Here is a 103,932-nt window from a genome sequence, read left to right as displayed (position 1 = left end):
AGACCCTCGACGGCGTCGTCACCTCCACCTGGCTGCGCGGCGAGAAGATCGCCGACCGCGGCACCCTCGCCGAACCCACCGGCCGCCTCCTCGAAAGGACCAACTGACGTGTCGTCCATACCCAGCTTCACCGGTGACGCCAGCCCCTACGGCGGCGGCGACCCGTACGCCGACTACCGGACGGCCGACTTCCCCTTCACCCAGTACGCGGACCTCGCGGACCGGCGTCTGGGCGCGGGCGTCATCGCGGCCAACGACGAGTTCTTCGCCGAGCGCGAGAACCTGCTGAAGCCCGAGGCCGCCGAGTTCGACCCCGAGCACTTCGGCCACAAGGGCAAGATCATGGACGGCTGGGAGACCCGCCGCCGCCGCGGTGTCTCGGCCCAGCAGCCGCACCCCACCGAGGACGACCACGACTGGGCCCTGGTACGCCTCGGCGCGCCCGGCGTCGTCCGCGGCATCGTCCTCGACACCGCCCACTTCCGCGGCAACTACCCGCAGGCCGTCTCCGTCGAGGCGACCTCCGTGGCCGGCTCGCCCTCGCCCGAGGAGCTCCTCGCCGACGACGTGAAGTGGACGACGCTCGTCCCCCGCACCGCGGTCGGCGGCCACGCCGCCAACGGCTTCGCCGTCGACGTCGAGCAGCGCTTCACGCACCTGCGCGTCAACCAGCACCCGGACGGCGGCATCGCCCGCCTCCGCGTCTACGGCGAGGTCGCCCCGGACCCGGCCTGGCTCGGCGTCCTCGGCACCTTCGACCTCGCGGCCCTGGAGAACGGCGGCCAGGTCGAGGACGCCTCGGACCGCTTCTACTCCCCGGCCACCAACACCATCCAGCCGGGCCGCTCCCGCAAGATGGACGACGGCTGGGAGACCCGCCGCCGCCGCGACAAGGGCAACGACTGGATCCGCTACGGCCTGGTCGCGGAGTCCGAGATCCGCGCCGTCGAGATCGACACCGCCTACCTCAAGGGCAACAGCGCGGGCTGGGCCGCCCTCTCCGTCGCCGCCGAAGGCTCGGAGGAGTGGACCGAGATCCTGCCCAGGACCCGCCTCCAGCCCGACACCAACCACCGGTTCGTGCTCGACGCCCCGGCGGTCGGCTCCCGCGTGCGGATCGACATCTACCCGGACGGCGGCATCTCCCGCCTCCGCCTCTTCGGCTCCCTCACGGAGGCCGGTACGGCGCGGCTGACCGCCCGCCACCAGGAGCTCGGCGGCTAGCCGGCTCCTCCCACGACTGGGCGGGCACGACACCCCGCCCGGCCCGCGAGGGCGCACCGACCCGACAGCACCGGTGCGCCCTCGCGTAACCCCTTTCGCGGAGGTCCTAGGCCGCGTGGCCGCCGTCCACCGAGAACTCGGCGCCCGTCACGTACCGTCCGCCCGGTCCCGCGAGGAAGGCGACCATCGACGCCACCTCGTCCGGAGTGCCGAAGCGGCCGAGCGCCGTCATCGCCGCCTGGCCCTCCGCGTACGGACCGTCCGCCGGGTTCATGTCGGTGTCCACGGGACCGGGGTGCACGATGTTCGCCGTGATGCCGCGCCCGCCCAGCTCCCGCGCCAGCGCCTTCGTCAGGCCGATCAGCGCCGCCTTGCTCATCGTGTAGAGCGTCCCGCCGGGACCCGGCACGCGCTGGCTCATGCAGCTGCCGATCGTGATGATCCTGCCGCCCTCGGAGAACCGCGCCGCGGCCGTCCGTGAGGCGAGGAACGCCGCCCGCACGTTCACGTCCAGGACCCGGTCCACGTCCGCGAGCGACAGCGACTCCAGCGGGCCGAGGACGCCGACTCCGACGTTGTTCACCAGGACGTCGAGCCGCCCGAGGGCGTCCGCCGCCCACTCCACCGCGCCCGCCGCGTCCCCGGCGTCGGCCGCGTCGGCCCGCAGCGGCAGCGCCTTGCGGCCGGCCGCCTCGATCCGCGCGGCGACCTGCTCGGCGCGCGCCTCGTCCCGGACGTAGGTGAAGGCCACATCGGCGCCCTCCTGGGCCAGCCGCACCGCCGTCGCCGCGCCGATGCCCCGGCTGCCACCCGTCACCAGGACCGCCGTTCCGTTCATCGTGGACATCCCGAAACCTCCGTGAGAAGCAGTAAGTGGTTGCGGGTTCAATGAAAGTCGGCGGGGCGCCCGGACGCTGGCGGGAATCGGACCCCGACCCGGTCGCCGCGGCACACCGGCCACGCGCGCGCACGGGCCGCCCCGAGTACGGCGGTTGCCGCCCCGAGTACGGCGGTTGCCGATCCGGAGGGCCCGGGAAGGGGTGCGGCCAGGAAAGGTGTAGCCGCCACGGGCCCGTCCGGGTACGGTGAGCGCTCCGAGTGCGAGCCACCGACGTCTCCACCCCATCCCGAGAGTGGGAGAACCGGCCCGCGATGTCGTCCCCGTCGATCGCCGCACCCCTGCCCCTCGGCGCCCCCCGCCGCGCCTGGCTCACCGATCTGCCCGTCCTGCTCGTCGCCGTCGTCTGGGGCGCCAGCTACCTCGCGGCCAAGGGCATCACCACCGGCCACACCGTCATCGCGGTCCTCGTACTGCGGTTCGCCGTGGTGCTGCCCGTCCTCGTCGCCGCGGGGCTGCGCAAGCTCCGCGCGCTGACCGCGGCCCAGTGGCGCGGCGCCGCGACCCTCGGGCTGATCCTCAGCGGGATCTTCCTCCTGGAGACGTACGGCGTCGTCCACACCTCCGCCACCAACGCGGGCCTGATCATCAGCCTCACCATGATCTTCACCCCGCTCGCCGAGGCCGCCGTCACCCGGGTCAGGCCTCCCCGCGCCTTCCTGGCCGCCGCCGCCCTCTCCGTCGCCGGCGTCGTCCTGCTGACCCAGGGCGGAGGATTCACCGCCCCCTCCCTCGGCGACCTGCTCATGCTGCTCGCCGCCCTCGCCCGTACCGTCCACGTCCTGGCCATGTCCCGGATCAAGGCCGTCCGGTCGGCCGACTCGCTCTCCCTCACCACCGTCCAGCTCGGCTCCGCCGTCGCCGTGTTCGCCCTCATCGCCGCCTTCCCCGGCACCGGCGCCTCCCCCTGGGCCGCGGCCCTCGACTTCGGCCCCCGTGAATGGACCGGGCTCCTCTTCCTCTCCGTCCTCTGCACGCTCTTCGCCTTCTTCGTGCAGATGTGGGCCGTCCGCCGCACCTCCCCGTCCCGGGTCAGCCTCCTGCTCGGCACGGAACCGCTCTGGGCCGCCGCCGCGGGCATCGCCGTCGCCGGCGACCGCCCCGGCCTCCTCGGCCTCGCGGGCGCGATCCTCGTGCTCGCGGGCACCAGTTGGGGCCGCCGCGCCGCCGACGCAGCCACCGGGTAGGCCGACCGCCCCGGCCGGACGGCGACCCGAGGCCTCAGTCGCTGGCCATGCGGCTCGCCCCGATCGCGAGGGCCAGACCGGCGACCGCTATCACGATGTTCGCGAACAGCTCCCGGCCCTCCAGGAACCCCACGTTCTCCGTGAGGAACCGCGTCAGACCCATGAAGTGGAACCAGCCGCCGGTCATCTCGCGGATCACTCCTGCCACGCCGGCCAGGAGCAGGAGCACTCCGAGGCCCTCAAGAAACTTCTTCATGACCCGATCATGAAGCCGGGGGCGGGGCCGCCGCGTCCGCCGCTCGTCTACGGCGACCGATACCAAAGTATCGACCCGCGCGACTCCGGTAGCCCGACGTCCCGCAGGGCCCGTGCACCGCCCCCGGCCTGCGTACATTTGCGGACATGACTCGTACGGACCGGCAGCGCTGGCTGCTCCCCTCCCACCTGGTCGAGCCGGGCGGGAGCGGGGCGCCCCGGCCCCGCCGTACCGTCCGCGACTGGATCGTGGACACCTCCCTGTTCCTCCTCGCCGCCCTGGTCGGACTCATCGCCGCCGACACGAGCGCGCAGTACACCAGCGAGGCCGTCAGCCTCTTCGACCAGCTCGCCGGCGCCGCCGCCTGCTGCGCCCTCTGGCTGCGCCGGCGCCGGCCCGTCGGCCTGGCCGTCGCCCTCGCGCTGGCGAACGTCGTGGCCCCGGTCGCCGCGGGGGCCCTCCTCGCGAGCCTGTTCAGCGTCGCCGTGCGCCGCCCGTTCCGCGAGGTCGCCCTGATCGGGGCGCTCGCCGTCGCCACGTCCACCGCCCAGGTCTTCGTCCGCCCCGACCCCACGACCAACTCCGGGCTCAGCATCGCCCTCGGCGCCATCCTCATCCTGCTCGTCACCGCCTGGGGCATGCTCGTCCGTTCCCGGCGGCAGCTCGTCGAAGCCCTCAGGGAGCGGGCCCGCCGCGCCGAGGCCGAGGCCGAACTGCGCGCCGCCCAGGCCCAGCGGCTCGCCCGCGAGGCCATCGCCCGCGAGATGCACGACGTGCTCGCCCACCGGCTCACCCTGCTCAGCGTGCACGCCGGAGCGCTGGAGTTCCGCCCCGACGCCCCGCCCGAGCAGATCGCCCGCGCCGCCGGGGTCATCCGCGACAGCGCCCACGAGGCGCTCCAGGACCTCCGCGAGATCATCGGCGTCCTGCGCGCGCCCGGCGAGAACGGCGACGGCGACCGGCCCCAACCCACCCTCGCCACCCTCGACGCGCTGATCGACGAGTCCCGCGAGGCCGGTACGGAGGTCGTCCTCGACACCACCGTCGACGACCCGGCCGCGGTGCCCGCCGCCACCGGCCGCACCGTCTACCGCATCGCGCAGGAAGGCCTCACCAACGCCCGCAAGCACGCCCCCGGCACCACGGTCACCGTCACCGTCCGGGGCAGGCCGGGCGACGGCCTCACCGTCGACATCCACAACCCGGCCCCCGGCGGCCCGGTCCCGCACGTCCCCGGCTCCGGCCAGGGCCTCATCGGCCTGACCGAACGCGCCGCACTCGCCGGCGGCCGACTGGAACACGGCCAGGCCCCCGACGGCGGTTTCGCCCTCCACGTCTGGCTGCCGTGGCCGGCCTGACGTCCCGGCCGATCGTCGGGAGGCCCGACCACGCCGGCCGGCCGCATCCGACGCCCGCTCCCGCCGGCAGCCGCCGCGACCACGGCGGCCTGCCCGACGTCCCGGCCGATCCCGTCGGCAGGACCGTTCCTCCCGTCCGCGCGGCTACCGTGGCTCCCATGACCATCCGGCTGATCATCGTCGACGACGACCCCCTGGTCCGCGCGGGCCTCACCTTCATGCTCGGCGGGGCCGAGGACCTCGAGATCGTCGGCGAGGGCGCCGACGGCCGCGAAGTCCCCGAACTCGTCGCCCGGCACGCCCCGGACGTCGTCCTCATGGACATCCGCATGCCCCATGTCGACGGCCTCACCGCCACCGAACGCCTCCGTGCCCTCCCCGGCGCCCCCGAGGTCGTCGTCCTCACCACCTTCCACGCGGACGAGCAGGTGATGCGCGCCCTCCGGGCCGGTGCCGCCGGATTCGTCCTCAAGGACACCCCGCCCGCCGAGATCGTCGCCGCCGTCCGCCGGATCGCCGCGGGTGACCCCGTCCTCTCCCCGGCCGTCACCCGCCAGCTCATGACCCATGTCGCCGAGCGGCGGGAGCCGGAGCGCTCGCGCGGCGCCACGGCCGCCGGACGACTGGCCGAACTCGCCGACCGCGAGCGGGAGGTGGCCGTCGCGGTCGGGCACGGCCGGTCGAACGCGGAGATCGCCGCCGAGCTGTACATGAGCGTCCCCACGGTCAAGGCGCACGTGTCCCGGATCCTCGCCAAGCTGGACCTCAACAACCGTGTCCAGATCGCGCTCCTCGTCCACGACGCGGGCCTCGCCGACACGGACGAGAACGATTAGTCGGATAGTCTGCTTCGATGTCCGTCATCGAACTGGGGGAGTACGGCGCGGACTTCACCGCGAACCCGTACCCCTTCTACGCCAAGCTCCGTGAAGCAGGTCCCGTCCACGAGGTACGGATGCCCGACGGCTTCCAGTTCTGGCTGGTCGTCGGCCACGAGGAAGGGCGCGCGGCACTGACCGATCCGCGGCTCGCCAAGTCCCCGTCCGTCATCGGCGTCCGGCCGCCGGAGGAGGACATCATCGGCGTCCACCTCCTCGCGGCGGACGCCCCCGACCACACCCGGCTGCGCCGCCTCGTCACCGCGGAGTTCACCGGCCGCAGGGTCGAGAGCCTGCGGCCCCGCATCGAGCGGCTCACCCACGAACTCGCCGACGCCATGGAGCCGGCAGGCCGCGCCGACCTCGTCGACGCCTACGCGTTCCCGCTTCCGATCACCGTCATCTGCGAACTCCTCGGCGTCCCCGCGGAGGACCGCGAGACCTTCCGCTCCTGGTCCAACGAACTCGTCACCCCGTCCGACGAACAGGGCATGTCCGACGCGATGAAGGGCTTCGCCGCCTACCTCGACGAGCTCATCGAGGACAAGCGGGCCGCGGGCCCCGCCGACGACCTGCTCTCCGGTCTCATCGCCGCCGGCGCCGAGGACGGCGACCGGCTCTCCGGTCCCGAACTCCGCGCCATGGCCTACCTGCTGCTCATCGCCGGCCACGAGACCACGGTCAACCTGATCTCCAACACCGTCCGCAACCTGCTCACCCACCCCGAGCAGCTCGCCGCCCTGCGCGCCGACCCGAGCCTCCTCGACGGGGCCGTCGAGGAGTCGCTGCGCTACGACGGCCCGGTGGAGACCGGCACCTTCCGCTTCACCGCGGAGCCCGTCACCATCGGCGACACCGTCATCCCGGCGGGACAGAGCGTCCTGGTGGGCATCGGCGCGCTCGACCGGGACCCGGCCCGCTTCCCCGAGCCCGACCGCTTCGACATCCGCCGCGACACCAGGGGGCACCTCGCCTTCGGCCACGGCATCCACTACTGCCTGGGCGCCCCGCTCGCCCGCCTGGAGGGCAGGATCGCCCTCCGGACACTCCTGGACCGCTTCCCCCGGCTCGAACTGGACCCGGAGGGCGCGCCCTGGGAGTGGCTGCCGGGCCTCCTGCTGCGCGGCGTCCGCCACCTCCCGGTGAGGTGGTGACGGCAGGCCCCGGCTCGGATCCGCACGGGCACGCCTGCTCAGGTCCGCACGGGCACGCCTGCTCAGATCCGCACCGGCACGCCTGCTCAGATCCGCACCGGCAGCCCGCGGCTAAGATCCGCACCGGCCGCCCCGGCTCAGATCCGCACCGGCCGACCGGCCCGTCCCGGCTCAGATCCGCACCGGCACCCGCTCCCGCCGTGAGCGCTCGCAGGCCTCGGCGATCCGGAGCGCCGCCAGTGCCTCCCGGCCGTCGCAGGCGTTGGGCGCCTCGCCGCGCACCAGGCGGACGAAGGCGTCCAGCTCCGCCTCGTACGCGGGGGCGAACCGCTCCAGGAAGCCCGGCCAGGGCTTGCCCGGTGCGGGCGGGCCCTGCGGCTCCACCGAGGAGAGCGGGGTCCGGTCGTCCAGTCCCACCACGATCTGGTCCCGCTCGCCGGCCAGTTCCATGCGGACGTCGTACCCGGCGCCGTTGCACCGGGTCGCGGTCGCCGTCACCAGCGTCCCGTCGTCCAGGGTGAGCAGCGCGGCGGCCGAGGACACGTCCCCCGCCTCCCGGAACATCGCCGGGCCCGCGTCCGAGCCCGTCGCGTACACCTCGACGACCTCCCGCCCGGTCACCCAGCGGACGATGTCGAAGTCGTGCACGAGGCAGTCGCGGAACAGACCGCCGGAGAGCGGCAGGTACGCGGCGGGCGGCGGCTCCGGGTCGGAGGTCACGGCCCGCACGGTGTGCAGCCGTCCCAGCCGCCCGGACCGCACCGCCTCGCGGGCCGCCCGGTACCCCGCGTCGAAGCGGCGCATGAACCCCAGCTGGAGCACGGTGCCCGCCGCCGCGACCGCGTCGAGCGCGGCCAGCGTCCCCGGCACGTCCAGGGCGATCGGCTTCTCGCAGAAGACCGGCAGCCCCGCCCCCGCGGCGCGGGCGATCAGCCCCGCGTGCGCCGCCGTCGCCGAGGCGATCACCACGGCGTCCAGGGCGTGCCCGAGCAGCGCGTCCACGTCCGGCGCCGCCTCCGCCCCGAGCGCCCCCGCGACCCCCGCCGCCCGGACGGCGTCCGCGTCCGCCACGACCAGCGCCCCGACCTCCGGGTGCCGGGCCAGCACACCCGCGTGGAAGCTCCCGATCCGTCCCGTACCGATGAGTCCGATGCGCATGGCCCCACCGTGGAGCCGCCCGCACCCGGGTGTCAAGGATTTGTCAGGACAACCGGACGTCACGACTTCCCGTCATCAGCGCCCCGGGCTACGCTCCCCCCGTGCCCAAGCAGTCCGGCTCCCCCCTGCCTCCGCTGGCCGTGGACCGCACGAGTCCGGTCCCGCTCTACTTCCAGCTCGCCCAGCAGCTGGAGGCCGCCGTGGAGAACGGGACGCTGTCCCCGGGCACCCTCCTCGGCAACGAGATCGACCTCGCCACCCGCCTGGGCCTCTCCCGGCCCACCGTCCGCCAGGCCATCCAGACCCTGGTCGACAAGGGCCTCCTGGTCCGCCGCCGGGGCGTCGGCACCCAGGTCGTGCACAGCAGGGTGCGGCGCCCGATGGAGCTCAGCAGCCTGTACGACGACCTCGCCACCGCCGGGCAGCGCCCCGCCACCCGGGTCCTGGTCAATCGCCTCGAACCCGCGGCGGGACCCGTCGCCGCGGCCCTCGGCGTACCCGAGGGCACCGAGGTCCACTACCTGGAGCGGCTCCGCAGCGCGCACGGGGAGCCCATGGCGTACCTCCGCAACCACCTGCCCACCGGGATCGTCACCCCCGACACCGAGCGCCTGGAGACCACCGGCCTCTACCGCGTGCTCCGCTCCGCGGCGCTCACCCTGCACAGTGCCCGCCAGTCCGTCGGCGCCCGCGCCGCGACCGTCCAGGAGGCCGCCCTGCTCGACGAGCCGGCGGGCGCCCCGCTGCTCACCATGGAGCGCGTCACCTACGACGACTCCGGACGGGCCGTCGAGTACGGCTCCCACCTCTACCGGGCCGCCCGCTACTCCTTCGAGTTCCAGCTGATGGCCCGTCCGTAGCCACTCCAGGGGGCCCCTCACCAGCGCCGCGACCCGCATGACCGATACTGCAATGCACGCAGAAGGACACAAAGGAGGGCACGGCCTCGTGACCAGGCTTCGGACAGGGGGGGTACGCGCCGCAGTCGGCGCCGTGCTCGCCCTCGCACTCACCGCGGCGCTCGCCGGGTGCAGCAGCACCGGCGGAAAGCGGGCGGAGGACGCACGCAAGGCCGCCGAGGCCCAGGGCAGGGCGGCCGTCGACACCCCCCGGTGGACCTTCGCCATGGTGACCCACTCGGGCGACGGCGACACCTTCTGGGACATCGTCCAGAAGGGCGCCAAGCAGGCCGCCGCCAAGGACAACATCAACTTCCTCTACGCCCACAGCGACGAGGCGCAGCAGCAGGCGCAGCTGATCGACTCGTACGTCGCCAAGGGCGTCGACGGCCTGATCGTCACCCTCGCCAAGCCCGACGCCATGAAGGCCGCCGTCGAGAAGGCCGTCAAGGCAGGCATCCCGGTGATCACCGTGAACTCGGGCGCCGAGCAGTCCGAGGCCTACGGGGCGCTCACCCACATCGGCCAGGACGAGACCGTCGCCGGCGAGGCCGTCGGCGAGGAACTCGACAAGCGCGGGAAGAAGAAGGCCCTCTGCGTCCTGCACGAGCAGGGCAACGTCGGCCACGAGCAGCGCTGCGCGGGGGTGAAGAAGACCTTCGACGGCGAGCTGGTGAACCTCTACGTCGACGGCACCAACATGCCCGACGTCAAGGCCTCCATCGAGGCCAAGCTCCAGTCCGACCGGGACGTCGACGCCGTCGTCACCCTCGGCGCCCCGTTCGCCGACACCGCCGTCCAGGCCGCGAAGAGCGCCGGCAGCAAGGCCGAGGTCGACACCTTCGACCTCAACGCCAAGGTCGCGACGGCCCTGGAGGCCGGCACCCTCGGCTTCGCCGTCGACCAGCAGCCCTACCTCCAGGGCTACGAGGCCGTCGACCTGCTCTGGCTCTACCGCTACAACGCCGACGTCCTCGGCGGCGGCAAGCCCGTCCTGACCGGTCCCCAGATCATCACCAAGGACCAGGCCGCCGCCCTGAAGGAGTACGCGGATCGGGGCACCCGATGAGTTCCACCGCCCCGCCGTCGGACGGTGTCGACCACGTCGACGAACGGCTGCTCCGCACCACCCCGCTGAAGAAGCTGCTGGCCCGTCCCGAGCTCGGCTCGGTCGTCGGCGCGATCGCCGTCTTCGTCTTCTTCGCGCTGGTCGCCGACAGCTTCCTCGAACCCGCCAGCCTCGGCACCGTCCTCTACGCGGCCTCCACCATCGGCATCATGGCCGTCCCGGTCGCGCTGCTCATGATCGGCGGCGAGTTCGACCTCTCCGCCGGCGTCCTGGTCACCAGCTCCGCGCTCGTCTCCTCGATGTTCAGCTACCAGATGACGGCGAACGTCTGGGTCGGCGTCGGCGTCTCGCTGCTCGTCACCCTGGCGATCGGCGTCTTCAACGGCGTCATGCTGACCCGCACCAAGCTGCCCAGCTTCATCATCACGCTCGGCACCTTCCTCATGCTGACCGGTCTGAACCTGGGCCTCACCAAGCTGATCAGCGGCACCGTCTCCACCAAGACCATCGCCGACATGGAGGGCTTCCCCTCCGCCCGGAAGCTCTTCGCCTCGGAGGTGACGATCGGCGGCGTCGAGTTCAAGGTCACCATCCTGTGGTGGTTCGGCCTCGTCGCCCTCGCCACCTGGATCCTGCTCCGCACCCGCTTCGGCAACTGGATCTTCGCCGTCGGCGGCGGCGCCGACGCGGCACGCGCGGTCGGCGTGCCCGTCTACCGCACGAAGATCGGCCTCTACATGGGCGTGGCGTTCTGCGCCTGGATCTCCGGGCAGCACCTGCTGTTCTCCTTCGACGTCGTCCAGTCGGGCGAAGGCGTCGGGAACGAACTGATCTACATCATCGCGGCCGTCATCGGCGGCTGTCTGATCACCGGCGGATACGGCTCGGCCATCGGCTCCGCGGTCGGCGCCCTGATCTTCGGCATGACCAGCAAGGGCATCGTGTACGCCGAGTGGAACCCGGACTGGTTCAAGTTCTTCCTGGGAGCGATGCTCCTCCTGGCGACCCTGCTGAACGCCTGGATCCGCAAGCGCGTGGAGGCGACCAAGTGACCACGGAGCCGACTCCGCTCGTGGAGCTGACCGACGTCAGCAAGTACTACGGCAACATCCGCGCCCTCGAAGGCGTCTCCCTGGAGGTCCGCGCGGGGGAGATCTCCTGCGTCCTCGGCGACAACGGCGCCGGCAAGTCCACCCTCATCAAGATCGTCGCGGGGCTGCACCGGCACGACGCCGGCAGCTTCCGCATCGAGGGCGAGGACGTCACCCTCGCCAACCCGCGCGACGCCCTCGACCGGGGCATCGCCACCGTCTACCAGGACCTCGCCGTCGTCCCCCTCATGCCGGTCTGGCGGAACTTCTTCCTCGGCTCCGAGCCCACCAGGGGATCCGGCCCCTTCAAGCGGCTCGACGTCGATCTGATGCGCTCCACCACCCGCGAGGCGCTGCTCCGCATGGGCATCGACCTCCGGGACGTCGACCAGCCGATCGGGACGCTCTCCGGCGGCGAGCGGCAGTGCGTGGCCATCGCCCGCGCCGTCCACTTCGGCGCCAAGGTCCTCGTCCTCGACGAGCCGACCGCCGCGCTCGGCGTGAAGCAGTCCGGCGTCGTCCTCAAGTACGTCGCCGCCGCGCGTGACCAGGGCCTCGGCGTGGTCCTCATCACGCACAACCCGCACCACGCCTACCTCGTCGGCGACCGTTTCGTCCTCCTCAAGCGGGGCGTCATGGCGGCGAGCCACACCAAGGACTCCGTCACCCTCGACGAGTTGACCCGGCAGATGGCGGGCGGCAGCGAGCTGGAGGACCTGCGCCACGAGCTGGAGCGGCCGACCGGAACGTGACCCGTCCCGCCGCGACGAGACGGCCCCTTCACCCCCCACCTGGCAGAATCGGAGCCGATGAGTACCTACCGTGACCTCGCGCACCGGGGATCCGCCCGCGGGACCGTGCTGCGGACCGTCGGGACCCGGGAGCGGCGCTCGCACCTGACGGCGCCCCGGGTGCCGACCGTCGGCATCGACATCGGCGGTACGAAGGTGATGGCCGGCGTCGTCGACGCCGACGGCAACATCCTGGAGAAGCTCCGCACGGAGACCCCGGACAAGTCCAAGAGCCCCAAGGTCGTCGAGGACACCATCGTCGAGCTGGTCCTCGACCTCTCGGACCGGCACGACGTGCACGCCGTCGGCATCGGCGCGGCCGGCTGGGTCGACGCCGACCGGGCCCGGGTCCTGTTCGCCCCGCACCTCGCCTGGCGCAACGAACCCCTCCGCGACGCCCTGCAGGGCCGCCTCGCGGTCCCGGTCATGGTCGACAACGACGCCAACACCGCCGCCTGGGCCGAGTGGCGCTTCGGCGCCGGGCGCGGCGAGGACCACCTCGTCATGATCACCCTCGGCACCGGCATCGGCGGCGCCATCCTGGAGGACGGCCAGGTCAAGCGGGGCAAGTACGGCGTCGCCGGAGAGTTCGGCCACATGCAGGTCGTCCCCGGCGGCCACCGCTGCCCCTGCGGCAACCGGGGCTGCTGGGAGCAGTACAGCTCCGGGAACGCGCTGGTCCGCGAGGCCCGCGAGCTGGCCGCCGCCGACTCCCCGGTCGCGTACGAGATCATCGAGCGGGTCAAGGGGAACATCCCGGAGATCACCGGCCCCCTCATCACGGAGCTGGCCCGTGAGGGCGACGCCATGTGCGTCGAGCTGCTCCAGGACATCGGCCAGTGGCTGGGCGTCGGCATCGCCAACCTCGCCGCCGCCCTCGACCCCTCCTGCTTCGTCATCGGCGGCGGCGTCTCCGCGGCCGACGACCTGCTCATCGGCCCCGCCCGGGACGCCTTCCGCCGCCACCTCACCGGCCGCGGCTACCGCCCCGAGGCCCGCATCACCCGAGCCCAGCTCGGCCCCGAGGCCGGCATGGTCGGTGCCGCCGACCTCGCCCGGCTCGTCGCCCGCCGCTTCCGCCGCGCCAACCGGCGCCGCGTCGAGCGGTACGAACGGTACGAGCGGTACGCCCAGGCCCTGCGCAACGGGACCTCGGGCCGGGCCGCGCGCAACCCCGAGGACCCGCCCTCATGACCCTGCCCCACCAGGCCGTCCCGCCCCGCCCCCCGCAGGAGAAGCTGCCCGAGGACCGCCGGCACATGATCCGGCGCCGCTGGCTGACGGCCGTCATCATCGTGCTGCTCGTCGGCATCCCGGCCGGCTACCTCGTCATCTCCGCGGGCCAGAGCCGGGACAGCGGCCGTGACAAGGAGCGCGAGTCCTCGGCGGCCGGCCTCCAGGCCAACTGGCCCTCTCTGATGAAGCGCCGGGTCTTCGAGGTCCCGATCCCCGCCGGGGCCTGGGACGTCGCCTACTACGAGACCAGCAACTGGAAGACGAGCCGGTTGTACGTCCAGTTCTCGACGACCGCCGGCGGTCTCGACGCCTTCCTCGCCGAGTCCGGGACCGCCCGCTCCGCGCTCACCTCCGGCCGGATCACCGTCGGCGAGCGCGACGCGGACATCGCGGGCTGGACCTTCGCCGACGGCATGACCTGGGCGGGCACCAGCGTCACCCGCGAGGAGCCGCGCCCGCGCACCGACATCACCGTCGACCTCACGGACCCGGCCTTCCCCCGCGTGTACGCGGTCTCGACGACGAGCCCCTGACCGTCCCCCGGAAGCACCACCCGGCTCGCGCGGACGCGCGGGTTCGCGTCCAATGGCGGGACGGGCGGGCCGGGCGGGCCGGGCGGGGTCGGGAGGCGGGATGTCGTGGGCGACCCGGATGCGGAGCATCCGGAGCGGGGCCGAGCGGCGTTTTCCCGTCCTCACGGAGCTGACCGCCCGACTGATCAGCGGAAACCTCCTGGACTCCGGCACCCGGCTCGCCGCCCAGGCCTTCCTGGCCGCAGTGCCGCTCCTCTTCGCCCTCGGGGCCTTCGCCCCGAGCAGCGTGCGCGATCAGCTCCGCGAGTCGCTGCGCGCCATCTTCGGCCTGACCGGCGCGCCCGACCAGGAACTCCAGCGGGTCCTGGACGGCAACAGCTCCGACGAGCTGCGGGAGACCACCGGCGTCGTGGGCGCCGTCGTGGCGCTGGTGTCGGCCACCAGCTTCAGCCGCGCGATGGCGAGGGTGTGCGAGCGCGCCTGGAGGCTGCCGAAGGCCGGAACCAGGATCGCGGCCTGGCGCTGGACCGTGTGGCTGCTCGCCCTGGTCCTGGTGGTGCTCCTCCAGGCCCCGCTCCGTGACGGCTTCGGCGCCGGCGCCTGGCTGGGCCTGCCGCTGTACTTCCTGGTCAGCACCGGTGTGTGGCTCTGGACCCAGCACCTGCTCCTCGCCAAGCGGGTCGCCTGGCTCCCGCTCCTGCCGGGCGCCGTCCTGGCGGGCACGGCCACGACCGTCCTCGGGATCACGGCACGGCTCTACATGCCGTCCGCCCTCGACAGGGCCCTGGCCGAGTACGGCTCGCTGGGCCTGGTCCTGACGATGCTGTCCTGGCTGATCGTGGTGTGCGCCGCGCTCACCTTCGCCATCACCATCGGGGCCGTCCTGGCCCAGGAACCCCCGCTCGACCGGTACCTGGGCACGGACCGGGAGCGACCCCCCGCCGGCTGATTGTCTCCGGGCCGGTCCGATCCGCCTCCCGATCGTTGTAACGTACCGTTGACCCAGTCCATCGGACTGTCACGAAGGTCGGAGCGGGGGAGCTGCCGGGGATGTCGACGATCGGTCTGGCCGCGGCCATCGAGGAGTTGCGGCAGGAGCTGTACGAGGCGCAGAGAAGCGGCGCCGGCCAGCAGTTCGCCTTCGGTGTCGAGGAGGCGGAGCTGGAGCTCCAGCTCGAACTGCGCCAGTCCCTGAAGGGGGACGGCAAACTCACCTTCGGCGTCGTCACCGCCGGCGGGGGCGGCGAGCGGACCTCCGTGCGCACCCACAAGCTCAAGATCCGGCTGTCCGTCTCGGACAAGGCCGCCGGCGGCACCAGGCCCGAGGTCAACGACGAGGAGACCGGGTCCTGGGACGACGAGGAGTGACGTGGATCCGGCCAGACTGGCACTGATCCGCGGCGGTACGAAGGGCGAGACGCGCAGCACCGGGTCCGGCTATCTGATCGGCACCCGCCTCGTGCTGACCGCCCGTCACGTCCTGGTGGACCGGGAGACCGGCCGGCCATGGCCGAAGATCCGCGTACGGATCGGCCACTTCGACCACGGGCCGACGCAGGCCGTCGCGGCCGAACTGCTCTGGACCCCGCCGGACGGCCTCGACGTCGCGCTCCTGCGCATCGACCACGCGGCCGACGTTCCCGGCGGCGTCCTCTGGGGACGCCCCGCCGGCCGCGTCCCGCTGCCGTACGTGGGCCTCGGCTACCCGAAGGCCGCCGCCGTCGACGTGCGCGAGGTCGAGTACCTGCGGGGTGTGCTGTCACCCCTCTCCGGCTCGGGCCGGTACTACGTCCTCGACCAGGGACCCGCCCCCGTTCCCGGCGCGGACGGCACCAACGCCTGGGGCGGCGCGTCCGGCGCCGCGGTCTTCTGCGACGGCATGCTCGTCGGCGTCGTCGCCCAGGAGCCCGCGGCGTACGGCGCCAGGAGGCTCCTCGCCGTGCCCGCGCACTCCTTCGCGCAGGACGCCGGCTTCCTCCACCACCTCGCCGAGCACGCCTGCGCCGTCTCCGACCTCGTCCCCATCGGCGTACCGGCACCGCGGGCCGCACCCGGTGCCGCCCGCACACCCGCCGAACGCGCATGGGAGAAGCTGCTCCTCCCGCTCTTCGCCGACCCGGCCGCCCGCACCGCCTACGCGCGGGAGCTGGCGGGCGACCTCGGCTACGCCACCGCCGACTACGCCCCCACCTCCGCCGACCTGGTGGCCCTCCTCCAGGCCCACCCCCGCGCGCACGCCGCACTCGGGCAGGCCCTCGCCCCCCGTGCCACGGACGAGGCGTCCCGGTCCGGCCTCACCGCCTTCCTCGCCCAGGCGAGGGTGCTCGGCCACGGCCCGCTCCTGTCGCCGGACGAGTTCGACGAACTCCTGCACCTGCTCGGAGAGGTCCGCCACGCGCAGTCGGCGCTGCTGCCGCAGGCCGCCCGCGACGCCCTGCCGTACGCCGTGCTGCCCGACGGCCTCGCCCGGCCCCGGATGGAGGAGGACGAACTCGCCCCCACCATCGAGGCACTGGAGGAACTGCCCGACGGGGAGAGCGTCCCCGACGGCAGCCCGCCCGTCCCGGCCCTGCTCCGCCTCGTGGAGTACGTGGCGGCCGCCGAGGACGGCGAGCGACGGCAGGAGCTGCGCGCCTGGTCGAAGCGGACGGCCGACCGGATCGGCGTCCACGGCGACGCCCTGGCGGAGCGGCGCATGGACGCCGCACGGTGGGCGGAGCGCCGCCGGAACTCGCTCGTGGCCCGCGTGGTCATGGAACTGGAACGCGACGGCGCCGCGGACGACCGTCGGTACCGGTGCCGGATCCTGCTCGTGCGCACCGACGGCACCCACCGGGTCCTCAAGGGCCCGACGTCCGAACCGAAGACCCCGCACGAGGCGGCGCGCGCCCTCGCCGAGGCCGTCAGCGCCGCACGACAGGAGCCCGGCCGGCACGACCACGTCCCCCGGGTGACCGTCGTCGTCGACCGCCACGACCTCCACCTGGCCGTCGACGAATGGGAAGCCGCGGCGCCCGACGACCTCCTCCCGGCCTCGCCGATCGGAGCGGACTACCAGGTGACCCTCAGCTGCCCGGAGTTCGACCGCGTCGTCGCCGACCGGGAACAGGACCAGGAACGCCGGTGGAGCAAGGGCCGGACGGCCGTGGCCGTCACCGGTCCCGCGTCCGGCGACGCGCGGAAACTGATGCACCTGCTGCGGACCGAACACCGCGACACCGCCCGGGTCGTGCTCCACGGCCCGGCGGACCAGCGCCAGTCCCTGCTCCAGGTCTGCCTCGCCCTCGGCGTCCCGGTCGTGCTGTGGGACCGCGACGCCACCGGATACGAGGACGCCGACCGGCTGGGGGAACTGGCACCCTCGGGCGACCTGGACGGACTCGCCGAACGGGTACGCGTCTTCCGCAGCGGCACCGCCGCCCACCCCGACGAACGGCGAGCCCGCCCCTCACTCGTCTGGGAACCGGAGGGCTCCGGTCCGAGGACCGACCCGCTCCACCTGAGCGACCCCTGGAGAGGAACCCACGCGTCATGACCACCTTCGAGCACCCGACCGCCACGACCCCCCCGGAGCGGGCGCCCCACGGAGACGGATGGCGCCTCTTCCGCGGCGACGGCGAGCGCCGCGACGTCGACTTCCCCGACGCGCCCCCGTGGCGCCGCTTCGACCGGCCCGCGTCGCAGACCGGCGCCAAGGTCCCGTACCCCCGGCCGTACCTCATCGGCCCCGACGAGGCCGACGTGGTCAACGCGGCGCTGCACCTGCGCCGGCCCCTCCTCGTCACCGGGCAGCCCGGAACCGGCAAGTCCTCCCTGGCCCACGCCATCGCCCATGAACTCGGCCTCGGCCGCGTCCTCCAGTGGCCCGTGAACAGCCGCTCCACGCTGCAGGACGCCCTCTACCAGTACGACGCCGTCGGCCGGCTGCGCGAGGCGACCCTCCCGCGCGACGGCGACGGCACGGAACCCGACATCGGCCAGTACATCCAGCTCGGCCCCCTCGGCAACGCCCTGGTCCACCGGGAGCGCCCGCGCGTCCTCCTCGTCGACGAGCTCGACAAGGGCGACGTCGACCTCCCCAACGACCTGCTGACCGTCTTCGAGGAGGGCGAGTTCGTCATCCCCGAACTCGCCCGGCTGCCCAGGGACCACGCGCCCGTGCACGTGCAGACCGACGACCCCGACAGGCCCGCCCCCGTCGAGCGCGGTCACGTCCGCTGCGCCGAGTTCCCCGTCGTGATCATCACCAGCAACGGCGAGCGCGAGTTCCCGCCCGCCTTCCTGCGCCGCTGCATCCGGCTCGACCTGCCGGAACCCGACGAGCGGCGGCTGCGGGACATCGTGGCCGCCCATCTCGGGGACACGGCCCTGGACGAGGTCGACGACCTCCTGGAGACCTTCCTCGAACGGCGCGCGGCCGGCGAGCTCGCCACCGACCAACTGCTCAACGCGGTGTTCCTCCGCAAGGGCGGAGTGAACCTCGACGCCGGAGCACTGCTCCAGGCCGTGCTGCACCGACTCGGCGGAGCAGTGTGACGCCGTGATCTCCCACGTGACGAGACTCCTGGCCGAAAGCGGGGTGGACCTGTCCCACGAAGAGCTCCTCGACGCCCTGTGGCTGGCCGGAAGGCTGCCCGGGGGCGCCGACCCGCTGGCACGAGCGGCGCGCCGGCAGGCATCGCCCCAGCCCCAGGAGGTCCCGGCGGGCCGGGCCGGGGACCCGGACTCCGACGAGGCGGAGTCCCCGTCCGCCGAACCCCCGCAGAGAACCCGCGCCACCCACCCCCTCCTGGCGTCCTCGGACGGCCGACGCGCCACCGGCGACGCCACGGCCCCGTCCCCCGCCCACCCGGTCGCCGTCCCCGACCGCCACTCCCTCGGACCCGCCCGGCTGCCCCTGGCGAAGTCACTCCGCCCGCTCCGGCACCGCCTGCCCGACCGGCACCGCCGCGCCCTCGACATCCCCCGCACGGTCACCGCCATCGCCGAGACGGGCGTCCGGGAGATTGTCACCCGCCCCCTCCGCACCCGCTGGCTCACCCTCGCGCTCGTCATCGACGACGGCATCTCGATGCTCCTCTGGCAGCGCCTCGCCTCGGACGTCCGCGCCCTCATGGAACGCGCGGGATCATTCCGGAACGTCCGGGTGTACGGCCTCGACACCCGCGACGGCACCCCGACCCTGCGCGGCGGCCCCTACCGCCACGACAGCCGCCCCCAGTCCCCGAAGGCCCTCTGCGACCCGACCGGCGACACCCTCGTCCTCGTCGTCAGCGACGGTGTGGGCGAAGCCTGGCGGGACGGCGGGATGCGCCGCGTCATGCGGTCCTGGGCCCGGTCCGGCCCCACCGCCATCATCCACGCCCTGCCTCCCCGCCTGTGGCCGGGCACGGGCATCGACGCGCGCCCCTGGCAGGTCACCAGCCCGGCGCGCGGCGGGCCCACGGAGGCCTGGCAGGTCACCGACCCCGACCTGCCCCCGGAGCTGGTCCGCTTCGACTCCGTCCCCGTGCCGGTCCTCGAACCGACCCCGGAGGCGATCGGCGACTGGGCCCGTCTCGTCGGCGCGCCCGGCGGCAGCGCGCTGCTGCCGCTGTGGGACGACGACCGGTGCGCCGCCGCTTCGCGGTCCGGTCGACCCCGGGCCGCCGGCGGCAGCGAAGGCGCGGACGCCGACGCGGTCCTCCGCTTCAAGGCCGCGGCCTCCGACGAGGCCTACCGGCTCGCCGCCCACATGGCCGCCGTCGCCCCCGTCACACCCCCCGTCATGCGCCTCGTCCAGGCGGCCGTCGGTCCGCCCACCGACCCCGGCCACCTCACCGAGGTGTTCCTCGGCGGCCTCATGCACGAACTGGACGGCGCCGGGCCGCAACGCCTGCCGCACCTGCGGCGGTTCGACTTCGCCCCCGAGGCCCGACGCGCCCTGCTGAGCGCGGTCCCGCCCAGAGAACTGCTCCGCACCGCCGACGCCGTCACCCGCCGCATCGAGTCCGCCATCGGCCGGGCCCCGGTCTTCCCCGCCTGGGTCGGTCACCCCGACGGACACGCCCTCGTCGAGGACACCGGCCGGTCCTTCGGCTGGATCCAGGCCCAGGTGCTCGGCCGGCTCGGCATCGCGACCCCCTCGGACGACCACGAACCCCCGGCCCAGGACCACGGGAGCGCCGCACCGGAAGCGGCGGGGCACTCCGGTACGCAGGCGCACGAAGCGCCGGAGCCCGCCCAGCGGGAACGGACAGTCGCCGACCTTGAGCGGGCCCTCGCCGACCGCGAGCGGTCCCTGGGCGCGGACCACCCCGAGACCCTCGGGGCCCTGGTCGACCTCGCCCGGGCCTATGCGCGGGAGGGCCGCACCGAGGAGGCCCTCGCCCTGCAGGAACGCGTCCTCGCCGACGCCGAGCGGCTGCTGGGGCCGGATCACCCCGACGCCGTCACCGCCCGGGGCGACCTCGTCCTCTCCTACCGGAAGGCGGGCCGGACGGACGAGGCCATCGGACTCCTCAAGCGCCTGCTCGCCGACGCCGAGCGGCTGCTGGGACCGGAGCATCCCGTCACCCTGAGCAGCCAGGTCGACCTCGCCTTCGCCTACTGGGAGACGGGCCGGACGGACGAGGCCATCGTGCTGGAGGAGCGGGTCCTGGCCGTGCGTGAGCGGGTCCTGGGCCCCGAGCACCCGGACACCCTCACCGCCCGCGGCGACCTCGCCCTCTCCTTCCGGCAGGCGGGACGCACCGCCGAGGCCATCGCCCTGCACGAGGACGTCCTGACCCGGCGCGAGCGGATCCTGGGACCGGACCATCCCGACACCGCCACCGCCCGGGCCTCGCTGGCCCTCTCCTACCACCAGGCGGGACGGAGCGTCGAGGCCGTCGCCCTGGAGGAGCGGGTGGTGGCCGACCGCGAGCGGGTCCTGGGCACCGGGCACCCCGACACCTTCACCGCGCGGATCACCCTCGCCTTCTCGTACGGGAGGGCGGGGCGGAACGCCGAGGCCATCGCGCTGCAGGAGCACGTGCTCGCCGAGTCCGAGCGCGTCCTCGGCGTGGACCACCCCGACACCTTCACGGCCCGCGCCGACCTCGCCGCCTCGTACGAGACCACGGGCCGGGTCGCCGAGGCCATGGCCCTGGAGGAGCGGGTGCTGGCCGACCGCGAGCGGGTGCTGGGGCCGGACCATCCCGCCAGCCTGACCGCCCGGGCCCACCTCGCCCTCTCCGTGTGGCAGGCCGGCCGGGCCTTCGAGGCCATCGCCCTGGAGGAGCGGGTGCTGGCCGACCGCGAGCGGGTGCTGGGGCCTGAGCACCGGGACACCCTCACCGCCCGCGGTGCCCTCGCCTTCTCGTACGGGAGGGTGGGGCGGACCGACGAGGCCATCGCCATGGAGGAGCAGGTCCTCGCCGACAGCGAGCGGGTGCTGGGCCCCGAGCACCGACAGACGGTGACGGCGCGCGTCAACCTCGCCTTCTCCCTCAGGGACGTGGGACGTACCGACGAGGCGATCGAGCTGCAGGAGGACATCCTCGACGTCCGCGAGACGAACCTGGGCCCGGATCATCCCGACACCGTCAACGCGAGGGCGGACCTCGCCTACTCCCTCAGGGAGGCCGAGCGGACCGACGAGGCGATCGACCTGCAGGAAGAGGTCCTCGCCACCCGCGAGCGCATGCTGGGCCCGGACCACCCGGACACCCTCAGCGCCCGCGGCGCCCTCGCCTTCTCCTTCTACCAGGCGGGGCGGACCGACGAGGCCATCGCCCTGGAGGAACCGGTCCTCGCCGACTCCGAGCGGGTCCTGGGGCCGGACCACCGCGACACCGTCACCGCCCGCGTCAACCTCGCGTTCTCGTACCGCCAGGCGGGTCTGGTGGACCACGCCATCACCCTGCAGGAACGCGTGCTCGGCGACTCCGAGCGGCTCCTCGGCCCGGAACACGCCGACACCGTCACCCTCCGTGCCGACCTGGCGACCTTCTACCGGGAGGCCGGGCGGACCGACGAGGCCGCAGCCCTGGAGGAACGGCTCCTCGCCGACCGCGAGCAGGACGGCTAGTGCTGTGACCGGAAAGGTTCACCGGGTCGCGACGCCCGGCACGGCACCTCGCCGCGTTGTCGGCCCTCCCGAGTACGTCCCGTACGAGCCGAGGCCCTCCGCCTTGCGATGCACCGCACCGGACGCCGCGACCCGGCAAACCTTTCCGGCCACAGCACTAGGGAGTGAATTCCGGAACACGCCGGCCCGGAGGACTCCCGTGCCGTCCGGGCCTGCGCGGGGGTACGTCCCCGGCCCGCCTCCGGCCCCGGGCGTACGGGCTCCGGCGAGAGATGAGAGGGTCTTGCGGGTGAGTGAGACAGCGACGAACACCCTGCAATACCGTGTCGACGGGCGCGAGGACGCCCCGGTCCTGGTCCTGGGGCCCTCCCTCGGTACGACCTTCCACATGTGGGACCGGCAGATACCGGAGCTCACCCGTGACTGGAAGGTCGTCCGCTTCGACCTGCCCGGGCACGGAGGCGCGGCCGCGGAGCCCTTCACCTCCGTCGCCGAGCTCGGTGACCGGCTCCTGGCCACCCTCGACACGCTCGGCGTGCAGCGCTTCGCGTACGCGGGCTGCTCCCTCGGCGGTGCCGTCGGCCTCGACCTCGCCCTCCGCGCGCCCCACCGGGTCGCCTCCCTCGCCCTGGTCGCCACCTCGCCCCGGTTCGGCACCGCCGACGAGTTCAGGCAGCGAGGGGTGATCGTGCGGGCCAACGGCCTGGAGCCGATGGCCAGGACCGCCCCCGAGCAGTGGTTCACCCCGCTCTTCGCCGGCGCCCAGCCCGCCATCGTCGACTGGGCCGTCCAGATGGTCAGGACCACCGACCCCGCCTGCTACATCGCCGCCTGCGAGGCCCTGGCCGTCTTCGACGTCCGCGAGGCCCTCGGCAGCATCGGCGTCCCCGCCCTCGTCCTCGTCGGCTCCGAGGACCAGGTCACCGGCCCCGCCGAGGCCCGCACCCTGGTCGCCGGCATCGCCGACGCCCGGCTCGCCGTCGTCCCCGGCGCCTCGCACCTCGCCCCCGTCGAGCAGCCCGCCGCCGTCACGGACCTGCTCACCGAGCACCTCTCCGGCACCGTCCAGGAGGCCAGTGGCACCCTGGCCGTGCCCCCGCCGCCCCCGCCGCCCGTCCCCGCCGCCGAGGCCGCCCCCGCCGCGCCGGACGCCGAGCCCGCCGAGACCGGGCGGCCCGACCCGTACGAGAAGGGGCTCGGGCTGCGCCGCGAGGTCCTCGGCGACGCCCACGTCGACCAGGCCCTCGCCGACGACCCCGACGGCGCGTTCCAGGAGCTCGTCACCCGGTACGCCTGGGGCGAGGTCTGGACCCGCGAGGGCCTCGACCGGCGCACCCGCAGCGTCGTCACCCTCACCGCCCTCATCGCCGGAGGCCACCGGGAGGCCCTCGCCGACCACACCCGCGCCGCCCTGCGCAACGGTCTTTCGCCCGAGGAGCTCCGCGAGATCGTGCTCCACGCGGGCGTGTACTGCGGCCTCCCGGCCGCCGAGACCGCGCTGCGGGTCGTCACCCGGATCGTCGCGGAGGAGACGACGCCCCCGGCGTAGCCTGGGGCCGTGAAGCTGACGAAGAAGTCCCACGCCTGCGTGCGGCTGGAGAAGGCCGGCCGCACGCTCGTCATCGACCCCGGCAATTTCACGGAGGAGGACGCCGCCCTCGGAGCCGACGCGCTGCTCGTCACGCACGAGCACCCCGACCACTTCGACGAGGGCCGGCTGCGCGCGGCGCTCGAGGCCGACGCCGCCGCCGAGGTCTGGACGCTGCGCAGCGTCGCCGACCGGCTCTCGGCGGCCTTCCCGGGACGGGTGCACACCGTCGGGCACGGGGACACCTTCACGGCGGCCGGCTTCGACGTCCAGGTCCACGGCGAGCTGCACGCGGTGATCCACCCGGACATCCCGCGCATCACGAACGTGGGCTACCTCGTCGACGGCTCCGTCTTCCACCCCGGCGACGCGCTCACCGTGCCCGACCACCCCGTGGACACGCTGCTGCTGCCCGTCATGGCCCCCTGGAACAAGATCTCCGAGGTCATCGACTACGTGCGCGAGGTCAAGCCGCGCCGTGCGTACGACATCCACGACGCCCTGCTCACCGACCTCGCCCGGCCCATCTACGACCGCCAGATCGGCGGCCTGGGCGGCACCGACCACGCGCGCCTCGCCCCGGGAGCGTCCGCCGAGCTCTGAGCGGTGCGAAGGCCGACTGTCACACCCCGCCAGTAGGCTTGCGGTCATGCGCATCGCCACGTGGAACGTCAACTCGATCACCGCCCGGCTGCCCCGGCTCCTGGCCTGGCTGGAGAGCAGCGGCACCGACGTGCTGTGCATCCAGGAGACCAAGTGCACCGCCGAGCAGTTCCCCACCGAGGAGCTGCGCGCCCTGGGGTACGAGTCGGTGGTCAACGCCACGGGGCGGTGGAACGGCGTGGCCCTGCTCTCCCGCGTCGGCCTCGCGGACGTGGTCACCGGGCTGCCCGGCGGCCCGGAGTACGACGGGGTGGAGGAGCCCCGGGCGATCTCCGCGACCTGCGGCCCGGTCCGCGTCTGGTCGGTGTACGTGCCGAACGGCCGCGAGGTGGCCCACGACCACTACGCCTACAAGCTGCGCTGGCTGGAGGCGCTCAAGGCGGCCGTCGCGGAGGACGCGGCGGGGGAGCGCCCCTTCGCCGTCCTCGGCGACTACAACATCGCCCCGACCGACGAGGACGTCTGGGACATCGCCGTCTTCGAGGGCGCCACGCACGTGACGGAGCCCGAGCGGGCCGCGCTCGCCGGGCTCCGCGAGACCGGTCTCACCGACGTGGTCCCGCGCCCCCTCAAGTACGACCACCCCTTCACGTACTGGGACTACCGCCAGCTCTGCTTCCCGAAGAACAAGGGCATGCGGATCGACCTCGTCTACGGCAACAAGCCCTTCGCCGAGGCGGTCTCCGACAGCCACGTCGACCGTGAGGAGCGCAAGGGCAAGGGCGCCTCGGACCACGCGCCCGTCGTCGTCGACCTCGACCTCTGACCCGTGTGATCGTTTCCGCGCGCCGGGTGGTGGACCGGCAGGCGGCGGTGCGAGGCTGTTCGGATGAACATCCCGTTTCTGGACAACTGGCGCAAGCGACATGAGCCCGAGCCGGCCGGCTCCCCCCTGGCCGCGGCCTTCGACCGCGACCCGGAGGGAGTGGCCGAGCTCCTCTCGGAGTGCGAGCTGCTGCGTTCCCGCGTCGAGGCGGCCGGGGTGGCCCTGGACGACACCCCGCGCTCCCTCCAGGAGCTCGACCAGCTGCCGCCCCGCTGGCGAAACGATCCGGAGGAGCTGCCCTGGTTCGGGAACGACGCGGGGCTCTACCTCGGCACCGTCATCGTCCGGAACGTGCCGGGTGCCCGGTGGCAGGTGTGGCCCGGCGGCGGCCCCGTCGTGCGGCTCGCCTCCGGCCGGGAGATCCAGGTCGTCGAGGCCGGTCTCGACTGGGCGATGACCGGGGCCCCGCAGCTCTCCCAGGTGTACGCCGAGGCCTCCGAGTACTGACGGCGAGGCCTCGGCGTCCGGGGCCGAATCCTCCGCCCGCCACCCTTCCGCAGTAAATACGGCTTATTCCCGTTTCATGCGTGTCGGGCGTGAAGTCCCTTTTCCCGTGGATAGTTTGCGCTGACCGCGACACCGCTGAGAAACGGGGCAGGGCAGCGCATGGCCGTCGTCGATCCGCTGATCGAACTGCGTGGCGTCAACAAGCACTACGGCACGCTGCACGTCCTCCAGTCCATCGACCTCACCGTCGGACGCGGAGAGGTGGTCGTGGTCATCGGCCCCTCCGGATCCGGCAAGTCCACCCTGTGCCGCGCGATGAACCGGCTGGAGAGCGTCGAGTCGGGCGAGATCGTCATCGACGGCCGGCCCCTCCCCGAGGAGGGCAAGGCACTCGCCGGGCTGCGCGCCGAAGTCGGCATGGTCTTCCAGTCCTTCAACCTCTTCGCGCACAAGACCGTCCTCGCGAACGTCTCCCTCGCGCAGATCAAGGTCCGCAAGCGCAGGAAGGAGGAGGCCGACCGGCGTTCGCGCGCACTCCTCGACCGCGTCGGACTCGCCGCGCACGCCGACAAGTACCCGGCCCAGCTCTCCGGCGGCCAGCAGCAGCGCGTCGCCATCGCGCGCGCCCTCGCCATGGACCCCAAGGCCCTCCTCTTCGACGAGCCGACCTCCGCGCTCGACCCCGAGATGATCAACGAGGTCCTGGAGGTCATGCAGCAACTCGCCCGCGAGGGAATGACGATGGTGGTCGTCACCCACGAGATGGGCTTCGCGCGCTCCGCCGCCAACCGGGTCGTCTTCATGGCCGACGGGAAGATCGTCGAGGACCGCACGCCGGAGGAGTTCTTCACCGCCCCGCGCAGCGAGCGCGCCAAGGACTTCCTCTCCAAGATCCTCAAGCACTGACCGGGGTGGGAACCATGCAGCGCACGCACCGCACCCTCGCCGCGCTCGCCCTGCTGCTCGCCGTCGCGGCGGCGCTCGGCGGCTGCGGCAAGGAGGGCAGTCCACCCGTCAAGGGCCCGCAGCCCGACCAACTCCCCGTCTACCAGGTGCGGTCCGGCTTCACCCTGCCGGACTCGGCCACCTGGAACCGGGCGAGGAAACGCGGCCGGCTGATCGTCGGCGTCAAGGAGGACCAGCCCTACATGGGCGAGAAGGACCCGGCCACCGGCCGCTACTCCGGCTACGACATCGAGATCGCCAGGATGATGGCCGCCTCCCTCGGCTTCGACCCGGCCCGCGTCGAGTTCCGCACCATCGCCTCGGCCAACCGCGAGACGGCCCTCCAGAACGGCCAGATCGACTACTACGTCGGCACCTACACCATCAACGACAACCGCAAGAAGCTCGTCGGCTTCGCCGGCCCCTACTACCAGGCCGGCCAGTCGCTCCTGGTCCGCTCCGACGAGAACGACATCCACGGCCCGCAGGACCTGGACGGCAAGCGGGTCTGCTCGGCCGCGGGCTCCACCCCGTACCAGCGCATCCAGAAGGACTACCCGAAGGCCGAACTCGTCGCCTACGACACCTACTCCGTGTGCGTGGACAACCTGCTCACCTACCAGGTCGACGCGGTCACCACCGACGACACGATCCTCCTGGGCTACGCCGCCAAGGTCCCCGACGAACTCAAGGTCGTCGGCAAGCCGTTCTCGAAGGAGCCCTACGGCATCGGAGTCCCGCGCGGGGACGACGCGCTCCGCTTCGCCCTCGACGACGCGATCGCCGCCCACGAGAGGAACGGCGACTGGAAGAAGGCGTACGACGCCACCCTCGGCCTCTCCGGGGTGCCCGCCCCGCCGCCGCCGGCCATCGACCGCTACCCGGCCACCTGAGGACCCCACCGCTGACATGGACGTACTCACAGACAACTTCTCGCTCTACGGCGAGGGGTTCCTCGGCACCGTCGAACTCACCGTCTACTCCTCGGCCCTCGCGCTCGTCCTGGGTTTCGTCATGGCCTCGTTCCGGGTCGCGCCCGTGGGCTCCTTCCGGGTCTTCGGCACGGTCTGGGTCACCGTCCTGCGCAACACCCCGCTGACCCTGCTCTTCTTCGCGGTCATGCTGGGCCTGCCCCGCTTCGGACTCGTGCTGCCCTTCGAGGTGTTCGCCGTCCTCGCCCTCGGCTGCTACACGTCCGCCTTCATCTGCGAGGTGCTGCGCTCCGGCATCAACACCGTGCCGCGCGGCCAGGGAGAGGCCGCCCGCAGCCTCGGCATGACCTTCTCCCAGACCCTGTCCACGATCGTTCTGCCGCAGGCCTTCCGGACGGTCATCCCGCCCATCGGCTCCACCCTGATCGCCCTCGCCAAGAACTCGGCGATCGCCGGGGCGTTCAGCGTCACGGAACTCCTCGGCACCTACAAGACCCTGAGCGAGCTGGGCTACAACATCGTCTGGACCTTCGTCTGGATCGCCGTCGGATACCTGATCATCACCCTCACCATCAGCGCCCTCTTCCACCTCATGGAGAAGCGCTGGGGAGTCGCCCGATGACCGAGTCCACCGCCCTCTACGACGTCCCCGGGCCGAGCGCCCGGCGGCGTCACCTCCTCTACGGACTCGCGTCCACCGTCGTGATCCTCGCGCTGGCCGGCTGGATCCTCTACCTCCTCTTCGACACCGACCAGTTCACCGCCACGAAGTGGTCGCCCTTCGTGTACGAGGGCATCCAGGAGCTGCTGCTCAGGGGCCTCGGCAACACGCTCAAGGCCTTCGCCTACGCCTCGGTGCTGTCGCTCGCCCTCGGCGCGGTCCTCGCCACCGGGCGGCTCTCCGAGCACCGGGTGCCGCGCTGGATCTCGACCCTGCTCGTCGAGTTCTTCCGCGCCATGCCCGTCCTCGTGATGATCTTCTTCATCTTCGTGGCGCTCAAGGTGCAGCCGCTGCCCGCGCTCGTCGCCGGACTCACCCTCTACAACGGCTCCGTGCTCGCCGAGGTCTTCCGCACCGGCATCCACGCCGTCGCGCGCGGCCAGGGCGAGGCCGCGTACGCGCTCGGCATGCGCAAGTCCCAGGTGATGACGTACGTCCTGGCGCCGCAGGCCGTCCGCGCCATGCTGCCGGCCGTCATCAGCCAGCTCGTGGTCGCCCTCAAGGACACCTCGCTCGGCTTCCTCATCACCTACGAGGAGTTCCTGCACGCGGGGAAGCTGATCGCGTCGAACCTCGACTACGACCTGCCCTTCATCCCCGTCGTGCTCGTCATCTCACCGATCTACATCGGGATGTGCATGCTGCTCTCCTGGTTCGCCACCTGGGTGGCCCGCAGGGAGCGCCGCAGCCCGAAGACGAAGGCCGTGGACGTCGCCCCGGCCGCACCGCGGTCGCTGCTGCCGGGACAGCAGTAGCGGGCGAGGAGCCGCACCCGCCCGGCAGCAGCCGGTGATCACTCCGCCCGCAGCGGGACCGACACGTACGACGGGTCGGCCGTGGGGGAGGAGAAGGTCAGCTGCGCGCCGGTCGGGTTGTGCTCGATGTAGAGCGGGTCGACGGTGTCGACGACCAGCGCGAGCCGGTGCCCGGCCGGGACGTCGTACGCCGTCGAGAACAGCTCCAGATCGACGCCGAACGGCTGCCCCGGGGTCCGGTCGTGGAAGGTGTACGGGGCGTTGGTGACCAGTTTCCCGAGGCCGAGCGGGCCCACGTCATAGAGGTACGCGACGAGGGTGCCGCTCTCCTCGGTGGAGGAGACCGTCGTGTGCAGCCTCACGGTGCCGCGCACGCGCTGCGGGGTGGCGTACCGCTCCGACTGCCAGACGCCGGCGAAGGCGCGGGGGAGGAGGGGGACGGAGGCGACGGGCGGGGCCTGGAAGAACTGGTCCAGGAGGTTGGACAGCATCACGATGCCGCCGTTGGCGCCGGAGTCGACGTTCGCCCATATCCGCTGCGTCCCGCCGAGGTCGAACTTCCGCCGGTTCGCGTCGAGGGACTTCCAGTCGGCGTAGCCCTCGTAGGGGGCGTCGGAGCGGGGCTTCACCTGGACGGGCCGCTCGCGGTCGATGCCGTTGTCGACGCCCTTGAGGTAGTGGTCGAACCAGCGGTGGGCGCTGGTCCAGGTGTCGTTGGGCAGGCCGAGGAGGCCGGTGGCCTCGGCGGTGGCGTGGTCGCCCGGACGGAACTCGAGCCGCTTGGGGCCGGTGAGCTTCTCGTAGAAGCTCGCGTACTGGTTGGGCGGGAAGATGGTGTCGCCCCAGGCGTTGCCGAGCATGATCGCGGCGCCGTTGGCGTTGATCCGGTCGAGCTGCTCGACGGCGGAGCGCTTGCGGCCCCAGGCGATCATGTCCTCCTCCTTGGCCAGGTTGGAGGAGAGGAAGTCGCCCAGGATCTGCTGGAGTTCGGGCCCCGGCCGGCCGGTGAGATAGCCGGCGCCGCCGAGCAGGGCGGCGGCCTGGAGGTGCTGGGTGCGGCCGCTGTAGATGGACTCGATCAGGTCGGCCCAGCCGCTGAGCGCGGCGACGGCCTTGATCCGCGGGTCGTTCGCGGCGGCGAGCAGGCTGATCCCCGCGCCGTACGAGACGCCCGCCATGCCCACGTGGTCGGGGTCGGACGGGGTGTTCGCGAGGGCCCAGTCGATGACCTTGGAGGCGTCGGCGATGTCCTTCGGCCCGGCGGTCTCGATCTCCCCGCCGGACTGCCAGAAGCCGCGCGAGTTGTAACTCACCACGACGTAACCGGAGTCGGCGAGCTTCTGGGCCTGGGCGAGGTACTCGACCTGGGGCATGGCCCAGCTGGTGGGCAGCACGATCAGGGGGTGACGGGCGGCGGCGGCTCCGGCGGGCGTGACGACGTTCGCCTTGAGGACGGTGCCGCCGTCGCCGGCGATGTCGACGAAGCGGATGGAGCCGGCGGTCTCGGCGGCCTGGGTGGCGGGTGCGAACCCGAGGGCCGTCCCGGCCGCGAGAGCGGCCGAGACGGCGAGGGCCAGGGATGCGCGCACGGGGCACTCCTCACTGGGGACACTGTTGGGGGGCAGTGAAAGTGACCCGACGGTAACCGCGGCGCCTTACTCGTGGTAACCGGTCGGTAAGTTACGTGCGGGTAACGATTGGCCGAAGAGCGGCGGCCGCCACCAGATCGGCGTGCGCCTCCCCGTACCGCTTCACGGCCAGGAGGAACATCGAGCGGTCGGTGAGGGCGCGGACGAGCGCGCCCGGGTCGGCCGCCGCACGGCCCGCGAGGTCCACGCCCTCGTCGAAGGACGGACGGAGCGACTCCTCCGCCCGGCGGCCGGCCGTCTCCCAGCGCAGGGCCCGGCGGACGGTCAGACGGCGCTGGGCCACGATCAGACCGGGGAGGTCGTCCGACGCGCGCAGGGCCGCGACCCGGCGTTCGAAGGCGGGGATCGAGGCGAACCAGCCCTCCCGCACGTCGGGGGACCACCCGTGGACCGGATGGACCCCGAGCGCCGGCAGCGGGGCCTGAGGAGTGGCGGCCGGTTCGTCCGGCCGGCCCGAGAGGGCGAGGAGGGTCACCCAGGTGGCCTGGATGTTGCTCCAGCTCACCGGCTCACCGCTCGCCGCGAGCCGGGCCAGGACGGTCAGCGTCTCGCGCCGCGCCCCGGCCTCCTCGGCCGGACGCGCGGCGGCCCCGAGCATCCCCGCGTACCGCTCCAGCTTCCACACCAGGGACGCCAGCGGGGCGCGGTCCCCCGCCGCCGCCTCGCGCGCGTCACCGACCACGCGCGCGAACACCTCCAGGGCCTCCTCGTGCCGTCCGGCCGCGTCGAGCGCGGCCGCCCACTCGATCAGCGTCCACACGGACACGTCCGCGTCCCCGGGGGCGACGTGCCGGGCGTGCAGGTCGGCCGCCTCCCCGTGACACCCCTCCTCGGCCAGGACCACCGCGAGGCGGCCGTACGATCCGGCCGCCGCCGACTCCTCGCACACCGCGCGGCCCTCGGCCCTCCGCCCGGCGGTGAACAGCGCGTGCTCGTAGCCCCCGAGGGCCCTGCGCAACCGGCCCTTCCGGTCCGGCACCTCCGCGCCGAAGCGCCGCGCCGCGTCCGCCGCCTGCCCGTACAGGACCACGTCCAGCCCGGGATCCCGCAACTCGACGGCCCGCTCGAACAGCGCGTCGACCAGCTTCGGCAGATACGCCCGCGGGCTCACCTCCGCGAGCACCCGGTACGCGCCCAGCCGCTCCCCGAGCGTCAACGGCTCCGACCCGAGCAGCAGGACCCGCGCCCGCAGCACCGTCTCCGCGTCGAAGTTCCCCGAATGCGCCATGTGCCCCCTGTTCTCCGTGTGATGCGACGACGGAGATTCTGCGCGTCGGGGGACAGCCCGGACAAGGTTCTCCAACTGTGCGTTCCGTCCTACGAAAACCGCCCCTGACCTGTCATGATGGTGACGTCTTCACTCCGATGGGAGGGGCCGGTGCACAGCAGGACCGTCGCACCCGACGTGTTCGATCCCCGGATCTACGCCGCCGGCGTCCCGCACGACCGGTTCCGGGCCCTGCGGGACCGGGCGCCCGTCTCCTGGCAGGCGGAGCCCGAAGTCCTCGGCTGGCCCGCCGGATCCGGGTTCTGGGCGGTCACCCGGCACGCCGACGTCGTGCGGGTGCTCAAGGACTCGGGGACGTACTCCTCGTGTCTCGGCGCCACCCAGATCCGTGATCCCGACCCCGCCGACCTGCCCTTCATCCGGCGCATGATGCTCAATCAGGACCCGCCGGACCACGGCACGCTGAGGAAGCTCGTCAGCCGGGCCTTCACGCCCCGCCGGATCGAGCGCTTCGCCGCGACCGCCCGCGAGCGGGCCCGCGCGTCGCTCGCCGCCGCGTTCGCCGACGGCGGCGAGGTGGACCTCGTCCGCGCCGTCACCGACGACTACGCCCTGCTCAACCTCACCGACCTGCTCGGGGTGCCCGCGACCGACCGGGGACTCCTGCACGCCTGGACCGAGCGGGTCATCGCCTACCAGGACCCCGACGAGCCGCCGGTCCTCGACGCCGGGGGACGGCCGGTCAACCCCCGCTCGCCCGCCATGCTGGCCGAGATGTTCGGCTACGCCCAGGAGCTCGCCGCCCACAAACGGGCGCACCCGGCGGACGACGTCATGAGCGTGCTCGCGGCCTCCGAACTCGGCGACGCCGAACTGGAGATGTTCTTCTTCCTGCTCACGGTCGCCGGGAACGACACCGTCCGCAGCGCCGTCCCCGGCGGGGTCCTCGCCCTGGCCGAAAACCCGGACGAGCAGGCGAGGCTGTGGCGGGGGGAGGTCCCCGTGGACACGGCGGTGGACGAACTCCTGCGCGTGCACCCGCCCGTGCTGTCCTTCCGGCGCACCGCCGCGCGGGACACCGAGCTGGCCGGACGGAGGATCCGCGCGGGTGACAAGGTCGTCGTCTTCCACGCCTCCGCCAACCACGACGAACGCGCCTTCACCGACCCGCACCGCCTGGACCTCGGCCGGAGCCCCAACCCGCACGTCTCCTTCGGCGACGGGCCGCACGTCTGCCTCGGCGCCCACTTCGCCCGGCTCCAGCTCCGGGTGTTCCACGAGGAGCTGCGCGCGTCCTGCGGCGGCCTCGCCCTCGCGGGACCGCCCCGGCGCCTCGTCTCCAACTTCATCAACGGGATCAAGTCGCTGCCGGTGCGGCCGCTGGAGCCGTCCGCGCCGCGCGCGTGACATCGGCCACCAGCTCGACCACGTCGGGGCCGTACGCCTGCGAGTTGACCACCCGCAGGAGCAGGACGAAGGAACCGTTCGGACCGTACTTGCCCGCCAGCGCCTCGTGGTGGCGCGCCAGGTGCCGCGCCGCGGCCTGATTGGTGACCGCGGCCTGTCCGCACACCAGGAACACCGGCCGGCCGTCCTCGCCGCGGGTGAGGCGCGCGAGGACGACGTACTCGTCCACCCCCCACTCCGGGCGGTAGGTCTCGCCCGCCACGGTGAGCATCCCGCGGTCCTCGCGCGGCTCCTGCTCGACGTTCATCGTGAGGCCCGGCAGCAGATTCGGCAGATGGGCCGCCATGCGCCGGTTGGAGTAGGGGCCGCCGATGCAGAACTCGGCTATCTCCCCGAGGCCCTGACGGGCCGTGTCGTGCTGGACGACCCGGGGCCGAGCCCCGCAGTCCTTGATCAGCGCCGAGAGTTCGAGCAGCGCCGACACGTCCGTGGCGTGCACCCCCCGCTCACTGCCGGCCAGACGGTTCACCACGAGCAGGCACTCCGAACCGGAGGGCAGCCCGAAGAAGGCCTGCTTGCGACGCAGCCGCCGCCGCCAGACATGGGTGCGCGTCAGCCAGCCGAGGGAGCCGCTGACACCGGTGGCCAGGACCCCGAGCACCACGTTGCGCAGGTCTTCGTTCATAGGCGCGCATGCTAGCGGCGATCGCCCACCGGTTCGAGGCGGTCCTGACGGGAGACGGCACGGGAAGTTACGCTGCGCGGACGGTCGTTGACTGGAGGTAGGAATGCGTCGCTCCGCCGCTGGCAAGGTCTCGCTGCTCGCCGTCGCGGCGACGGTGCTCTCGATGGGCGCCGCCGCGCCGTCGAAGGCGCCGCCCGTCCCGGACCCGCCCGTCAAGGAACCCGTCGCCGTCGGGTACGGCGGCGCCGTCGCGAGTGTCGACGCCGACGCCTCGGCGGCCGGCATCGAGGTGCTCCGCAAGGGCGGCAACGCGGTCGACGCCGCCGTCGCCGTCGCGGCCGCCCTCGGCGTCACCGAGCCGTACTCGGCGGGCATCGGGGGCGGCGGCTACTTCGTGTACTACGACGCCAGGACCCGCACCGTGCGGACCGTCGACGGCCGCGAGACCGCGCCCCGTTCCGCCGGCGCCGGCCTCTTCGTGGAGAACGGCACGCCCATCCCGTTCGAGGAGGGCCAGACCAGCGGCCTCGGCGTCGGCGTCCCCGGCACCCCCGCCACCTGGAGGACCGCCCTCGACGCCTGGGGCACCAAGCGGCTCGGCACCCTGCTCGAACCCGCCGAACGGCTCGCCCGCGAGGGCTTCGCCGTCGACCCCACCTTCCGCGCCCAGACCGCCGCCAACGAGGCCCGGTTCCGGGACTTCCCCGCCACCTCCGCGCTCTTCCTGCCCGGCGGGCAGCTGCCCGTGGTCGGCTCCGTCTTCAAGAACCCCGACCTGGCGCGCACGTACGAGAAGCTCGGCCGCGAAGGCGTCGGCGCCCTCTACCGGGGGCCGCTCGCCCGGGACATCGTGAACACCGTCCGCACGCCCCCGCTGCGCGCGGGCGCCACCCGGACCGTCCGCCCCGGCGACCTGACGGAGGCCGACCTCGCCGCGTACCGCACCGAGTCCCGCAGGCCCACGAAGGTCTCGTACCGCGGCCTCGACGTCTACGGCATGGCCCCCTCCTCCTCGGGCGGCACGAGCGTCGGCGAGGCGCTGAACATCCTGGAGGGCACCGACCTCTCGGCGGCGTCCCAGGCCCAGTACCTGCACCGGTACATCGAGGCCAGCCGCATCGCCTTCGCCGACCGCGGCCGCTGGGTCGGCGATCCGGCCTTCGAGTCCGTGCCGACGCGCGGCCTGCTCTCGCAGCGGTTCGCCGACTCCCGCGCCTGCCTGATCCGCGACGACGCCGCCCTGACCAGCCCGCTCGCCCCGGGCGACCCGAGCAGCCCGGTGCCGTGCGCGAGCGGCGGCACCGCCGCCCCGACCACGTACGAGGGCGAGAACACCACCCATCTCACGGTGGCGGACAAGTGGGGCAACATCGTCGCCTACACCCTCACCATCGAGTCCACCGGCGGCAGCGGCATCACCGTGCCCGGCCGGGGCTTCCTGCTCAACAACGAGCTGACCGACTTCTCCTTCGCCCCGGCGAACCCGGCCGTCCACGACCCGAACCTGCCCGGCCCCGGCAAGCGTCCGCGCTCGTCGATCTCGCCGACGATCGTCCTCGACCGGCACGACCGCCCCGTCCTCGCGCTCGGCTCCCCGGGCGGCGCGACCATCATCACCACGGTGCTCCAGACCCTGACGGGCGTCCTGGACCGGGGTCTGCCGCTCGTCGACGCGATCGCCGCGCCGCGCGCCAGCCAGCGCAACCAGACCACCACCGAACTCGAACCCGCCCTGTGGAACAGCCCGTTGAGGACCGCGCTCGAAGGCATCGGGCACGGCTTCCGGCAGAACCCGGAGATCGGCGCGGCGACCGGCGTCCAGCGCCTCCCCGACGGCCGCTGGGTGGCCGCCGCGGAGACCGTCCGCAGGGGCGGCGGCTCGGCCATGGTGGTGCGGCCGGACGCCGGCTAGGACCTGCCTTTCGGATCGTGGAGACAGGCCTCAGAGCGCCGTCAGGACGCGCGGGCCCTCGTCCGTGATCGCCACCGTGTGCTCGGCGTGGGAGGCGCGCGAGCCGTCGGACGTGCGGATCGTCCAGCCGTCCCGCGCCGTGTAGTGCTCGTCGGTGCCGCCGCCGATGAGCATCGGCTCGATCGCGAGCACCATCCCGTGGCGCAGCTTCATGCCCCGGCCCGGGCGTCCCTCGTTGGGGACGCCCGGGTCCTCGTGCATGGCGCGACCGATGCCGTGGCCGCCGAAGCCGTCGGGGATGCCGTACCCCGCGGTCCGGCAGACCCTGCCGATCGCGTGGGCGATGTCGCCGATGCGGTTGCCGACGACGGCCGCCGCGATGCCGGCCGCCAGGGCCTCCTCCGCCGCCGCGACCAGCCGGGCGTCCTCCGGCCGCGCCGGGCCGACCGTGAAGCTGACCGCCGAGTCGCCGGCCCAGCCGCCCAGCGTGGCCCCGCAGTCCACGGAGACGAGGTCACCTGCCGCCAGCCTGGTCCCGTCCGGGATGCCGTGCACGATCGCGTCGTTCACGGAGACGCACACGACCGCGGGGAAGGGCACCGGAGCCCACTCCGGGTGGTAGTCCAGGAAGGGCGAGCCGGCGCCCGCCGCGTCGAGCACCTCGCGCGCGGCACGGTCCAGTTCGGTGAGCGGCACGCCGGGCGCCGCCTTCTCCCGCACGGCCGCCAGGGCACGGGCCACCACCCGGCCGGACTCGCGCATGGCCGCCAGCGATTCGTTCGTCTTGATCTCCACCATGGCCAATTACTATACCGGTATTAGAATGGCCGCATGGTGCGCACCCCCCTGACCCCCGAAGAGCGCGAGCGCGGCGAGCGCCTGGGCCTGCTCCTGCGCGAGGCGCGCGGCGAGCGGTCCATGGTCGAGATCGCCGCGGCCGCCGGTCTCTCCGCCGAGACCCTTCGCAAGATCGAGACCGGCCGGGCCCCGACCCCGGCCTTCTTCACCGTCGCGGCCCTGGCCGGGGTCCTCGGCCTCTCCATGGACGCGCTCGTGGCGCACTGCGCCCCGGCGCCCGTCTGAGGGCTCCCGGAGCGCTCAGACGGAGACCGCCAGCTGCACGCGGCTGTGGCGGGGGTGATCGATCTCGTCCAGGAGGGCGAGCGCCAGATCGGCGTGGGAGATGCGGCCCGGCCCCTCGATCACCCTGCCCACCGCCGTCCGGTAGCCGCCCGTGCGCTCTGCCTCCGCGTTCAGGTCCAGGCCCGGGACCACCATCAGCCAGTCGAGCCCGGGTCCCGCTTCCGCCGTGAGCAGCTCGAACTCGGCCACGTGCCCCTGGGAGAACGTCCGGTACTGCTCGGGGAAGTCCGGCGCGTCCATGATCCGCACTCCGGGTGCCGTCTCCAGGGTGGTGGCGATGCCCAGGGTGAGCAGCCGCCCGACCCCGGCCTCCGTCAGCCCGGCGACCATCGCCTTCGCCGCCGCCGTGAAGAAGTCGACCGAGGGCACGTCGAGGCGGACCGCCGCGTTCACCGCCGCGTCGTGGCCCGCCGCGAGCGCCCCCACCGAGGCCGCGTCCGTGGCGTCGCCCCGTACGAGCGTGACGCCCGCCCCTTCCAGATCGCGGTACGCGGCCGGGTCGCGGACCACGGCGGTCACCCGGTGGCCCCGGGCCACGGCCTCCGCCACGGCGGCCCGGCCGACCCTCCCGCCGGCCCCGAAGACGACGATGCTCTTGGTGTTGTCGCTGTCGCTGTACATGTCCATGGCCGGACCGTAGAACCGGCACCCCTGGTTACTTCAACGGTACTGGGCTAGCGTCGACCCCATGATCGAGCAGCTCTCCCGGCAGTCGCTGAGCCCCACCCTCTTCCGCGACCCCGACTGCGGGCTGAGCCACGGTCAGCCCATCCGGGTCGGCGGCAAGTGGACGGCGATGGTGCTGCGCTGCCTGGAGGACGGGACGCCCCGCCGCTTCTCCGAACTGCGCGTCCCCCTGCACTGGATCACCCCCAAGGTCCTCACCGAGACCCTCCGCGCCATGGAGCGCGACGGCTTCCTCACCCGGACCGCCCACGACGAGAACCCGCCCCGCGTCGAATACGCCCTCACCGAGCTGGGCCGGTCCCTCATCGCACCCCTCGACACCGCCTGCGACTGGGCGCGCGCCCACGCCCCCGAGATCGCCGAGGCCCGCACCGCGTACGAGCGTTCCACCCCGGAATAGGCTGCGGGGCATGATGCCCGAAGAGCTGCGGCGCGGCCGCTACGTCAGCCTGACCACCTTCCGGAAGAACGGCACGGGGGTCGCCACGCCCGTCTGGTACGCGGTGGAGGGCTCCGAGCTGTACGTGTGGACCCGCGACGACTCCTGGAAGGTCAAGCGCCTGCGCAACGACCCCCGGGTCGAGGTCGCCGTCTGCGACCTGCGCGGCAACGTCGCCGAGGGCGCCGAGCGGTACGCCGGCACCGGCCGCCTCGTGGAGGGGGAGGAGCTGGGCCGGATCCGGCGCCTGCTCGCCCGCAAGTACACCTGGCAGTACTGGCTGACCGACGTGCCCGCCATGATCGTCCGGCGCGGGAAGCGCCCGCACACCGGGATCGTCGTCACGTTCTGAAAACGGTCCGTAGTCGTCCCGTAACACGACTGCGGTCCAATACCCGCGGACCGGAGGGTTCCAGTCGACGGCGGGGCAGGTGCGTGACGCATGACGATGTATCAACTCCCGGTGGAGATCGCCGCGTTCGGGCGGTGGCTGACGGAGCTGGTCGGCCGGGCCGGGGAGGACGGCGGCTGGTACGGGGTCTTCGCCGCCCGCGACCCGGAGGGCCTGCGCGCCTGTCTCGACGGGGTCGAGATCCTGCCCTGGGACATCGTCGCCTCCCTCCTCCAGGACGCCGGGGAGACCGCCGACGGGCCGTTCGCCGCCCGCGGCGCGCGGCTGTACGCGGCGGCCGCGGGCGCCCACGACCGCCGGCCCGGCGGGGTCGAGGCCCTCGCCGAACGCCGGGACCTGATGGAGCGCGAACGCCGCCACGCCGGGTCCCGCGCCCGGGACCTCGGTGAACGGCTCCGCACGACCACGGACGCGGCGGAGGCCGCCCGCCTGGAGCACGACCTCGCCTGGACGCGCGACGACCACGCGCGGGCGACCGCCCGCGTCGCCGAACTGACCGGCAGACTCGCCCGCCTGGGAGGCGGGACGCCGGACACGGGAGGCCCCGCCGCGGCGCACCACGACCCGCACACCGGACCTCGGGCGGAGGCGCCGGCCGCCTTCCCCACGGGTTCCCCGGCCGGCGCCACGCCCGGCGCCCCGGACGGTTTCCCGGCCGGTGCCACGGCGGGTTCCCTGGCCGGTTTCCCGGTCGGCTCCCCGGTCGGCTCCCCGGCCGGCTCCCCGGCCGGCTCCCCGGCCGGTGCCACGGCCGGTGCCACGGCGGGCTCCCTGGCCGGGTTCCCGGCCGGTGCCACGGCCGGTGCCACGGCGGGCTCCCTGGCCGGGTTCCCGGCCGGCTCCCCGGCGGGTTCCCCGGGCGGCGCCCCGGACGGTTTCCCGGCCGGTGCCACGGCGGGTTCCCTGGCCGGTTTCCCGGTCGGCTCCCCGGCGGGTTCCCCGGCCGGCGCCCGGGACGGTGTCTCGAACGCCGCCCCGGCCGGCGCCCCCGTCGCCGCCCCGGCCAGGGCCTCCGCCCGTGCCGTGCGGTCCGGCAAGGGCGGGCGGCGGCCCCGGGGTGCCCGGTACGCCTGGCTGGAGGAGAGCGCCGACCTGGTGGAGGAGGCCCCGGTCCCGCCGCCCCCGCTGCCCGCCGGGGGAGCCGCGCCCCGAGGGGCCCGGTTCGGCGGCGCGGAGACCGCCGCCCCGGCCGCCGCCCCCGCCGACCCGGTCGAGGCCGCCCGGGCCGCGGCCAACGCCGTCTACGCCCTCCGGCGCCTGCGCGCCCAGGGCCGCAGCGGCGAGGCCCACGCCCTGCTCTGCGAGGCGCTCGCGGGACCGCCCGCCCGGCTGCCCGCCCTCGCGGCGGAGCTGCACCGGTCCGGAATGGACGCCGACTGGTCGACCCTGCTCTGGGAGGCGGCCTCGCTGCCGCCCGGGCGGCTCGCCGCCGTCGCCGGCGCGCTCGCCGACGCGGGCCGGCCGGGGGACTGCGAGCAGCTGCTCCGGCAGGGCGTGGCCCGCCCGGTCGACGAGCTCGCCGGGGCGTGCGCCGCGCTGCGCGCCGAGGGGCACCACCGGGAGGCCCACGCCCTGCTCACCGCGTTCGTCCGGGTCCGCGCCCCCGAGGACGCGGCCCGGCTCGCGGGCGCGGACCCGCGGGGGCTCGTCCCCCGGCTGCTGGCCGCGGCCCGCGCGGTCTCGGCGAGCAGGGAGCGGGATCTGGTCCACGCCCTGAGGGTGGCGGGCCTGGCCGGGGTGTGAGGGGCGACGGGGCCCTATCCGTATGGGTCCGTACGTGTCGGTACGTGTCCGACGTGGACCACTCGGGTATGAAACATGATCGACCCAGCCGCTTCCCGGCGGCGGTCTTGCTCCGGGGTGTGACGGGGCTTACGTTCTCCTCCTACGCACCGTGTCTACGGGCGTAGAGGCTCTCTGACGCCGTGCCGAAGGAGCTCTCATGTCCGACGTCGTACGCGCCGCGCTCGTCCAGGCGACCTGGACCGGCGACACCGAATCCATGATCGCCAAACACGAGGAGCACGCCCGGGAGGCCGCCCGGCAGGGCGCCAAGGTGATCGGCTTCCAGGAGGTGTTCAACGCCCCCTACTTCTGCCAGGTCCAGGAGCCCGAGCACTACCGCTGGGCCGAGCCCGTCCCCGACGGCCCGACCGTGCGCCGGATGCGGGACCTCGCCCGCGAGACCGGCATGGTGATCGTCGTCCCCGTCTTCGAGATCGAGGACTCCGGCTTCTACTACAACACCGCGGCCGTCATCGACGCCGACGGCTCCTACCTCGGCAAGTACCGCAAGCACCACATCCCGCAGGTGCGCGGCTTCTGGGAGAAGTACTACTTCCGCCCGGGGAACGCCGGCTGGCCGGTCTTCGACACCGCCGTCGGCAAGGTCGGCGTCTACATCTGCTACGACCGTCACTTCCCCGAGGGATGGCGGCAACTCGGGTTGAACGGAGCGCAGTTGGTCTACAACCCGTCCGCCACCTCGCGCGGCCTCTCCTCCTACCTGTGGCAGCTGGAGCAGCCCGCCGCCGCCGTCGCCAACGAGTACTTCGTCGCCGCCATCAACCGCGTCGGCCAGGAGGAGTACGGCGACAACGACTTCTACGGCACCAGCTACTTCGTCGACCCGCGCGGGCAGTTCGTGGGCGAGGTCGCCTCCGACAAGACCGAGGAACTGATCGTCCGCGACCTCGACTTCGGCCTCATCGAGGAGGTCCGGCAGCAGTGGGCCTTCTACCGGGACCGCCGCCCCGACGCGTACGACGGGCTGGTGCGCCCGTGAGCAGCCTGTACGCCCGGCACAAGGCCGTCATCCCCGACTGGGTCGCCCTCTACTACCGCGACCCCCTCGAGATCACCCACGGCGACGGCCGTCACGTCTGGGACGCCGAGGGACGCAGGTACCTCGACTTCTTCGGCGGCATCCTCACCACCATGACCGCCCACGCCCTGCCCGAGGTCACCAAGGCCGTCGCCGACCAGGCCGGGCGGATCATCCACTCCTCGACGCTCTACCTCAACCGCCCCATGGTGGAGCTCGCCGAGCGCGTCGCCGGCCTCTCCGGGATCCCCGACGCCCGCGTCTTCTTCACCACCTCCGGCACCGAGGCCAACGACACGGCGCTCCTCCTCGCCACCGCGTACCGCCGCTCGAACCAGATCCTGGCGATGCGCAACAGCTACCACGGCCGCTCCTTCTCCACCGTGGGCATCACCGGCAACCGTGCCTGGTCGCCCACCGGCCTCTCCCCGCTCCAGACCCTGTACGTGCACGGCGGAGTCCGCACCCGGGGCCCGTACGCCCAGTACACCGACGACCGGTTCATCGAGGCCTGCGTCGCCGACCTGGAGGACCTCCTCGGGCACACCCGGGACGTCGCCGCCCTCATCGCCGAACCGATCCAGGGCGTCGGCGGCTTCACCTCCCCGCCCGACGGCCTGTACGCCGCGTTCCGCCGCGTCCTCGACCGGCACGGCATCCTCTGGATCTCCGACGAGGTGCAGACCGGCTGGGGCCGCACCGGCGAGCACTTCTGGGGCTGGCAGGCGCACGGCCAGGCCGGGCCGCCCGACATCCTCACCTTCGCCAAGGGCATCGGCAACGGCATGTCGATCGGCGGGGTCGTGGCCCGCGCCGAGATCATGAACTGCATCGACGCCAACTCCATCTCGACCTTCGGTGGTTCGCCCGTCACGATGGCCGCCGGGCTCGCCAACCTCGCGTACCTCCTGGAGCACGACCTCCAGGGCAACGCCCGTCGTGTCGGCGGCCTCCTCATCGAGCGCGTCCGGGCGGCGGCCGCAGGAGTCCCGGCGGTACGGGAGGTCCGCGGGCGCGGTCTGATGATCGGCCTCGAACTCACCGAACCGGGCACCGACCGGGCGAACCCGGAGGCGGCCGGCGCCGTCCTGGAGGCCGCCCGCGAGAACGGCCTGCTCATCGGCAAGGGCGGCGGGCACGACACCAGCACCCTGCGCATCGCGCCGCCGCTGTCGCTCACCGTCTCCGAGGCCGAGGAGGGCGCCGCCATCCTCGAACAGGCACTCCGATCCATCTAGCCGGCAAGGGGAGAAGCAGCGTGAGCAGCAGTCGTACCCTCATCCGCGGCGGTCTGGTCGTCACCGCCGCCGACGAAGTGCACGCGGACGTGCTGATCGAGCACGGCCGGGTGGTCGCCCTCGCGGCGCCGGGAAGCCAGCAGTGGACCGCGGACCAGGTGATCGACGCCTCGCAGAAGTACGTGATCCCGGGCGGGGTCGACGCGCACACGCACATGGAGCTGCCGTTCGGAGGCACCTTCGCGTCCGACACGTTCGAGACCGGGACACGGGCGGCGGCGTGGGGCGGGACGACGACGATCGTCGACTTCGCGGTGCAGACGAAGGGCGAGTCGCTGCACGCCGGCCTCAGCGCCTGGCACGAGAAGGCGGACGGGAAGTGCGCGGTCGACTACGCGTTCCACATGATCATGTCGGACGTGAACGAGTCGACGCTCAAGGAGATGCCGAAGCTCATCGAGCACGGCGTGACCTCGTTCAAGCTGTTCATGGCGTATCCGGGGGTCTTCTACTCGGACGACGGGCAGATCCTCAGGGCCATGCAGACGGCCGGTGACACCGGCGGGCTCATCATGATGCACGCGGAGAACGGCATCGCGATCGACGTCCTGGTGGAGCAGGCCCTGGCCCGCGGCGAGACCGACCCGCGCCATCACGGCGAGGTCCGCAAGGCGCTGCTGGAGGCGGAGGCCACCCACCGCGCGATCCAGCTCGCCCGTGTGGCGGGGGCGCCCCTGTACGTCGTCCACGTCTCGGCGCGGGAGGCCCTGGCCGAGCTGGCGGCGGCCCGGGACATGGGGCTGCCGGTCTTCGGCGAGACCTGCCCGCAGTACCTGTTCCTCTCCACCGACAACCTCGCCGAGCCGGACTTCGAGGGCGCCAAGTACGTGTGCAGCACGCCCCTGCGCCCGAAGGACCACCAGGAGGCCCTGTGGCGCGGGCTGCGGACCAACGACCTCCAGGTGGTGTCCACCGACCACTGCCCGTTCTGCTTCGTCGGCCAGAAGGAGCTCGGCCGGGGCGACTTCTCGAAGATCCCGAACGGGCTTCCGGGCGTGGAGAACCGCATGGACCTGCTCCACCAGGCGGTGGTGGACGGCCACATCTCCCGGCGTCGCTGGATCGAGATCGCCTGCGCCACCCCGGCCCGGATGTTCGGCCTGTACCCGCAGAAGGGGACGATCGCGCCGGGCTCGGACGCCGACATCGTCATCTACGACCCGCACGCGACGCAGACGCTGTCGGCCGAGACGCACCACATGAACGTCGACTACTCGGCGTACGAGGGGAGGACCGTCACCGGCCAGGTCGAGACCGTCCTCTCCCGGGGCGAGGTCGTGATCGACGGACGGAAGTACGTCGGCCGCACCGGCCACGGCACCTTCGTGCCGCGCTCCACCTGCCAGTACCTGGGTTGAACCACCCGGGACCTCACCGCACCGACTTGAACTTGGAGGTCCGAGTGGACTTCGGACTCGTCCTGCAGACCGACCCGCCCGCCTCGGAGGTCGTCGGGCTCATGCGCCGGGCGGAGCGCAACGGCTTCCGGTACGGCTGGACCTTCGACTCCGCCGTCCTGTGGCAGGAGCCCTTCGTCATCTACAGCCAGATCCTGGCCAACACCACCAAGCTGCACGTGGGCCCGATGGTGACCAACCCCGGCACCCGCACCTGGGAGGTCACGGCCTCCACCTTCGCCACCCTCAACGACATGTACGGCAACCGGACCGTGTGCGGCATCGGCCGCGGCGACTCCGCCATGCGCGTCGCCGGCCGCAAGCCCAACACCCTGGCCCGGCTCGGCGAGGCCATCGACGTCATCCGCGACCTGGCGGAGGGCCGTGAGGCGGAGGTGGACGGCAACGCGATCCGGCTGCCCTGGATCAGGAACGGCAGGCTTCCCGTCTGGATGGCGGCGTACGGTCCCAAGGCGCTGGCCCTGGCCGGGCAGAAGGCCGACGGATTCATCCTCCAGCTCGCCGACCCGTTCCTCACCGAGTGGATGGTCAAGGCCGTCCGCCAGGCCGCCGCGGACGCCGGCCGGGACCCGGACGCCCTCACCATCTGCGTCGCCGCGCCCGCCTACGTGGGCGACGACCTGGCCCACGCCCGTGACCAGTGCCGCTGGTTCGGCGGGATGGTCGGCAACCACGTCGCCGACCTGGTCGCCAAGTACGGCGAGCACTCCGCGATGGTGCCGGACGAGCTGACCGCGTACATCAAGGACCGGCACGGCTACGACTACTCCCACCACGGCCGCGCGGGGAACCCCGACACCGAGTTCGTCCCCGACGAGATCGTCGACCGCTTCTGCCTCCTGGGCCCCGCCGAGGCCCACATCGAGAAGCTCCGCCACCTCAAGTCCCTGGGCGTCGACCAGTTCGCCGTCTACGACATGCACGACAACCGCGAGGGCACGATCGACGCGTACGGCTCCGACATCATCCCGGCGCTGAGCGCGTAGCGCCGAGCCCCCTCCGTACAAGGCCGGTTGCCGCCGCCTGGACCTCCAGGCGGCGGCAACCGGCCTTTGTGATGCCTCCGTGACCGCTCGTCAGAGATGAATCCTGTCAGGGGTCTTCCAGAACAATGCGACATGTGAAATTTTACACGTCACGTGTCAGTCACCCGTGTGTCCCCACACACGGCCCCAACGGCCCCGGAGGCCCCCACAGATGCGCCCCTCCCCGATAGCGAAGACCCGCGTGCGAAGACTTCCCGTCCTCGGCGCGGCCGTCTTCCTCACGCTCGGACTGTTCGTGCCGCAGAGCCAGGCCGCCACCGTCGGCGCCGCGAGCGGCGCCACGGCTCCGGCCCCCGCGCCCCGGGCGATCCCCGTGCCGAAGTCGCCCCACGCCATCAGCGACAACCCCCGCTTCCGGCTCTCCTCGCAGGACAGCGCCGAAGAGACCGCCCCGCGGCCCGCCCCCGCCGCCGCCAAGGCGAGCAAGCTCGCGCCGACGGCCGCCGCGGACGCCTGCGGCGACCTCTCCGGAGTCATCGACTCCACCGGGACCGCACTGGTCCAGCAGCTCAAGGCGCTTCCCCAGATCACCTGTACGTACCCGCTGTTCAACCTCACCGGAGAGGACGCGCGGAAGACCTTCCGCGAGGCCCAGATGGTGACCGTCGCCGACGCGCTCCGCGACGCCTCCGCCACGTACAAGGGCGACAACAGCACCTCCGTCGGGCAGCTGGTGATGTTCCTGCGCGCCGGCTACTACGTGCAGGACAACCACGCGGACGTCGTCGGCGACTACGGCACGGCGCTCAAGGGCGCGGCGCGCGGCGCCCTCGACGCCTACTTCGCCGCCCCGCGCTCCAAGGACGTCACCGACGCCAACGGCGAGATCCTCAACGAGGTCGTCACGCTGATCGACAGCACCCACGAGGCCGGCCGCTACGCCGGCGTCGTCAAGTGGATGCTCGGCGGCTACGACGCCACGTGGCCCGGTCAGATGAACCTCGCCATGCAGCACGTCGAATGGGTCGTCGAGAACGGCTTCAAGGCCAGGAACGACGAGCGGGGCTGGCGGGCCGCCCTCAAGGCCGACCCCGCCATCCTCGACACCTGGGCGGGCTTCATCACCCGCAACGGCGCCCAGCTGAACCGCCTCGACGTCGTCAGCAACGTCGGCCGCCACCTCGGCAACGCCCTCGACGTCCCCGAGCTCAAGGACCGGGTCCGGCCGCTCCTGAAGGACCTGATCAACCGCTACCCGAACGTCGGCCCCACCGCCCCGATCACCATGAACCTGGGCTGGTACACGCGCCAGTACGACCGCGGCAACTGCGCCGCCTACGCCATCTGCGACCTGGGACAGCGCGTGCTCCCCGCGGTCCTGCCGACCCAGCACACCTGCACCCCGGGCCTGAAGATCCGCGCCCAGGACATGTCGCCCGGCCAGCTGGCGAGCACCTGCACGAGCCTGGCCGGACAGGACGCCTACTTCCACCGGGTCATCGGCGACAAGGGCCCGATCCCCGGTGACGTGAACACCGACCTGGAGGTCGTCGCCTTCGACGACTACACCCAGTACGCGCTGTACGCCTGGGCCATCTACGACATCGACGTCGACAACGGCGGCATGTACGAGGAGGGCAACCCCGCCGCCCCCGGCAACCAGGCCCGTTTCATCGCCCACGAGGCGAGCTGGCTGCGCCCGGACTTCCAGATCTGGAACCTCAACCACGAGTACACCCACTACCTCGACGGCCGCGCCGACATGTACGGCGACTTCGAGGCGGGCATGACCACGCCGACCATCTGGTGGGTCGAGGGCATCGCCGAGAACGTCTCGTACGGCTACCGGGGCGAGCGGAACGCCGACGCGATCGCCGAGGCCGCCCGCAAGACGTACCGGCTGAGCGAGCTGTTCGACACCGTCTACGGCCAGGAGGAGGACCCCGAGGTCAACTCGAACCGGGTCTACCGCTGGGGCTGGCTCGCCGTCCGCTACATGCTCCAGAAGCACCCCGCCGACGTCCAGACCATCCTCGGCGCGTACCGCACCGGTGACTGGACCGGGGCCCGCACCTTCATCAAGCAGACCATCGGCACCCGCTACGACGCCGACTTCGCGACCTGGCTGACGACGGACTGCGCCACGAACGACTGCGGCCCGCTGCCGGACGCCCCGACCACCGCCACCACCCCGCTCTGCACCCTCGGCGACCCCCGTCAGTTCGACCAGAACTGCCGCAGGGACGGCCTCTCCGCCGCCGCCGGCAACTACAGCTACCACTTCGTGTACCTGCCGGCCGGCGTGCAGCGGCTGACGATCACCAGCAGCGGCGGCACCGGCAACGCCGACCTGTACTACGGCGGCGGCAGCTGGGCCACCACCGGCAGCCACCTGGCGAAGTCCGTCAACGCCGGGAACGGCGAGACCCTGACCATCGACAACCCGCCGTCCGGCTGGGTCTACTTCAGCCTCGCCGCAGCCCAGGACTTCAGCGGCGTGAGCCTGTCCACCCGGACCGGATGAACCGGTTCGCCTGCGGTCGCGCGGGGCCGCCGTGTTTCATGGCCCCATGGTGTCCACCGACCGACTTCTGGCCTTCGCGGCCATGTCCTTCCTGCTGATCGTCATCCCCGGTCCCAGCGTCCTGTTCGTGATCGGTCGGGCGCTGGCCCAGGGGCGGCGCGCCGCACTGACCACGGTCGTGGGGAACACGCTCGGCGCCTATGTGCTCGTCGTGGCCGTGGCGCTCGGCGTCGGGGCCCTCGTCGAACGCTCGGTCCTCGTCTTCACCACCCTGAAGCTCGTCGGAGCCGCCTACCTGGTGTACCTGGGCGTCAAGGCGGTGCGGCAGCGCGGATCGCTGCACGCCGCCTTCTCCGGCGACGGTCCGGAGCACGGCACCCTGCGCACCCTGGGGGAGGGCTTCGCGGTCGGCGTGGCCAACCCGAAGACGATCGTGTTCTTCGCCGCGGTGCTGCCCCAGTTCGTCGACCGCGACCAGGGGCACGTCGCCCTGCAGATGCTGGTCCTCGGCCTGGTCTTCAACGCGATCGCCGTGGCCTCGGACAGCGCCTGGGGGCTGGTCGCGGCCACCACCCGGAACTGGTTCGCCGGCTCGCCCCGACGCCTCGCGATGGTCGGCGGCGCCGGCGGACTGACGATGATCGGCCTCGGAGTCACGGTCGCGGCGACCGGCCGCAACGACTAGGCACCCGGCAGGACGGGCCCGGGCCGGAGCGACCGGAGAGGACCAAGGAGCCCCGCCACACCCGTGGCGGGGCTCCTTCGTACGCCTTCCGTGACCACGGGAGGACGCCGCCACGGGGTTCCCCGGAGGACCGGGCCGCTCCGCCTCCTTGACGCCCCTGTCCGGCGGGACGACACTCCGCGCATCAAGAACCCCCACGCCCCGCACGGCCTCGTTCCGTCCCCGAACGAAGGGTTCCGTCCATGACCTCGACCGCATCCTCCGGCAGACCCGGCCCCTCCGCCGTCGACGACGGCCGTGTCGAACTCGCGCCCGGCACCGCCCCCGCCGACCCCCGCTTCGTCAACGACGACCTCCTGCCCGTCCCGGTGGCCGACCGCCGGTGGACCACGTACAACTTCGCCGCCCTCTGGGTCGGCATGGCCCACAACATCCCCTCCTGGATGCTGGCCTCCGGACTCGTCGCCCTCGGCATGGACTGGAAACAGGCCGTCCTCACCATCGCCCTGGCCAACGTCATCGTGCTCGTGCCGATGCTGCTCACCGGCCACGCCGGGCCGAAATACGGCATCCCCTTCCCCGTCCTCGCCCGTGCCTCCTTCGGACTGCGCGGGGCCAACCTGCCCGCCCTCGTCCGGGCCGGCGTCGCCTGCGCCTGGTTCGGCATCCAGACCTGGATCGGCGGCCAGGGCGTCTTCGTCCTCCTCGACAAGGTCTTCGGCGGCGGCTGGGCGGACGCGTCCGAGATCGGCGGACAGCCCTGGACCCTGTGGCTCTGCTTCCTCCTCTTCTGGGCGCTCGAACTCGCCATCATCCACCGGGGGATGGAAGCCCTGCGCCGCTTCGAGAACTGGGCCGCGCCCTTCGTGATCGTCGGCGCGTTCGCCCTCCTCGTCTGGATCACCGTCGAGGCGGGCGGCCTCGGCCCGCTCCTCGACCAGCCGTCGAGACTGGGCTGGGGAGCCGACTTCTGGCCCGTCTTCTTCCCCGCCCTCATGGGCATGATCGCCTTCTGGGCGACCCTGAGCCTCAACATCCCGGACTTCACCCGCTTCGGCGCGGGCCAGCGCGCCCAGGTCCGGGGCCAGAGCCTCGGACTGCCCACCACCATGACCCTGTTCGCGCTGCTCTCGGTGCTCGTCACCTCCGGCTCCCAGGCCGTGTACGGGGCACCCGTCTGGGACCCGGTGGCGCTCGCCGCCAAGGCCGACAACGTCTTCGGGCTGCTCTTCGCCCTCGTGACCGTGCTCGTCGCCACCCTCTCGGTGAACCTCGCGGCGAACGTGGTCTCGCCCGCCTACGACCTCGCCCACCTCGCCCCCGGACTGGTGAACTTCCGTACGGGCGCGCTGATCACGGGCGTCGTCGGCGTGCTCATCATGCCGTGGAAGCTCACCGCCACCCCCGAGCTGTACATCTTCACCTGGCTGGGTCTGGTCGGCGGCCTCCTCGGCACCGTCGCGGGCATCCTCATCGCCGACTACTGGCTCGTCCGCCGGACCGTCCTCGACCTCGAAGGCCTCTACCGGGCCGACGGCCCCTACCGGTACCGCGGGGGCTGGAACCCGGCGGCCGTCCTCGCCTTCGTGGTGGGAGGCGTCCTCGCCGTGGGCGGCTCGCACTCGGCGCCCGGCACGGGCCCGTTCCCCGAGGACGGCCTCATCCCCTTCCTCAAGCCGCTCGCCGACTACGGCTGGGCCGTGGGCCTCGCGGCCGCGCTGCTCCTGTACACCGCCCTCATGAGGCGCGGGGCAGCTTCCCGGCCGTCCTCCCGATCCAGCTGAGGTAGGACCAGACCCGGGTGTTCACGGCCGGGGTGTCGGTCGCGCAGCCCCTCCCGTACGAGACCAGACCGACGACGTACGGCGTCCCCGCGATCGTGTGGACCAGGGGGCCGCCGGAGTCGTACTGACAGGTGTCCCGCCCCGGCGCGTACGTGCAGAGCTGGGCGGCGGTGACCTGGGACATGCCCCGGGCCCCGCAGGTCGCGTTGCCCATGGTGCCCAGGAGCACGGTCCGCAGGACGTCGGAGGTGCGGCCCCCGAAGGAGGTGGTGCCCCAGCCGGGGGCCTCGACCTGCGTGTGGTCGAAGGTGCCGTGCGCGAACCGGGCGGGCAGCGCCACGGGCCGCACGTCACGGCCGAACGCCACCGGCTCGGCCAGCCGGACCAGCGCGATGTCGTCGCGCTGGGTGGCCGGGGCGTAGCCCGGGTGCGGGAGGAAGGCGGCCGGCCTGGCGAGCACCGCGTCCGGGCTGTCGTCGGTGCGCGTCAGGTCGTGGTCGCCGAGCAGTACCCCCACGCGCGCGGTGCTGCTGTACGAGCCGGTCAGACAGTGCGCGGCGGTGAGCACGTACCGCTCGCCGACCAGCGCCCCGCCGCACATCACCCGCCGCTCCTCCAGGTCCACCAGGCCCACCATGAACGGGTACTGATGGGGCCGCGCCTCCTGACCGCCGACGACCGCGCGCGCGGGCGACGCGGTGCCGAAGGGGCACGCCACCACCACCGCTGCCGCGACCGCCGCCATGAACGTCCTCGCCCGTCCCACCAGACCTCCGCAACCGTCGACACCGTGATCCGGGGCCGGTCGGGTGCGGAGACGTTTCCGCACGTCCGTCGCGGCCCGCGTGGGCAACAACGAACGAGACGGTGAGCGGTCACCCCCCGCGGAGTCCTCCGGCACCCGGCGGTCACTCCCGCGGTGTCTACGGCATCCGGCGGTCACTCCCGCGGTGTCTACGGCACCCGGGCCGTCCACTCCCGCGTGGCGAACTTGGACTCCGCCAGCTCCTTCGCGCGGGCCAGCTCGTCCTCCGTGAGACGGCCCTCCGTCAGGCCGTAGCGGTTCCGGAAGGAGGCGATCATCCGCTCGATCACCGCCCCGCGCGGCAGGCCCGTCTGGCGGCGCAGGGGGTCCACCCGCTTCTTCGCGCTCTTCGTGCCCTTGTCGGAGAGCTTCTCGCGGCCGATCCGCAGCACCTCCGTCATCTTGTCGGCGTCGATGTCGTACGCCATCGTCACGTGGTGCAGGACCGCGCCCCCACCCGCCACCAGCCGCTTCTGCGCCGCGCCCGCGATCTTGCCCGCGTCCGTGGCGATGTCGTTGAGCGGCTGGTACCAGGCCTTCACGCCCATGTCGCCGAGCGCGCCCAGCACCCAGTCGTCGAGGTAGGCGTAGCTGTCGGTGAAGGACAGGCCCTGCACGAGGGCGTCGGGGACGGAGAGCGAGTACGTGATCGTGTTGCCCGGCTCGATGAACATCGCGCCGCCGCCGCTGATCCGCCGCACCACCTGGATGCCGTGCCGCTCCGCCGCCTCCGGGTCGACCTCGTTGCGCAGGGACTGGAAGCTGCCGATCACCACCGCCGGCGCGCCCCACTCCCAGACCCGCAGCGTCGGCGGCCGGCGACCCGCCGCCACCTCGGCCGTCAGGACCTCGTCGAGCGCCATGTGCAGCGCCGGCGACTGCGGCCGTTCGTGGATCAGCTGCCAGTCGTAGTCGGTCCAGTCCGTGGCGTGGGCGAGGGCGCGCCGCACCGCGACCCCCACGCCCTCCGTCGTCAGGCCGAACATCTGCGTGCCCGGCGGGAGCGCCGCGTCGATCCGCGCCGCGAGGCCCGAGGCGTCCGTGTCGACGGGCGCGCCCTCCAGGGCCCCGTCGATCGCGAGGATCGCCTCGTCCGGTTCCAGGAAGAAGTCGCCCGCGACCCGGACGTTCCTCAGGACCCCGCCCTCGGCGTCGAGGTCGACGACCACCAGCTTTCCGCCGGGGACCTTGTACTCGCCGTGCACCGGACCTCCCTGCGACCAAGGGGTGAACTCGGCCAAAGGGTACCCCCAGGGGAAACGGAGGGTGACAAGTGCGGCATTCCGGTTGTCAGTCCCCCGTGCTTAGCTGGAGACATGATCGAAGACTTCCTGGAGAACGTGCTCGGCGGCCGTACGACCGAGGTCGAGGAGGCCGTCCGCAAGGCGGCCGCCGCCGAGATCATGCCGCGCTTCCGGCAGCTCGCCGCCGACGACATCGTCGAGAAGAACGGTCCGCACGACCTGGTCACCGTCGCCGACCGGGCCGCCGAGGCCCACCTCACGGCGTCCCTCACCGCCCTGCTGCCCGGCTCCGTGGTCGTCGGCGAGGAAGCCGTGCACGCCGACCCCGCGGTGTACGAGGCGCTGCGCGGCGACGCGCCCGTCTGGATCGTCGACCCCGTCGACGGCACCCGCCAGTTCGTCCACGGCGACCCCGGCTTCTGCACCCTCGTCGCCCTCGCCCGGCACGGCGAGGTCCTCGCCTCCTGGACCTACGCCCCCGCCCTGGATCAGTTCGCCGTCGCCGTGCGCGGCCGTGGCGCCACGCTCAACGGCCAGGCGATACGCTCCGGTTCGCCGGCACCGGACGCGGCCCTGGAGGTCGCCACCTCGCACCCCGACTACACCACCCCGGACCAGAAGCGGGCCCTGCTCGGCCTGGCCGTCGACGGCGTCCGCCCGCGCCCCTGCGGCTCGGCCGGCCTCGAATACCTCGCCGTGGCGCGCGGAGAGCTCGACGGCACCGCCTTCAGCTGGGAGTACGCCTGGGACCACGCCGCCGGACTCCTCCTGGTCGCCGAGGCGGGCGGCGCGACCACGACGATCGCGGGGGAGCCGTTCCGCATCACCGGGGGGAACGCCCTGCCGTTCACGACCGCCCGGGACGCGGCGACCGCCGAGCGGATCAGGACGCTCCTCGGGGGCGAGTGAGGAGCGGCCCGCCACCCGCCTATCCTGGGATCCTTGGCCATCGGCTGACGAAGGAGTCCGAAGGTGACGAACGAGACGTCGATGCTCGATGCCGTCGTCGTGGGGGCGGGACCCAACGGACTGACGGCCGCCGTCGAACTGGCCCGGCGCGGCCTCTCCGTGGCCGTGTTCGAGGCCAAGTCCACCATCGGCGGCGGAGCCAGGACCGAGGAGCTGACCCTCCCCGGCTTCCGGCACGACCCCTGCTCCGCCGTGCACCCGCTCGGCGCCGGCTCGCCCGTCTTCAAGACGATGCCGCTCGACCGCTACGGCCTGGAGTGGCTCCACGCCGAACTGCCCATGGCCCACCCCTGGGACGACGGCACCGCCGCCGTCCTCGCCCGCTCCGTCGCCGAGACCGCCGCTTCCTTCGGCCCCCGTGACGCCGGGACGTACCGCAGGCTCGTCGCCCCCTTCCTCGGCAAGTGGGACACCCTGGCGAGTGACTTCATGCAGCTGCCGCTCACCGCGCTGCCCCGCGACCCGGTCACCCTCGCCCGCTTCGGACTCGCCGGACTCCCGCCGTCCACCTGGCTGATGCGCAGGTTCCAGGACGAGAAGGCCCGCGGGCTGCTCGCCGGGCTCGTCGGCCATGTCATCGCCCCGCTGAACGGCTTCGCCACCGGTGCCGTCGGCCTGGTCTTCGCGCTCGCCGCGCACGCGGGCGGCTGGCCGCTGCCCCGGGGCGGCTCGCAGTCGATCTCCGACGCCCTCGCCGCGTACCTCAAGGACCTCGGCGGCGCCGTCCACACCGACTTCGAGGTCAAGCGGCTCGACGACCTGCCGCCGGCCCGCGCCTACGTCTTCGACACCTCGCCCACGGCCCTCGCGCGCATCGCCGGTTTCGGCGGACACTACGACCACTACAGGTACGGCGCCGCCGCCTTCAAGATCGACTACGCGCTCGACGGCCCCGTGCCCTGGACCGCCGAGGAGGCCCGCCGCGCGGGCACCGTCCAGATCGGTCCCACCGCCGGTGAGATCGGCACCGCCCTGCGCCAGGCCTCCTCCGGCACCGCCCCCGACGCGCCCTTCCTCATCACGGCGCAGCCCAGCCTCGTCGACCCCTCCCGCGCCCCCGAAGGCAAGCACGTCTTCTGGGCGTACGGCCACGTGCCGAACGGCTGGCGCGGCGACCTCACCGAGGCGATCGAGCGTCAGATCGAGCGCTTCGCCCCCGGCTTCCGCGACCGCGTGCTCGCCCGCGCCACCGCGGGCCCGCCCGAACTCGCCGAGCGCAACGCCAACTACATCGGCGGCGACATCGCCTGCGGCGCCGCCCGCGGCCTCCAGCTCCTGCTGCGCCCCACGCTCTCCCTCCGCCCCTACGCCACCCCGCACCCGGCGGTCTTCCTCTGCTCCTCCGCGACCCCGCCCGGTCCCGGCGTCCACGGCATGTCCGGGCACAACGCGGCGAAGGCCGTATGGCGGAGCCTGCGAAAATAGACTGCCCCCATGGCCAAGTACTTCGACGTGCACCCCGACAACCCCCAGCCCCGCACCATCGGCGCGGTGGCCGACTCCATCCGGAACGGGGCGCTCGTCGCGTACCCGACCGACTCCTGCTACGCGCTGGGCACCCGGCTCGGCAGCCGCGACGGCATCAGCCGGATCCGCTCCATCCGCGACCTCGACGACCGGCACCACTTCACGCTGATGTGCGCGAACTTCGCCCAGCTGGGCCAGCTCGTGCACATCGACAACGACGTCTTCCGCGCGGTCAAGGCGTCCACCCCCGGCGCGTACACCTTCATCCTCCCGGCGACGAAGGAGGTGCCGCGCCAGCTGCTCCACCCCAAGAAGAAGACCGTCGGCGTCCGCATCCCCGACCACGTCGTCACCCAGGCCCTCCTCGCCGAACTCGGCGAGCCGCTGCTCTCCAGCACCCTGCTCCTGCCCGACGAGGCCGAACCGCTGACCCAGGGCTGGGAGATCAAGGAACGGCTCGACCACCAGGTCGACGCCGTGCTCGACTCCGGGGACTGCGGCACCGAACCCACCACCGTCGTCGACTTCTCCAGCGGCGAGCCCGAGATCGTCCGCCGCGGCGCCGGCGACACCACCCGCTTCGAGTAGCCGACCGGGGGAGCGGGCGACGGGCCCCGATGCGGGACGACCGGTCCCGGCGCGGGCGACCGGCCCCGGCGCGGGCCGCCGCCCCCGATGCGGTCCGCCGCTCCCGATGCGGGCGGCCGGTCGCGAGGTGGGCCACCGCTCCCGATGCGGCCCTTCCCGGCGCGTCCGTGACCACCGTACGGTCCTGTGAACGCCCGTTCACGAACAGCCCACGGAGGCCCGGCCGCATGATCGTCATCGCCCACGTCAGCGACGTCCACCTCGACGCCGAGCGGCGCAGCCAGGACCGCACCCGCGCCGTCCTCCGGTACCTGGAGGAGCTCCCGTACGACCTGGCGGCCGTCCTCGTCACCGGTGACGTCGCCGATCACGGGGCCCCCGACGAGTACGCGGTGGCGCGCGAGCTGCTGACCTCCCGCCACCCGCTGCTCGTCTGCCCCGGCAACCACGACGACCGCGCCGCCTTCCGGAAGGGCCTCCTCACGGCGGAGACGGCGGTACGCGACGACGCCCCCGTCAACCAGGTCCTGCGCGGCGAGGGCTTCGTCATCGCCCTCTGCGACTCCTCCGTCCCCGGCGAGGACCAGGGCCTCCTGGAGGACGAGACGCTCGCGTGGCTCGACGGCGTCCTCGCCGACACCCCGCGCGACGTGCCCGTCCTGGTCGCCTTCCACCACCCGCCGGTCCCGCTGCACACCCCGTACGTGGACGGGATCCGGCAGTTCGGCGAGGAGCGGCTCGCCGCGCTCGCCGCCCGTCACCCCCACCTCACGGCCTTCCTGGCGGGCCACGCCCACACCGCCGCTGCCACGACCTTCGCCGGGCGCCCCCTGCTCGTCGCGCCCGGGGTCGTCTCGGCGCTCCGGCTGCCCTGGGAGAACCCGACCGGTCACCCGCACGTCCACCTCGACCTGCCGCCCGCCCTCGCCTTCCACGTCCTCGACGAGGACGGCCGGCTGACCACCCACTACCGGACGGTCGCCGGCTGACCCCACCGCGACCGGGGGCGGACGTCCATGTCGTTTTCTCGCCAGCCCGCAGGCCGTCCGTCCCCGATCCTGGAACCATGCACACCGACACCGAGCGCTGCGTCCGGGCCGTCCAGTCGAAGGAGGCCCGCTTCGACGGCGTGTTCTTCACCGCCGTCCGCACCACCCGGATCTACTGCCGCCCCAGCTGCCCGGCCGTCCCGCCCAAGCCCGAGAACATGGAGTTCCACCCCAGCGCCGCCTCCTGCCAGCGCGCCGGCTACCGGGCCTGCAAGCGGTGCCGGCCCGACACCAGCCCCGGCTCGCCCGAGTGGAACGTCCGGGCCGACGCCGTCGCCCGCGCCGTGCGGCTCATCCAGGACGGCGTCGTCGACCGCGAGGGCGTCCCCGGGCTCGCCCGCAGGCTCGGCTGGTCCACCCGCCAGATCGAACGCCAGCTCCTCGCCGAGCTGGGCGCCGGGCCCCTCGCCCTGGCCCGCGCGCAGCGCGCCCAGACCGCCCGGCTGCTCATCGAGACCACCCCGATGCCCTTCGGCGAGATCGCCTTCGCGGCCGGGTTCTCCTCCATCCGCACCTTCAACGACACCGTCCGCGAGGTCTTCGCCCTCACCCCCGGCGACCTCCGCGCCCGCGCCGCCCGCCGCCCGCAGGCCGGGCCGGGAGCGACCGCGAGCGGGGGAGGAGGACCGAGCGCGCCCCACGGGGCCGCCGGAGGGCCGGGCGCACCGGCGCCCTCCACGCCGGGCGTCATCAGCCTCCGGCTGCCGTTCCGCACCCCGCTGGAACCCTCCAACCTCTTCGGGCACCTCGCCGCGACCGCCGTCCCGGGCGTCGAGGAGTGGCGCGACGGCGCCTACCGGCGGACGCTGAGCCTCCCGTACGGACACGGCATCGTCGCCCTCGCCCCGCGCGAGGGCCACATCGCCTGCCGGCTCTCCCTCACCGACCCGCGCGACCTCACCCACGCGATCAGCCGCTGCCGCAGACTCCTCGACCTCGACGCCGATCCCGTCGCCGTCGACGAGCGGCTCCGCGCCGACCCGCTGCTCGCCCCGATCGTCGACAAGGCCCCCGGCCGCCGGGTGCCGGGGACCGTCGACCCGGCCGAGTTCGCCGTGCGGGCCGTCCTCGGACAGCAGGTCTCCACCGCCGCCGCCCGCACCCACGCCGCCCGACTCGTCACCGCGCACGGCGTCCCCGTCGACGACCCCGAGGGCGGACTCACCCACCTCTTCCCCGGCCCCGAGGCCCTCGCCTCACTCGACCCCGAGACCCTCGCCCTTCCCCGCAGCCGCCGCACCACCCTCCTCACCCTCGTCCGGGCCCTCGCCGACGGATCGCTCCCGCTCGGCCCCGCCGACGACCGCGAGGAGGCCCGCGCCCGGCTGCTCGCACTGCCCGGCTTCGGCCCCTGGACCACCGAGATCATCGCCATGCGGGCCCTCGGCGACCCCGACGCCTTCCTCCCCGGAGACCTCGGCGTCCGCCGCGCCGCCGAGGGGCTCGGTCTGCCCGGCACCCCGGCCGCGCTGACCGCCCGCGCCACGCACTGGCGCCCCTGGCGCGCCTACGCCGTCCAGTACCTCTGGGCGACGGACGACCACCCCATCAACCTCCTGCCCGCCTGACGGACCGAAGGACCGCCCCATGCCCACCATCCAGCACACCGTCGTGGACAGCCCGTACGACCCGCTGACGCTCGTCGCCGTCGACGGCGTCCTCAGCCGTGTCCACATGACGGGACAGCGCCACCGCCCGCCCGAGGAGACCTTCGGGGACCCCGACCCGCGCCCCTTCGACGAGGCGATCCGCCAGCTCGACGCCTACTTCGCCGGCGAACTCACCGCCTTCGACCTGCCGTTGAACCTGATCGGCACCCCGTTCCAGCTGCGCGTCTGGGAGCAGCTGCTCCGGATCCCGTACGGGGAGACCCGCACCTACGGCGAACTCGCCGAGGAACTCGGCAACCCCGGCGCCTCCCGTGCCGTGGGCCTCGCCAACGGCAAGAACCCCGTCAGCATCATCGTCCCCTGCCACCGGGTGATCGGCGCGGGCGGCGGCCTCACCGGCTACGGCGGCGGCCTGGACCGCAAGCAGCGGCTGCTCGCCTTCGAATCGGGCACGGCCGAACCGGCCGCCCTGTTCTAGGGGGTGTTTCGAAAGTCCCGCACAGCACCCGCGGCGCCCGGCACGCCCCCTCGCCGCACCGGCCAAAGACCCGAGTAGCTCCGCTACGAGGGCCTTCGTCCGGCACGCCGAGGGCACGCACCGGACACCGCGGGCACCGCACAGGACTTTCGAAACACCCCCTAGCCGAGCCGGTCGAGCAGCGCGGGCAGCGCCGTGCCGATCGGCTCGCGCACGACCTCGTCGGCGACCGGATCGTACGGAGTGGGTTCGGCGTTCACGATGATCAGCCGGGCGCCGTGCTCGGCCGCGATTCCCGCGAGGGAGGCCGCCGGATTCACCTGGAGGCTGCTGCCGACCACGACGAACACCTCGGTGGCCTTCGCGATCGACAGGGCCGTGCCGAGCACCACCGGATCGAGCCGCTGCCCGAACATCACCGTCGCGGCCTTCTGGATCCCGCCGCACGCCCGGCAGGCCGGGTCGTCCTCACCGGCGCGCACCCGGTCGAGCGCCTCCGCCATCGACGACCGCGCGTGGCAGTCCGTGCACACCACCGACCGCGCCGAGCCGTGGAGTTCGAGGACCTTCCGCGCGGACACCCCGGCGGCCTGGTGCAGCCCGTCCACGTTCTGCGTGATCACCCGCAGCGCGTTCCCGCTCGTGCGCTCGTACGCGGCGATCGCGCGGTGCGCCACGTTCGGCTCGGCGTCCAGGACCGGACCGTCGAGCCGCATCCGCCACGAGCGGCGGCGGATCTCCGGATCGGCCATGTACGGCGCGTACGTGACGAGCCGCTCGGCCTCGGGGTCCTGCCGCCACAGGCCGTTCGGGCCCCGGTAGTCGGGGATGCCCGAGTCCGTGGAGACACCGGCACCGGTGAAGATCGCGACCATCGTCATACGAGGACCCTAGGCAGCACCGAACCGCCCCGCGAGCGGGTTTCCCGGTGCTAGGTTCCCGCCATGGCCAAGGTGAACATCGGTCTCGACGCCGAACTCGTCGTGGAAGTCATGGTCCTCGCCGGCATCGGCAACCCCCAGGACGCCGTCGAGGCAGTGGTCCGCGACTACATCGCCCGCGGCCACCGCACCGAGGCCCGCGCCGTCAGCCGCGACGAAGCGCAGCGCACCGGCGAGATCGTCCCGCCCGAGCCCCCGCAGGGCTGACCGGCCCGCCGCCGGGCGGAAGCCGCCCTTCACCCCGTCCGCTCGGCCAACGCCAGGGTCCGTCGCGCCAGTTCGCTGATGCTGATGCCGTCGAAGCCGAAGACGGCGGAGCGCACCCGGTCCCCGAGGGGCTCCGACCACTGCGGGGGGATCGCGGCCGCGCCGCAGTGGACTCCCGCGACCGAGCCCGCCGTCGCCCCGTTCGAGTCGGTGTCCAGGCCGCCCCGGACGGTCAGCGTGATCGTGCGCGTGAAGTCCCCCTCGCCGTAGAGGAGTCCGGCCGTCAGGACGGCCGCGTTCGGGACGGTGTGGATCCAGCCGAGGCCCGCCGTGCGCTCCGCGAGCTCGGTGAGCGTCTCCGACCAGCCGAGACCCGACTCGTAGAGCGCGATCGTGCCCCGTACGGTCCGGGCGAGGCGGCTGCTGGCCGGCACCCGCTCCAGACTCGTCTCCAGGGCCGACCGGAGGTCCGGCGCGGTGAAGGCCGCCGCGATCAGCGCCGCCGCCCACATCGCCCCGTACACGCCGTTCCCGGTGTGCGAGAGGACCGCGTCCCTGCGGGCGAGCGACGCGGCGCGGCGCGGGTCGCCCGGACAGGTCCAGCCGTGGACGTCGGCCCGGATCAGGGCCCCGATCCACTCCTGGTGGGGATTGTCGTACGTGGCCGTCAGCGGCGGCCGCAGCCCGTCGGCGAGGTTCCGGTACGCCACCCGCTCCGCCGTGAACGTCTGCAGGAACGGCAGTCGCAGCAGCCACTCCCGGCCGACCTGCTCGGTGGTGAACGCGAAGCCGTACGTCTCCAGGAGGTGCAGTCCCAGGACCGACCAGTCGACGTCGTCGTCCCGGCAGCTGCCGTCGATCCCGCCGCGCACGCACCGCTCCCACTCGGGCCGCAGCTCGAAGCCCTCGGCCCCGGGAGGCGGCGGAGGGAGGTAGTCGGTCAGCGGGAGCGCCCCGGTCAGCCGCAGGTACGCGTCGATGCGCTCCCGGGTCCAGTGGTCCCCCTGCTCCACGGGCTTGCCGAGCATGTTCCCGGCGATCCGGCCCGTCCAGCCGCCCAGGATCCGGTCCCCGAGTCCTCCGCGTACGAACCCCATGCCTCCGGTGTACCGAACCCGGCGCCGGGGCGCGCGCCGGGGCTCAGTCCTCGCCCTCCGGCGGATCCGTCTCGGTGCGGGCCCCCGCCGTCCGCCGGAGCCGGTGGTGGCGGTCGCCGCCCTGCTCCGTCATCGCCTCCCCGACCAGGGTCCGCACCGCGTCCCGCAGCCCGTGCAGGGCGTGGTGCCGCGCCGGCCCCGCCCCCGGGTCCTCCCGCAGCTCCTTCAGGAGCGCGAAGCACAGCACCAGCATCACGACCACGAACGGCAGCGCCACCAGGATCGTCGCCGTCTGCAGCGAGGACAGGCCGCCCGCCACGAGCAGGACGGCCGCCACGGCCGCCATCAGGACGCCCCAGGTCACCACGAGCCAGGTCGGCGGGTGCAGCGATCCGCGGCTCGTCAGCGAGCCCATCACCAGCGACGCCGAGTCCGCGCTCGTGATGAAGTACGTCATCACCAGCAGCATCGCGATCACCGACGTCACCGTCCCGATCGGCAGCGCCTCCAGCATCGCGAACAACGAGGCCTCGGCGCCGTCCTTCAGCGCCGTCGCCAGGTCCGCCGCGCCGGTCGACTGGAGCCGGATCGCGGTCCCGCCCATCACGCAGAACCACACCACCGTGGCGCCCGAGGGCACGAGCAGCACCCCCACGAGGAACTCCCGGATCGTCCGGCCGCGCGAGATCCGGGCGATGAAGGTGCCGACGAACGGCGCCCAGGACAGCCACCACGCCCAGTAGAAGATCGTCCACGCGCCCAGCCACTCCCGGTCGGTGAAGGCGCCCGTGCGGCTCGCCATCGGCAGCAGCTGGTGCAGGTAGCCGCCGACCGAGGCCGGGATCGCGTCGAGGATGTAGACGGTCGGGCCGAGCAGGAACACGAAGACCATCAGACAGGCCGCGAGGACGATGTTCAGCGTGGACAGCCACTTCACGCCCTTGTGGAGACCCGAGAAGGCCGACAGCACGAAGGCCGCCGACAGCGACGCGATGATGATCAGCTGCGTGGCCGTGGAGTTCTCCACGTCCATCGTCAGGTTCAGCCCCTCGGCGACCTGGAGCGCGCCCAGACCCAGGCTCGTCGCCGTGCCGAACACCGTCGCGAACACGGCGAGCAGGTCGATCGCCCTTCCAGGCCAGGAAGCGGCCCGGCGCGCCCCCATCAGCGGCACGAAGGCCGAGCTGAGCCGGTTGCCCCGGCCCTTGCGGAAACCGGCGTACGCGAGCGCGAGCCCCGCGATGCCGTAGATCGCCCACGGCGTCAGGGTCCAGTGGAAGAACGAGTACTCCAGGGCCGTCCTGGCCGCCGCGCCCGTCCCCGGCGGGGCTCCGCTCGCCGGGGGAGGGAACAGGAAGTGCGTCAGCGGCTCCCCGACCCCGTAGAACATCAGACCGATGCCCATTCCGGCGCTGAACATCATCGCGATCCACGCGAGGTTCGTGAACTCCGGCTCCGAGTCGTCCGCGCCCAGCCTGATCCGGCCGAAGCGGCTCACCGCGATCACCACGCACAGCACGAGGAACGTGTCCGCGGCGACCACGAACAGCCAGGCGAAGTTCGCCAGCACCCACTTCAGGGCGGAGGAGGACGCGCTGTCGAAGGAGTCCCCGTCCAGTGCCGCCCAGCCGACGACCGCGACGACCGCCACGACCCCGATCCCGATGACCGTGCCGTCGGGTCTGCCGTCGTGCCCACCGTCGGCCGTGCCATCCGGAATGATCTTTTCCGTACTCATGTGAGCCCACTATGGTGCGGAATATCGCCTTATCAGGGGGTGGCACGCCGTCTGGCGGTACGGATAGGCTCCCCCTCGGCGCGACTGCACGTTCGAAAGCAAGGGATGCAAGGTGACGGACGGGGCAGCAACTCAGGTCGCACACGTGCTCGTGGCGGCCGACAAGTTCAAGGGCTCGCTCACGGCCGTACAGGTCGCGGAGCGCGTCACAGCAGGACTGCGACGGGTCGTCCCCGACCTCACGGTGGAGACGCTGCCCGTCGCCGACGGCGGCGACGGCACCGTCGCGGCAGCCGTCGCGGCCGGCTTCGAGCGGCACGAGGTCCGGGTCACCGGCCCGGTCGGCGAACCGGTCACCGCGGCGTTCGCGCTGCGCGGCACCACCGCGGTCGTCGAGATGGCGGAGGCCTCGGGCCTCCAGCTCCTCCCCCGCGGCGTCTTCGCCCCGCTGACGGCGACCACGTACGGCTCCGGTGAGCTGCTCCGCGCCGCCCTCGACGCCGGCGCGACCACGATCGTCTTCGGCGTCGGCGGCAGCGCCACCACCGACGGCGGCTCCGGCATGCTCGCCGCGCTCGGCGCCCGCTTCCTCGACGCGGACGGCCGGCCCGTCGGCCCCGGCGGCGCGCCGCTCGCCGACCTCGCCACCGCCGACCTCAGCGGCCTCGACCCCCGCTTCGCCTCCGTCGACCTGATCCTCGCGAGCGACGTCGACAACCCGCTGACCGGGCCCAAGGGCGCCCCCGCCGTCTACGGCCCCCAGAAGGGCGCCACCCCGGACGACGTCCGCACCCTCGACGCGGCCCTCGCCCACTTCGCCACCGTCCTGGAGAAGGCCGTCGGCCCCCGGGCCGCCGAGGCCGCCGTCGCGCCCGGCGCGGGCGGCGCGGGCGGCATCGGCTACGGCGCGCTGATCCTGGGCGCGAGCTTCCGCCCCGGCATCGAGCTGATGCTGGAGGTCCTCGGCTTCGCCCCCGCCCTGGAGCGGGCCACGCTCGTCATCACCGGCGAGGGCTCGCTCGACGAGCAGACCCTCCACGGCAAGGCCCCGGCCGGCGTCGCCGCCGCGGCCCGTGCCGCCGGCAAGGAGGTCGTCGCGGTCTGCGGCCGCCTCGCCCTGCCGGCGGAGGCCCTGGGCACGGCAGGCATCCGCCGCGCGTACGCCCTCGCGCAGCGGGAGCCGGACCCGGCGAAGTCCATGGCGAACGCGGGGCCCCTCCTGGAGGACGTGGCCGCGGACATCGCGCGCGACTTCCTCGCCTAGGAACCGGTAGCCGAGCCCCGTGCGGGGGGCTCGCCCCCCGCCCCGGGCGGACGGCGGGCCCCCGCACGGGGTCGGAACGGCTGCGGCGGAGAGGATCGTCACCCGCCGGAAACACGGCGGTGTGAAGCTCTCCCCATGACTGCCGCACACATCGAGGAGAACCGCTCCCACCCCCGCCTCCCCGCCCTGCTCGGCGCCTACCACCTGGTCAACCAGGCCGGGAAGGGCGAGGCCGTGGCGACCGTCGCCGAGCTCCCGGCCGTATACCGCGTGGAGGCCGAGGACCCGGCCGCCGCGTTCGCCGACGACACCGTCCTGCTCGCCACGCCGCCCGGCGGCGACGAGCCGGCCGGCTGCGTGGTCCTCAAGGCCGCCCGCGGCGGCGCGCCCGAGATCAAGCGGCTCTGGGTCGCGCCCGAGGCCCGCCGGAAGGGCCTCGCGAAGGCGTTGATGACCGAGGCCCTGCGCCGGGCCGCGGACTCCGGCGCCGCCGCCGTACGCCTCACCGTGTGGGACGGACGGGAGGAGCCGCTCGCCCTGTACCGGAGCCTCGGCTTCGAGTCCGTCGCCTCCTGGGACGACCGCCCGGACCTCCTCTGCCTGGAGCGGCGGCTCGACGTCATCGAGCGGCTCGCGCCGGAGGCCGTACGCGCGCACGCCCCGGCCGGGCTCGCCGCGCTGCTCCTGGACGCCGTGCACGGCGGGGCCTCCGTCGGCTTCCTGGCGCCCCTGGACACGGCACGGGCGGCCGCCTGGTGGTCCCGGGTCGCGGAGGAGGCCGCACAGGGCGTACGGGACGTGTGGGCCGCCCACGGCCCCGACGGGCACCTCACCGGCGTCGTCACCCTCGTCCGCGTCGGCGCGGACAACGGCAGCCACCGCGGCGAGATCGCCCGCCTCCTGGTGCACAGCTCCGCCCGCGGCCGGGGTCTCGGGCGCCGTCTGCTCGCCACGGCCGAGGCCCACGCCGCCGCCACCGGACTCCGGCTCCTCGTCCTGGACACCCAGACCGACAGCCCCGCCGAGCGCCTGTACCGGGGCGCGGGCTGGACCGCCGCCGGGACGATCCCGGACTTCGCCGCCGACCCGGGCGGCACCCCGCGCGCCACCACGCTCTTCTACAAGCGCGTCTAGGGAACGCGGAAGGGCCCCGGGAGGCGTATCGCCTCCCGGGGCCCTTGCGTACGTCGTCCGTCCGCTACGGCAGCTGCGCCGCCCGCGCCTCCCGGCTCTCGCGCCGGTTGCCGCGGAAGGTGTTCACCCGGCGGGCCGTCGCGAAGAGGGGGATCACGGCGCCCAGCACGACCTGGAGCGCGCAGCCGGTCTGGAGCAGGAACGCCCCGCCCGGAGCGTCGAACGCCCAGGCGGCCAGCATGGCCATCGCACCGACGATCCAGCTGAGCATCGCCACCGCGAGGACACCGCGCGGCTTCGGGTACTCGACCCGGCTGACCATCAGCCACGCCACTCCGATGATCGCGAGCAGCGTCGGGATGAAGGGCAGCTCCAGGAGCACGATCGAGACGACCGTCAGCGCGCCGAAGGGGCTCGGCATGCCCTGGAACATGCCGTCCTTCATCGTCACGCACGAGAATCTGGCGAGCCTCAGCACCACGGCGAGGAGCACCACGATCGCGGCCACGGCCGAGACCTTCTGCTGCGCGTCGTCCGCGACCATGCCGTACACGAGCACGAAGTAGGCCGGGGCCAGACCGAAGCTGATCAGGTCCGACAGGTTGTCGAGCTCGGCGCCCATCGGCGACGAACGCAGCTTGCGCGCCACGATGCCGTCGAAGAGGTCGAAGATCGCCGCGGCCAGCATCAGGATCACGGCGGTGGCGGCGCTGTTGCGCGCCATGCCGGTCTCGCTGCTGCCGGTGAGGTGCGGGATGAGGATGCCGGTGGTGGTGAAGTACACCGCCATGAAGCCACACGTGGCGTTACCGAGCGTGAGGGCGTCCGCTATGGACAGCCTCAGCGACAGCGGCATCTCCTCGGCGTCCTCGGCGGCCTCCGCGTCATCGTCGGCGGCCCAGTCTGCGGCCCGTGTGTCGGGATCAATCACGGTCAATGCGAGTCACCCCCGCGGTGGTGGCCTGGCCGACCTCGACCGCGACCTCGACACCCTCGGGGAGGTAGATGTCGACGCGCGAGCCGAAGCGGATCAGACCGATGCGGTCACCCTGCTCGACCTTCGTCCCCTGCGGGATGTACGGAACGATCCGACGGGCGACGGCGCCCGCGATCTGGACCATCTCGATGTCGCCGAGCTCGGTGTCGAAGTGCCAGACAACGCGCTCGTTGTTCTCGCTCTCCTTGTTGAACGCCGGGACGAACCCACCGGGCACGTGCTCCACGGACGTCACCGTGCCGGCCAGCGGCGCGCGGTTGACGTGGACGTTCAGCGGGCTCATGAAGATGGCGACCCGGGTGCGTCCGTCCTTCCACGGCATGATGCTCTGCACCACACCGTCGGCGGGGGAGATGACCCGGCCCTGAGCGATCTCGCGCTCGGGGTCGCGGAAGAACCACAGCATGCCGGCCGCGAGCGCGGTGGTCGGCACGGCGATGGCCTTGGCGCGCTTGGACTTGCTCGCGCGCGCGAGGCTGAGTGCCGCGGTGGCGACGGTCGGCAGAAGCCACGGCGATGCTCCGCGAGCGATGCGCGCGCCCTTGAGGCTGTCGCGATGTGCAGAGGTTCGACTGTCGGGCATGGATGACCTTCGTAGCGGATGATGCCGCACTGGCAACGGGGGACGGCGGCTTTCCGGCGATGCTATCGGTTGCGGGGCGCAACTGGGCAAGCCAGGAACCGAGTCGACGGCCGGAAGACGAACACGGGGTGTGATCTTCTTCGCGGCCGTACCGACTCAAAAGCGACATTCAGCCCTGGAATCGGTACTCCTCCAGGAGCCGACGACCAATGATCATTTTCTGGATCTCGGCGGTACCTTCACCGATGAGCAGCATCGGGGCCTCGCGGTAGAGGCGCTCGATCTCGTACTCCTTCGAGAACCCGTATCCACCGTGAATGCGGAAGGCATCCTCGACGACCTCCTTGCAGTACTCGGAGGCGAGGTACTTCGCCATCCCTGCTTCGAGGTCGTTTCGTTCCCCGGAGTCCTTTTTGCGTGCTGCATTCACCATCATCGCATGGGCGGCCTCGACCTTGGTAGCCATCTCGGCCAGCTTGAACTGAATCGCCTGGTGCTGGGCGATCGCCTTGCCGAAAGTGTGACGTTGCTGGGCATAAGAGACACCCAGTTCGAAAGCACGCTGCGCGACACCGCAACCACGGGCCGCCACGTTCACACGGCCGACCTCGACGCCGTCCATCATTTGGTAAAACCCTCGGCCGGTGACCCCGCCGAGCACGCGATTGGCCGGAATGCGCAGTCCGTCCATGATGAGTTCGGTGGTGTCGACACCCTTGTAACCCATCTTGTCGATCTTCCCGGGGATCGTGAGGCCGGGGCGGACCTCTCCGAAGCCGGGCTCCTTCTCGACGAGGAAGGTCGTCATCGACTTGTGGGGGGCCGTGCCCTCCGGGTGTCCTTCGTCACTTCGGACGAGAACGGCCACCAGCGTTGACGTGCCGCCGTTCGTCAGCCACATCTTCTGGCCGTTGAGGACGTACTCGTCGCCGTCCTTGACGGCCTTCGAGGTGATGGCCGACACGTCCGAGCCGAGACCCGGCTCCGACATCGAGAAGGCGCCGCGCGTCTCGCCGGCCGCCATCCGCGGAAGGAAGTACTCCTTCTGCTCCTGGGTGCCGTGCTGCTTGAGCATGTACGCCACGATGAAGTGCGTGTTGATGATGCCGGAGACCGACATCCAGCCACGGGCGATCTCCTCCACGCACAGCGCGTAGGTCAGCAGCGACTCGCCCAGGCCCCCGTACTCCTCGGGGATCATCAGACCGAAGACGCCGAGCTCCTTGAGCCCGTCGACGATCTGCTGCGGGTACTCGTCGCGGTGCTCCAGCTCCGTCGCGACCGGGATGATCTCCTTGTCGACGAAGTCCCGCACGGTGGCGAGGATCTCCTGCTGGACATCGGTCAGACCGTGGGTCTGGGCGAGTCGCGCCATGACTACTTCCCCTGTTCCTTCAGCTCGGGGCGGCCGGGCTGCTCGCCGCCGCGCTCCTTGATGTACGTCTCGGTGGGGACCATCACCTTGCGGCGGAAGACGCACACCAGGGTGCCGTCCTGCTTGTAGCCCTTGGTCTCGACGTAGACGATCCCGCGGTCGTTCTTCGACTTCGACGGGGTCTTGTCGAGGACCGTCGTCTCGCCGTAGATCGTGTCGCCGTGGAAGGTCGGCGCCACGTGCCGCAGCGACTCGATCTCCAGGTTGGCGATGGCCTTGCCGGAGACGTCCGGCACGGACATGCCGAGCAGCAGCGAGTAGATGTAGTTGCCGACGACGACGTTCTTGCCGAAGTCCGTCGTGTTCTCGGCGTAATTCACGTCCATGTGCAGCGGATGGTGGTTCATGGTGAGCAGACAGAAGAGGTGGTCGTCGTACTCGGTGACCGTCTTTCCGGGCCAGTGCTTGTAGACGGCGCCGACTTCGAACTCTTCGTAGGTGCGGCCGAACTGCATGGGACTCAGGCCTCCGGGATCTCGAACTTGCTGGTGCGCTGCATGCCGGCGGCGCGGCCCTTTCCGGAGATGACCAGCGCCATCTTGCGGGAGGCCTCGTCGATCATCTCGTCGCCGAGCATCGCGGAGCCCTTCTTCCCGCCGGCCTCGGACGTGTAGTAGTCGTACGCGTCGAGGATCAGCTCGGCGTGGTCGTAGTCCTCCTGCGAGGGCGAGAAGATCTCGTTCGCGGCGGCGACCTGGTCCGGGTGCAGCACCCACTTGCCGTCGAAGCCCAGGGCGGCGGCGCGCTGCGCCACGGCCTTGTACCCCTCCTGGTTGCGGATCTGCAGGTAGGGGCCGTCGATCGCCTGGAGGTTGTTGGCGCGGGCCGCCATCAGGATGCTCATCAGGATGTGGTGGTACGCGTCCGCCGGGTAGCCGGGCGGCTGCTCGCCCACGACGAGGGACTTCATGTTGATGGAGGCCATGAAGTCGGCCGGCCCGAAGATGATCGTCTCGACGCGCTGGGAGGCCTGCGCGATCGCGTTGACGTTGGTCAGGCCCTGGGCGTTCTCGATCTGCGCCTCGATGCCGATCTTGCCGACCTCGAAGCCCATGGTCTTCTCGATCTGCGTGAGCAGCAGGTCGAGGGCGACGATCTGCTGGGCGTCCTGGACCTTCGGCAGCATGATGCAGTCGAGGTTCTGGCCGGCGCCCTCGACGACCGTGACGACGTCGCGGTACGTCCAGTGGGTCGTCCAGTCGTTGACGCGGACCACGCGGGTCTTGCCGGTCCAGTCGCCCTCGTTCAGGAACTTCACGATGGTGTGCCGGGCCTCGGGCTTGGCCAGCGGGGCGCACGCGTCCTCCAGGTCGAGGAAGACCTGGTCGGCGGCGAGGCCCTGGGCCTTCTCGAGGAAGCGCGGGTTGGAGCCGGGGACCGCGAGGCAGGAGCGGCGGGGGCGGAGCCGGTTCACAGGGCTGGTCATGCGAGGACCTCCGTACTTTCCAGGGGGCTGAGCTTGTTCGCTTGCCGGATCTCGTCGACGATACGGCCGATGATCTCCGTGATACCGAAGTCCTTCGGTGTGAAGACGGCGGCCACACCCGCGCGCTTCAGTTCCGCGGCGTCGGCGTTCGGGATGATTCCGCCGACGATGACGGGAATGTCCAGGGCGCCCGCCTCGCGGAGGCGGTCGAGGACGTCCGGGACCAGCGCGGCGTGCGAGCCGGAGAGGATCGAGAGGCCCACGCAGTGCACGTCCTCCGCGAGGGCGGCGTCGACGATCTGCTCGGGGGTCAGCCGGATGCCCTGGTAGACCACCTCGAAACCGGCGTCGCGCGCGCGGACGGCGATCTGCTCGGCCCCGTTGGAGTGCCCGTCCAGGCCGGGCTTGCCGACGAGCAGCCGCAGCCGTCCGCAGTTCAGCTCCTCGGCGGTCCTGGCCACCTTCTCGCGGACCAGGGCGAGCGGCGTGCCCGCCTCGGCCGTCACGGCGACCGGGGCGGAGGAGACGCCCGTCGGGGCGCGGAACTCGCCGAACACCTCGCGCAGCGCCCCGGCCCACTCGCCGGTGGTGACCCCGGCGCGGGCGCACTCCAGGGTGGCCTCCATGAGGTTGTCCGTGCCCTTCGCGGCCTCCTTGAGGCGCTCCAGGGCCTTGCAGGGCCGCGGGTGGTTGAAGGGCGGCTGGTAGCGGCCATCGCGCCAGGTCTTCATCGAGCCGACGACCCGGGCCTCGACCGCGGGGTCGACCGTCATGATCGCGGTGTCCAGGTCGGCCGTGAGGGGGTTCTCCTCGGTCGACTGGAAGATGTTGACGCCGACGATCTTGTCGTCGCCGGCCTCGATCCGGGCGCGCCGCTCGGCGTGCGAGGAGACCAGCTGCGACTTGAGGTAGCCGGACTCGACGGCGGCCATCGCGCCGCCCATCTCCTGGATGCGGTCGATCTCGGCCAGGCACTCCTCGACCAGGGCGTCCACCTTGGCCTCGATCACGTGCGAGCCGGCGAAGATGTCCTCGTACTCCAGCAGGTCGGACTCGTGGGCGAGCACCTGCTGGATGCGGAGCGACCACTGCTGGTCCCAGGGCCGGGGCAGGCCGAGGGCCTCGTTCCAGGCCGGGAGCTGCACGGCGCGGGCGCGGGCGTCCTTGGAGAGGGTGACGGCCAGCATCTCCAGGACGATCCGCTGGACGTTGTTCTCCGGCTGCGCCTCGGTCAGGCCGAGCGAGTTGACCTGGACGCCGTAGCGGAACCGGCGCTGCTTGGCGTTCTCGATGCCGTACCGCTCCAGCGTGATCTTGTCCCAGATGCGGCCGAAGGCGCGCATCTTGCACATCTCCTCGATGAAGCGGACGCCCGCGTTCACGAAGAAGGAGATGCGGGCGACGACCTCGCCGAAGCGGTCCTCGGGGACCTGCCCGGAGTCGCGGACCGAGTCGAGGACCGCGATCGCGGTGGCCATCGCGTACGAGATCTCCTGGACCGGCGTGGCCCCGGCCTCCTGCAGGTGGTAGCTGCAGATGTTGATCGGGTTCCACTTCGGGATGTGGTTGACCGTGTACGCGATCATGTCCGTCGTGAGGCGGAGCGAGGGGCCGGGCGGGAAGACGTGCGTCCCGCGCGACAGGTACTCCTTCACGATGTCGTTCTGGGTGGTGCCCTGGAGCTTGGTGATGTCCGCGCCCTGCTCCTCGGCGGCCACCTGGTAGAGCGCCAGAAGCCACATGGCGGTGGCGTTGATGGTCATCGAGGTGTTCATCTGCTCCAGGGGGATGTCCTGGAACAGCCGGCGCATGTCACCGAGGTGCGAGACGGGGACGCCGACCCGGCCGACCTCGCCGCGGGCGAGGATGTGGTCGGGGTCGTACCCGGTCTGCGTCGGCAGGTCGAACGCGACCGAGAGGCCGGTCTGACCCTTGGCGAGGTTGCGCCGGTACAGCTCGTTGGACGCCTCGGCGGTCGAGTGACCGGCGTACGTCCGCATGAGCCACGGCCGGTCCTTCTGGCGCTCAGTCATCTTCGGGACCTCAGATGTTCCGGAAGCGGTTGATGGCGTCGATGTGCTGGGCGCGGAGCTCGGGGTTGCTGACGCCGAGGCCCTCCTGCGGCGCGAGCGCGAGGACGCCGACCTTGCCCTGGTGCAGGTTGCGGTGGACGTCGTAGGCGGCCTGGCCGGTCTCCTCCAGGGAGTAGACCTTCGACAGGGTGGGGTGGATCTTGCCCTTGGCGATCAGGCGGTTGGCCTCCCACGCCTCGCGGTAGTTGGCGAAGTGCGAGCCGATGATCCGCTTCAGCGACATCCACAGGTAGCGGTTGTCGTACTGGTGCATGTAGCCCGAGGTCGAGGCACAGGTGGTGATGGTGCCGCCCTTGCGGGTGACGTACACGGAGGCGCCGAAGGTCTCGCGGCCCGGGTGCTCGAAGACGATGTCGATATCCTCGCCGCCGGTCAGCTCACGGATCTTGGAGCCGAAGCGCTTCCACTCGCGCGGGTCCTGGGTGTTCTCGTCCTTCCAGAACTTGTAGCCCTCGGCGTTGCGGTCGATGACCGCCTCGGCGCCCATGGAGCGGCAGATGTCGGCCTTCTCGGGGGAGGAGACGACACAGATCGGGTTGGCGCCGCCGGCCAGGGCGAACTGGGTGGCGTACGAGCCGAGGCCGCCGCTCGCGCCCCAGATGAGGACGTTGTCGCCCTGCTTCATGCCGGCGCCGTTGTTGGAGACCAGCTGGCGGTAGGCGGTGGAGTTGACGAGGCCGGGAGCCGCCGCCTCCTCCCAGCTGAGGTGGCCGGGCTTCGGCATCAGCTGGTTGGACTTGACGAGGGCGACCTCGGCGAGGCCGCCGAAGTTGGTCTCGAAGCCCCAGATGCGCTGCTCGGGGTCGAGCATCGTGTCGTTGTGGCCGTCCGAGGACTCCAGCTCGACGCTCAGGCAGTGCGCGACGACCTCGTCGCCCGGCTTCCATGAGTTGACGCCCGGACCGGTGCGCAGGACGACGCCCGCGAGGTCGGAGCCGATGACGTGGTACGGCAGGTCGTGGCGCTTGGTGAGCTCGGAGAGCCGGCCGTAGCGCTCGAGGAAGCCGAAGGTCGAGACGGGCTCGAAGATCGAGGTCCAGACCGAGTTGTAGTTGACGGAGCTCGCCATGACGGCCACGAGCGCCTCGCCCGGGCCGAGTTCGGGGAGCGCGACGTCGTCGAGGTGGAGCGACTTGCGCGGGTCCTTGTCGCGGCTGGCGACGCCGGCGAACATCTCCGCCTCGTCCTTGTGGACGGTGACGGCGCGGTACGACTCGGGGAGCTTGATGTTCGCGAAGTCGGCGGACGTGGAGTCCGGGGACTGGATCGCGTCCAGGATTTCCTTCACGGGTTGCCTCCGGCGGTGAGCGTCCTGAGGGAGGGACGCCTGGGGGTTACGGCGGAACGTGCTGCTGCTGTGGAGGTGTGCCGTCGGTTCGGCTCGGTGGTGCGGTGGCGGCGCTGTGTGGTGGAGCGCGAGGGTGCCTGTGACGCAGGCGTCCGGGCGCACCGGCCATGGGTCGGTGGGGACAGCCGGCGCGCGGGGTGTGTTCCCGTGTGCCGACCGCCCGGACAACATCAACGTATGGCACGGCGTGTCACCTGACAAGGCACTGCGTGCCAACAATTTCACTCAGATGCAATCTGCCCGTCACGGATGAGCGATGATCGATCGAAATGGCCCGTGAGCTGGGGGAACGCACAGAGGGCCGCCCCCGGAATCCGGGGGCGGCCCTCCTGCTGAAACGTGCCGGAGCGGTGCTCAGGCCTCCTTGAGCGCCTGCTGGATCGTGCGCATGACCTCGTCGAGCGGAGCGTCCGTACGGGCCACGGCGACCACCACGTCACCGGTGGTGGAGACCCGGGCGGCGGGCGCCGCCTCGCCCTGCGCGGCCGGCGCGGGGCTCTGCGCGGCCTGCGGCGCGGACGGGACCGGCCGGCCGCCTATGCCCGTGCCGAAGGTCTCCCGCACGATCGCGAACGCGTGGTCGAGCTGGGTCTCCACGTCGCCCTGGCCGCCCGCCCGCAGCCAGCGCCGCAGCACGTGGTTGTGCGCGGTGACGACCGCCGAGGCGGCCACCTCGGCGAGCAGCGGGTCGTCGTTGCCGTCGTGGTGGTCCCGCTCGTCGAAGTGCCCGAGGAGATAGCGGGTGAAGAGGCGCTCGTAGCGGGCCACCGAGGCGATCTCCCGCTCGCGGAGCGTCGGCACCTCACGGGTGAGCCGGTAGCGCTCCACGGAGACCGCGGGGGATCCCGCGTACATCTTCATGACTTCCTTGATGCCCCGGCACACCGTGTCGAGCGGGTGCTCGTGCGGCGGGGCCGCGTTCAGCACCGCCTCCGCCCGCACGAGGGTGTCGTCGTGGTCCGGGAAGATCGCCTCTTCCTTGGACCGGAAGTGCCGGAAGAACGTCCGTCGCGCGACCCCGGCCGTGGCCGCGATCTCGTCGACGGTCGTCGCCTCGTACCCCTTGGTCGCGAACAGCTCCATCGCCGCCGCGGCGAGCTCCCGCCGCATCTTGAGCCGCTGCGCGGCGGCACGAGTGCCCGCCGCGCTCTCCGGAGCGTCGGACGGGGACGTGGCACGGGGTGTCTTCGCGGCCTTGGGCATGGTCCGAACGTACTGCATCGGAGTGGGAGTGTGCCCAGGTGGGGCCGGGGAGGCCCCCGGGACACCGGCGGTGCCCGGGGGACTCAGCAGACCGCCCCAGCCGGCGGTGCGGGGCTCAGCGTCGGGCATATTCGCGGAAGCCGCGACCCGTCTTGCGGCCCAGGCAGCCCGCCGCCACCAGGTGCTCCAGGAGCGGGGCCGGGGCGAGGCCCGGGTCGCGGAACTCGCGGTGCAGCACCTGCTCGATCGCGAGCGAGACGTCCAGGCCGACCACGTCGAGCAGCTCGAACGGCCCCATCGGGTAGCCGCCGCCCAGCTTCATGGCGGCGTCGATGTCGTCCAGGGTGGCGTAGTGCTCCTGGACCATCTTGATCGCGTTGTTCAGGTACGGGAAGAGCAGCGCGTTCACGATGAATCCGGCGCGGTCGCCGCAGTCCACCGGGTGCTTCCTGATCTTCGCGGTGACCTCGCGGACCGTGGCGTGGACGTCGTCGCCGGTCAGGACCGTACGGACGATCTCGACCAGCTTCATCGCCGGAGCCGGGTTGAAGAAGTGCATCCCGATGACGTCCTGCGGGCGCGTGGTGGCCCGGGCGCAGGCGATGACCGGCAGCGAGGAGGTCGTGGTGGCGAGCACCGCGCCCGGCTTGCAGATCTTGTCGAGCCGCGCGAACAGCTCCTGCTTGACCGCGAGGTCCTCGGCGACGGCCTCGACGGCCAGGTCGACCTCGGCGAAGGCGTCGAGCGAACCGGCCGGGGTGATCAGCTCCAGCGTCGTGTCGCGGGCCTCCGCCGTCATCCGGCCCTTGTCGACCGAGCGGGCCAGGGACTTGGCGATCCGGGCCTTGGCCGTGTCCGCCTTCTCCTGGGAGCGGGCGGCGAGCACGACCGCGTACCCGGCCTTGGCGAAGACCTCGGCGATGCCGGACGCCATGGTGCCCGAGCCGGCGACGCCGACCGAGCGGACCTCGCGGCCGGTGCCGGTCCCGGCCGAGGTCAGCGGGGTCAGGGCGTCCCGCACGACCTCGCCGGAGCCCGGTGCCTCGTACGTGTAGAAGCCGCGGCCCGCCTTGCGGCCGGTCAGACCGGCCTCGCTGAGCTGCTTGAGGATCGGCGCGGGCGCGTGCAGCCGGTCGTGCGAGGCCGCGTACATGGCCTCCAGGACCGTCCGGGCCGTGTCGACGCCGATCAGGTCGAGCAGCGCCAGCGGGCCCATCGGCAGACCGCAGCCCAGCTTCATCGCCGCGTCGATGTCCTCGCGGGACGCGTACTTGGCCTCGTACATGGCGGCGGCCTGGTTCAGGTAGCCGAAGAGCAGGCCGTCCGCGATGAAGCCGGCGCGGTCGCCGACCGCCACGGGCTCCTTGCCCAGGTCCTGCGCGAGGCGGGTGACCGCGTCCACGGCCCGCGGGTCGGTCAGGACCGAGGAGACCACCTCGACCAGCTTCATGGCCTGGACCGGCGCGAAGAAGTGCAGACCGAGGACCCGCTCGGGGTGGGCCGAGTCGGCGGCGAGCCGGGTGACGGACAGGGCGTTGGTGCCGGTGGCCAGGATCGCGTCGGGCCGGACGATGCCGTCCAGGGCCCGGAGGACCTCCTGCTTCGCCTCGTACGACTCGGGCACGACCTCGATCACCAGGTCGGCCTCGGCGGCCGCCTGGAGGTCGGAGAAGGTACGGAAGCGGGCCAGGACGTCCTGCCGCTCCTCCTCGGTGATCCGCTCGCGGGCCACCGCGCGGGCGGTGGAGGCCTCCAGGGCGGCGACGGCCTGGGCCGCGGCGGTGTCGCTGATGTCGATGCCGATGACCTCGCGGCCGGCCCGGGCGAGGACGTCGGCGATACCCGCGCCCATGGTGCCGAGACCGACGACGGCGATGGTGGAGAGAGGGGTGTCCATCAGGGGACTCCAGAGGAAGAGTGACGACTGAGGGCAGTGCGCGCGTGAAAGGGCGCGGGAAAGAGCGAGGGCGATGCCCGGAAAGCAGGGCGGAGCCCTGGAAAAGGGGGCGACGGACTCTGTCCCGGAGTCACGTCGAAACTGCCGAACCGACGAGCGAACACAACGGCTGCGTCACCAGGCCGTCGTGAGAAGTGCGGGTGGTGCCCGCTCACCTGAGACTAACCGGCCGGTAACGAGCGCGCCAGTCCCGGGAAGTTGGGAAAGTGTGATCTGGATCGCGGATAGGGTTCCGATTCATGGAAATCTCCGAGGACCCGGAATTCTGCTCGATGATCGATCGATTGCGGGACGAGATCGAGAATGCCGACGGAGAAGTCCCGGCGGCATTCGGCGAACTCGCCGCGACGGACGATCCCGAGGAACTGCACCGCCTCCTCACCGCCCCCGGACAGCCGCTCTGGGCCCGCGAGATCGCCGCCTATGTCCTCGGCGTCGCGGGCGACCCGCGCGCCTTCGAGGCCCTCGTCCTCCTCCTCAACCACCGCGACCCGGAGCGGTGCGTCACCGCGGCCCACGCCCTGGCCCGGCTCGGCGACCCGCGCACCGCGCGGGCCGCCGCCGCCCTCGCCACCAACGAACTCCGCGTCGCCTACGCCCTGCTGCCGGTGCGGCTGCTCGCCGAGCTCCGCGCACCGGAGTCCGCGCCGGCCCTGATCACCGTCCTGGAACGCCGCCTGGGGGCCGGCGACCCCCACTGGCGGGTCGGTCTGGCCTGCGTCGAGGGTCTGGGCACCCTCGGCGACCCCCGGGCCCGCACCGCCCTGGAGGCCGCGCTCCCGCACCCCCGGTTCGCCGCCGCCGCCCGGCGGTCACTGGCCCGCCTCGACGGGTCCGGCTGACCCGGGGCGCGCCCGCGCCCCGGCCGGGAGCAGCGTCACGAGCGCCGTGAGTACGGCCGGGAGCGCGGCCAGCGCGAAGCACAGCTCCATCGGCAGCCGCCCCACCAGAAGCCCCGCCCCGGCCGTCGCTGGCCCGCTCCGAAGGCGCGGCGCACGGAGGGAGCCCGCAGCACCGCCGCGTAGGTGGGCGCGGGGGAGTGGGCAGGGGAGATCACGGACATGACGGAGTTCCTCGGGGGAGGGCGCCGGGCCAGGGCCTGCGGCGCCGGGGCGTGCGGGATCGGCGGGACACCGCGCCGGGTGGGCACGGTCGTCGGATCGCCGACTCCTACGCACGGAAGAGGAACATGCGCGTCAACGTAGCAAACGGAGCTCCGCCACGCCCTCGCCGGGTGCCGCCCCCGCCCGCTCCGGCACCAGCGCGAAGGCCTCGATCTCCAGGAGGAGTTCCGGGCGGACGAGCGCCGAGACCTGCACCGCCGAGCTCGCCGGCAGCGGCGCGCCCGCGAAGTGCGCGTCCCGGGCGTCCCGCACCGCCGGCAGGTGGGCCACGTCCGTGACGAAGTACGTCAGCTTCACCACGTCCGCGAAACCCGCGCCGGCCGCCGCCAGGCAGCGCTCCAGGTTCGCGAAGACCTGATGGGCCTGGGCCGCCGCGTCCCCCTCCCCGACCACCGCCCCGGAGGCGTCGAGCGCGCACTGCCCGGATATCGCGACGAACCGGCCCGTGCCCCACACGACGTGGCTGTACTGCGGGCTGGGCGCGAGGCCGTCGGGGGCGGGCACGTGGGTGAGGTGGCTCGTCATGCCCCACATCCTCGCGCACGCCACTGACAGTGCCCGCCACCCCGTGCGGGGAGCGGGCACCGTCGGGGTCGGGGGCGTCAGCGGACGTGCCCCAGGAGGCCGTGGAGGGCGACGCCGGCCGGCTCCGCGCGCAGGGCACCGGCCCGCTTCCCGGAAGCGTCCGGCGTGCTCGGCGCCGCCGCGGTCACGGGCTCCGGCTCCGGCTCGGGGAGCGCGGCGCAGACCGCGTCCACCTCGGTCTCGCCCTCGCCGCGCGGGACCTTCCCGGTGGCGAGGTAGGAGGCCAGGTGCTCGTCGAGGCAGTCGTTGCCGCCGAGGGTCACTCCGTGGTTCCCGCCGCCCTCCTCCACCACGAGGCTGGAGCCGCGCATCAGCCGGTGCAGCGCGACCCCGCCCTCGTACGGGGTCGCCGCGTCGTCCGTGGCCTGGAGGATCAGGACCGGCGGCAGCTGGTCGTTGGTGACGTCCGGCGGGGTCAGGGACTCCACCGGCCAGAAGGCGCAGGGCGCGTTGTACCAGGCGTTGTTCCAGGTCGAGAACGGCGCCTTCGCGTGCACGTCCCAGCTGTCCTTGCGCCACACGTTCCAGTCGCGGGGCCAGCCCGCGTCCCGGCACTGCACGCTCGTGTAGACCGAGTAGCCGTTGTCGGCGGCCACGTCGGCCTCCCCGTACCGCTCGTACGCCTCCGTCAGCGGCTTCGGGTCCGCGTCGTTGACGTAGGCCGCGAAGGCGCTCGCGAGGCGGGGCCAGTAGCCGTTGTAGTACCCGCCCGGCAGATAGGTGTCCTCCAGTTCGGCGGGACCGACCTTGCCGCCGGCCGGCGCCGCGCGCAGCGCGTCGCGCATCCGGTACCAGGCGGCCTCGACCGCCGCGGGGTCGTCGCCCAGCTTGTACACGGCGTTCTGCCGGGCCACCCAGGCCATGAAGTCCTTGTGGCGGGTGTCGAAGGCGTAGTCCTGCGCGATGTTGTCCTCGTACCAGACGCCGTGCGGGTTCACGACCGAGTCGAGCGCCATCCGCCGCACCCGGTCCGGGTACAGGCGCGCGTACACGGAACCCAGGTACGTGCCGTACGAGTAGCCGAGGTAGTTGATCTGCTGCGCGCCGACCGCGTGGCGGATCGCGTCCAGGTCCCGGGCCGTGCTCACGGTGTCGATGTACGGCAGCACGTCCGCGTACTTCTTGCCGCAGGCCCGGGCGAAGGCCTGCGCCCGCTCGACGGCCGCGCGCTCGGCCGCGGCGCCGTTCGGCACCGAATCGGCCCGCACGGGCTTGAAGTGGCCGGGCTCGCAGTCGAGCGCGGGCTCGCTCTTGCCGACCCCGCGCGGGTCGAAGCCGATCACGTCGTACTCGGCGGCGACCTTCGCGGGCAGCGAGGCCGCCACGTACCCGGCCATGCCGCGCCCGCTGCCGCCGGGCCCGCCCGGGTTCACGAGCAGCGGTCCCTGGAAGGTCTTCGCGGTGTGCGGGACCCGGGTGAGGGCCAGGGTGATCTTCCGCCCGGCCGGATCGTCGTGGTTCAGCGGCACCTTCAGGGTGGCGCACTGGAGGCTGGGGTACGCCTTCGTGGCGCAGTCGGTCCAGGCGAGCTGGGGGAGCGGTCGGGGGGTCGGTTCACCGGTGTCCGCGGAGGCGGTGGGCAGGACGGTGACCGTCCCGGCGACCAGCGCTCCAGCGGCGATCAGCATTCCTGCGCGTGGGGTCATAGGGCGTTTGTGTCCCGAACCGGCGCGGAGAGGTCCTGTTTCGCCGAGAGTTGACCCGAACGGAGGCGGATCCGACGGCGTGTCAGGTGACCGGTCCGATCATCGGAGAGGTGTTCCGGGCCGTCTCACAGCAGCGTGAGCTGCTCGGGGGCGGCCGCGAGGGAGGGCTCCTCGGGCACGGGGATCCGGCGGTTCGCTCCCCGGTGGGCGGGTCCGATGCCGAACTCGGCCGCCAGCTCGTGCACCTGACGGGTGATCCGGCGCTGGTACCAGGTCGGCGCGTAGGCCCCGTCCGCGTACATCCGCTCGTACCGCGGCACCAGGTCCGGGTGGTGCGCGCGGAGCCAGGTCATGAACCACTCGCGGGCACCCGGCCGCAGGTGCAGGACGAGCGGGGTGACCGAGCTCGCGCCGGCCTCGGCGATCGCGCGGACCGTGGCGCGCAGCTGCTCGGGACGGTCGCCGAGGAAGGGCACCACCGGCGCCATCAGGACCCCGCAGTCGATGCCGTGCTCCCCGAGGGTGCGGACGACGTCGAGGCGGCGCTGCGGCGAGGGCGTGCCGGGCTCGATCGTCCGCCAGAGCTCCTGGTCGACGAAGCCGACCGAGACGGAGATGCCGACCTCGGTGACCCGGGCGGCCTGGGTGAGCAGCTCCAGATCGCGCAGGATGAGGGTGCCCTTGGTGAGGATCGAGAAGGGGTTGGCCCGGTCCCGCAGGGCCGTGAGGATGCCCGGCATCAGGCGGTGGCGGCCCTCGGCGCGCTGGTAGCAGTCGACGTTGGTGCCCATGGCGACGTGCGCGCCCTCCCAGCGGGCGGAGGCGAGCTGCCTCGCGAGCAGCTCCGGCGCGTTGATCTTGACGACGATCTGGGAGTCGAAGCCGAGACCGGTGTCGAGGTCGAGATAGCTGTGGGTCTTGCGGGCGAAGCAGTAGACGCACGCGTGCGTGCATCCCCGGTACGGGTTGACCGTCCACTCGAACGGCATCCGGGAGGCGCCGGGCACCCGGTTCAGGATCGACCGGGCCCTGATCTCGTGGAACGTGATGCCCCGGAACTCGGGGGTGTCGAAGGTGCGGGTGGTGACCGCGTCCGTGCCGAACAGGGCGATGTCGGCGGGGGCGGCGGCGGTGTCGCCCAGATTGTCCCAGCGCATGGACGCCTCCTCGGTGGCTCTGCCTCGACCGTTCGCTCAGAATAGAACATCTGTTCCCTTGATCGTCGCAACCCGGATTTCGCCCCCCGGAGCCCACGTGGTTCGCTTGGGCCACACCCCGAGGAATCACGAGCTGGAGGAAGTCCATGGCGCAGGTCGAGGCCACCACGGAACGGATCATCGCCGCCGACGCGGAGACGGTGTTCGACGCGCTGGCCGACTACAGCGGGACGCGCGCGAAGGTGCTGCCCGAGCACTTCAGCGAGTACGAGGTGCGCGAGGGCGGCGACGGCGAGGGCACCCTCGTCCACTGGAAGCTCCAGGCCACCAGCAAGCGCGTCCGCGACTGCCTCCTGGAGGTCACCGAGCCGACCGACGGGCAGCTCGTCGAGAAGGACCGCAACTCCTCCATGGTCACCACCTGGACCGTGACCCCCGCCGGCGAGGGCAAGTCCCGCGCCGTCGTGTCCACCGTCTGGAACGGCGCCGGCGGCATCGGGGGCTTCTTCGAGAAGACCTTCGCGCCCAAGGGCCTCGGCCGCATCTATGACGCCGTCCTCGCCAAGCTGGCCGACGAGGTCGAGAAGTAACGCCCGGAGCGTTCACCGATTCGAGTGGATCGCCCGCACCCCCCGTACCGGCGCCCCCGCGCACCGGGGGGCGCGGGCCTTCTCGTAAACGCGCTGATGAGCGACCCAAGTGCGCCGTAGCGCAGGGACGTTCGGCCCCCGGAGCGCCATCGTCCTCCCGTACCGCCCGACTTGCTCCCCCTTCGCGCGCAATGCGAAGAATGGCGCGGCGCAGACGCCGTGACGAGGGGAGCAGGCACGTGGGTGCGATCACGATCGCGAAAGCCGCCGAGGGCGGCACCGAGGGCGGCCTTGAGGACGGCCTTGAGGGCGCGGAGCACCTCGCCCCGGACGGACCGCCCTCCGACCCCGCGCCCCCGGCCGGGCCGGGACCCGCCGGCCTCGAACCCCGCCGCGTACGGCTCGTCTTCTGCGGGCTCATGCTCGCGCTGCTGCTCGCCGCCCTCGAGCAGATGATCGTCGCCACCGCCCTGCCGAAGATCGTCGGCGAACTCCAGGGCCTGGACCGGATGTCCTGGGCGATCACCGCCTACCTGCTGACCTCCACCATCGGCCTGCCGGTCTACGGAAAGCTCGGCGACCTCCTCGGCCGCAAGGGCGTCTTCCTCTTCGCCATCGTCGTCTTCGTCATCGGCTCCGGCCTCGCCGGCTGGTCCCGCACGATGGACCAGCTCATCGCCTTCCGCGCCGTCCAGGGCGTCGGCGCCGGCGGCCTCATGATCGGCGTCCAGGCGATCATCGCCGACATCGTCCCCGCCCGGGAACGCGGCCGCTACATGGGGCTCATCGGCGCCGCCTTCGGCCTCGCCTCCGTCGCCGGTCCCCTGCTCGGCGGCTTCTTCACCGACCACGTCTCCTGGCGCTGGTGCTTCTACTTCAACGTGCCCTTCGGGCTCGTCACCCTCGCCGTCGTCGCCACCGTCCTCAAGCTCCCCAAGCCCACGACACGCGCGCGCTTCGACGTCCTCGGCGCGCTGCTCCTCGCCGCCGCCTCCACCTGCCTGGTGCTCCTCACCAGCTGGGGCGGCACCGAGTACGCCTGGGACTCCCGCGTCATCCTCGCCCTGGCCTGCGGCGCGGTCGGATCGGCCGTCCTCTTCCTGGTCGTCGAGAAGGTCGCGCCCGAGCCGCTGATCCCGCTCCGGCTGTTCCGCGACTCCGTCTTCACCGTCACCGCCCTCGTCGGCGCCGTCGTCGGCATCGCGCTCTTCGGCGCGGCCAGCTACCTCCCCAGCTTCCTGCAGATGGTCGAGGGCGCCAGCGCCACCGAGTCCGGCCTCCTGATGCTGCCCCTCATGGGCGGCATCGTCATCGCCTCCGTCGTCTCCGGCCAGCTCATCAGCCGCACCGGCCACTACAAGATCTACCCGGTGATCGGCGGCGCCGTCTCCGTCCTCGGCATGTGGCTGCTCTCCCGCATGGACACCGACACCCCGCGCCTCCAGCACAGCCTCTGGCAGGCCGTCCTCGGCACCGGCATCGGCCTGGTCATGCCGGTGCTCGTGCTCGCCGTGCAGAACTCCGTCCGCCCCGCCGACCTCGGCACCGCCACCAGCGCCCACACCTACTTCCGCCAGATCGGCGGCAGCGTCGGCGCCGCGGTCTTCGGCACCCTGTTCGCCTCCCGGCTCGACGACGCCCTCGGCGACCGCCTCGCGGGGGTCCTCGCCCAGGGCGGCCCCGAGTCCTTGCCGCCCGCCGAATCGATCACGCCGGGGACCGTCCACACCCTGCCGCCCGCCCTGCGCGACGCGTACATCCAGGCGTACGCGGACGCGATGCCGCGGATCTTCCTCTACCTCGTGCCGGTCCTCGCACTCGGCCTCGTCCTCGCCTTCTTCCTCAAGGAGAAACCGCTGGTGTCCCACCACAGCCCCCTCACCGAGACCACCGAGGCCATCGACCTGGGCGCCGCGCAGGCCTTCCCGCACGCCCGCCACGCCGCTCCCGCCCCCGCCGCGGCCACCCCGCCCCACGCCGGGGTCCCGGTCTGCGGCACCGTGCAGCACCACGACGGCAGCCGCGTCCCCCGGGCCGCGCTCACCCTCATCGACGTCCAGGGCCGCCAGATCGGCCGCGGCGCGAGCGGCGAGGACGGCCGGTACGCCCTGAGCGTCCCCGGAAGCGGTGCGTACGTGCTGATCGCGGCGGCCGGCGGGCACCAGCCGCAGGCCGTCTCCGTCACCGTCGGCGACCGGCCCGTGGAGCTCGACGTCGTCCTCGGCGGCGCGGGACGGCTCGCGGGCAGCGTCGTCACCGCCGACGGCACGCCCGTACGGGACGCGGCCGTCACCCTCACCGACGTCCGCGGCGAGGTCGTCGCCTCCACCCGCAGCGGACGCGAGGGCGGCTACGTCATCGGGGAGCTCGTCGCGGGCGAGTACACGCTCGCCGCCAGCGCCCCCGCCTTCCGGCCCGCCGCGCTCCCCGTGAGCGTCCAGTCCTCCCGCGAGACCCGCCAGGACATCGAGCTGGCCGGCGGCGCGGTGCTGCGCGGCACCGTGCGCGCCGGGGGAGGACGGCCCGTGGAGGACGCCCGGGTCACCCTCCTCGACGCCGCGGGCAACGTCGTCGACACCCTCACCACCGGTCCCGAGGGCACCTTCCGCTTCATCGACCTGTCCTCCGGCGAGTACACGGTCATCGCCGCCGGGTACCCGCCCGTCGCCACCGTCCTCCAGGTGGCCGGCGGCGGCCGCACCGAGCGCGACCTCCAGCTCGGCCACCAGGACTGACCGGGCGGGCTCAGGAGGTGGTCGTCGCCTTGCGCAGCGCGCTGATGCAGGTGCCGATCGCCTCCTGGAGGGCTTCGAGGCGCTGCAGCATGTCCGCCTCGTAGATGTCCTCCTCCATCACCTCGTCCAGCGTCAGCTCCTCGAAGACCTTCGTCGCCTTCTGCAGGCTGTTGTAGAACTTCGTCCGCCGCTCCTGGACGCGCAGCGCCGGATCCTCCTCCACCGCCTTGGCGACCAGGCCCTTCACCGTGTCGTAGGCCTCGCCGGCCCACTCGCCCGCCTCCTCCGAGTCGTCCAGCTCGTCGAGGAGCGACAGATGCCGCTCGGCCTCGGCCCGCAGCTCGGCCGGCGCCTCCACGGTCTGCCCCGCGGGGGTCTTGATCTGGCCGTTCTCGACGATCTGCCGGACGTACCCGATGCGGTCGGCCGCCTTCGCCTCGCTCGCCACCGCCTTCTTCAGGTCGTCGGTGCGGGCGAAGGCACGGGCCATCTCGGTCTGGAGCGCCGGGTCCTCCTTCATCCGGTCGAGCAGCGCCCCGCGCGCCGCCTCCGCCGTCCCCGGGTCCGCGAGGATCGCCGCCCGCAGCGCCGTCGGGTTCTCCGCCACCTCCAGGGCCTTCGTCGGCCGGATGCCCTCGGCCTCGGCCGCCGCGCTGATCGCCTGGCCGCGCACGGAGGACGCGCTGTTGCGCGAGGTGTAGTACGAGAGCCAGACGTCCGCCTCCGGCAGCTCGATGTCCTCGCCCGGGACCAGGACCTCGAACTGCGGGACCAGACCGTCGTCGGCCGCCATGTCCCAGGCCTTGTAGTAGCGCATGACCCGCTCGGGCGAGCACCCCGCGATCTCCGCGAAGGCCTTCGCGGAGACCTTCGTGCGGGCCGTCCCCTCGGCGGGCTGCCCACCGGGCCGGACGCTCCGGGCCACCTTCAGCGCGAACGCCCAGCCGCCGGTGCGCGCGTAGACCCCGAAGTCCCGGGCGTCACGGACGACGACGGGATCGTGCGGCTGGTCGTGCTGGTCGTCCTGGTCCTCCTGGTCGTGCCGGTCCTCCTGGTCGGTCTCCTGGACCGCGGGCACCTCAGGCACCTCAGGGGCCGAGGGCTCCCAGAACTCGGGCTCCTCCGCCATGAACGGGCCGGCGGGCTCGGGAACGACGGCGGACTCGGTCTCGACGGGCGCGGATTCGGACGGGGTGAAGGCGATGGTCACCGAGAGCTCTCCGGAAGGTCGACAACGACAACTGCGGCGGACAGCCTATACGCACCCGTTGGCGATGTTTCGCCCGATTCGAGGGCCGCCAAACGGGTGGCGCGCGGAGCTGCCACAGGGGCAGCATGCCTCCATGACCTACGGAATCGAGCTCCACCCCGCGCGATGAGCGCCTCGTACGAGCGCTCGACGCTCGCCCCCTCCCTGGCCTCCCACGTCCGCGGCCTGCGCGGCGCGACCGTCCCGCACGGCGGCCACCCCCTCCCCGGCACCGCGCGCACCCCGCGCCCCCGAGGCCCCGGCCCCCGCCACCGCGAGGCATGCGCCCGCGTGACGGACGCCCTCGACGGTCTGCTCTCCACCGGGACCGCAGACCCGGAGCCCGCCCTCGTCGCCACCGGGATCCGCGACCGGACCGTCTTCCGCGCCGCCGCGACCTTCGACCGCCCCGACGCGCCCGCCGCCCGCGCCCTCGGGCGCCGGCTCGTACGGACCGGGGCCACCCTCGTCGGCGTCGCCTGCGGCCTCGGGCTCCTGAGCCGGTACGGGGAACCCGAGGACGTGCCGTACCTGCGCGAGCTCGGCCTCCTCGACGGACTGGCCTCCGCCGCCGTCGAAGCCCTCACGCCCCTGGACCCGCAGGCCGCCGCCACGGTCGCGCTGGCCCACCGCGCGCGGGGGACCGAGCTGCGCGCGCTCGTCGACGCGCTCGTCTCCGGCCGCACGGACGAGCTCCGGGACCTCGTCGTGGCGGTCCCGGCGCACCGGTCCCAGGACGTCGGCCCCGACCAGGCGCGCCTGATCGCGGAGGCCACCCGGCTCCCCGCGCTCCTCCGGGCCCACCCCGACGACGCCGAACTCCTCGCCAGGGCGGAGTTCCTGCTCGCCAGGACGACCAGCCGCCGTGACTACACCACCGCGGTCGCGCGGTACGCGGAGGCCAGGGAGCTGTACGAGGCGATCACCGCGCGCGTGGCGGCGGGCGGCCCGGCGACCGGGCTCGACCGGCGTGCCCGGCTGCTCACCCTCGCGCTGGACCTCCACAGCGGCGCCTCGCACCTCCTCGACTGGCCGTCCGGCCGACGCGAGGAGGTCCTCGGAGTCCTGCTGGACGCCGTCGGGCAGCCGGCGCGGCCGGAAGCGGAAGACGACGGCGATCCGTGGACGCGCCGGCGGGCCGACTGGCTCCACCGCACCGCACCCCGGCTCCGGGCCGCCACCACGCCGGTGCGGCCGCCCACGGCACCGAACCCCGCCCCCGTCGGACAGGGGCCCGCGCCCGTCGAGCCGGGTCCCGCGCCCCGGCCTCCCGCCCCCGTCGGACAGGGGCCCGCGCCCGTCGAGCCGGGCCCCGCGCCCATGGAGCCGGCCCGCGCGCCCCGGCTGCGCGTCGAGGTCGCCGTCGCGGACCCCGGCGACCCGGACGTCGTCGAGACCCGCTTCCTCGTCGACGGCCGGCCGCTCGTGCCCTGGGCGTTCGGCCGCGGGCCCGGCGACCCGCCCGAGCGGCTCCTCGACACCGGTGTCCTGCGCGCCCGGGACGAGCCCCGCGAGGTCCGGCTCGCCGAGGCGTACTGCACCGAGGGCTGCTGCGGCGCCCTCCACGTCACGGTGCGGCGGGAGGGTCCGCACGTGGTCTGGGACGGCTGGAGCCGGCCGGGAGCCCCGCGCGGACTGCCGGACCCGCCCGCCCTCCGCTTCGACGCCGCCGCGTACGACGCGGAGATCGGCCGCGCCGAGCGGGACCGCGGCTGGAGCTGGCCGGCCCGGGACACCGCCCGGCTCATCGCCCGGGGGCTGCGCGACCGGCCCGGCCTCCTCGCCCGCTGGGGGCTGCGCCCGGGCTGGGTGAGCACGGACTTCTCCGCTCCGGACACGACCGTGATCACCTACAACGACCCGCCCCGGACGTCCGACGGCGCCCCGTGGCCCCGGCAGTACCTGTGGCTCCTCCCCGACGACGGCACACCGCCCGAGCGGCGGGCCGCCGACGCGTTGCGCCGCTTCGAGACGGAGGATCCCCGGGGGTATCCGGAACCGTCCGGATGAGCCGTACCGCCGTCCGGTGGATGCCAGAGGTCCACTCCAACGGCGGTTATCCACAGGGGTGGTAGGGCGGCCGGGCGGCGCGTACGGTGCCAGACATGAAGATCCTCATCAGCGCCGACATGGAGGGCGCGACCGGTGTGACCTGGCCCGCCGACGTGCTGCCCGGCACGCCGCAGTGGGAGCGGTGCCGCGCGATGTTCACGTCCGACGTGAACGCCGCCGTGCTCGGCTTCTTCGACGGCGGCGCGGACGAGGTCCTCATCAACGAGGCGCACTGGTCCATGCGGAACCTGCTCCTGGAGCGGCTCGACGAGCGGGCCGAGATGCTCACCGGACGCCACAAGTCCCTCTCGATGGTCGAGGGCGTGCAGCACGGGGACGTCGACGGCATCGCCTTCGTCGGCTATCACACCGGTGCGGGCACCGAGGGCGTCCTCGCCCACACCTACCTCGCCAACTCGATCACCGGCGTCTGGCTCGACGGCGAGCGGGCGAGCGAGGGCCTGCTCAACGCCCATGTGGTCGCGGAGTACGGCGTGCCCGTCGTGCTCGTCACCGGCGACGACCTGACCTGCGAGGACGCCCTGGGGTACGCGCCGGAGGCGCCCAAGGTCGCCGTCAAGGACCACGTCTCGCGGTACGCGGCGGTGTGCCGCCCGCCGGCCAGGACCGCCGCCGACATCCGGGCGGCGGCGAAGACCGGCGCGGCCCTCGCCGTCCGGCACGAGCCGGTGAGGGGCGGCCCGTTCACCGTGGAGCTGGAGTTCGACGCCGAGCACCTGGGCGCCGCCGCCACGGTGGTTCCCGGCGTGGCGCGGAGCGGCGAGCGGCGCGTCGCCTACACCAGCGCGACGATGTACGAGGCAATCCGCACGTTCAAAGCGGTCACGACGATCGTCTCGGCCGCGGTGGAGGAGCAGTATGGCTGAGCAGGTCCGGGGCCCGGACACGACGGCGCTCGACGAGGTGGTCACGTTCACCTCCGAGCTCATCCGCATCGACACCACCAACCGGGGCGGCGGCGACTGCCGCGAGCGGCCGGCCGCCGAGTACGTCGCCGAGCGGCTCGCGGACGCCGGGATCGAGCCGGCCCTCCTGGAGCGGACCCCCGGCCGCACCAACGTGGTGGCGCGCATCCCCGGCACCGATCCCTCGGCCGAGGCGCTCCTCGTCCACGGCCACCTGGACGTGGTGCCCGCCGACCCCGCCGAATGGACCGTGCACCCCTTCTCCGGGGAGGTCCGCGACGGGGTCGTATGGGGGCGCGGCGCCGTCGACATGAAGAACATGGACGCGATGGTCCTGGCCGTCGTCCGCTCCTGGGCCCGCCACGGCGCCCGGCCCCGCCGCGACATCGTCCTCGCCTACACCGCGGACGAGGAGGCCAGCGCCGAGGACGGTTCCGGCTTCCTCGCCGACCGGCACGCGGCCCTGTTCGAGGGCTGTACGGAGGGGATCAGCGAGTCCGGGGCGTTCAGCTTCCACCCGCAGCCCGGCACCACCCTCTACCCGATCGCGGCGGGCGAGCGGGGCACCGCCTGGCTCAAGCTCACCGCCCACGGCCGGGCCGGCCACGGCTCCAAGGTGAACACGGCCAACGCCGTGACCCGCCTCGCCACGGCCGTCGCCAGGATCGGCAACCACACCTGGCCGGTACGCATCACCGCGACCGTCCGCGCCGCCCTCACCGAACTGGCCGCGCTGTACGGCATCGACGTCGACACGAGCGCCCGCGACCTCGACGTCGACCTCCTCCTCGACAAGCTCGGCCCGGCCGCCGCGCTCGTCGCGCCGACCCTCCGCAACAGCTCCAACCCGACGATGCTGGACGCCGGTTACAAGGTCAACGTCATCCCGGGACAGGCCGTCGCCCACATCGACGGGCGGATGCTGCCCGGCACGGAGGAGGAGTTCGCCGCCACCATGGACCTGCTCACCGGGCCCGACGTGGAATGGGAGTTCCACCACCGCGAGGTGCCGCTGGAGGCCCCGGTCGACTCGCCGACCTTCGCCAAGCTCCGGGCCGCCGTCGAGCGCTTCGACCCCGCCGGGCACGTCGTGCCGTTCACCATGTCCGGCGGCACCGACGCCAAGCAGTTCTCCCGGCTCGGCATCACCGGCTACGGCTTCTCGCCGCTCCGGCTGCCCCCGGACCTCGACTACGGGGCACTGTTCCACGGAGTCGACGAGCGCGTGCCGGTGGACGCCCTGCACTTCGGCGTCCGGGTGCTCGACCACTACCTGAAGTCCGCCTAGGCCGGGACGGCGGAGGCAGGCCCATGACAGGGGGAGAAGCCATGGCCACGACCACGGCCGCCTACGGTAGCTGGCCGTCACCCGTCGGCGCGGAGCTCGCCGCAGCGCACGACGGGCGGCCCGAGTACCTCGGCGCCGTCGGTGACGAACTGTGGTGGACCGCGCCCCGGCCCGCCGAGGGCGGCCGGCGCGCCCTGGTCCGCCGGCGAGCCGACGGCACGGAGGAGAGCCTGCTGCCCGCCCCGTGGAACGTGCGCAGCCGGGTGATCGAGTACGGCGGACAGCCCTGGGCGGCTGTCGAGCGCCCGGCGGACGGACCGCTCGCCGTGTTCTGCCACTTCCCCGACCAGCGGCTCTACGCGTACGAGCCCGACGCCCCCGGTACGGCGCCGCGGCCGCTGACGCCCGTCTCCGCCGTCGGCGGCGGGCTGCGCTGGGCGGACCCGGTCATCCGCCCGGACCTCGGGGAGGTGTGGTGCGTCCTGGAGGAGTTCACCGGTCCCGCTCCGACCGATGTGCGGCGCGTCCTCGCCGCCGTCCCCCTCGACGGCTCGGCAGCCGAGGACCGCGGCGCCGTCCGTGAGCTCTCCGACGGGCGCCACCGGTTCGTGACCGGCCCCCGGCTCTCCCCGGACGGCCGCCGGGCGGCCTGGATCGCCTGGGACCACCCCCGGATGCCCTGGGACGGCACCGAGGTCCGGCTCGCCGAGGTCACCCCCGAGGGCACCTTCCGCGCGACCCGGACCGTCGCCGGCGGGACCGCCGAGTCGGTCCCCCAGGCCGACTGGGACGCGGCGGGCCGGCTGCTGTTCGTCAGCGACCGCACCGGCTGGTGGAACCTCTACCGCGCGGAGGTCGGCGCCGACGGCGGCCTCGCCGAACCGGAGGCGCTCTGCCCCCGCCCCGAGGAGTTCGGCGGCCCCCTCTGGAAGATCGGCCTGCGCTGGTTCACGCCCCTGGAGAACGGGCTGATCGCCGTCGTCCACGGCCGCGGCACCACCACCCTCGGCATCCTCGACCCCGAGCGCCGTGCGCTCGTCGACGCCGGCGGGACCCGCACGGAGTGGGCCTCCACCCTCGCCGCGCACGGCACCCGGGTGGTCGGCGTCGCCGCCTCGCCCCACCGCTCCTACGAGCTCGTCGAGCTCGACACCCGCACCGGCCGCAGCCGCGTGGTCGGCGCCGCCCACACCGACGCCGTGGACCCCGCCCACCTTCCCGAACCCCGCCTCCGCACCTTCACCGGACCCGGCGGACGGGAGATCCACGCCCAGGTGTACCCGCCGCACCACCCCGGGTACGCCGGGCCCGAGGGCGAGCTGCCGCCCTATGTGATCTGGGCGCACGGCGGACCCACCGGCCATGCCCCGCTCGTCCTCGACCTGGAGATCGCCTACTTCACCTCGCGGGGGATCGGCGTCGCCGAGGTCAACTACGGCGGCTCCACCGGATACGGCCGGGAGTACCGGGAGCGGCTGCGCGAGCAGTGGGGCGTCGTCGACGTCGAGGACTGCGCGGCCGTGGCGGCGGCGCTCGCCGCCGAGGGCACCGCCGATCCGGCCCGGCTCGCCGTGCGCGGCGGCAGCGCGGGCGGCTGGACGACCGCCGCCTCCCTGGTCTCCACCGACGTGTACGCCTGCGGCACGATCATCTACCCCATCCTCGACCTGCGGGGCTGGGCCACCGACGAGACCCACGACTTCGAGTCCCAGTACCTCCACGGACTCGTCGGACCGCTCGACGAGGTGCCCGCCCGCTACAAGGAGCGCTCGCCGATCGAGCACGTCGACCGCGTCACGGCCCCGTTCCTCCTGCTCCAGGGCCTCGACGACGTCATCTGCCCGCCCGCCCAGGCCGAGCGCTTCCTCGCCCGCACCGCCGGCCGGGGCGTCCCGCACGCCTACCTCGCCTTCGAGGGGGAGGGGCACGGCTTCCGCAGGGCCGACACCATGGTCCGCGCCCTGGAGGCGGAACTCGCCCTGTACGTCAGGACCTTCGGCATCGACCGTACGGACGTCCCGGACCTGGAGTACCGCAGGTGACCCCGGTCGAGGCCCTCACCCGGGCCGAGCGGCTCGGGCCCGGGGCGCGGGTCGCCGTCGTCGCGCCCAGCGGGCCGGTCCCCGAGGAGCGGCTCGCGGCCGGGCTGGACGTCCTGCGCGGCTGGGGCCTGGAACCGGTGGTGGCCCCGCACGTCCTGCGCACCCACCCCGCCCTCGGGTACCTCGCGGGCGACGACCGGGCCAGGGCCCGCGACCTGACCGAGGCCTGGTGCGACCCCTCCGTCGCGGCCGTGCTCTGCGCCCGTGGTGGCTTCGGCGCCCAGCGGATGGTGGACCTCGTGGACTGGGCGGCGATCCGGGCCGCCGGACCCAAGGCCTTCGTCGGCTACAGCGACGTCACCGCCCTGCACGAGGCCTTCGCCGTGCGCGCGGGCTTCGCCACCCTGCACGGCCCGATGGTCGCCGCCGGCACGTTCCTGTCGGATCCGGCCACCCAGGAGTCCCTGCGCGCCACCCTCTTCGAGCCCGAGACGGTCCGGGTGCTCGCCCCGGGGACGGCGCGGGCCCTGGTGCCCGGCCGGGCCAGGGGCGTGACGCTCGGCGGCTGCGTCAGCCTCCTCGCCGCCGACCTCGGCACCCCGTACGCGCGTGCCTCGGCGCGCGGCGGGCTGCTGCTCCTGGAGGACGTGGGGGAGGAGCCGTACCGCCTGGACCGCATCCTCACCCAGCTGCTGCGGTCGGGATGGCTCGACGGGGTCGCCGGCGTGGGCCTGGGCTCCTGGGAGGAGTGCGGTCCGTACGAGGAGGTGCGGGCGGTGCTCACCGACCGTCTCGGCGGGCTCGGGGTGCCGGTCGTGGAGGAGATGGGCTTCGGGCACAGCCCGACCGCGCTCACCCTGCCGCTCGGCCTGCCCGCCGTGCTCGACGCGGACACGTGCACGCTCACCCTGGAGGTACCGGCCCTGCGCTGAAAGGACCCGCACCGGACGGCCCCACGCTGGACGGCCTTGCGCTGAACGCCCCTTGCGCTGCACGGCCCTGCGCTGAACGCCCCTTGCGCTGCACGGCCCTGCGCTGAACGCCCCCTGCGCTGCACGGCCCCGCGCTGCACGGCCCCGCGCTGCACGGCCCCGCGCCGGACGGACCCACGTCCGAACGGCGGCGCGCCCCCGCCCCACGCAAGCGGAGGCGGGAGCGCGTCTCGGCGACGTCCGGCGACGTCCGGCGACGTCCGGCGACGTCCGGCGACGTCCGGTGGCGGGCCTCAGGTGCGGGCGGGTCGCAGAGGCCGGCGGACTTCGGGCGCGTGGGCGGCGCAGGTGCCGGAGGGCCTCGGGCGCCGGCGGACCTCGGGCGCGTGGGCGGGCGCGGGCAGGCCTCCGGTGGCGACGGGCCCGCCCGTTCGGTATACCGTCTGGATCATGCGGCGATGACCGCGACCCGCCGCCGGGGTCGGGACCCTACTCCGGCGCCGCCCTGCGCTGGTGCGCGGCGGCCTCGTCGCGGCTGGTCTCCAGGTGACGAAGGGCCAGCTTCTCGACGCGCTCCACGTCCCGCGCCTCGATCCCCCGGTACAGCTCCTCGTGCTCGTCGGCGACGACGGTGAGGTCGTCGTGCTGCCCGAGCATCCACCGCATCCGGCTGCGCAGCGTCGCGTTGAGCTCGCTGAGCAGCGCGTTGTCGGCCAGCTCCGTGACCGTCTCGTGGAAGTCGGCGGCCGCCCGCCGGGCGGCCTGCCCGTCGCCCTTGGCCGCCGCCGCCAGCTCGGCGTCGAGGTCGGCGCGGAGCTTGGCGAGCCCCGCCCTGGTGCGGCGCTGCGCGGCGAGCCGGAAGCCCAGGATCTCCAGGGCGGACCGGACCTCGCCGAGGTCCGAGATGTCGGACGCGGTGAACTCGCGGACCACCGCCCAGGTGCGCGGGCGCGGCGTCACCAGACCCTCCGCCACCAGGTCCCGCAGGGCGTCCCGCACGGGCAGCCGGCTCACGTCCAGTTCGGCCGCGATCTCGCGCTCCACCAGCCTGCTGCCGGGTGCCCGGGTCCCGTCGATGATCTGATCGCGCAGGGCACGCGTCACCCGCTCCGATTCGGGCTTGAACTCCTCAGCGCCTGTCATGCCGCCATTCTCCCATCGAGGGGCGGGCGGCGGGGCGCGGCACCCGGCCGCCGGCGCGGGGGCGGGCGGCCTTCACTGAATCTCCGTCAACAACCTTCGTCCGGCGCGTTGACGGGGTTATGACACGTGTCACAACATGGGCCACGACCGGGTACCTACCAGTCGGTAGGTGCGGTGGCTCTCTCTCGGCGTCGCCCTCAGCGTGGAGGTCTCTGTGTCCCGTGCCGTGCCCCGATCCCGCAAGGTCCTCGCGCTCGCGGCCGGTGCGGCCGCGCTCGCCGCGCCCCTCGCCCTCGCCGCGCCCGCCACCGGGGCGGAGGTGGCCCCCGCCTCGTACACCGTCACCCCGCTCCGGTTCACCGTCGAGGCGAACGGCCGGAGTTGCGCGGTCGACGCCGACCTCTACCGGCCCGCCGGGGTCGACGCCGACCACCCCGCGCCCGCCGTCCTCGCCACCAACGGCTTCGGCGGCAGCAAGAGCGACGGCTCCACCGCCGCCATCGGCCGGGCCTTCGCCGCACGCGGCTACGTCGGCCTCGTCTACTCCGGCCTCGGCTTCGGGAAGTCCGGCTGCCTCATCTCCCTCGACGCCGCGGAGAGCGACGGCCGGGCCGCCGCCCGGCTCGTCGACTTCCTCGCCGGCACCCGCGCCGCCGACGACGGCACCCGCGCCGACTTCGTCACCCGGGACGGAGCGGGAGACCCGCGCGTCGGCATGATCGGCGGGTCCTACGGCGGCGCCGTCCAGCTCGCGACCGCCTCCGTCGACCCCCGCGTCGACGCCCTCGTCCCCCTCATCACCTGGAACGACCTGGCGTACGCGCTCGCCCCCAACGCCGCCGACCGGGCCACCCCCGGCGTCTTCAAAGGGCAGTGGGCCAACGGCTTCTACCTCATCGGCGAGGGCCAGCCGCTGCTCTCCCCCTCGCTCGACCCCAGCCGGATCAACTCCCTCGGCTGTCTGCACTTCGTCACCGACGCCTGCGACACGATCAGGCTCCTCAACTCCGGGCGCTATCCGGCCGCCGACGCGGAGAAGATGCTCGCCTACGCCCGCAGCGTCTCCCCGGTCTCCTACCTGGACCGGATCACCGCCCCCACCCTCATCGTGCAGGGCCAGTCCGACAGCCTGTTCAACCTCAACGAGGCGCGCGCCACCTACGACCGCCTCCGCGAGCGCGGCGTCGACACCCGGATGATCTGGCAGTCCTGGGGTCACAGCGGAGGGCAGAAGGCCGGGGAACTCGACCTCGGGGATCCCGGGGCGAGTTACGTCGGACAGCGGATCCTCGCCTGGTTCGACCGGTACCTCCGCGAGAACCCCGCCGCGGACACCGGCCCCGCCTTCGCCTGGTACCGCGAGGGGCGGAGCGAGTACGGCACCGCCGACCGGGTCCCGGCACTCAGCCAGCGGCTGTACCTCTCCGGCGACGGAAAGCTCGTCGACGACCGCGCGAAGGTCGCCCGCGGCTCCCGGCAGTACGCCAACTGGCTGGTCCCGACCAGTCATTCGGAGTCCTCGCTCGCCGGGATGATCGGCCTTCCCGACCCCCGGCCGTACGACACCCCCGGCACCTACCTCGGCTGGACCAGCGCCCCGCTCGCCGCGCCCGTCGACCTCGTCGGCGCGCCCAGGGCGACCCTGCGGGTCGTGTCCCCGGCGACCGAGCGCGTCCAGGACTCCGGTGACGCCGCCGACAAGCTCGTCCTCTTCGCGAAGCTGTACGACGTCGCGCCCGACGGGACGAAGACCCTGGTCAACCGGCTGGTCGCGCCGGTGCGCGTCCCGGACGTCACCCGCCCCTTCACCGTCGAGCTGCCGGGCATCGTCCACCGGTACGAGACGGGTCACCGGCTGGAGTTCGTCGTCGCGGCGAGCGACACCGCGTACTCCGGCAACCGGGGCGTCAAGCCGGTGACCGTCGTCAGCGCCCCCGAGTCCACGGGGACGCTGTCCCTGCCCCTGGTGGAGGGCAGGGTCGGCTAGGGGGTGTTTCGAAAGTCCCGCACAGCACCCGCGGCGCCCGGCACGCCCCCTCGGCGCACCGGCCAAAGACCCAAGTAGCTCCGCTACGAGGGCCTTCGTCCGGCACGCCGAGCACGCACCGGACACCGCGGGCACCGCACAGGACTTTCGAAACACCCCCTAGTGCTGACCTAGAGCGCCGCGTACCCCGGGCGGACGACCTCGTCGACGAGCCGGCGCCGCTCCGGCAGCGGCAGGAACGCGGCCTCCAGGGCGGCGACCGTGAACTCCTCGAAGACCTCGGGGCCGTACCCGAAGGCGTCCACCATGTGCTGGAACTCCTCGCTCATGGTGGTGCCGGAGACCAGCCGGTTGTCCGTGTTCAGCGTGATCCGGAAGCCCAGGCGGCGCAGCTCGTCGATCGGGTGCGAGGCGTAGTCCTTCGCGGCGCCCGTCTGCAGGTTGGACGTCGGGCAGACCTCCAGGGCGATGCGGTTGTCCCGGACGTACGAGGCGAGCCGGCCCAGCGTGCCGTCCTCGGCGATGTCGTCGGTGATCCGCACGCCGTGGCCGATCCGCTCGGTGCCGCAGACCTGCACGGCCTCGTGGATCGACTCCGCGCCGACGGCCTCGCCGGCGTGGATCGTGTAGTGGCAGTTCTCCCGCTTCAGGTGCTGGAAGGCGGCGAGGTGGCGGGCCGGCGGGTTGCCGATCTCGCCGCCGGCTATGTCGAAGCCCGCCACGCCGTTGTCCCGGTGCGCGACCGTGAGCTCCGCGATCTCCAGGGAGCGGTCGGTGTGGCGCATGCCGGTGAGCAGCGCCCGGACGGTGATCCGGCCACCGGCGCGGCGCTCGCCCTCGCGGAAGCCGTCGTTGACGGCCACGACGACCTCGTCGAGGGTGAGGCCGCCCTCCAGGTGCTGCTCGGGGGCGTAGCGGATCTCGGCGTAGACGACGCCGTCCGCCGCCAGGTCCTCGGCGCACTCGGCCGCGATGCGCGTGAGTGCCGCACGGGTCTGCATGACCGCGCAGGTGTGCGCGAAGGTCTCCAGGTAGCGCTCCAGCGAGCCGGAGTCGGCGGCGTCCCGGAACCAGACCGCGAGCTCGGCCGGGTCCTCGGTCGGCAGCGCGGTGTAGCCGCACTCGCGCGCCAGCTCGACGATGGTCGCGGGACGCAGCCCGCCGTCGAGGTGGTCGTGGAGGACGGCCTTGGGAGCCCGGCGGATCCACTCGGAGACGGTGGCGGTGGCAGGCGTGGCAGGGTTGTCAGACAAGTGCATGGCGGGGAAGTGTACGCCACGACGACGCGGGCCGCTGTGACGGCCCTGACCGGACGGATACGGGGCGGCGCGCCGGACCGATACGGGGGATGCGCCGGACGTGTACGGGGTGCGCCAGGGGCATCCGCGTGCGCCGGGCGGATGCGGGCGCGCGCCGGGCGGCGGGTCAGTGCGACTGCAGCACCGGCAGCGCGGGCGTGCCGGTCGGGAGCATGTGCTTGGCCGCCAGGACGGGCGTCTCGCCGACCCGCACCACCTGGGTGACCAGGACGGCCGGAGTGTCCGCCGGGCGGCCCAGCTGGTCGCCGCGCCGCCGCCCGAGCAGCGTCGCCGTGATCCCGCTGTGCGCGTGCAGAGCCGTCTCCCGCGAGGCCCCGACCAGCACCGCGAGCATCGACACCGCCGCTCCGGCGCCCTCCGCCGCCGCCTCCGCGTCCCGCAGGGCCCGCGCGAACTCCGGGTGCACCCGGTCGAGCAGCTCGTCGGGCGCCGCCCACTCGTGGCTCAGCGCCGCCGTGGCTCCCTCCCCGGTCAGGACGGACTCCCAGAACCGCAGCTCGGCGCGGGCGGGCGCGAGCAGGTGCTGGGTGGTGAAGTCGGTCGGCTCCTCGACGGTCCTCAGCAGCGCCCGCACCCGCAGCGGGGAGCCCGCGCCGATCAGCTCCTCCAGCGGCTGGACGTGCTCGAAACCGCGCCGGGGCGGACGGTCGTTCACGGTGCGGCCCACCCCGCGCCGCACCGTGAGGACCCCGTCCTCCTGGAGCAGCAGCAGCGCCTCGCGCAGGGCTGGCCGGCTGACGCCCAGCTCGGCGGCGAGCTTCGGTTCCGAGGGGAGTGTGGAGCCCGGCGGGTAGGTGCCGTCATGGACGGCGTCCGCGATCCGCTCGTAGAGCGCCACGACCGGTCGCCGCCGCTGTCCGCTGACCGCCACGGCCCCTCCTCGTCTCGTTCCCGGCCCGGTCCGCGCCGGTCTCCGCACCACGGTAGTCGGCTCACGTTGTCTGACAAGTCACCCGTACGGCTCTCCTCGCCGTCACGGCGAGGCGCCGCGCGTCCCATTCTGGTCCCACGGCACGACGGAGGAGAGGGGCCGGGCATGAGTCCGAATCGGACACCCACAGCGGACGGCGACGCGACGTCCCGGTTCGCCGGAGCCTTCACCCCGGGCCGGATCGCGACGATCGCGGTGGCGTTCTGCGCCCGGAGGCGGAAGTGAGACGGGCCGCGGTCGTCGTCGGCGGGGCGATCCTCGCGCTCGCGGCCGTCGCCGCCTCCTCGGCCGAGGAGGCCGCCGCGCCCGACGGAGAGGCCGGGAGCGGGCCGATGCCGGACTTCCTCGACCAGAGCCTGTGGCAGGTCTTCACCCGGCTGCCCCGCCGGACCCGGCTCGACGTGCACGACGTCAGCGGCCGCGACCGGAGGGTCCTCTGGCCGCCGCGCTGGCAGGTCTGCACCCAGTACCCGGCGGCGGACACGGACCTCGACCGGCGGACGACGGTCATGATCGGAGTCGTCCGCAAGGGCGAGACCTGCCCGGCGCGCGTCCGCGAGGCCCGCCGCTGAGGGCGCCGTGCCCTGGCAGGCGGCGCGCCCGGGCCGCATGAGCGCCCGGGCCGCATGAGCGCCCGGGCTGCATGAGCGTGCCCGGGCCGCATGAGCGCCCGGGCTGCATGAGCGTGCCCGGGCCGCATGGGCGCCCCCCGGGCCGCATGAGCGCCCCCGGGCCGCATGAGCGCCCCCGGGCTGCATGACCGTGCCCGAGCCGCATGGGCGCCGCCCGGGCCGCATGAGCGCGCCCCGGCCCATGAGCGCGCCCTGGTCCGTGCGGCCCCCGGGCGGGGCGCCCGTCCCCTACGGCGCGCACCCTGCCACCGACGCATACCCTGAGGCCCATGCGCGACGACTCCCCTTCCTATCTCGCCCTCGGCCCCCGGGTCGGGCTGCGGGGGTTCTCCGTGGACGATGCCGAGGAGTTCACCGCCCGGGCCCGTGAGAGCCGGGAGCTGCACCGCCCCTGGCTCTTCCCGCCGTGCACGCACGACGCCTACGCCGTCTACGCGGGCGCGCTGATCGACGACCCGGCCCGCGCGGGCTTCCTGGTGTGCGAGCGCGCGGACGGCGCGATCGCCGGCTTCGTCAACATCAACAACATCGTCCGCGGGGCGTTCCGCAGTGGCGCCCTCGGCTACGGCGCCTTCGCGCACGCGGCCGGACGCGGACTCCTCGGCGAGGCCCTCGGCCTGGTCGTGGCGCACGCCTTCGGCCCCCTGGAGCTGCACCGTCTGGAGGCGAACATCCAACCGGGAAACACCGCCTCCCGTGCCCTCGTCCGCCGCGCGGGCTTCCGCCTGGAGGGCTTCTCGCCCGCGATGCTGCACATCGACGGGGCCTGGCGGGACCACGAGCGCTGGGCCGTCACCGACGACGCCGCATCCGGCTAGCGCTTGCGGTTGATCTTCATCGTGTCGAGGTCCGTCACCGTCGACCGCAGCGCCTTGTACCCGTGGCCCAGCCCCCGCAGCGCCGTCTCCACCCGGTCCTCGGCGATCGCGCCCGCCATCTCGTCGCCGTCCTCGGCGTCCGAGACGACGACCAGGCGGTACGAGAAGTGCTTCAGCGTCCGGTCGTAGGCCAGCGAGCCCTCCTCCGTGAACTGCATCGCCGTCAGCCCGTGCGCGTCCACCTCGGCGAGCAGCCGGGACCGGCTCTCCTCCGACAGACCGTCGAACGTCCCGCGCACGATGACCCGGTAGGTGTGCTGCGTGCCCATTCCTCGTACTCCCTGTGCCCCTGTGCCATGGTTCCCGGCCGCCAGGACGACGGCCGACCCGCCACACTACGGCGGAGGGCGCCCGTGCCGCCGGGATTATCCGGGCCCGCGGCCCCCGGCTCCTTTGCCGAAGCCTGACGTGGAGAACCCCTGGTCAGGACGGGCTGCGGCGTGTTCCATGGATCAATGACGACCGTACGACGTGCCGTACTGACGCTGCCCGCGGCCCCGTTGGGCCCGGACAACCCTCTTCCCGCACTGCGGGCCCCCGCCGGTGCCGGGGCCCACGCGGTCGACGCGCGGACCCTCGCGGAGCTTCCGCGCGACATGGCCCGGGGCATCGGGCGGGAGCCCCTGCGCAGCCTGCTCCCGGCCCCCGTGCGCGACGGCTACGGCCGCGAGCGCACCCCCGCGAACCTCGACACGATCGTGATCGAGAACGACCGGCTCCGGGTGACGGTCCTGCCCGGTCTCGGCGGCCGCGTCCACTCCCTGCACCACAAGCCCACCGGACGCGAGCTCCTCTACCGCAACCCCGTCCTGCAGCCCGCCGCCTTCGCCCTCAACGGGGCCTGGTTCTCCGGCGGCATCGAGTGGAACATCGGGGCCACCGGCCACACCGCCCTCTCCTGCTCGCCCCTGCACGCGGCGACGGTCCGCGCCCCCGACGGGGGCCCGATGCTCCGTCTGTGGGAGTGGGAGCGCCTGCGCGACCTGCCGTTCCAGGTCGACCTGTGGCTCCCGGAGGGCTCCGACTTCCTGTACGCCGGTGTCCGCGTCCGCAACCCCCACGAGCGGACCGCCCCCGTCTACTGGTGGTCGAACACCGCCGTGCCCGAGGAACGCCGGGTCCTCGCGCCCGCCGACGCGGCCTGGCACCACGGCTACGAACGCGGCCTGAACCGCCTGCCCGTGCCCGTCACGGAGGACGGCACCGACCGTTCGTACCCGCTGAACGGCACCCATGCCGCCGACTTCTTCTACGACCTGCCCGAGGAGCGGCGCCGCTGGATCGCGGCGCTCGACGCGGACGGCACGGGCCTCGTCCAGACCTCCACCGACGCGCTGCGCGGACGCAAGCTCTTCCTGTGGGGCACCGAGCGCGGCGGCCGGCGCTGGCAGGAGTGGCTCACCGAACCCGGCACCCCCGGCTACGCCGAGATACAGGCGGGACTCGCCCGCACCCAGCTGGAGCACCTGGAGCTCCCGGGCGGCGCGGAGTTCAGCTGGCTGGAGGCGTACGGGCCGCTCGCCGCCGACCCGGGCGCGGCGCTCGGCGAGGACTGGGCGGCGGCCCGCGCGGACGTCGAGCACCGCCTGGAGGCGGCACTGCCGCGCGCCGCGGTCGACGCGGCGTACACCGCGTGGCGGGCCGGAGCGGCCGACGCCGAACCGGAGACCGTCCTCGCGGCCGGCTCCGGCTGGGGAGCCCTCGAAGTCCTGCGCGGGGGACACGCGTTGCCGGGCACGCCGTTCCCCGAGTCGACGATCGGCCCCGACCAGGAACCCTGGCGGGAACTCCTGCGCACCGGCGTCCTGCCGCCCCCGGCGAAGGGCGCGGGTCCGGGCGCGCCGCTCGTCGCCGCCCCTTGGCGGGACATGCTGGAGACCGCCCCGGCCTGCCCGTCCACCGAGTACCACCTCGGCATCGCCCAGTGGCACGCCGGAGACCGCGCCCAGGCGGTACGGAGCTGGGAGCGCGGACTGCGCGGGGCAGAGGTGCGCTGGCCCCTGCTGTACTGCCTGGCCGTCGCCGACCGGGAGGACGGTCACCCGGAGCGGGCCGCCGAGCGGTTCGCGGAGGCCCTCGACGACCACGAGGAGCGGGACGGGGGCGCCGTCGTGGCCGCCGCCCTCGGGCGCGAGGGCGTGGCGGCGCTGCTCGCCACGGGCCGCGCCGGACGGGCGCGGGAGCTGTGGGCGCGGCTGCCGGACGAGGTGAGGGCGCGGGGCGCCTTCCGCTTCCTGGAGGTGCGGATCCTGCTCGCCGAGGGCCGGCCGGGCGAGGCGCGCGCCGTCTTCTACGAGGGCTTCGAGGTCGCGGACCTGCGCGAGGGCGCGGAGATCCTCGGCGAGGCCTGGGCGGAAGTCACCGACGAACCCCTGCCGGACGCGTACGAGTTCCGGATGCGCCCGAGCTGAGGGCACGGCCGTGTGCCCGCCCGCCTCCTCCTCGCGGGCACACGGCGCACGGGCTCAGGACACGCGCAGGACCTCGCCGTACCGCTCAGGGCACCCGGCACAGGATCTCGCCGTGCGGGACCATGAACCAGGCGTCGTCCTGCTCGCCCCACTCCCGCCAGGCCTTCGCGATCGACTCCAGTTCCGCGGTGGTCGCGTGGCCGCCGTCGACGGCCAGGTCGGCGTAGCCGGACGAGGTCGTACGGTCGGCCCACAGGCCGCTCCACCAGTCCCGCTCGTCGGGAGTGGCGAAGCACCAGGTGCCGGCCGTCGTGGTGATCTCGGTGAAGCCGGCCTGCCGGGCCCAGGAGAACAGCCGCCGTCCCGCGTCCGGTTCACCGCCGTTGGCGCGGGCGACCCGGTGGTACAGGTCCAGCCAGCCGTCCAGGGCGGGCCGCTCGGGGAACCAGGTGAAGGCCCCGTAGTCGCTGTCGCGGGCCGCGACGACCCCGCCGGGCCTGCACACCCGCCGCATCTCCCGCAGCGCCTGGACCGGGTCGCCGACGTGCTGCAGCACCTGATGGGCGTGGACGACGTCGAAGGAGTCGTCGGGGAAGTCCAGGGCGTGGACGTCGGCGACCGCGAACTCGACGTTCTCCAGACCGCGTTCGGCGGCCACCGCGCGCGCCTTCACCAGTACGTCCTCGGCCGCGTCGACGGCGGTCACCCGGCCGGGCGCGACCAGGTCCGCCAGGTCGGCGGTGATGGTGCCGGGCCCGCAGCCCACGTCCAGGACGTCCAGGCCGGCGCGCAGCGCGGGCAGCAGGTAGGCGGCGGAGTTGGCAGCGGTCCGCCAGGTGTGCGAGCGCAGGACGGACTCGTGGTGGCCGTGGGTGTAGACGGCGGTCTCGTGGGCCGCGGGCTGCGCGGAGGCGTGCGTCATCGAAGCGACTCCCTCGGTGTGGGTGCGTGCCTCCACCGTAAGCGGCATGGCCGAATGATGAGACCCGCGTCTTGTCATGTGGACACCCGGTCGGCTCAACAGGTCCCGGCGATAGCGGAGTTCCTCCAGCACCCTGCCGCCCGTCTCCTCCCGCACCGCCGCCCCGTCGGGCCGCCAGCCCGCAGCCTCGTAGAACCTCCGCCCGCGCGTGTTGCCCGCGAACACCCACAGCGTCGCCGTACGGAACCCGGCCGCGACGAGCGCCTCGGCGGACGCGGCGAGGAGCGCCCGCCCGACACCCGTACCCCAGACCTCCGGCAGGGCGTACAGCGCGGCGAGCTCGGCCGCGTGCTCCTCGTCCGGCCGGGCCCGGAAGCAGGAGAACGCCACCGGACGCCCGTCGTCCCCCGTCGCCACGAGCACGGAGGCCGGGTCGGGGGCGGTGAGACGGGAGCGCCAGACGGCGGCGCGCTCCTCGACGTCCAGGGCGGCGAGGTACGGGCCGGGGACCAGGCCGCGGTAGGCGGCCCGCCAGGACAGGACGTGCACGGCGGCGAGGTCCGCCGCGTCGTCGGGGAGCGCTTCACGTATCGGCATGCGGCATTCTGGCCCGGACGCCCCGGGAACGCCTCCGCGTTTCCGGACCGCCGGGCGCCGAAGCGCTTCCGGCGCTCCCCCCGACGGCGCTCCCCCGGACGGCGCTCCCCCCCCGACGGCCCTCAGCCGTCGCCGCGCAGCCGGCCGGCCAGTGCGTTCAGCCAGGATCCGTGGGTGTGCGGGGCCGGCGGATCGACCTCGAGGCCGAGCTCGGCGAGGCCGAGGACGAGCCGGTGCTCCTCCAGGGCGAGCGCGAGCAGATCGTGCAGTTCCCCCGACAGCCGGGCGACCAGACCCGGATCCGTACCGTCCAGGTAGTCGGCGAGCGCCGAGGCGTGGTCGGTGAACTCGTCCGGCATGTCCTGCGAGAACCAGCCGCCGAGGAGCTGGGCGAGTTCGGGGAAGCGGGCCTGCCACTCCCAGCGGGTGACGGGCGGTGAGGGGGGCGGCGCCTGGCCGCTCTCCAGGTTCTCCGCGAGGCGGTCGGCGAGCCCCACCAGCCAGTCGTGCAGCTCCTCGTCGGGCAGCCCGAGGTCCGGGGGCGCGTAGAACTCGCCGAGCCGGACGCGCAGCCGGCCGGGCGGGTTCGCGGCGAAGTCGCGCAGCTGCTGCTCGGCGACGGCGATCGCCCAGGGGCGGGTGCGCCAGGTGTGGCGGAGGTACCCGGTCAGGGCGTGCGGATCGCGGGCGCCGCACCCGAGGTGGGCGCGGAGGACCTGGTCGAGTTCGCCGTACTTCCGGTCGTGCTCGGCGGGCTTCAGGGACATGGGGGAGCCTCTAGAGGTAGATCGGGAAGGTGGCGTGGACGGTGAAGCCGTTCCGGGCCTCCGGGTCCCGCTTCAGCACGACGCGCGCGGCCCGCACGTCCAGGGGCTCCTGCCCCGCGAGCATCATCGCCTGGAGCAGGACGCGGCCCACGGGCTCGGGCCGGGAGGGCCAGGCGGCCTCGATGGTGAGGCGCCGGCGGGTGTCCTGGGCGAGCCATCGGTGGATCTCCTGCTCGTTGCGGGTGACCACCTGCTGGGTGGCCCACTGCGCGGTCTCCCGGTCCGGGTAGCTCGCGGCCCTGTTCGCCCGGGCGGCCGCGTCGGCGAGGGTGCTCTCGGTGGTCATCTCAGCCTCCCGTCCAGCCGCGCACCGAGGCCTGCTGCGCGGCGGAGTAGTTCGCGTGTCCGGTGCTGACGAGGGAGTGCAGCCATGCCTGGGCGGCCTGGAGGTCCTGCATCTGGCGGTCCCACGCGTCGAGTTCGTCGACGAAGGCGCTGCGTGCCTCTCCCTTCCAGGCGAGGACGACCGGCTCGGTGCGGGCGTAGAGGTCCTCCAGGCGTCCGTTCAGCTTGGCGAGGATGTCCTCCAGCTCCTGCGCGATCTCGCGCAGTGCCCCGAGGTCGACGGATATGGAGCCGTCCTGCA

Annotated in this window: 92 protein-coding genes and 1 pseudogene (1 of these 93 cut by a window edge); 58 read left to right on the top strand and 35 right to left on the bottom strand. The window is 73.2% G+C overall.

Translation table 11 applies throughout. The features are described from left to right. Positions 1–108: 108 nt before the first annotated feature. Entirely contained in the window at positions 109–1,224 is a 1,116-nt protein-coding gene (gene alc, locus ABTY59_RS29310; RefSeq protein WP_352022058.1) for an allantoicase, read from the top strand. Between the two features lie 106 nt (positions 1,225–1,330). On the opposite strand, the gene ABTY59_RS29305 is transcribed toward alc, so the two are convergent. Further along, complete coding sequence (locus ABTY59_RS29305; RefSeq protein WP_352022057.1) at positions 1,331–2,071, bottom strand: SDR family NAD(P)-dependent oxidoreductase; 741 nt, start codon at positions 2,069–2,071, stop codon at positions 1,331–1,333. Between the two features lie 305 nt (positions 2,072–2,376). Here ABTY59_RS29305 and ABTY59_RS29300 point away from each other — a divergent pair, with 305 nt between their 5' ends. Next, positions 2,377–3,309, top strand: a complete 933-nt coding sequence (locus ABTY59_RS29300) for a DMT family transporter (protein WP_352022056.1) — start codon at positions 2,377–2,379, stop codon at positions 3,307–3,309. A gap of 34 nt (positions 3,310–3,343) precedes the next feature. On the opposite strand, the gene ABTY59_RS29295 is transcribed toward ABTY59_RS29300, so the two are convergent. Beyond that, the gene (locus tag ABTY59_RS29295) at positions 3,344–3,565 is read right to left on the bottom strand and encodes a hypothetical protein (protein WP_352022055.1); all 222 of its coding nucleotides are present in this window, start codon (positions 3,563–3,565) and stop codon (positions 3,344–3,346) included. A gap of 146 nt (positions 3,566–3,711) precedes the next feature. Between ABTY59_RS29295 and ABTY59_RS29290 the strand changes: the two genes are divergently transcribed. The 3 genes from ABTY59_RS29290 to ABTY59_RS29280 all read left to right on the top strand — a co-directional run bounded on the left by ABTY59_RS29290 (position 3,712) and on the right by ABTY59_RS29280 (position 6,955). Beyond that, on the top strand, positions 3,712–4,923 hold the full coding sequence (locus ABTY59_RS29290) for a sensor histidine kinase (RefSeq protein WP_352022054.1): 1,212 nt from the start codon (positions 3,712–3,714) through the stop codon (positions 4,921–4,923). 158 nt (positions 4,924–5,081) lie between these two features. Then, on the top strand, positions 5,082–5,759 hold the full coding sequence (locus ABTY59_RS29285) for a response regulator (RefSeq protein WP_352022053.1): 678 nt from the start codon (positions 5,082–5,084) through the stop codon (positions 5,757–5,759). 17 nt (positions 5,760–5,776) lie between these two features. Beyond that, the gene (locus tag ABTY59_RS29280) at positions 5,777–6,955 is read left to right on the top strand and encodes a cytochrome P450 family protein (RefSeq protein ID WP_352022052.1); all 1,179 of its coding nucleotides are present in this window, start codon (positions 5,777–5,779) and stop codon (positions 6,953–6,955) included. Between the two features lie 171 nt (positions 6,956–7,126). On the opposite strand, the gene ABTY59_RS29275 is transcribed toward ABTY59_RS29280, so the two are convergent. Beyond that, positions 7,127–8,113: a Gfo/Idh/MocA family protein gene (locus ABTY59_RS29275; RefSeq protein WP_352022051.1), complete on the bottom strand. Its 987-nt coding sequence runs from the start codon at positions 8,111–8,113 to the stop codon at positions 7,127–7,129. Between the two features lie 140 nt (positions 8,114–8,253). Between ABTY59_RS29275 and ABTY59_RS29270 the strand changes: the two genes are divergently transcribed. The 19 genes from ABTY59_RS29270 (at position 8,254) to ABTY59_RS29180 (ending at position 28,659) form a co-directional block, all read left to right on the top strand. Beyond that, entirely contained in the window at positions 8,254–8,973 is a 720-nt protein-coding gene (locus ABTY59_RS29270) for a GntR family transcriptional regulator (RefSeq protein WP_352022068.1), read from the top strand. A gap of 88 nt (positions 8,974–9,061) precedes the next feature. Next, positions 9,062–10,081, top strand: a complete 1,020-nt coding sequence (locus tag ABTY59_RS29265) for a sugar ABC transporter substrate-binding protein (protein ID WP_352022050.1) — start codon at positions 9,062–9,064, stop codon at positions 10,079–10,081. Beyond that, on the top strand, positions 10,078–11,133 hold the full coding sequence (locus ABTY59_RS29260) for an ABC transporter permease (protein ID WP_352022049.1): 1,056 nt from the start codon (positions 10,078–10,080) through the stop codon (positions 11,131–11,133). The genes ABTY59_RS29265 and ABTY59_RS29260 overlap by 4 nt, the downstream gene beginning before the upstream one ends. Then, positions 11,130–11,924 (top strand): ATP-binding cassette domain-containing protein, encoded by a 795-nt coding sequence (locus ABTY59_RS29255; protein ID WP_352022048.1) that lies wholly within the window; start codon positions 11,130–11,132, stop codon positions 11,922–11,924. The genes ABTY59_RS29260 and ABTY59_RS29255 overlap by 4 nt, the downstream gene beginning before the upstream one ends. Before the next feature lie 57 nt (positions 11,925–11,981). Continuing rightward, positions 11,982–13,157 carry an ROK family glucokinase gene (locus tag ABTY59_RS29250; RefSeq protein ID WP_352022047.1) on the top strand — a complete coding sequence of 392 codons (1,176 nt, stop codon included), beginning with the start codon at positions 11,982–11,984 and terminating at the stop codon, positions 13,155–13,157. Further along, positions 13,154–13,732 (top strand): hypothetical protein, encoded by a 579-nt coding sequence (locus ABTY59_RS29245; RefSeq protein ID WP_352022046.1) that lies wholly within the window; start codon positions 13,154–13,156, stop codon positions 13,730–13,732. The genes ABTY59_RS29250 and ABTY59_RS29245 overlap by 4 nt, the downstream gene beginning before the upstream one ends. A 100-nt stretch (positions 13,733–13,832) precedes the next feature. Next, positions 13,833–14,681 carry a YhjD/YihY/BrkB family envelope integrity protein gene (locus ABTY59_RS29240; RefSeq protein WP_352022045.1) on the top strand — a complete coding sequence of 283 codons (849 nt, stop codon included), beginning with the start codon at positions 13,833–13,835 and terminating at the stop codon, positions 14,679–14,681. Between the two features lie 101 nt (positions 14,682–14,782). Next, on the top strand, positions 14,783–15,100 hold the full coding sequence (locus ABTY59_RS29235; protein WP_352022044.1) for a trypco2 family protein: 318 nt from the start codon (positions 14,783–14,785) through the stop codon (positions 15,098–15,100). A 1-nt stretch (position 15,101) separates the two neighbouring features. Further along, on the top strand, positions 15,102–17,267 hold the full coding sequence (locus ABTY59_RS29230) for a VMAP-C domain-containing protein (RefSeq protein WP_352022043.1): 2,166 nt from the start codon (positions 15,102–15,104) through the stop codon (positions 17,265–17,267). Next, positions 17,264–18,268 (top strand): AAA family ATPase, encoded by a 1,005-nt coding sequence (locus tag ABTY59_RS29225; RefSeq protein WP_352022042.1) that lies wholly within the window; start codon positions 17,264–17,266, stop codon positions 18,266–18,268. The genes ABTY59_RS29230 and ABTY59_RS29225 overlap by 4 nt, the downstream gene beginning before the upstream one ends. A gap of 16 nt (positions 18,269–18,284) precedes the next feature. Next, positions 18,285–21,782: a tetratricopeptide repeat protein gene (locus tag ABTY59_RS29220; RefSeq protein WP_352022041.1), complete on the top strand. Its 3,498-nt coding sequence runs from the start codon at positions 18,285–18,287 to the stop codon at positions 21,780–21,782. Between the two features lie 289 nt (positions 21,783–22,071). Next, positions 22,072–23,331 carry a bifunctional 3-oxoadipate enol-lactonase/4-carboxymuconolactone decarboxylase PcaDC gene (pcaDC, locus tag ABTY59_RS29215; protein WP_352022040.1) on the top strand — a complete coding sequence of 420 codons (1,260 nt, stop codon included), beginning with the start codon at positions 22,072–22,074 and terminating at the stop codon, positions 23,329–23,331. A gap of 9 nt (positions 23,332–23,340) precedes the next feature. Beyond that, a complete protein-coding gene (locus ABTY59_RS29210) occupies positions 23,341–23,973 on the top strand; it encodes an MBL fold metallo-hydrolase (protein ID WP_352022039.1) in 633 nt (210 codons plus the stop codon). 46 nt (positions 23,974–24,019) lie between these two features. Further along, positions 24,020–24,799, top strand: a complete 780-nt coding sequence (locus ABTY59_RS29205; RefSeq protein ID WP_352022038.1) for an exodeoxyribonuclease III — start codon at positions 24,020–24,022, stop codon at positions 24,797–24,799. Positions 24,800–24,862: 63 nt separating this feature from the next. Beyond that, the gene (locus ABTY59_RS29200; protein WP_352022037.1) at positions 24,863–25,306 is read left to right on the top strand and encodes a DUF6278 family protein; all 444 of its coding nucleotides are present in this window, start codon (positions 24,863–24,865) and stop codon (positions 25,304–25,306) included. A 159-nt stretch (positions 25,307–25,465) separates the two neighbouring features. After that, complete coding sequence (locus ABTY59_RS29195; RefSeq protein ID WP_352022036.1) at positions 25,466–26,212, top strand: amino acid ABC transporter ATP-binding protein; 747 nt, start codon at positions 25,466–25,468, stop codon at positions 26,210–26,212. A 14-nt stretch (positions 26,213–26,226) separates the two neighbouring features. Then, on the top strand, positions 26,227–27,144 hold the full coding sequence (locus ABTY59_RS29190) for a glutamate ABC transporter substrate-binding protein (protein ID WP_352022035.1): 918 nt from the start codon (positions 26,227–26,229) through the stop codon (positions 27,142–27,144). A gap of 16 nt (positions 27,145–27,160) precedes the next feature. Beyond that, positions 27,161–27,805 carry an amino acid ABC transporter permease gene (locus tag ABTY59_RS29185; protein WP_352022034.1) on the top strand — a complete coding sequence of 215 codons (645 nt, stop codon included), beginning with the start codon at positions 27,161–27,163 and terminating at the stop codon, positions 27,803–27,805. Then, a complete protein-coding gene (locus tag ABTY59_RS29180; RefSeq protein ID WP_352022033.1) occupies positions 27,802–28,659 on the top strand; it encodes an amino acid ABC transporter permease in 858 nt (285 codons plus the stop codon). The genes ABTY59_RS29185 and ABTY59_RS29180 overlap by 4 nt, the downstream gene beginning before the upstream one ends. A gap of 38 nt (positions 28,660–28,697) precedes the next feature. Here ABTY59_RS29180 and ABTY59_RS29175 read toward each other — a convergent pair whose 3' ends face one another. Both ABTY59_RS29175 and ABTY59_RS29170 read right to left on the bottom strand, forming a co-directional pair. Further along, positions 28,698–30,248 carry a CocE/NonD family hydrolase gene (locus ABTY59_RS29175; RefSeq protein ID WP_352022032.1) on the bottom strand — a complete coding sequence of 517 codons (1,551 nt, stop codon included), beginning with the start codon at positions 30,246–30,248 and terminating at the stop codon, positions 28,698–28,700. Positions 30,249–30,339: 91 nt separating this feature from the next. Further along, positions 30,340–31,536 carry a hypothetical protein gene (locus tag ABTY59_RS29170; RefSeq protein ID WP_352022031.1) on the bottom strand — a complete coding sequence of 399 codons (1,197 nt, stop codon included), beginning with the start codon at positions 31,534–31,536 and terminating at the stop codon, positions 30,340–30,342. Positions 31,537–31,686: 150 nt separating this feature from the next. Here ABTY59_RS29170 and ABTY59_RS29165 point away from each other — a divergent pair, with 150 nt between their 5' ends. Continuing rightward, positions 31,687–32,943, top strand: a complete 1,257-nt coding sequence (locus ABTY59_RS29165) for a cytochrome P450 (protein WP_352022030.1) — start codon at positions 31,687–31,689, stop codon at positions 32,941–32,943. Here the strand turns inward: ABTY59_RS29165 and ABTY59_RS29160 are convergent. Then, complete coding sequence (locus tag ABTY59_RS29160; RefSeq protein ID WP_352022029.1) at positions 32,894–33,628, bottom strand: hypothetical protein; 735 nt, start codon at positions 33,626–33,628, stop codon at positions 32,894–32,896. The genes ABTY59_RS29165 and ABTY59_RS29160 overlap by 50 nt on opposite strands. Before the next feature lie 103 nt (positions 33,629–33,731). Here ABTY59_RS29160 and ggt point away from each other — a divergent pair, with 103 nt between their 5' ends. Continuing rightward, the gene (ggt, locus tag ABTY59_RS29155; RefSeq protein WP_352022028.1) at positions 33,732–35,540 is read left to right on the top strand and encodes a gamma-glutamyltransferase; all 1,809 of its coding nucleotides are present in this window, start codon (positions 33,732–33,734) and stop codon (positions 35,538–35,540) included. 30 nt (positions 35,541–35,570) lie between these two features. Here the strand turns inward: ggt and map are convergent, their stop codons facing one another. Beyond that, positions 35,571–36,338 (bottom strand): type I methionyl aminopeptidase, encoded by a 768-nt coding sequence (gene map, locus ABTY59_RS29150; RefSeq protein ID WP_352022027.1) that lies wholly within the window; start codon positions 36,336–36,338, stop codon positions 35,571–35,573. A gap of 33 nt (positions 36,339–36,371) precedes the next feature. Here map and ABTY59_RS29145 point away from each other — a divergent pair, with 33 nt between their 5' ends. Then, complete coding sequence (locus tag ABTY59_RS29145; RefSeq protein WP_352022026.1) at positions 36,372–36,623, top strand: helix-turn-helix domain-containing protein; 252 nt, start codon at positions 36,372–36,374, stop codon at positions 36,621–36,623. A gap of 15 nt (positions 36,624–36,638) precedes the next feature. Here the strand turns inward: ABTY59_RS29145 and ABTY59_RS29140 are convergent, their stop codons facing one another. Then, complete coding sequence (locus ABTY59_RS29140; RefSeq protein WP_352022025.1) at positions 36,639–37,310, bottom strand: NAD(P)-dependent oxidoreductase; 672 nt, start codon at positions 37,308–37,310, stop codon at positions 36,639–36,641. A gap of 61 nt (positions 37,311–37,371) precedes the next feature. Between ABTY59_RS29140 and ABTY59_RS29135 the strand changes: the two genes are divergently transcribed. The 10 genes from ABTY59_RS29135 (at position 37,372) to ABTY59_RS29090 (ending at position 49,740) form a co-directional block, all read left to right on the top strand. Beyond that, complete coding sequence (locus tag ABTY59_RS29135; RefSeq protein WP_352022024.1) at positions 37,372–37,770, top strand: winged helix-turn-helix transcriptional regulator; 399 nt, start codon at positions 37,372–37,374, stop codon at positions 37,768–37,770. A 10-nt stretch (positions 37,771–37,780) separates the two neighbouring features. Next, positions 37,781–38,161, top strand: coding sequence for a PPOX class F420-dependent oxidoreductase (locus tag ABTY59_RS29130; RefSeq protein ID WP_352022023.1), 381 nt, complete (start codon positions 37,781–37,783; stop codon positions 38,159–38,161). Positions 38,162–38,251: 90 nt separating this feature from the next. Next, on the top strand, positions 38,252–39,964 hold the full coding sequence (locus tag ABTY59_RS29125) for a UL36 very large tegument protein (RefSeq protein ID WP_352022022.1): 1,713 nt from the start codon (positions 38,252–38,254) through the stop codon (positions 39,962–39,964). A gap of 199 nt (positions 39,965–40,163) precedes the next feature. Beyond that, entirely contained in the window at positions 40,164–41,006 is an 843-nt protein-coding gene (locus ABTY59_RS29120) for a nitrilase-related carbon-nitrogen hydrolase (RefSeq protein ID WP_352022021.1), read from the top strand. Further along, positions 41,003–42,283: an aspartate aminotransferase family protein gene (locus ABTY59_RS29115; protein WP_352022020.1), complete on the top strand. Its 1,281-nt coding sequence runs from the start codon at positions 41,003–41,005 to the stop codon at positions 42,281–42,283. Before ABTY59_RS29120 ends, ABTY59_RS29115 begins: the two co-directional genes overlap by 4 nt. Before the next feature lie 20 nt (positions 42,284–42,303). After that, positions 42,304–43,701 (top strand): dihydropyrimidinase, encoded by a 1,398-nt coding sequence (gene hydA / locus ABTY59_RS29110; RefSeq protein WP_352022019.1) that lies wholly within the window; start codon positions 42,304–42,306, stop codon positions 43,699–43,701. 44 nt (positions 43,702–43,745) lie between these two features. After that, entirely contained in the window at positions 43,746–44,747 is a 1,002-nt protein-coding gene (locus ABTY59_RS29105; RefSeq protein ID WP_352022018.1) for a TIGR03842 family LLM class F420-dependent oxidoreductase, read from the top strand. A gap of 241 nt (positions 44,748–44,988) precedes the next feature. Then, complete coding sequence (locus ABTY59_RS29100) at positions 44,989–47,271, top strand: M9 family metallopeptidase (RefSeq protein WP_352022017.1); 2,283 nt, start codon at positions 44,989–44,991, stop codon at positions 47,269–47,271. Between the two features lie 46 nt (positions 47,272–47,317). Next, a complete protein-coding gene (locus tag ABTY59_RS29095) occupies positions 47,318–47,956 on the top strand; it encodes a LysE family translocator (protein WP_352022016.1) in 639 nt (212 codons plus the stop codon). A gap of 242 nt (positions 47,957–48,198) precedes the next feature. After that, positions 48,199–49,740 (top strand): NCS1 family nucleobase:cation symporter-1, encoded by a 1,542-nt coding sequence (locus tag ABTY59_RS29090; RefSeq protein WP_352022015.1) that lies wholly within the window; start codon positions 48,199–48,201, stop codon positions 49,738–49,740. On the opposite strand, the gene ABTY59_RS29085 is transcribed toward ABTY59_RS29090, so the two are convergent. Together ABTY59_RS29085 and lplAB are read right to left on the bottom strand one after the other, a co-directional pair. Then, entirely contained in the window at positions 49,694–50,506 is an 813-nt protein-coding gene (locus tag ABTY59_RS29085) for a serine protease (RefSeq protein WP_352022014.1), read from the bottom strand. The two genes, ABTY59_RS29090 and ABTY59_RS29085, sit on opposite strands and share 47 nt — an antisense overlap. 188 nt (positions 50,507–50,694) lie before the next feature. After that, positions 50,695–51,750, bottom strand: coding sequence for a lipoate-protein ligase LplAB (lplAB, locus tag ABTY59_RS29080; RefSeq protein WP_352022013.1), 1,056 nt, complete (start codon positions 51,748–51,750; stop codon positions 50,695–50,697). Between the two features lie 111 nt (positions 51,751–51,861). Here lplAB and ABTY59_RS29075 point away from each other — a divergent pair, with 111 nt between their 5' ends. The 6 genes from ABTY59_RS29075 to ABTY59_RS29050 all read left to right on the top strand — a co-directional run bounded on the left by ABTY59_RS29075 (position 51,862) and on the right by ABTY59_RS29050 (position 57,950). Continuing rightward, complete coding sequence (locus ABTY59_RS29075; protein ID WP_352022012.1) at positions 51,862–52,698, top strand: inositol monophosphatase family protein; 837 nt, start codon at positions 51,862–51,864, stop codon at positions 52,696–52,698. A gap of 81 nt (positions 52,699–52,779) precedes the next feature. Continuing rightward, on the top strand, positions 52,780–54,183 hold the full coding sequence (locus ABTY59_RS29070; protein WP_352022067.1) for a phytoene desaturase family protein: 1,404 nt from the start codon (positions 52,780–52,782) through the stop codon (positions 54,181–54,183). Between the two features lie 9 nt (positions 54,184–54,192). After that, complete coding sequence (locus ABTY59_RS29065) at positions 54,193–54,813, top strand: L-threonylcarbamoyladenylate synthase (protein WP_352022011.1); 621 nt, start codon at positions 54,193–54,195, stop codon at positions 54,811–54,813. Positions 54,814–55,040: 227 nt separating this feature from the next. Beyond that, positions 55,041–55,802 carry a metallophosphoesterase gene (locus tag ABTY59_RS29060; RefSeq protein WP_352022010.1) on the top strand — a complete coding sequence of 254 codons (762 nt, stop codon included), beginning with the start codon at positions 55,041–55,043 and terminating at the stop codon, positions 55,800–55,802. A gap of 77 nt (positions 55,803–55,879) precedes the next feature. Next, positions 55,880–57,430 (top strand): AlkA N-terminal domain-containing protein, encoded by a 1,551-nt coding sequence (locus ABTY59_RS29055; RefSeq protein ID WP_352022009.1) that lies wholly within the window; start codon positions 55,880–55,882, stop codon positions 57,428–57,430. A gap of 19 nt (positions 57,431–57,449) precedes the next feature. Further along, positions 57,450–57,950, top strand: coding sequence for a methylated-DNA--[protein]-cysteine S-methyltransferase (locus ABTY59_RS29050; protein ID WP_352022008.1), 501 nt, complete (start codon positions 57,450–57,452; stop codon positions 57,948–57,950). 161 nt (positions 57,951–58,111) lie between these two features. Here the strand turns inward: ABTY59_RS29050 and ABTY59_RS29045 are convergent, their stop codons facing one another. Continuing rightward, a complete protein-coding gene (locus ABTY59_RS29045; protein WP_352022007.1) occupies positions 58,112–58,831 on the bottom strand; it encodes an SIR2 family NAD-dependent protein deacylase in 720 nt (239 codons plus the stop codon). A 63-nt stretch (positions 58,832–58,894) separates the two neighbouring features. Here ABTY59_RS29045 and ABTY59_RS29040 point away from each other — a divergent pair, with 63 nt between their 5' ends. After that, a complete protein-coding gene (locus ABTY59_RS29040) occupies positions 58,895–59,098 on the top strand; it encodes a DUF2191 domain-containing protein (protein ID WP_352022006.1) in 204 nt (67 codons plus the stop codon). 29 nt (positions 59,099–59,127) lie between these two features. Here the strand turns inward: ABTY59_RS29040 and ABTY59_RS29035 are convergent, their stop codons facing one another. Both ABTY59_RS29035 and ABTY59_RS29030 read right to left on the bottom strand, forming a co-directional pair. After that, positions 59,128–60,195: an ADP-ribosylglycohydrolase family protein gene (locus ABTY59_RS29035; protein WP_352022005.1), complete on the bottom strand. Its 1,068-nt coding sequence runs from the start codon at positions 60,193–60,195 to the stop codon at positions 59,128–59,130. Between the two features lie 43 nt (positions 60,196–60,238). Beyond that, entirely contained in the window at positions 60,239–61,933 is a 1,695-nt protein-coding gene (locus ABTY59_RS29030; RefSeq protein WP_352022004.1) for a BCCT family transporter, read from the bottom strand. Between the two features lie 112 nt (positions 61,934–62,045). Here ABTY59_RS29030 and ABTY59_RS29025 point away from each other — a divergent pair, with 112 nt between their 5' ends. Continuing rightward, a complete protein-coding gene (locus tag ABTY59_RS29025; RefSeq protein WP_352022003.1) occupies positions 62,046–63,197 on the top strand; it encodes a glycerate kinase in 1,152 nt (383 codons plus the stop codon). Positions 63,198–63,332: 135 nt separating this feature from the next. Then, complete coding sequence (locus ABTY59_RS29020) at positions 63,333–64,331, top strand: GNAT family N-acetyltransferase (protein WP_352022002.1); 999 nt, start codon at positions 63,333–63,335, stop codon at positions 64,329–64,331. Between the two features lie 64 nt (positions 64,332–64,395). Here ABTY59_RS29020 and pssA read toward each other — a convergent pair whose 3' ends face one another. The 9 genes from pssA to ABTY59_RS28975 form a co-directional block, all read right to left on the bottom strand. Next, positions 64,396–65,262 (bottom strand): CDP-diacylglycerol--serine O-phosphatidyltransferase, encoded by an 867-nt coding sequence (gene pssA, locus ABTY59_RS29015; protein WP_352022066.1) that lies wholly within the window; start codon positions 65,260–65,262, stop codon positions 64,396–64,398. Next, positions 65,255–65,911 carry a phosphatidylserine decarboxylase gene (locus ABTY59_RS29010; protein WP_352022001.1) on the bottom strand — a complete coding sequence of 219 codons (657 nt, stop codon included), beginning with the start codon at positions 65,909–65,911 and terminating at the stop codon, positions 65,255–65,257. Before ABTY59_RS29010 ends, pssA begins: the two co-directional genes overlap by 8 nt. Before the next feature lie 169 nt (positions 65,912–66,080). Then, a complete protein-coding gene (locus tag ABTY59_RS29005; RefSeq protein WP_017236794.1) occupies positions 66,081–67,286 on the bottom strand; it encodes an acyl-CoA dehydrogenase family protein in 1,206 nt (401 codons plus the stop codon). 2 nt (positions 67,287–67,288) lie between these two features. Further along, positions 67,289–67,801: a MaoC family dehydratase gene (locus ABTY59_RS29000; protein WP_015656728.1), complete on the bottom strand. Its 513-nt coding sequence runs from the start codon at positions 67,799–67,801 to the stop codon at positions 67,289–67,291. 5 nt (positions 67,802–67,806) lie between these two features. After that, positions 67,807–68,772, bottom strand: a complete 966-nt coding sequence (locus ABTY59_RS28995; protein WP_015037486.1) for an HpcH/HpaI aldolase/citrate lyase family protein — start codon at positions 68,770–68,772, stop codon at positions 67,807–67,809. Beyond that, complete coding sequence (locus ABTY59_RS28990; protein WP_352022000.1) at positions 68,769–70,805, bottom strand: ethylmalonyl-CoA mutase; 2,037 nt, start codon at positions 70,803–70,805, stop codon at positions 68,769–68,771. Before ABTY59_RS28990 ends, ABTY59_RS28995 begins: the two co-directional genes overlap by 4 nt. A gap of 10 nt (positions 70,806–70,815) precedes the next feature. Next, positions 70,816–72,153, bottom strand: a complete 1,338-nt coding sequence (ccrA, locus tag ABTY59_RS28985; protein ID WP_352021999.1) for a crotonyl-CoA carboxylase/reductase — start codon at positions 72,151–72,153, stop codon at positions 70,816–70,818. 414 nt (positions 72,154–72,567) lie between these two features. Further along, positions 72,568–73,416 (bottom strand): TetR family transcriptional regulator, encoded by an 849-nt coding sequence (locus ABTY59_RS28980; RefSeq protein ID WP_352021998.1) that lies wholly within the window; start codon positions 73,414–73,416, stop codon positions 72,568–72,570. A 115-nt stretch (positions 73,417–73,531) separates the two neighbouring features. Beyond that, positions 73,532–75,313 (bottom strand): 3-hydroxyacyl-CoA dehydrogenase family protein, encoded by a 1,782-nt coding sequence (locus tag ABTY59_RS28975; RefSeq protein ID WP_352021997.1) that lies wholly within the window; start codon positions 75,311–75,313, stop codon positions 73,532–73,534. Between the two features lie 299 nt (positions 75,314–75,612). Between ABTY59_RS28975 and ABTY59_RS28970 the strand changes: the two genes are divergently transcribed. Next, positions 75,613–76,215 carry a HEAT repeat domain-containing protein gene (locus ABTY59_RS28970; RefSeq protein WP_352021996.1) on the top strand — a complete coding sequence of 201 codons (603 nt, stop codon included), beginning with the start codon at positions 75,613–75,615 and terminating at the stop codon, positions 76,213–76,215. A 354-nt stretch (positions 76,216–76,569) separates the two neighbouring features. On the opposite strand, the gene ABTY59_RS28965 is transcribed toward ABTY59_RS28970, so the two are convergent. The 3 genes from ABTY59_RS28965 to ABTY59_RS28955 all read right to left on the bottom strand — a co-directional run bounded on the left by ABTY59_RS28965 (position 76,570) and on the right by ABTY59_RS28955 (position 79,885). Further along, entirely contained in the window at positions 76,570–77,022 is a 453-nt protein-coding gene (locus tag ABTY59_RS28965) for a RidA family protein (protein ID WP_352021995.1), read from the bottom strand. A gap of 77 nt (positions 77,023–77,099) precedes the next feature. Continuing rightward, positions 77,100–78,728 (bottom strand): alpha/beta hydrolase, encoded by a 1,629-nt coding sequence (locus tag ABTY59_RS28960; RefSeq protein ID WP_352021994.1) that lies wholly within the window; start codon positions 78,726–78,728, stop codon positions 77,100–77,102. Positions 78,729–78,853: 125 nt separating this feature from the next. After that, complete coding sequence (locus tag ABTY59_RS28955; protein ID WP_352021993.1) at positions 78,854–79,885, bottom strand: Rv2578c family radical SAM protein; 1,032 nt, start codon at positions 79,883–79,885, stop codon at positions 78,854–78,856. A 146-nt stretch (positions 79,886–80,031) separates the two neighbouring features. Between ABTY59_RS28955 and ABTY59_RS28950 the strand changes: the two genes are divergently transcribed. Both ABTY59_RS28950 and ABTY59_RS28945 read left to right on the top strand, forming a co-directional pair. Then, positions 80,032–80,475, top strand: coding sequence for an SRPBCC family protein (locus ABTY59_RS28950; RefSeq protein ID WP_352021992.1), 444 nt, complete (start codon positions 80,032–80,034; stop codon positions 80,473–80,475). Between the two features lie 200 nt (positions 80,476–80,675). Beyond that, positions 80,676–83,210, top strand: coding sequence for an MFS transporter (locus tag ABTY59_RS28945; protein ID WP_502995440.1), 2,535 nt, complete (start codon positions 80,676–80,678; stop codon positions 83,208–83,210). A 10-nt stretch (positions 83,211–83,220) separates the two neighbouring features. Here the strand turns inward: ABTY59_RS28945 and ABTY59_RS28940 are convergent, their stop codons facing one another. Next, complete coding sequence (locus ABTY59_RS28940) at positions 83,221–84,420, bottom strand: hypothetical protein (RefSeq protein ID WP_352021990.1); 1,200 nt, start codon at positions 84,418–84,420, stop codon at positions 83,221–83,223. Between the two features lie 165 nt (positions 84,421–84,585). Between ABTY59_RS28940 and ABTY59_RS28935 the strand changes: the two genes are divergently transcribed. The 5 genes from ABTY59_RS28935 (at position 84,586) to ABTY59_RS28915 (ending at position 91,699) form a co-directional block, all read left to right on the top strand. Beyond that, the gene (locus tag ABTY59_RS28935; RefSeq protein ID WP_352021989.1) at positions 84,586–86,469 is read left to right on the top strand and encodes a hypothetical protein; all 1,884 of its coding nucleotides are present in this window, start codon (positions 84,586–84,588) and stop codon (positions 86,467–86,469) included. A 95-nt stretch (positions 86,470–86,564) separates the two neighbouring features. Further along, the gene (locus ABTY59_RS28930) at positions 86,565–87,398 is read left to right on the top strand and encodes a M55 family metallopeptidase (protein WP_352021988.1); all 834 of its coding nucleotides are present in this window, start codon (positions 86,565–86,567) and stop codon (positions 87,396–87,398) included. Further along, positions 87,391–88,725, top strand: a complete 1,335-nt coding sequence (locus ABTY59_RS28925; RefSeq protein WP_352021987.1) for a M20/M25/M40 family metallo-hydrolase — start codon at positions 87,391–87,393, stop codon at positions 88,723–88,725. Before ABTY59_RS28930 ends, ABTY59_RS28925 begins: the two co-directional genes overlap by 8 nt. A gap of 23 nt (positions 88,726–88,748) precedes the next feature. Then, on the top strand, positions 88,749–90,767 hold the full coding sequence (locus ABTY59_RS28920) for a S9 family peptidase (RefSeq protein ID WP_352021986.1): 2,019 nt from the start codon (positions 88,749–88,751) through the stop codon (positions 90,765–90,767). Further along, positions 90,764–91,699, top strand: coding sequence for a S66 peptidase family protein (locus ABTY59_RS28915; protein ID WP_352021985.1), 936 nt, complete (start codon positions 90,764–90,766; stop codon positions 91,697–91,699). The genes ABTY59_RS28920 and ABTY59_RS28915 overlap by 4 nt, the downstream gene beginning before the upstream one ends. A gap of 489 nt (positions 91,700–92,188) precedes the next feature. Here the strand turns inward: ABTY59_RS28915 and ABTY59_RS28910 are convergent, their stop codons facing one another. Continuing rightward, positions 92,189–92,842, bottom strand: coding sequence for a GntR family transcriptional regulator (locus ABTY59_RS28910; RefSeq protein ID WP_352021984.1), 654 nt, complete (start codon positions 92,840–92,842; stop codon positions 92,189–92,191). A 202-nt stretch (positions 92,843–93,044) separates the two neighbouring features. Between ABTY59_RS28910 and ABTY59_RS28905 the strand changes: the two genes are divergently transcribed. Beyond that, positions 93,045–94,829 carry a CocE/NonD family hydrolase gene (locus ABTY59_RS28905; RefSeq protein WP_352022065.1) on the top strand — a complete coding sequence of 595 codons (1,785 nt, stop codon included), beginning with the start codon at positions 93,045–93,047 and terminating at the stop codon, positions 94,827–94,829. A gap of 170 nt (positions 94,830–94,999) precedes the next feature. Here ABTY59_RS28905 and ABTY59_RS28900 read toward each other — a convergent pair whose 3' ends face one another. After that, positions 95,000–96,088: an adenosine deaminase gene (locus tag ABTY59_RS28900; RefSeq protein ID WP_352021983.1), complete on the bottom strand. Its 1,089-nt coding sequence runs from the start codon at positions 96,086–96,088 to the stop codon at positions 95,000–95,002. A gap of 166 nt (positions 96,089–96,254) precedes the next feature. Next, complete coding sequence (locus tag ABTY59_RS28895; protein WP_352021982.1) at positions 96,255–97,019, bottom strand: GntR family transcriptional regulator; 765 nt, start codon at positions 97,017–97,019, stop codon at positions 96,255–96,257. Between the two features lie 281 nt (positions 97,020–97,300). On the opposite strand from ABTY59_RS28895, the gene ABTY59_RS28890 reads away from it, so the two are divergent. Next, positions 97,301–97,651, top strand: a complete 351-nt coding sequence (locus tag ABTY59_RS28890) for a hypothetical protein (protein ID WP_352021981.1) — start codon at positions 97,301–97,303, stop codon at positions 97,649–97,651. Positions 97,652–97,980: 329 nt separating this feature from the next. Continuing rightward, positions 97,981–98,529, top strand: a complete 549-nt coding sequence (locus tag ABTY59_RS28885) for a GNAT family N-acetyltransferase (RefSeq protein ID WP_352021980.1) — start codon at positions 97,981–97,983, stop codon at positions 98,527–98,529. Here the strand turns inward: ABTY59_RS28885 and ABTY59_RS28880 are convergent. Then, positions 98,526–98,858, bottom strand: coding sequence for a DUF6204 family protein (locus tag ABTY59_RS28880; RefSeq protein ID WP_352021979.1), 333 nt, complete (start codon positions 98,856–98,858; stop codon positions 98,526–98,528). The genes ABTY59_RS28885 and ABTY59_RS28880 overlap by 4 nt on opposite strands. A 186-nt stretch (positions 98,859–99,044) precedes the next feature. On the opposite strand from ABTY59_RS28880, the gene ABTY59_RS28875 reads away from it, so the two are divergent. Next, a complete protein-coding gene (locus ABTY59_RS28875; protein ID WP_352021978.1) occupies positions 99,045–101,000 on the top strand; it encodes a DUF5107 domain-containing protein in 1,956 nt (651 codons plus the stop codon). A gap of 85 nt (positions 101,001–101,085) precedes the next feature. Here the strand turns inward: ABTY59_RS28875 and ABTY59_RS28870 are convergent, their stop codons facing one another. From ABTY59_RS28870 to ABTY59_RS28850, 5 genes and pseudogenes are all read right to left on the bottom strand, one after another. Then, positions 101,086–101,922, bottom strand: coding sequence for a methyltransferase domain-containing protein (locus tag ABTY59_RS28870; RefSeq protein ID WP_352022064.1), 837 nt, complete (start codon positions 101,920–101,922; stop codon positions 101,086–101,088). A gap of 180 nt (positions 101,923–102,102) precedes the next feature. Continuing rightward, positions 102,103–102,519, bottom strand: a pseudogene (locus ABTY59_RS28865) (GNAT family N-acetyltransferase); the annotation flags it as partial. 122 nt (positions 102,520–102,641) lie between these two features. Then, entirely contained in the window at positions 102,642–103,286 is a 645-nt protein-coding gene (locus ABTY59_RS28860) for a contact-dependent growth inhibition system immunity protein (protein ID WP_352021977.1), read from the bottom strand. A gap of 10 nt (positions 103,287–103,296) precedes the next feature. Further along, positions 103,297–103,632 (bottom strand): RNase A-like domain-containing protein, encoded by a 336-nt coding sequence (locus ABTY59_RS28855; RefSeq protein ID WP_352021976.1) that lies wholly within the window; start codon positions 103,630–103,632, stop codon positions 103,297–103,299. A 1-nt stretch (position 103,633) separates the two neighbouring features. Further along, positions 103,634–103,932: the 3' portion of a WXG100 family type VII secretion target gene (locus ABTY59_RS28850; protein WP_352021975.1), read on the bottom strand. The gene runs 1 nt beyond the window's last position; only the last 299 of its 300 coding nucleotides appear in the window; only part of the start codon is in view: it crosses the right edge, with 2 bases visible at positions 103,931–103,932; the stop codon is at positions 103,634–103,636.

It is taken from the genome of Streptomyces sp. NPDC096079, assembly GCF_040303145.1.
In the GTDB taxonomy this organism is placed as follows: domain Bacteria; phylum Actinomycetota; class Actinomycetes; order Streptomycetales; family Streptomycetaceae; genus Streptomyces.
The sequence above is the reverse complement of the archived record's forward strand: the minus strand, read 5'-3'. Positions and strand labels throughout refer to the sequence as shown.

What these genes read in the sequence shown, in the direction of transcription:
- ggt (WP_352022028.1), top strand. Translation starts at nt 33,732, where the DNA reads ATGCGTCGCTCCGCCGCTGGCAAGGTCTCGCTGCTCGCCGTCGCGGCG.
- ABTY59_RS29195 (WP_352022036.1), top strand. Translation starts at nt 25,466, where the DNA reads ATGGCCGTCGTCGATCCGCTGATCGAACTGCGTGGCGTCAACAAGCAC.
- ABTY59_RS29050 (WP_352022008.1), top strand. Translation starts at nt 57,450, where the DNA reads ATGCCCACCATCCAGCACACCGTCGTGGACAGCCCGTACGACCCGCTG.
- ABTY59_RS28925 (WP_352021987.1), top strand. Translation starts at nt 87,391, where the DNA reads ATGGCTGAGCAGGTCCGGGGCCCGGACACGACGGCGCTCGACGAGGTG.
- ABTY59_RS28880 (WP_352021979.1), bottom strand. Translation starts at nt 98,858, where the DNA reads ATGGGCACGCAGCACACCTACCGGGTCATCGTGCGCGGGACGTTCGAC.
- ABTY59_RS28950 (WP_352021992.1), top strand. Translation starts at nt 80,032, where the DNA reads ATGGCGCAGGTCGAGGCCACCACGGAACGGATCATCGCCGCCGACGCG.
- ABTY59_RS28900 (WP_352021983.1), bottom strand. Translation starts at nt 96,088, where the DNA reads ATGCACTTGTCTGACAACCCTGCCACGCCTGCCACCGCCACCGTCTCC.
- ABTY59_RS29160 (WP_352022029.1), bottom strand. Translation starts at nt 33,628, where the DNA reads ATGAACGAAGACCTGCGCAACGTGGTGCTCGGGGTCCTGGCCACCGGT.
- ABTY59_RS28860 (WP_352021977.1), bottom strand. Translation starts at nt 103,286, where the DNA reads ATGTCCCTGAAGCCCGCCGAGCACGACCGGAAGTACGGCGAACTCGAC.
- ABTY59_RS28960 (WP_352021994.1), bottom strand. Translation starts at nt 78,728, where the DNA reads ATGACCCCACGCGCAGGAATGCTGATCGCCGCTGGAGCGCTGGTCGCC.
- ABTY59_RS29060 (WP_352022010.1), top strand. Translation starts at nt 55,041, where the DNA reads ATGATCGTCATCGCCCACGTCAGCGACGTCCACCTCGACGCCGAGCGG.
- ABTY59_RS28975 (WP_352021997.1), bottom strand. Translation starts at nt 75,313, where the DNA reads ATGGACACCCCTCTCTCCACCATCGCCGTCGTCGGTCTCGGCACCATG.
- ABTY59_RS29280 (WP_352022052.1), top strand. Translation starts at nt 5,777, where the DNA reads ATGTCCGTCATCGAACTGGGGGAGTACGGCGCGGACTTCACCGCGAAC.
- ABTY59_RS29035 (WP_352022005.1), bottom strand. Translation starts at nt 60,195, where the DNA reads ATGGGGTTCGTACGCGGAGGACTCGGGGACCGGATCCTGGGCGGCTGG.
- ABTY59_RS29140 (WP_352022025.1), bottom strand. Translation starts at nt 37,310, where the DNA reads ATGGACATGTACAGCGACAGCGACAACACCAAGAGCATCGTCGTCTTC.
- ABTY59_RS29290 (WP_352022054.1), top strand. Translation starts at nt 3,712, where the DNA reads ATGACTCGTACGGACCGGCAGCGCTGGCTGCTCCCCTCCCACCTGGTC.
- ABTY59_RS29285 (WP_352022053.1), top strand. Translation starts at nt 5,082, where the DNA reads ATGACCATCCGGCTGATCATCGTCGACGACGACCCCCTGGTCCGCGCG.
- ABTY59_RS28935 (WP_352021989.1), top strand. Translation starts at nt 84,586, where the DNA reads ATGAGCGCCTCGTACGAGCGCTCGACGCTCGCCCCCTCCCTGGCCTCC.
- ABTY59_RS29240 (WP_352022045.1), top strand. Translation starts at nt 13,833, where the DNA reads ATGTCGTGGGCGACCCGGATGCGGAGCATCCGGAGCGGGGCCGAGCGG.
- ABTY59_RS29260 (WP_352022049.1), top strand. Translation starts at nt 10,078, where the DNA reads ATGAGTTCCACCGCCCCGCCGTCGGACGGTGTCGACCACGTCGACGAA.
- ABTY59_RS29045 (WP_352022007.1), bottom strand. Translation starts at nt 58,831, where the DNA reads ATGACGATGGTCGCGATCTTCACCGGTGCCGGTGTCTCCACGGACTCG.
- ABTY59_RS28990 (WP_352022000.1), bottom strand. Translation starts at nt 70,805, where the DNA reads ATGACTGAGCGCCAGAAGGACCGGCCGTGGCTCATGCGGACGTACGCC.
- ABTY59_RS28980 (WP_352021998.1), bottom strand. Translation starts at nt 73,416, where the DNA reads ATGCCCAAGGCCGCGAAGACACCCCGTGCCACGTCCCCGTCCGACGCT.
- ABTY59_RS29095 (WP_352022016.1), top strand. Translation starts at nt 47,318, where the DNA reads ATGGTGTCCACCGACCGACTTCTGGCCTTCGCGGCCATGTCCTTCCTG.
- ABTY59_RS29075 (WP_352022012.1), top strand. Translation starts at nt 51,862, where the DNA reads ATGATCGAAGACTTCCTGGAGAACGTGCTCGGCGGCCGTACGACCGAG.
- map (WP_352022027.1), bottom strand. Translation starts at nt 36,338, where the DNA reads ATGGTGGAGATCAAGACGAACGAATCGCTGGCGGCCATGCGCGAGTCC.
- ABTY59_RS29005 (WP_017236794.1), bottom strand. Translation starts at nt 67,286, where the DNA reads ATGGCGCGACTCGCCCAGACCCACGGTCTGACCGATGTCCAGCAGGAG.
- ABTY59_RS29190 (WP_352022035.1), top strand. Translation starts at nt 26,227, where the DNA reads ATGCAGCGCACGCACCGCACCCTCGCCGCGCTCGCCCTGCTGCTCGCC.
- ABTY59_RS29125 (WP_352022022.1), top strand. Translation starts at nt 38,252, where the DNA reads ATGACGATGTATCAACTCCCGGTGGAGATCGCCGCGTTCGGGCGGTGG.
- ABTY59_RS28965 (WP_352021995.1), bottom strand. Translation starts at nt 77,022, where the DNA reads ATGACGAGCCACCTCACCCACGTGCCCGCCCCCGACGGCCTCGCGCCC.
- ABTY59_RS29225 (WP_352022042.1), top strand. Translation starts at nt 17,264, where the DNA reads ATGACCACCTTCGAGCACCCGACCGCCACGACCCCCCCGGAGCGGGCG.
- ABTY59_RS29020 (WP_352022002.1), top strand. Translation starts at nt 63,333, where the DNA reads ATGACTGCCGCACACATCGAGGAGAACCGCTCCCACCCCCGCCTCCCC.
- ABTY59_RS28875 (WP_352021978.1), top strand. Translation starts at nt 99,045, where the DNA reads ATGACGACCGTACGACGTGCCGTACTGACGCTGCCCGCGGCCCCGTTG.
- ABTY59_RS29245 (WP_352022046.1), top strand. Translation starts at nt 13,154, where the DNA reads ATGACCCTGCCCCACCAGGCCGTCCCGCCCCGCCCCCCGCAGGAGAAG.
- ABTY59_RS28920 (WP_352021986.1), top strand. Translation starts at nt 88,749, where the DNA reads ATGACAGGGGGAGAAGCCATGGCCACGACCACGGCCGCCTACGGTAGC.
- ABTY59_RS29145 (WP_352022026.1), top strand. Translation starts at nt 36,372, where the DNA reads ATGGTGCGCACCCCCCTGACCCCCGAAGAGCGCGAGCGCGGCGAGCGC.
- ABTY59_RS28930 (WP_352021988.1), top strand. Translation starts at nt 86,565, where the DNA reads ATGAAGATCCTCATCAGCGCCGACATGGAGGGCGCGACCGGTGTGACC.
- ABTY59_RS29030 (WP_352022004.1), bottom strand. Translation starts at nt 61,933, where the DNA reads ATGAGTACGGAAAAGATCATTCCGGATGGCACGGCCGACGGTGGGCAC.
- ABTY59_RS29055 (WP_352022009.1), top strand. Translation starts at nt 55,880, where the DNA reads ATGCACACCGACACCGAGCGCTGCGTCCGGGCCGTCCAGTCGAAGGAG.
- ABTY59_RS29185 (WP_352022034.1), top strand. Translation starts at nt 27,161, where the DNA reads ATGGACGTACTCACAGACAACTTCTCGCTCTACGGCGAGGGGTTCCTC.
- ABTY59_RS29135 (WP_352022024.1), top strand. Translation starts at nt 37,372, where the DNA reads ATGATCGAGCAGCTCTCCCGGCAGTCGCTGAGCCCCACCCTCTTCCGC.
- ABTY59_RS29180 (WP_352022033.1), top strand. Translation starts at nt 27,802, where the DNA reads ATGACCGAGTCCACCGCCCTCTACGACGTCCCCGGGCCGAGCGCCCGG.
- ABTY59_RS29000 (WP_015656728.1), bottom strand. Translation starts at nt 67,801, where the DNA reads ATGCAGTTCGGCCGCACCTACGAAGAGTTCGAAGTCGGCGCCGTCTAC.
- ABTY59_RS29295 (WP_352022055.1), bottom strand. Translation starts at nt 3,565, where the DNA reads ATGAAGAAGTTTCTTGAGGGCCTCGGAGTGCTCCTGCTCCTGGCCGGC.
- ABTY59_RS29040 (WP_352022006.1), top strand. Translation starts at nt 58,895, where the DNA reads ATGGCCAAGGTGAACATCGGTCTCGACGCCGAACTCGTCGTGGAAGTC.
- ABTY59_RS28995 (WP_015037486.1), bottom strand. Translation starts at nt 68,772, where the DNA reads ATGACCAGCCCTGTGAACCGGCTCCGCCCCCGCCGCTCCTGCCTCGCG.
- ABTY59_RS28955 (WP_352021993.1), bottom strand. Translation starts at nt 79,885, where the DNA reads ATGCGCTGGGACAATCTGGGCGACACCGCCGCCGCCCCCGCCGACATC.
- ABTY59_RS29065 (WP_352022011.1), top strand. Translation starts at nt 54,193, where the DNA reads ATGGCCAAGTACTTCGACGTGCACCCCGACAACCCCCAGCCCCGCACC.
- ABTY59_RS28945 (WP_502995440.1), top strand. Translation starts at nt 80,676, where the DNA reads ATGGCGCGGCGCAGACGCCGTGACGAGGGGAGCAGGCACGTGGGTGCG.
- ABTY59_RS28855 (WP_352021976.1), bottom strand. Translation starts at nt 103,632, where the DNA reads ATGACCACCGAGAGCACCCTCGCCGACGCGGCCGCCCGGGCGAACAGG.
- ABTY59_RS29130 (WP_352022023.1), top strand. Translation starts at nt 37,781, where the DNA reads ATGATGCCCGAAGAGCTGCGGCGCGGCCGCTACGTCAGCCTGACCACC.
- ABTY59_RS29275 (WP_352022051.1), bottom strand. Translation starts at nt 8,113, where the DNA reads ATGCGCATCGGACTCATCGGTACGGGACGGATCGGGAGCTTCCACGCG.
- ABTY59_RS28870 (WP_352022064.1), bottom strand. Translation starts at nt 101,922, where the DNA reads ATGACGCACGCCTCCGCGCAGCCCGCGGCCCACGAGACCGCCGTCTAC.
- ABTY59_RS29200 (WP_352022037.1), top strand. Translation starts at nt 24,863, where the DNA reads ATGAACATCCCGTTTCTGGACAACTGGCGCAAGCGACATGAGCCCGAG.
- ABTY59_RS29235 (WP_352022044.1), top strand. Translation starts at nt 14,783, where the DNA reads ATGTCGACGATCGGTCTGGCCGCGGCCATCGAGGAGTTGCGGCAGGAG.
- ABTY59_RS29170 (WP_352022031.1), bottom strand. Translation starts at nt 31,536, where the DNA reads ATGGCGCATTCGGGGAACTTCGACGCGGAGACGGTGCTGCGGGCGCGG.
- ABTY59_RS28970 (WP_352021996.1), top strand. Translation starts at nt 75,613, where the DNA reads ATGGAAATCTCCGAGGACCCGGAATTCTGCTCGATGATCGATCGATTG.
- ABTY59_RS29300 (WP_352022056.1), top strand. Translation starts at nt 2,377, where the DNA reads ATGTCGTCCCCGTCGATCGCCGCACCCCTGCCCCTCGGCGCCCCCCGC.
- ABTY59_RS28910 (WP_352021984.1), bottom strand. Translation starts at nt 92,842, where the DNA reads ATGACAGGCGCTGAGGAGTTCAAGCCCGAATCGGAGCGGGTGACGCGT.
- ABTY59_RS29305 (WP_352022057.1), bottom strand. Translation starts at nt 2,071, where the DNA reads ATGTCCACGATGAACGGAACGGCGGTCCTGGTGACGGGTGGCAGCCGG.
- ABTY59_RS29250 (WP_352022047.1), top strand. Translation starts at nt 11,982, where the DNA reads ATGAGTACCTACCGTGACCTCGCGCACCGGGGATCCGCCCGCGGGACC.
- ABTY59_RS29205 (WP_352022038.1), top strand. Translation starts at nt 24,020, where the DNA reads ATGCGCATCGCCACGTGGAACGTCAACTCGATCACCGCCCGGCTGCCC.
- ABTY59_RS29070 (WP_352022067.1), top strand. Translation starts at nt 52,780, where the DNA reads ATGCTCGATGCCGTCGTCGTGGGGGCGGGACCCAACGGACTGACGGCC.
- ABTY59_RS28885 (WP_352021980.1), top strand. Translation starts at nt 97,981, where the DNA reads ATGCGCGACGACTCCCCTTCCTATCTCGCCCTCGGCCCCCGGGTCGGG.
- ABTY59_RS29010 (WP_352022001.1), bottom strand. Translation starts at nt 65,911, where the DNA reads ATGCCCGACAGTCGAACCTCTGCACATCGCGACAGCCTCAAGGGCGCG.
- ABTY59_RS29090 (WP_352022015.1), top strand. Translation starts at nt 48,199, where the DNA reads ATGACCTCGACCGCATCCTCCGGCAGACCCGGCCCCTCCGCCGTCGAC.
- ABTY59_RS29120 (WP_352022021.1), top strand. Translation starts at nt 40,164, where the DNA reads ATGTCCGACGTCGTACGCGCCGCGCTCGTCCAGGCGACCTGGACCGGC.